Source organism: Bordetella sp. 15P40C-2, assembly GCF_009763235.1.
Lineage (GTDB): Bacteria > Pseudomonadota > Gammaproteobacteria > Burkholderiales > Burkholderiaceae_B > Bordetella_A.
In genome coordinates this window covers 115,344-229,197 of record NZ_WSJA01000003.1, presented here as the reverse complement: position 1 = coordinate 229,197, position 113,854 = coordinate 115,344, and the positions used below count along the sequence as shown (strand labels likewise).

109 protein-coding genes, 1 tRNA gene, 1 pseudogene and 1 riboswitch (1 of these 112 running past the window's edge) are annotated in these 113,854 nt (G+C 59.8%); of the genes and pseudogenes, 59 read left to right on the top strand and 52 right to left on the bottom strand.

The window, feature by feature from the left end; all coding sequences use genetic code 11:
• From GOQ25_RS03210 to GOQ25_RS03165, 10 genes are all read right to left on the bottom strand, one after another.
• A protein-coding gene (locus GOQ25_RS03210) for an MFS transporter (RefSeq protein WP_160348999.1) crosses the window boundary here: on the bottom strand, positions 1–533 show its start. The gene continues 697 nt to the left of window position 1, outside the view; only the first 533 of its 1,230 coding nucleotides appear in the window; its start codon is at positions 531–533; its stop codon lies off the left edge, out of view.
• A gap of 9 nt (positions 534–542) precedes the next feature.
• Entirely contained in the window at positions 543–1,448 is a 906-nt protein-coding gene (locus tag GOQ25_RS03205) for an amidohydrolase (RefSeq protein ID WP_160348998.1), read from the bottom strand.
• An 86-nt stretch (positions 1,449–1,534) separates the two neighbouring features.
• Entirely contained in the window at positions 1,535–2,665 is a 1,131-nt protein-coding gene (locus GOQ25_RS03200; RefSeq protein ID WP_160348997.1) for a M20 family metallopeptidase, read from the bottom strand.
• 33 nt (positions 2,666–2,698) lie between these two features.
• Complete coding sequence (locus GOQ25_RS03195) at positions 2,699–3,601, bottom strand: alpha/beta hydrolase (RefSeq protein WP_160348996.1); 903 nt, start codon at positions 3,599–3,601, stop codon at positions 2,699–2,701.
• 6 nt (positions 3,602–3,607) lie between these two features.
• Positions 3,608–4,609, bottom strand: coding sequence for an ABC transporter ATP-binding protein (locus tag GOQ25_RS03190; RefSeq protein ID WP_160348995.1), 1,002 nt, complete (start codon positions 4,607–4,609; stop codon positions 3,608–3,610).
• Positions 4,606–5,589: an ABC transporter ATP-binding protein gene (locus GOQ25_RS03185; RefSeq protein WP_160348994.1), complete on the bottom strand. Its 984-nt coding sequence runs from the start codon at positions 5,587–5,589 to the stop codon at positions 4,606–4,608. Before GOQ25_RS03185 ends, GOQ25_RS03190 begins: the two co-directional genes overlap by 4 nt.
• Positions 5,589–6,506, bottom strand: a complete 918-nt coding sequence (locus GOQ25_RS03180; protein ID WP_160348993.1) for an ABC transporter permease — start codon at positions 6,504–6,506, stop codon at positions 5,589–5,591. Before GOQ25_RS03180 ends, GOQ25_RS03185 begins: the two co-directional genes overlap by 1 nt.
• A 4-nt stretch (positions 6,507–6,510) precedes the next feature.
• Positions 6,511–7,488: an ABC transporter permease gene (locus tag GOQ25_RS03175; protein WP_160348992.1), complete on the bottom strand. Its 978-nt coding sequence runs from the start codon at positions 7,486–7,488 to the stop codon at positions 6,511–6,513.
• A gap of 190 nt (positions 7,489–7,678) precedes the next feature.
• Positions 7,679–9,292 carry an ABC transporter substrate-binding protein gene (locus tag GOQ25_RS03170; protein WP_160348991.1) on the bottom strand — a complete coding sequence of 538 codons (1,614 nt, stop codon included), beginning with the start codon at positions 9,290–9,292 and terminating at the stop codon, positions 7,679–7,681.
• Between the two features lie 35 nt (positions 9,293–9,327).
• Positions 9,328–10,299, bottom strand: a complete 972-nt coding sequence (locus tag GOQ25_RS03165) for a succinylglutamate desuccinylase/aspartoacylase family protein (protein ID WP_160348990.1) — start codon at positions 10,297–10,299, stop codon at positions 9,328–9,330.
• Between the two features lie 285 nt (positions 10,300–10,584).
• Between GOQ25_RS03165 and GOQ25_RS03160 the strand changes: the two genes are divergently transcribed.
• Positions 10,585–11,493 (top strand): LysR family transcriptional regulator, encoded by a 909-nt coding sequence (locus tag GOQ25_RS03160; RefSeq protein WP_160348989.1) that lies wholly within the window; start codon positions 10,585–10,587, stop codon positions 11,491–11,493.
• Between the two features lie 53 nt (positions 11,494–11,546).
• On the opposite strand, the gene GOQ25_RS03155 is transcribed toward GOQ25_RS03160, so the two are convergent.
• From GOQ25_RS03155 to GOQ25_RS03145, 3 genes are all read right to left on the bottom strand, one after another.
• A complete protein-coding gene (locus tag GOQ25_RS03155; protein ID WP_160348988.1) occupies positions 11,547–13,172 on the bottom strand; it encodes an ABC transporter substrate-binding protein in 1,626 nt (541 codons plus the stop codon).
• 394 nt (positions 13,173–13,566) lie between these two features.
• The gene (locus tag GOQ25_RS03150; protein WP_160348987.1) at positions 13,567–13,800 is read right to left on the bottom strand and encodes a hypothetical protein; all 234 of its coding nucleotides are present in this window, start codon (positions 13,798–13,800) and stop codon (positions 13,567–13,569) included.
• Between the two features lie 96 nt (positions 13,801–13,896).
• Positions 13,897–14,787: an NAD(P)H-hydrate dehydratase gene (locus GOQ25_RS03145; RefSeq protein WP_160348986.1), complete on the bottom strand. Its 891-nt coding sequence runs from the start codon at positions 14,785–14,787 to the stop codon at positions 13,897–13,899.
• A gap of 119 nt (positions 14,788–14,906) precedes the next feature.
• Between GOQ25_RS03145 and GOQ25_RS03140 the strand changes: the two genes are divergently transcribed.
• The 5 genes from GOQ25_RS03140 (at position 14,907) to GOQ25_RS03120 (ending at position 20,829) form a co-directional block, all read left to right on the top strand.
• Positions 14,907–15,740: an enoyl-CoA hydratase/isomerase family protein gene (locus GOQ25_RS03140; protein WP_160348985.1), complete on the top strand. Its 834-nt coding sequence runs from the start codon at positions 14,907–14,909 to the stop codon at positions 15,738–15,740.
• A 196-nt stretch (positions 15,741–15,936) separates the two neighbouring features.
• Entirely contained in the window at positions 15,937–16,560 is a 624-nt protein-coding gene (locus GOQ25_RS03135; RefSeq protein WP_160348984.1) for a TetR/AcrR family transcriptional regulator, read from the top strand.
• 59 nt (positions 16,561–16,619) lie between these two features.
• Positions 16,620–17,768: an acyl-CoA dehydrogenase family protein gene (locus tag GOQ25_RS03130; RefSeq protein ID WP_160348983.1), complete on the top strand. Its 1,149-nt coding sequence runs from the start codon at positions 16,620–16,622 to the stop codon at positions 17,766–17,768.
• Positions 17,769–17,932: 164 nt separating this feature from the next.
• A complete protein-coding gene (locus GOQ25_RS03125) occupies positions 17,933–19,159 on the top strand; it encodes a CaiB/BaiF CoA-transferase family protein (protein WP_160348982.1) in 1,227 nt (408 codons plus the stop codon).
• Between the two features lie 143 nt (positions 19,160–19,302).
• Entirely contained in the window at positions 19,303–20,829 is a 1,527-nt protein-coding gene (locus tag GOQ25_RS03120; protein WP_160348981.1) for a 3-hydroxyacyl-CoA dehydrogenase, read from the top strand.
• Positions 20,830–20,950: 121 nt separating this feature from the next.
• On the opposite strand, the gene GOQ25_RS03115 is transcribed toward GOQ25_RS03120, so the two are convergent.
• Positions 20,951–21,853: a cytochrome c5 family protein gene (locus GOQ25_RS03115; RefSeq protein WP_160348980.1), complete on the bottom strand. Its 903-nt coding sequence runs from the start codon at positions 21,851–21,853 to the stop codon at positions 20,951–20,953.
• A gap of 210 nt (positions 21,854–22,063) precedes the next feature.
• On the opposite strand from GOQ25_RS03115, the gene GOQ25_RS03110 reads away from it, so the two are divergent.
• A tRNA-Arg gene (locus tag GOQ25_RS03110) sits at positions 22,064–22,138 on the top strand.
• Between the two features lie 39 nt (positions 22,139–22,177).
• Here the strand turns inward: GOQ25_RS03110 and GOQ25_RS03105 are convergent.
• Positions 22,178–22,969 (bottom strand): TetR/AcrR family transcriptional regulator, encoded by a 792-nt coding sequence (locus tag GOQ25_RS03105; protein WP_160348979.1) that lies wholly within the window; start codon positions 22,967–22,969, stop codon positions 22,178–22,180.
• Positions 22,970–23,200: 231 nt separating this feature from the next.
• Here GOQ25_RS03105 and GOQ25_RS03100 point away from each other — a divergent pair, with 231 nt between their 5' ends.
• Genes GOQ25_RS03100 through GOQ25_RS03070 form a run of 7 tightly spaced genes read left to right on the top strand, consistent with a single transcriptional unit; the run spans position 23,201 to position 30,544 of the window.
• Positions 23,201–24,262 (top strand): ABC transporter ATP-binding protein, encoded by a 1,062-nt coding sequence (locus GOQ25_RS03100; protein ID WP_160348978.1) that lies wholly within the window; start codon positions 23,201–23,203, stop codon positions 24,260–24,262.
• Positions 24,263–24,313: 51 nt separating this feature from the next.
• Positions 24,314–25,378 (top strand): ABC transporter substrate-binding protein, encoded by a 1,065-nt coding sequence (locus GOQ25_RS03095; RefSeq protein WP_160348977.1) that lies wholly within the window; start codon positions 24,314–24,316, stop codon positions 25,376–25,378.
• Positions 25,379–25,410: 32 nt separating this feature from the next.
• Positions 25,411–26,259, top strand: coding sequence for an ABC transporter permease (locus GOQ25_RS03090; protein ID WP_160348976.1), 849 nt, complete (start codon positions 25,411–25,413; stop codon positions 26,257–26,259).
• The gene (locus GOQ25_RS03085; RefSeq protein WP_160348975.1) at positions 26,256–27,065 is read left to right on the top strand and encodes an ABC transporter permease; all 810 of its coding nucleotides are present in this window, start codon (positions 26,256–26,258) and stop codon (positions 27,063–27,065) included. The genes GOQ25_RS03090 and GOQ25_RS03085 overlap by 4 nt, the downstream gene beginning before the upstream one ends.
• A gap of 19 nt (positions 27,066–27,084) precedes the next feature.
• Positions 27,085–28,722, top strand: a complete 1,638-nt coding sequence (locus GOQ25_RS03080) for a class I adenylate-forming enzyme family protein (RefSeq protein ID WP_160348974.1) — start codon at positions 27,085–27,087, stop codon at positions 28,720–28,722.
• Between the two features lie 40 nt (positions 28,723–28,762).
• A complete protein-coding gene (locus GOQ25_RS03075; protein ID WP_160348973.1) occupies positions 28,763–29,524 on the top strand; it encodes an enoyl-CoA hydratase/isomerase family protein in 762 nt (253 codons plus the stop codon).
• Positions 29,525–29,554: 30 nt separating this feature from the next.
• On the top strand, positions 29,555–30,544 hold the full coding sequence (locus tag GOQ25_RS03070) for an MDR family oxidoreductase (RefSeq protein ID WP_160348972.1): 990 nt from the start codon (positions 29,555–29,557) through the stop codon (positions 30,542–30,544).
• Between the two features lie 20 nt (positions 30,545–30,564).
• Here GOQ25_RS03070 and GOQ25_RS03065 read toward each other — a convergent pair whose 3' ends face one another.
• The 3 genes from GOQ25_RS03065 to GOQ25_RS03055 all read right to left on the bottom strand — a co-directional run bounded on the left by GOQ25_RS03065 (position 30,565) and on the right by GOQ25_RS03055 (position 33,295).
• Positions 30,565–31,314: an SDR family NAD(P)-dependent oxidoreductase gene (locus tag GOQ25_RS03065; RefSeq protein ID WP_236844464.1), complete on the bottom strand. Its 750-nt coding sequence runs from the start codon at positions 31,312–31,314 to the stop codon at positions 30,565–30,567.
• Between the two features lie 90 nt (positions 31,315–31,404).
• The gene (locus GOQ25_RS03060) at positions 31,405–32,220 is read right to left on the bottom strand and encodes an alpha/beta fold hydrolase (RefSeq protein ID WP_160348970.1); all 816 of its coding nucleotides are present in this window, start codon (positions 32,218–32,220) and stop codon (positions 31,405–31,407) included.
• Positions 32,221–32,323: 103 nt separating this feature from the next.
• A complete protein-coding gene (locus GOQ25_RS03055) occupies positions 32,324–33,295 on the bottom strand; it encodes a tripartite tricarboxylate transporter substrate binding protein (RefSeq protein ID WP_160348969.1) in 972 nt (323 codons plus the stop codon).
• A gap of 114 nt (positions 33,296–33,409) precedes the next feature.
• On the opposite strand from GOQ25_RS03055, the gene GOQ25_RS03050 reads away from it, so the two are divergent.
• Entirely contained in the window at positions 33,410–34,153 is a 744-nt protein-coding gene (locus tag GOQ25_RS03050; RefSeq protein ID WP_160348968.1) for a Crp/Fnr family transcriptional regulator, read from the top strand.
• A gap of 11 nt (positions 34,154–34,164) precedes the next feature.
• Here GOQ25_RS03050 and GOQ25_RS03045 read toward each other — a convergent pair whose 3' ends face one another.
• Both GOQ25_RS03045 and GOQ25_RS03040 read right to left on the bottom strand, forming a co-directional pair.
• The gene (locus tag GOQ25_RS03045) at positions 34,165–36,003 is read right to left on the bottom strand and encodes a hypothetical protein (RefSeq protein ID WP_160348967.1); all 1,839 of its coding nucleotides are present in this window, start codon (positions 36,001–36,003) and stop codon (positions 34,165–34,167) included.
• A gap of 78 nt (positions 36,004–36,081) precedes the next feature.
• Entirely contained in the window at positions 36,082–36,546 is a 465-nt protein-coding gene (locus GOQ25_RS03040; RefSeq protein WP_160348966.1) for a type III secretion system chaperone, read from the bottom strand.
• A 468-nt stretch (positions 36,547–37,014) separates the two neighbouring features.
• On the opposite strand from GOQ25_RS03040, the gene GOQ25_RS19740 reads away from it, so the two are divergent.
• Complete coding sequence (locus tag GOQ25_RS19740; protein ID WP_370519875.1) at positions 37,015–37,512, top strand: type III secretion system chaperone; 498 nt, start codon at positions 37,015–37,017, stop codon at positions 37,510–37,512.
• Between the two features lie 30 nt (positions 37,513–37,542).
• Here the strand turns inward: GOQ25_RS19740 and GOQ25_RS03030 are convergent, their stop codons facing one another.
• The 7 genes from GOQ25_RS03030 to GOQ25_RS02995 form a co-directional block, all read right to left on the bottom strand.
• On the bottom strand, positions 37,543–37,800 hold the full coding sequence (locus GOQ25_RS03030) for an EscF/YscF/HrpA family type III secretion system needle major subunit (RefSeq protein ID WP_160348964.1): 258 nt from the start codon (positions 37,798–37,800) through the stop codon (positions 37,543–37,545).
• A gap of 323 nt (positions 37,801–38,123) precedes the next feature.
• A complete protein-coding gene (gene sctD, locus GOQ25_RS03020) occupies positions 38,124–39,425 on the bottom strand; it encodes a type III secretion system inner membrane ring subunit SctD (protein ID WP_160348962.1) in 1,302 nt (433 codons plus the stop codon).
• A 28-nt stretch (positions 39,426–39,453) separates the two neighbouring features.
• Complete coding sequence (gene sctV / locus GOQ25_RS03015; protein ID WP_160348961.1) at positions 39,454–41,550, bottom strand: type III secretion system export apparatus subunit SctV; 2,097 nt, start codon at positions 41,548–41,550, stop codon at positions 39,454–39,456.
• 9 nt (positions 41,551–41,559) lie between these two features.
• Positions 41,560–41,946 carry a tetratricopeptide repeat protein gene (locus GOQ25_RS03010; RefSeq protein ID WP_160348960.1) on the bottom strand — a complete coding sequence of 129 codons (387 nt, stop codon included), beginning with the start codon at positions 41,944–41,946 and terminating at the stop codon, positions 41,560–41,562.
• 7 nt (positions 41,947–41,953) lie between these two features.
• Positions 41,954–42,352, bottom strand: coding sequence for a hypothetical protein (locus tag GOQ25_RS03005; RefSeq protein ID WP_160348959.1), 399 nt, complete (start codon positions 42,350–42,352; stop codon positions 41,954–41,956).
• 17 nt (positions 42,353–42,369) lie between these two features.
• On the bottom strand, positions 42,370–42,750 hold the full coding sequence (locus GOQ25_RS03000; RefSeq protein ID WP_160348958.1) for a hypothetical protein: 381 nt from the start codon (positions 42,748–42,750) through the stop codon (positions 42,370–42,372).
• Entirely contained in the window at positions 42,750–43,838 is a 1,089-nt protein-coding gene (locus GOQ25_RS02995; protein WP_160348957.1) for a TyeA family type III secretion system gatekeeper subunit, read from the bottom strand. Before GOQ25_RS02995 ends, GOQ25_RS03000 begins: the two co-directional genes overlap by 1 nt.
• Before the next feature lie 214 nt (positions 43,839–44,052).
• Between GOQ25_RS02995 and GOQ25_RS02990 the strand changes: the two genes are divergently transcribed.
• From GOQ25_RS02990 to sctC, 21 genes are all read left to right on the top strand, one after another.
• Positions 44,053–44,601, top strand: a complete 549-nt coding sequence (locus GOQ25_RS02990; protein ID WP_160348956.1) for a hypothetical protein — start codon at positions 44,053–44,055, stop codon at positions 44,599–44,601.
• Positions 44,602–44,722: 121 nt separating this feature from the next.
• The gene (locus tag GOQ25_RS02985; RefSeq protein ID WP_160348955.1) at positions 44,723–45,022 is read left to right on the top strand and encodes a hypothetical protein; all 300 of its coding nucleotides are present in this window, start codon (positions 44,723–44,725) and stop codon (positions 45,020–45,022) included.
• Positions 45,023–45,046: 24 nt separating this feature from the next.
• Positions 45,047–45,556 carry a SycD/LcrH family type III secretion system chaperone gene (locus GOQ25_RS02980; protein WP_160348954.1) on the top strand — a complete coding sequence of 170 codons (510 nt, stop codon included), beginning with the start codon at positions 45,047–45,049 and terminating at the stop codon, positions 45,554–45,556.
• Between the two features lie 40 nt (positions 45,557–45,596).
• A complete protein-coding gene (locus GOQ25_RS02975) occupies positions 45,597–46,295 on the top strand; it encodes a hypothetical protein (protein WP_160348953.1) in 699 nt (232 codons plus the stop codon).
• Between the two features lie 15 nt (positions 46,296–46,310).
• Complete coding sequence (sctE, locus tag GOQ25_RS02970; protein WP_160348952.1) at positions 46,311–47,552, top strand: type III secretion system translocon subunit SctE; 1,242 nt, start codon at positions 46,311–46,313, stop codon at positions 47,550–47,552.
• A 19-nt stretch (positions 47,553–47,571) separates the two neighbouring features.
• Positions 47,572–48,042, top strand: coding sequence for a tetratricopeptide repeat protein (locus tag GOQ25_RS02965; protein ID WP_202109298.1), 471 nt, complete (start codon positions 47,572–47,574; stop codon positions 48,040–48,042).
• Between the two features lie 18 nt (positions 48,043–48,060).
• Complete coding sequence (locus GOQ25_RS02960) at positions 48,061–48,495, top strand: M48 family metallopeptidase (RefSeq protein ID WP_160348951.1); 435 nt, start codon at positions 48,061–48,063, stop codon at positions 48,493–48,495.
• Positions 48,492–48,932 (top strand): type III secretion system inner rod subunit SctI, encoded by a 441-nt coding sequence (gene sctI / locus GOQ25_RS02955; protein ID WP_370519874.1) that lies wholly within the window; start codon positions 48,492–48,494, stop codon positions 48,930–48,932. Before GOQ25_RS02960 ends, sctI begins: the two co-directional genes overlap by 4 nt.
• Before the next feature lie 29 nt (positions 48,933–48,961).
• Positions 48,962–49,807, top strand: coding sequence for a type III secretion system inner membrane ring lipoprotein SctJ (gene sctJ / locus GOQ25_RS02950; RefSeq protein WP_160349014.1), 846 nt, complete (start codon positions 48,962–48,964; stop codon positions 49,805–49,807).
• Positions 49,804–50,454 carry a SctK family type III secretion system sorting platform protein gene (locus tag GOQ25_RS02945; protein ID WP_160348949.1) on the top strand — a complete coding sequence of 217 codons (651 nt, stop codon included), beginning with the start codon at positions 49,804–49,806 and terminating at the stop codon, positions 50,452–50,454. Before sctJ ends, GOQ25_RS02945 begins: the two co-directional genes overlap by 4 nt.
• Positions 50,424–51,062, top strand: a complete 639-nt coding sequence (locus tag GOQ25_RS02940; RefSeq protein WP_160348948.1) for an HrpE/YscL family type III secretion apparatus protein — start codon at positions 50,424–50,426, stop codon at positions 51,060–51,062. Before GOQ25_RS02945 ends, GOQ25_RS02940 begins: the two co-directional genes overlap by 31 nt.
• Before the next feature lie 27 nt (positions 51,063–51,089).
• Positions 51,090–52,421 carry a type III secretion system ATPase SctN gene (gene sctN / locus GOQ25_RS02935; RefSeq protein WP_160348947.1) on the top strand — a complete coding sequence of 444 codons (1,332 nt, stop codon included), beginning with the start codon at positions 51,090–51,092 and terminating at the stop codon, positions 52,419–52,421.
• A gap of 2 nt (positions 52,422–52,423) precedes the next feature.
• Entirely contained in the window at positions 52,424–52,918 is a 495-nt protein-coding gene (locus GOQ25_RS02930; RefSeq protein ID WP_160348946.1) for a YscO family type III secretion system apparatus protein, read from the top strand.
• Positions 52,915–53,553: a hypothetical protein gene (locus GOQ25_RS02925; protein WP_160348945.1), complete on the top strand. Its 639-nt coding sequence runs from the start codon at positions 52,915–52,917 to the stop codon at positions 53,551–53,553. Before GOQ25_RS02930 ends, GOQ25_RS02925 begins: the two co-directional genes overlap by 4 nt.
• Positions 53,553–54,722 carry a type III secretion system cytoplasmic ring protein SctQ gene (gene sctQ / locus GOQ25_RS02920; RefSeq protein WP_160348944.1) on the top strand — a complete coding sequence of 390 codons (1,170 nt, stop codon included), beginning with the start codon at positions 53,553–53,555 and terminating at the stop codon, positions 54,720–54,722. Before GOQ25_RS02925 ends, sctQ begins: the two co-directional genes overlap by 1 nt.
• The gene (gene sctR / locus GOQ25_RS02915) at positions 54,719–55,393 is read left to right on the top strand and encodes a type III secretion system export apparatus subunit SctR (protein ID WP_160348943.1); all 675 of its coding nucleotides are present in this window, start codon (positions 54,719–54,721) and stop codon (positions 55,391–55,393) included. Before sctQ ends, sctR begins: the two co-directional genes overlap by 4 nt.
• 18 nt (positions 55,394–55,411) lie before the next feature.
• Entirely contained in the window at positions 55,412–55,675 is a 264-nt protein-coding gene (sctS, locus tag GOQ25_RS02910) for a type III secretion system export apparatus subunit SctS (RefSeq protein WP_160348942.1), read from the top strand.
• Positions 55,676–55,689: 14 nt separating this feature from the next.
• The gene (gene sctT / locus GOQ25_RS02905) at positions 55,690–56,490 is read left to right on the top strand and encodes a type III secretion system export apparatus subunit SctT (RefSeq protein ID WP_160348941.1); all 801 of its coding nucleotides are present in this window, start codon (positions 55,690–55,692) and stop codon (positions 56,488–56,490) included.
• The gene (gene sctU / locus GOQ25_RS02900; RefSeq protein ID WP_160348940.1) at positions 56,487–57,539 is read left to right on the top strand and encodes a type III secretion system export apparatus subunit SctU; all 1,053 of its coding nucleotides are present in this window, start codon (positions 56,487–56,489) and stop codon (positions 57,537–57,539) included. Before sctT ends, sctU begins: the two co-directional genes overlap by 4 nt.
• On the top strand, positions 57,539–57,934 hold the full coding sequence (locus GOQ25_RS02895) for a type III secretion system chaperone (RefSeq protein WP_160348939.1): 396 nt from the start codon (positions 57,539–57,541) through the stop codon (positions 57,932–57,934). Before sctU ends, GOQ25_RS02895 begins: the two co-directional genes overlap by 1 nt.
• Before the next feature lie 28 nt (positions 57,935–57,962).
• Positions 57,963–59,768, top strand: a complete 1,806-nt coding sequence (gene sctC, locus GOQ25_RS02890) for a type III secretion system outer membrane ring subunit SctC (RefSeq protein WP_370519873.1) — start codon at positions 57,963–57,965, stop codon at positions 59,766–59,768.
• Here sctC and GOQ25_RS02885 read toward each other — a convergent pair.
• From GOQ25_RS02885 to GOQ25_RS02865, 5 genes are all read right to left on the bottom strand, one after another.
• Entirely contained in the window at positions 59,741–60,298 is a 558-nt protein-coding gene (locus tag GOQ25_RS02885) for an RNA polymerase sigma factor (RefSeq protein WP_160348937.1), read from the bottom strand. The genes sctC and GOQ25_RS02885 overlap by 28 nt on opposite strands.
• A gap of 311 nt (positions 60,299–60,609) precedes the next feature.
• Positions 60,610–61,191, bottom strand: a complete 582-nt coding sequence (locus GOQ25_RS02880; RefSeq protein ID WP_160348936.1) for a hypothetical protein — start codon at positions 61,189–61,191, stop codon at positions 60,610–60,612.
• A 158-nt stretch (positions 61,192–61,349) separates the two neighbouring features.
• Positions 61,350–62,519, bottom strand: coding sequence for an ABC transporter substrate-binding protein (locus tag GOQ25_RS02875; protein ID WP_160348935.1), 1,170 nt, complete (start codon positions 62,517–62,519; stop codon positions 61,350–61,352).
• Positions 62,520–62,611: 92 nt separating this feature from the next.
• Positions 62,612–64,609: a SpoIIE family protein phosphatase gene (locus GOQ25_RS02870; RefSeq protein ID WP_236844463.1), complete on the bottom strand. Its 1,998-nt coding sequence runs from the start codon at positions 64,607–64,609 to the stop codon at positions 62,612–62,614.
• A 189-nt stretch (positions 64,610–64,798) separates the two neighbouring features.
• Positions 64,799–65,311 carry an ATP-binding protein gene (locus GOQ25_RS02865; RefSeq protein ID WP_236844462.1) on the bottom strand — a complete coding sequence of 171 codons (513 nt, stop codon included), beginning with the start codon at positions 65,309–65,311 and terminating at the stop codon, positions 64,799–64,801.
• A 38-nt stretch (positions 65,312–65,349) separates the two neighbouring features.
• Here GOQ25_RS02865 and GOQ25_RS02860 point away from each other — a divergent pair, with 38 nt between their 5' ends.
• Together GOQ25_RS02860 and GOQ25_RS02855 are read left to right on the top strand one after the other, a co-directional pair.
• Positions 65,350–65,688, top strand: coding sequence for an STAS domain-containing protein (locus GOQ25_RS02860; protein ID WP_160348933.1), 339 nt, complete (start codon positions 65,350–65,352; stop codon positions 65,686–65,688).
• Between the two features lie 430 nt (positions 65,689–66,118).
• Positions 66,119–67,405 (top strand): ankyrin repeat domain-containing protein, encoded by a 1,287-nt coding sequence (locus GOQ25_RS02855; protein WP_160348932.1) that lies wholly within the window; start codon positions 66,119–66,121, stop codon positions 67,403–67,405.
• A 35-nt stretch (positions 67,406–67,440) separates the two neighbouring features.
• On the opposite strand, the gene gshA is transcribed toward GOQ25_RS02855, so the two are convergent.
• Positions 67,441–69,036: a glutamate--cysteine ligase gene (gshA, locus tag GOQ25_RS02850; RefSeq protein ID WP_160349012.1), complete on the bottom strand. Its 1,596-nt coding sequence runs from the start codon at positions 69,034–69,036 to the stop codon at positions 67,441–67,443.
• A 144-nt stretch (positions 69,037–69,180) separates the two neighbouring features.
• On the opposite strand from gshA, the gene GOQ25_RS02845 reads away from it, so the two are divergent.
• Positions 69,181–69,738, top strand: coding sequence for a hypothetical protein (locus GOQ25_RS02845; protein ID WP_160348931.1), 558 nt, complete (start codon positions 69,181–69,183; stop codon positions 69,736–69,738).
• 70 nt (positions 69,739–69,808) lie between these two features.
• Here GOQ25_RS02845 and GOQ25_RS02840 read toward each other — a convergent pair.
• Positions 69,809–70,033, bottom strand: a pseudogene (locus GOQ25_RS02840) (LuxR C-terminal-related transcriptional regulator); the annotation flags it as partial.
• A 227-nt stretch (positions 70,034–70,260) separates the two neighbouring features.
• Positions 70,261–70,340, top strand: a riboswitch (SAM riboswitch).
• Between GOQ25_RS02840 and GOQ25_RS02835 the strand changes: the two are divergent.
• From GOQ25_RS02835 to GOQ25_RS02820, 4 genes are all read left to right on the top strand, one after another.
• Positions 70,330–71,565 carry a homoserine O-acetyltransferase gene (locus GOQ25_RS02835; protein WP_160348929.1) on the top strand — a complete coding sequence of 412 codons (1,236 nt, stop codon included), beginning with the start codon at positions 70,330–70,332 and terminating at the stop codon, positions 71,563–71,565. (Overlaps the previous riboswitch by 11 nt.)
• Positions 71,562–72,179: a methionine biosynthesis protein MetW gene (gene metW, locus GOQ25_RS02830; RefSeq protein WP_160348928.1), complete on the top strand. Its 618-nt coding sequence runs from the start codon at positions 71,562–71,564 to the stop codon at positions 72,177–72,179. The genes GOQ25_RS02835 and metW overlap by 4 nt, the downstream gene beginning before the upstream one ends.
• Before the next feature lie 54 nt (positions 72,180–72,233).
• Positions 72,234–73,478, top strand: coding sequence for a muropeptide transporter (locus GOQ25_RS02825; protein ID WP_160349011.1), 1,245 nt, complete (start codon positions 72,234–72,236; stop codon positions 73,476–73,478).
• A gap of 96 nt (positions 73,479–73,574) precedes the next feature.
• Entirely contained in the window at positions 73,575–74,213 is a 639-nt protein-coding gene (locus GOQ25_RS02820; protein WP_160348927.1) for a trimeric intracellular cation channel family protein, read from the top strand.
• Positions 74,214–74,336: 123 nt separating this feature from the next.
• On the opposite strand, the gene GOQ25_RS02815 is transcribed toward GOQ25_RS02820, so the two are convergent.
• The 4 genes from GOQ25_RS02815 to GOQ25_RS02800 all read right to left on the bottom strand — a co-directional run bounded on the left by GOQ25_RS02815 (position 74,337) and on the right by GOQ25_RS02800 (position 82,371).
• A complete protein-coding gene (locus tag GOQ25_RS02815) occupies positions 74,337–76,430 on the bottom strand; it encodes a hypothetical protein (protein ID WP_160348926.1) in 2,094 nt (697 codons plus the stop codon).
• Between the two features lie 375 nt (positions 76,431–76,805).
• A complete protein-coding gene (locus tag GOQ25_RS02810; RefSeq protein WP_160348925.1) occupies positions 76,806–79,076 on the bottom strand; it encodes a hypothetical protein in 2,271 nt (756 codons plus the stop codon).
• Between the two features lie 749 nt (positions 79,077–79,825).
• Positions 79,826–81,169, bottom strand: a complete 1,344-nt coding sequence (gene gdhA, locus GOQ25_RS02805) for an NADP-specific glutamate dehydrogenase (RefSeq protein ID WP_160348924.1) — start codon at positions 81,167–81,169, stop codon at positions 79,826–79,828.
• Between the two features lie 413 nt (positions 81,170–81,582).
• Positions 81,583–82,371: an exodeoxyribonuclease III gene (locus tag GOQ25_RS02800; RefSeq protein WP_160348923.1), complete on the bottom strand. Its 789-nt coding sequence runs from the start codon at positions 82,369–82,371 to the stop codon at positions 81,583–81,585.
• 222 nt (positions 82,372–82,593) lie between these two features.
• On the opposite strand from GOQ25_RS02800, the gene pyrE reads away from it, so the two are divergent.
• Positions 82,594–83,259, top strand: a complete 666-nt coding sequence (pyrE, locus tag GOQ25_RS02795; RefSeq protein ID WP_160348922.1) for an orotate phosphoribosyltransferase — start codon at positions 82,594–82,596, stop codon at positions 83,257–83,259.
• A 92-nt stretch (positions 83,260–83,351) separates the two neighbouring features.
• Here the strand turns inward: pyrE and gatB are convergent, their stop codons facing one another.
• The 3 genes from gatB to gatC are packed head-to-tail and all read right to left on the bottom strand — an operon-like array spanning position 83,352 to position 86,662.
• Positions 83,352–84,809: an Asp-tRNA(Asn)/Glu-tRNA(Gln) amidotransferase subunit GatB gene (gene gatB / locus GOQ25_RS02790; protein ID WP_160348921.1), complete on the bottom strand. Its 1,458-nt coding sequence runs from the start codon at positions 84,807–84,809 to the stop codon at positions 83,352–83,354.
• Complete coding sequence (gatA, locus tag GOQ25_RS02785; protein WP_160348920.1) at positions 84,806–86,350, bottom strand: Asp-tRNA(Asn)/Glu-tRNA(Gln) amidotransferase subunit GatA; 1,545 nt, start codon at positions 86,348–86,350, stop codon at positions 84,806–84,808. Before gatA ends, gatB begins: the two co-directional genes overlap by 4 nt.
• A gap of 3 nt (positions 86,351–86,353) precedes the next feature.
• Entirely contained in the window at positions 86,354–86,662 is a 309-nt protein-coding gene (gene gatC, locus GOQ25_RS02780; RefSeq protein ID WP_160348919.1) for an Asp-tRNA(Asn)/Glu-tRNA(Gln) amidotransferase subunit GatC, read from the bottom strand.
• A gap of 224 nt (positions 86,663–86,886) precedes the next feature.
• Here gatC and GOQ25_RS02775 point away from each other — a divergent pair, with 224 nt between their 5' ends.
• From GOQ25_RS02775 to rodA, 5 genes are all read left to right on the top strand, one after another.
• On the top strand, positions 86,887–87,930 hold the full coding sequence (locus GOQ25_RS02775) for a rod shape-determining protein (protein ID WP_160348918.1): 1,044 nt from the start codon (positions 86,887–86,889) through the stop codon (positions 87,928–87,930).
• 80 nt (positions 87,931–88,010) lie between these two features.
• Positions 88,011–88,895, top strand: a complete 885-nt coding sequence (mreC, locus tag GOQ25_RS02770; protein ID WP_160348917.1) for a rod shape-determining protein MreC — start codon at positions 88,011–88,013, stop codon at positions 88,893–88,895.
• Complete coding sequence (mreD, locus tag GOQ25_RS02765; RefSeq protein ID WP_370519869.1) at positions 88,882–89,451, top strand: rod shape-determining protein MreD; 570 nt, start codon at positions 88,882–88,884, stop codon at positions 89,449–89,451. Before mreC ends, mreD begins: the two co-directional genes overlap by 14 nt.
• A gap of 23 nt (positions 89,452–89,474) precedes the next feature.
• Positions 89,475–91,691, top strand: a complete 2,217-nt coding sequence (gene mrdA, locus GOQ25_RS02760) for a penicillin-binding protein 2 (protein WP_160348915.1) — start codon at positions 89,475–89,477, stop codon at positions 91,689–91,691.
• Positions 91,688–92,824: a rod shape-determining protein RodA gene (rodA, locus tag GOQ25_RS02755; protein ID WP_160348914.1), complete on the top strand. Its 1,137-nt coding sequence runs from the start codon at positions 91,688–91,690 to the stop codon at positions 92,822–92,824. The genes mrdA and rodA overlap by 4 nt, the downstream gene beginning before the upstream one ends.
• On the opposite strand, the gene GOQ25_RS02750 is transcribed toward rodA, so the two are convergent.
• Positions 92,821–93,684 (bottom strand): heme ABC transporter ATP-binding protein, encoded by an 864-nt coding sequence (locus GOQ25_RS02750; protein ID WP_160348913.1) that lies wholly within the window; start codon positions 93,682–93,684, stop codon positions 92,821–92,823. The two genes, rodA and GOQ25_RS02750, sit on opposite strands and share 4 nt — an antisense overlap.
• A complete protein-coding gene (locus tag GOQ25_RS02745) occupies positions 93,684–94,652 on the bottom strand; it encodes an iron ABC transporter permease (RefSeq protein WP_160349010.1) in 969 nt (322 codons plus the stop codon). The genes GOQ25_RS02750 and GOQ25_RS02745 overlap by 1 nt, the downstream gene beginning before the upstream one ends.
• A 181-nt stretch (positions 94,653–94,833) precedes the next feature.
• Here GOQ25_RS02745 and GOQ25_RS02740 point away from each other — a divergent pair, with 181 nt between their 5' ends.
• On the top strand, positions 94,834–95,751 hold the full coding sequence (locus GOQ25_RS02740) for a LysR family transcriptional regulator (RefSeq protein WP_160348912.1): 918 nt from the start codon (positions 94,834–94,836) through the stop codon (positions 95,749–95,751).
• Here GOQ25_RS02740 and GOQ25_RS02735 read toward each other — a convergent pair whose 3' ends face one another.
• From GOQ25_RS02735 to GOQ25_RS02725, 3 genes are all read right to left on the bottom strand, one after another.
• On the bottom strand, positions 95,752–96,756 hold the full coding sequence (locus GOQ25_RS02735) for a tripartite tricarboxylate transporter substrate binding protein (RefSeq protein ID WP_160348911.1): 1,005 nt from the start codon (positions 96,754–96,756) through the stop codon (positions 95,752–95,754).
• 79 nt (positions 96,757–96,835) lie between these two features.
• Positions 96,836–97,927: a tartrate dehydrogenase gene (locus tag GOQ25_RS02730; protein ID WP_160348910.1), complete on the bottom strand. Its 1,092-nt coding sequence runs from the start codon at positions 97,925–97,927 to the stop codon at positions 96,836–96,838.
• A 164-nt stretch (positions 97,928–98,091) separates the two neighbouring features.
• Positions 98,092–98,373 carry a peptidylprolyl isomerase gene (locus tag GOQ25_RS02725; protein WP_160348909.1) on the bottom strand — a complete coding sequence of 94 codons (282 nt, stop codon included), beginning with the start codon at positions 98,371–98,373 and terminating at the stop codon, positions 98,092–98,094.
• Positions 98,374–98,739: 366 nt separating this feature from the next.
• Here GOQ25_RS02725 and GOQ25_RS02720 point away from each other — a divergent pair, with 366 nt between their 5' ends.
• The 6 genes from GOQ25_RS02720 to GOQ25_RS02695 are packed head-to-tail and all read left to right on the top strand — an operon-like array spanning position 98,740 to position 103,655.
• Positions 98,740–99,411 carry an RraA family protein gene (locus tag GOQ25_RS02720; protein WP_160348908.1) on the top strand — a complete coding sequence of 224 codons (672 nt, stop codon included), beginning with the start codon at positions 98,740–98,742 and terminating at the stop codon, positions 99,409–99,411.
• Positions 99,412–99,419: 8 nt separating this feature from the next.
• Entirely contained in the window at positions 99,420–100,643 is a 1,224-nt protein-coding gene (locus tag GOQ25_RS02715; protein ID WP_160348907.1) for an aminotransferase class I/II-fold pyridoxal phosphate-dependent enzyme, read from the top strand.
• 23 nt (positions 100,644–100,666) lie between these two features.
• The gene (locus tag GOQ25_RS02710; protein ID WP_160348906.1) at positions 100,667–101,497 is read left to right on the top strand and encodes an ABC transporter substrate-binding protein; all 831 of its coding nucleotides are present in this window, start codon (positions 100,667–100,669) and stop codon (positions 101,495–101,497) included.
• A 23-nt stretch (positions 101,498–101,520) separates the two neighbouring features.
• Positions 101,521–102,225 carry an amino acid ABC transporter permease gene (locus tag GOQ25_RS02705; RefSeq protein WP_160348905.1) on the top strand — a complete coding sequence of 235 codons (705 nt, stop codon included), beginning with the start codon at positions 101,521–101,523 and terminating at the stop codon, positions 102,223–102,225.
• Between the two features lie 5 nt (positions 102,226–102,230).
• The gene (locus GOQ25_RS02700; RefSeq protein WP_160348904.1) at positions 102,231–102,923 is read left to right on the top strand and encodes an amino acid ABC transporter permease; all 693 of its coding nucleotides are present in this window, start codon (positions 102,231–102,233) and stop codon (positions 102,921–102,923) included.
• A 9-nt stretch (positions 102,924–102,932) separates the two neighbouring features.
• Positions 102,933–103,655, top strand: coding sequence for an amino acid ABC transporter ATP-binding protein (locus tag GOQ25_RS02695; RefSeq protein WP_160348903.1), 723 nt, complete (start codon positions 102,933–102,935; stop codon positions 103,653–103,655).
• Here GOQ25_RS02695 and GOQ25_RS02690 read toward each other — a convergent pair.
• Positions 103,652–104,557, bottom strand: coding sequence for a LysR family transcriptional regulator (locus GOQ25_RS02690; RefSeq protein WP_160348902.1), 906 nt, complete (start codon positions 104,555–104,557; stop codon positions 103,652–103,654). The two genes, GOQ25_RS02695 and GOQ25_RS02690, sit on opposite strands and share 4 nt — an antisense overlap.
• A gap of 22 nt (positions 104,558–104,579) precedes the next feature.
• Positions 104,580–105,551, bottom strand: a complete 972-nt coding sequence (locus GOQ25_RS02685; RefSeq protein ID WP_160348901.1) for a tripartite tricarboxylate transporter substrate binding protein — start codon at positions 105,549–105,551, stop codon at positions 104,580–104,582.
• A 235-nt stretch (positions 105,552–105,786) separates the two neighbouring features.
• On the opposite strand from GOQ25_RS02685, the gene GOQ25_RS02680 reads away from it, so the two are divergent.
• Together GOQ25_RS02680 and GOQ25_RS02675 are read left to right on the top strand one after the other, a co-directional pair.
• Positions 105,787–108,108: a catecholate siderophore receptor Fiu gene (locus GOQ25_RS02680; RefSeq protein WP_160348900.1), complete on the top strand. Its 2,322-nt coding sequence runs from the start codon at positions 105,787–105,789 to the stop codon at positions 108,106–108,108.
• 114 nt (positions 108,109–108,222) lie between these two features.
• Complete coding sequence (locus GOQ25_RS02675; protein WP_160348899.1) at positions 108,223–108,900, top strand: Fe2+-dependent dioxygenase; 678 nt, start codon at positions 108,223–108,225, stop codon at positions 108,898–108,900.
• A 37-nt stretch (positions 108,901–108,937) separates the two neighbouring features.
• Here the strand turns inward: GOQ25_RS02675 and GOQ25_RS02670 are convergent, their stop codons facing one another.
• The 4 genes from GOQ25_RS02670 to GOQ25_RS02655 all read right to left on the bottom strand — a co-directional run bounded on the left by GOQ25_RS02670 (position 108,938) and on the right by GOQ25_RS02655 (position 113,752).
• Positions 108,938–110,020: a TauD/TfdA family dioxygenase gene (locus GOQ25_RS02670; protein WP_160348898.1), complete on the bottom strand. Its 1,083-nt coding sequence runs from the start codon at positions 110,018–110,020 to the stop codon at positions 108,938–108,940.
• 34 nt (positions 110,021–110,054) lie between these two features.
• Complete coding sequence (locus GOQ25_RS02665) at positions 110,055–111,359, bottom strand: CaiB/BaiF CoA-transferase family protein (protein WP_236844252.1); 1,305 nt, start codon at positions 111,357–111,359, stop codon at positions 110,055–110,057.
• 35 nt (positions 111,360–111,394) lie between these two features.
• Positions 111,395–112,852, bottom strand: a complete 1,458-nt coding sequence (locus tag GOQ25_RS02660) for an MmgE/PrpD family protein (RefSeq protein WP_160348896.1) — start codon at positions 112,850–112,852, stop codon at positions 111,395–111,397.
• A 141-nt stretch (positions 112,853–112,993) separates the two neighbouring features.
• A complete protein-coding gene (locus tag GOQ25_RS02655; RefSeq protein ID WP_160348895.1) occupies positions 112,994–113,752 on the bottom strand; it encodes a GntR family transcriptional regulator in 759 nt (252 codons plus the stop codon).
• Positions 113,753–113,854 lie beyond the last annotated feature (102 nt).

The following is a 113,854-nucleotide window of genomic DNA, read 5'->3' as shown; positions in this document are numbered from 1 at the left end:
ACGCCAATCCAGAAGAGCGAACGCCATGCCCATTCCGGCGGCAACACCGAAAACGCCACGGTGTACAGAATCGCCGCTACGCCCCAGCCCACGGCCCAGCCGCTTTGCACGGTGCCTACGGCCTTGCCGCGATGCTGGGCGCGCACGATTTCGCCCATCAGCACCGAGCCCACTGCCCATTCGCCGCCAAAGCCCAGGCCTTGCAGAGCACGCAGCACGAATAGTTGTTCGAAGTTCTGCGCAAAACCGATAGCCACCGTGCACACCGAAAACCACAGAATCGTGATCTGCAGCACGCGCACGCGGCCATAACGGTCGGCCAAAACGCCCGCGAGCCAGCCACCCACTGCCGAGAACAACAGGGTCACTGTCCCCAGCATGCCAGCCTGACCTTTTTCGATGCCCCATAGCTGGATCAGCGTAGAGATCACAAAGGTGAATACCATGAAGTCCAACGCATCGATGGCCCAGCCGCCGAATGCGCCGATAAAGGTGCGCCGTTCAGTTTGATTTAACTCTCTATACCACTGCATGGTATTTCCTTAAAAGGTCGGAAAGCCGTATAAGGTTTGAGGATTGGTCACCAGGATGCGGTGACGCATATCCTCATCGGGCGCCCACTCGGCCAGCTGGTTGCGCAGCTTGCCCGTGTTGACCATGGGGTTGATGTGCACATGCAGCCAATCGCTGCCCCATACCATGCGATCGGGGGCGGCAGCGATCAAGGCTTGCGCCCACGGGATGACATCACTGTAGTGATCAAACTGATCGCTGATGCGATACGCGCCAGACAACTTCACCCACCAGCCGTGATCCTGCACCATGTGGGCCATGGCCTGAAAGCCTGGGCTTTGCAGACCCTCGGACACCGGCATATGACCCATATGATCGATCACGCCGGGAACAGGCAGCTTGCGCATGCGCGGTAGCAACTCCGGCAGTTGCCGCGCGTCCATCAGGAATTGCATATGCCAGCCCAGATCCTTGATACGGTGGGCGAGCGTTTCCATGGCATCAAAGCCGATGCCGCCGCCAAACAGCACGTTGATCCGCAGTCCGCGCACCCCGGCTTCGTGCATGGCTTCGAGTTCTTTGTCGGTCACCGAGGGATCGACGACGCCGATGCCTCGCAGTCGATCGGGATGCCGGCGTAGCACTTCCAGCATGTAGCGGTTATCGGTGCCATACACGCTGATCTGCACCAGTACGCCGCGCGACATGCCGTTGGTATCGAGCATCGCGAGATAAGACGATTCGGTGGCGGGGTGGGGCGTATAGGTGCGCGATGACACCATGGGATAGGCGATCGGATCATCGGCCACGACGTGGGCGTGCGTATCGCATGCGCCAGGCGGTACCTCGAACTTTGCAGGCTCCTGTTCAGACAGCGGTAAAGGCGGCAGGCAGAACGGCACTTCTTTTTCGGGATGGGCGGAAGGTGAAAACATGTAACGTGTCTCCAAAGGTAAGACGGCCCTGCCAGCGTGATCGCTGGCAGGGCCGTCGTGCTACCGCATGTGCCGGACCTGAGGAATCAAGCCAACTGACGCAGCAGCAGTTCCCAGAATTTTACGCGAGTCTCGAGCGTGGAGATCAAGATGTACTCGTTGAGCGTATGCGCGCCATTGCCATCGGCGCCCAGACCATCGAGCGTGGGCACGCCCATCGCCGACGTAAAGTTCGCATCGCTGCCGCCACCGGTCATCGGGGCCTCGGCCAGATCAAAACCGGCTTCGCGTGCAAAGCTTTGTGCGCGTTCCAGCAGGGCGACTGCCGCATCGGTACGCACCATCGGCGGACGATTCAATTCGACGTCGATATCCAGCTCCACATCGGGGCCCACCGCGCACAGGTTGCGCATGCGGCGCAGCACGTCCTCGGCCGCGCCCATATCGGGCACGCGGAAATCCACCACGCAGCGGCATTGCGCCGGGACCGTGTTGGTCACCGTGCCGCCGGCGATCGTGCCCACGCTCACCGTCACGCCACGGTCATAGTCGGTCATCGCCTCCAGCGCCAACACTTGATGCGCCATCTCGCGAATCGCGCTGCGGCCCTTTTCATGCTGCATGCCCGCGTGAGCCGGACGGCCCTTGACGTTCAGACGCAGCATGCCGGTACCTTTACGCGCCGTCACGCAGCTGCCGCCATCCGGACGCGCCGGTTCGCAAACCAAGCCATATTTGGCATTGGCAGCGTAGCGCTCGATCGACGCGCGCGAGGCGTGGCTGCCCGTCTCTTCGTCGGGCACCAGCAGGAAATCGATCGGCAATTGCGACGAACCGGGCTGGGCGAGCGTCGCCATGGCGCTCAAGGCCAGATAAATGCCGGCCTTCATGTCGTAGGTCCCCGGACCGTAAAGACGATCGCCCTCGATACGGCAGGGATTGTCCTGCAACGTGCCGATAGGATGCACCGTATCCAAGTGACCCAGCACCAGCACACCAGGCCGCGTGTCGTCGGCGGCACGGTTGGTGATATAGAGCAGCGGGCCCGTGGCGTCGCCCAACGACGTCACCTCCGTGCGCAGGCCAGCCGCGCGCGCATGCGCTTCGACCAGCGCGGCCATTTGCTTGATGCCCTCGGGCGAATTCGACGGCGACTCGCACAGCACCCAGGATTGGATGCCGGCGACCAGGGCTTCAGTTGACGGTAGCGCGGACATAGCGGTTTCCAGATTAGCGGTAATTAAACAAACTCAAGCAACGTGCTGACCGGCAAGCGCGGCCAATTCGGCCTCGCTGGGCAGCTTGCCTTCGAACCAAAGGCTCGCGCACGCCGCCGACATCACGCGCCCGTCATGGCCGATACCGGGCACGACTTCCAGCGTCCAGTTAAACGGCACGCCACGGCGCTCGGCTTCGCGACGACCGGCTTCGAAGTAGTTCTTCGCGCGGGCGAAACGATGCGGGCCTTGACGCAGCGCGGCGGGTTCGGACGGCAAGTTGGGGTCCGTGGTGGAGATATCCTGATCGCCTGCCAGGATCGTCATCGGAAACGCCAGCAGACGCACCAGATGCTCTTCGTTCAGACCCACACCGTCCAGGCCTTCCGGATACGGATGATCGAAGGTCGGTAGCGTGTACCAGCCCGGATTGCCGGCCGCGACCTTGCAGAACGGCTCGTGCGACTGACTGCTCATCAAGCGGTGTACGAACTGACCGCCGGCCGAATGGCCGAACAGGTGCGCCTTTTCGACCTCGGTGATGCCGGCGCGGCGCAGATCGGCAAACACTTTGCCAATCAGTGCATAGGTCCAGCCGTCCACGTGGCGCGGGTTGCCGCCGGGGCTGAAGACGCGGCCATTGTTATAGCTTTCCACGCCAGGCCAGATCTCATTCGAGAACGTAGGCGCCACGATCAGTACGTTGTGCTTGTCGGCCGCGGGAATCCAGAAATCGCGATAGTCGTCACCGTTACGCAGCACCCCGTGCTGCACAATCACGACCGGGCGATCCGGCGTATAGCCATAGGGGCGATACGTATTGAGCGTGAAAGGACGATCCGCATTGCGATCATCATCGACGTACGTGAAAGCATTGCGGCCCGCATGGCCAAGCTCAAGCGCGATGCGGTCTACGTTGGAGATTTCTTCTTTCATGGCGGATCAGTTGTTCAGGTGACAGGCCGACCAATGGTCGGGCGCGATTTCCCGCAGCTCGGGAACTTCTTCGCGGCAACGCGGCATGGCGTGCGGGCACCGCGGGTGGAACGTACATCCCGAGGGCGGATTCAAGGGCGAGGGAATTTCACCCTTGATCGGAGTGAACTTGCGCCCGCGCCGATCGACCTTCGGCACCTCGGCCAACAATGCCTGGGTATACGGATGATTGGCGCGCGTAAAGATCTCCGCGGCTGGCGCACGCTCGACGATCTTGCCTAAATACATGATGGCCACGCGGTCGGAGATATGTTTGACCACGCCCAGATCATGGCTGATGAACATGTACGTAAAGCCATGCTGCTCGCGCAGATCCATGAACAGGTTGATTACCTGCGCCTGAATCGACACGTCCAGCGCCGCCACGGGTTCATCGCAAACGAGGAACTTGGGCGAGACCATCAATGCGCGGGCGATCCCGATACGTTGACGTTGCCCGCCAGAGATCTGGTGCGGAAAGCGGTCGCGATACTCGCGGTCCAGGCCGACTTCCGAGAGCGCGCGATCGATACGGGCTTCGATTTCCGAACTCGGTGCCAGCTTGTGTACCTTCAGCGATTCGCCCAGGATCTGACGCAGGCGCTGACGCGGATTCAAGGACGCTTGCGGGTCCTGGAAAATCATCTGCACGCCCAGCGTATAGGCCAACAGCTCAGCGCCGCGCAAGTCTGCTGTCGATTTGCCCTGATAGAACATCTCGCCTTCGGACTGTCGATGCAGGCCCGCCACGACGCGGCCCAGTGTCGATTTGCCGCAGCCGGACTCGCCCACCAGACCCAACACTTCTCCACGCTGGATGGTCAGGTCCACGCCATTGACGGCATGGACGGTGCGACGATCAATGGGCCGGCCGCCCAGCGCCAGTATGCGCTGAGCGAGATCGGGATGTTGCTCGAAACGCTTGTGAACGTTGCGTAGCTCGATAACGGGGGTGTCTTGCTGGGTCATGCGGATGCGGTCTCGAGGGCGATGGGCACATAGCAGCGATAGCTACGCGAGCCTTCTTGAAGGGCAGCGGGGGCCTGTTCGGCGCAGCGCGGAATGGCGTTGGTGCAACGCGGGCGGAAGGCACAGCCGGCCGGGCGCCCCGTCAGGCTGGGCGCCATGCCGTTGATCTGGTGCAAGCGTTCACCTGGTTCCGAATTCGCGGGCATGGAATCGAGCAGCCCCTTGGTATAGGGGTGGCGCGGCGCGTCGAGTACTTCGTTTACCGGGCCGGCTTCCACGATGCGACCGGCATACATCACGGCCACATGATCGGCGAGCTCTGCCACCACGCCCAGATCGTGCGTGATCCAGATCAGCGCCGTATTGTGCTGACGGCAGATCTCCTGCATGCGATACAGAATCTGGCCTTGGATGGTTACATCCAACGCCGTGGTCGGTTCGTCGCAAATAATCAGGTCAGGGCGGTTCAACATGGCGATGGCAATCGCCACGCGCTGACGCATACCGCCGGAAAACTCATGCGGATAGCTGTCCAGACGCTTTTCCGGCGAGGGGATGCCGACCATCGCCAATGCTTCGCGGCAGCGCTCACGGGCCTGTGCCATCGGCACTTTCTCATGCGTCAGAATCGCTTCGATCATCTGTTCGCCGATGCGCAGCACCGGGTTCAGCGTCATGAGCGGATCCTGAAAGATCATGGCGATACGGTCGCCGCGCAGACGGCGCATGCCTTCTTCGTCGAGCTTACGCAGATCCTGTCCTTTGAACAGGATCTCGCCTTCGACGACTTCTCCCGGCGGGTCGATCAGACCCAGCAAGGAAAAGCCCGTCACGGATTTGCCCGAGCCCGATTCACCCACCAGGCCCAGAATTTCGCCACGGCGCACGGTCAGGTCCACGCCGTCGACCGCCGGCCATGCGCCGGCTTCGGTATGAAATGCGGTACGCAGGCCGCGTACCTCTAAGAGAATGTCGTTCATTAGCGTCGCGGATCCAGGGCTTCGCGCAGGCGGTCGCCCACGATGTTGATAGACAGGATCAAAAGCAGCAGTGCGATCCCCGGGAACATGCTGATCCAGTAATCGCCAGACAGCAGATACTGGAAGCCGTTGGCGATTAACAGACCCAGCGAAGGTTCGGTAATGGGCACGCCGACTCCGAGGAACGACAGGGTCGCTTCCAGCGAGATGGCGGTGGCGATCTGAATGGTCGCGAACACCATAACGGGCCCGATACAGTTAGGCAGCAGGTGGAACACCATGATGCGCCAGGAGGGGAATCCCAGGTTGGCGGCCGCCTCGACGTATTCCTTGCGGCGTTCTTGCAGCGCGCGGCCACGCATGATGCGGGCGTAATGCGCCCATTGCACCACCACCAGCGCCAGAATCACCTTATCCACGCCGCGTCCCATCATCGACAGCAGCACCAACGCCACCAGAATGGTCGGAAAGCCCAGGATGAAGTCGACGATACGCATGATCAGCGTATCGACAAAGCCGCCTACGTAAGCCGCGATCAATCCTGCCATGCTACCGATCGCGGTCGACAGCGCCACGGCGGACAGACCCACCAACAGGCTGATACGCAGACCATACAGAATCGCGCTCAACATGTCGCGGCCCTGGTCGTCCGTACCCAGCCAGTACATCATGCCGTCCATCGATTCCGAGTGCGGCGGCAGGCGACCATCCAACAGGTTCAGGTTGGCCAGATCATAGGGGTTCTGCGGCGCGAAAAACGGCGCCACCAGGACCAGCACCATCAAAATAGCCAGTGCAATGACCGAGCCTTTGACGGTGGGACGGCCCCGGAGTTTTTTGAGAATGCTGGCGCGACGCGGCGTGTTATCCAACGGCTGGATGGTGCGCGTGCGGCCGTTTTGAGTCGAATGAGCCATAGCGTTAGTGCGAAGGATTGACTAATTGCACACGCGGATCCAGCGCGGCATACATAATATCGACGATGAAGTTGACGATCACGAAGATCAGCGTCACCAGCATCACATAGGCCACCACCACCGGGCGGTCGAGTTGATACACACTGTCGATGAGCAGCTTGCCCATGCCCGGCCACGCGAACACCGTCTCGGTGATGGTGGAATAGGCGATCAGGCTGCCGAATTCCATCCCGACCACGGTCACGACCGGGATCAAGATATTGCGCAGGATGTGGCGGCGCACGATGCGTCCGGGCTTCACGCCCTTGGCGCGCGCGAACTTCACATATTCCTGGTTTTGCGCTTCCGACACGCCGGTGGCCGTCAGACGCAAGACCAGGGCGATATTCGCGAGAGCCAAGTTCAGCGCCGGCATGATCAGATGCGACCAACCATCGGCGGTCAGAATCGACAGGCGCACGCCGAATACGCTGACGGTATCGCCTCGGCCGGATGCCGGCAGCCAACCCAGCCACACCGCGAACAGCAGGATCAGCATCATGCCTTGCCAGAAGTTCGGCAGCGAAAAGCCCAGCACCGACGATCCCATGATGCCACGGCCCAGCGCGCGATCACGATACAGACCGGCCACCAGACCCAGCGGGATGCCGAAAATAACCGTCAGGCCAATGGCCACGACCACCAGCTCGAACGTGGCCGGCATGCGCTGCAAGATCAGTTCGATCGCCGGGATTCCATGCACGAAGGAATTGCCCAGATCGCCATGCAGCGCATTCCACAAGAAGGTGAAATACTGTTCCCAGATCGGCTGATCCAGGCCCAAACGCGCGATCGTGGCGGCGCGCGCTTCCGCCGAGGCTTCGGGGCTGACCAGCAGTTCGATGGGGTCCCCCACGGCATACACCGCGAAAAACACCACGACCGACACGGCCAGCAGGACAAACAGGCTTTGAATCAACCTGCGTAGGGTAAACAGAACCACGTTATGTGTTCCTCAGACTGAATAAAACTTCCACGAGGCGCATCTTGGCGGGTGGTCAACCGACGCCAGGATGCCTCGGTACGGTGGACGGCGCGGCGCGCTGCTGCGGCGCCGGGTAACTCCGCCCATGCGATGGTGCAGGCCGCAAGGGCGCGGCACCATCGGTGAGGCCCGCACTATACCAACTTGCTCATTTAGCGGATTTCACGGACGTGGCCAGAGTGTACTGGTCAGCGCGCCCTTCGTACGTCAATCCTTTGCGGAACGCCCAGATGCTGCTTTCAAAATGCAGCGGGATGCTGGGCAAGTCTTCGAGCGTCATCCTCAGGGCCTGCTGCAGCAGCGCGGCCCGTTTTACATCGTCAACGGTGGTGACCGCTTCACGGAAGACCTTGTCCAGCTCGGGGTTCGAATAGCGCCCATAGTTGCTGGTGCCCATGCCGAGTTCCGGCGCGAACGAGGTCACCCAATACTGCAGGAACGACGACGCCTCACCCGTTTCCGACGACCAGCCGCCCATGGGGACGCTGAATTCCAGCTTGGCGCGCTTGGGGAAATACACCGAGCGCGTCATGGCATCCACCTTCGCCTTGATGCCTACGCGCGACAGATACTGCGCCACGGCTTGGGTGATTTGCCCATCGTTGATGTAGCGATCATTGGTCGAGGACAGCGTCAGCTCGAAGCCATTCGGATAACCCGCTTCTGCCAGGAGCTTCTTGGCACCTTCGGGATCATAGGTCAGCTTAGGCGGATTCGGCAGCGTGCCGAACATGCCGTCGGGCAGGAACTGATTCGCCGGCATGGCCATGCCGTCCATGATGCGATCCACAATGGTCTGGCGATCAATCGCCATGCTGATCGCACGTCGCACGCGCACGTCTTGCAGCGGGTTCTTGCCATCTTCGGCCTTCACCAGCGGGCTGTTCTCGCGACCCACATCGAATTGGAAGTAGATCACGCGCACCGAGGGCGTGACCACATAGCCGTATCCTGGGGTGTTCTTGATGCGCTGCACATCGCGCGCGGCGGGGCTTTCGACCACGTCGAAATCGCCCGCCAGCAGGCCCGTCAGGCGCGGGCCGGCGTTGGGTACTGGCACGAACTTCACCTGCGTCCACTCGGGCCTTTCACCCCAGTACAAATCATTGCGTTCCAGCTCGATGCCGGTGCCTTTCACATACGACTTCAGCTTAAAGGGTCCCGTGCCGATGGTGACCTTGCCATGGTTGAAATCCACCACCTTGGGCCATGCGCCCGTCACGCCGCACTGCTTTTCCAGATCGAAGCTGATCGGCCCGTGCTCTGCGATGCCGCTCCACAGAATTCCCATGCGGGTCAGATCGTTGGGCAGCAGCGGATAGGGCTTATGCGTCTTGATGATGATCGTCTTGTCATCGGGCGTTTGCACATCGGCGAACTTCTTGACCACCGATGCATACGATCCGGCGATCGACTCCGGATTGTTCATCGCGCGACAGAACGTGAAGACCACATCCTGCGGCGTCAACGGCTCGCCGTTGGAGAACTTCACGCCGTCTTGCAGCTTGAATTCCCAGGTATTGTCGTCCAGCGTCTTCCACGACGAGGCCAGGCCCGGAATCAGGCTCATCTTGGCATCTTGCGCGACCAGGGTCTCGAAGATGTGCGCCGTCATCGCATTATTGGGCGTCGCCTGATGGTAATGCGGGTCCATAGCGGTCGGTTCGGAGGCCAATGCAATGGTTAACGGTTGCGCGTGAGCGCCCGCGGCGGCGCCGAGCAGCGTGGCCAAAGCGGCATAACGTAGGCGAGAGACGATCATAGTGAAGGCTCTGAGACGGTGAGATTGAAGGGAGGTCAACCAATCGGTTGGGCAAGCCGCATCACGGTCACGCCGGGACGGACATTCGCCAGGGACGGCATGATTAATACGCAGTTGTCATACGGGGTATAAAACGGTTCTTCGTCATTCCACCCCAGCAGCGTGCCGGCTTGCGGCAGTTTCTCCAGGCCACGCCAGGGCTGCGCGAAGCGCACATTGGCGCTTTTGGCGGCGATGGCCTCGGTGACGCGCAGGGCTTCCTGAGCCGGGGCATCGGGCGCGAACCAAGCTGCCGGTATGTCCTCGCGATCCACGGTGTCGGCCGCGATCAGGAAACGGGCCATCTGATCCAGCGCCACATCGCGCGCTTCGGGCGCTCCATGAAAGCCGCACTCGATCAAGAGCGAGCGCGTGCCGTTTTCGCCAGCCTCGCCAAAACGTCCATAGTCGCGCATACGTACTCCGGCGGCATGGCCGGCGTCGGCGATGATGTTGGCGGGCGTGCCCAGCTGCAAGGCGAATTCGATATTACGCGGCTGCACCCCTGTCAGCTGCAACGGCACATCCGAATTGCTCATCGAATGAAAATCCAGCAGCCAATCAGCTTGTTTAAGCCAGGGCAGCAACTCGGCGGCCCGACGGCGCTCTTGCGAGCTGGGGTCCGAGAGTTTGTCGTCGCTCCAGACGCGGTTCATGTCCTCGTCGACAAAGCGCGACGCGATATACGATTTAGGATCGAACCGGTCGAACGCGGCCAGATTACAGAAGGCCAAGGTCAGCGAGCCTCGGCGGGGACGCAGCCCGCTCGCCAGAAACGTCTTCAATGCCCACGCGCCGCACAACTCATTGCCGTGGATCAACGCCGTGAGCATCACGCGTTTGCCCGGCGCACCCGAATCGAAGTGCCAGACGCCTACGGTATCAGTATTGCCCGCTCGCTCGGCCGACAGATCGGGACAGGCAAGTTCAAACGGGCGTAGCACGGCAGGGGATTCAGTCGCTGACATAGAGGCTCGGTGGATGAAAAAACGAAGGTCGCCCAGCAAATGGCGGCGGTTTCACCGGACTTGATGCACAGTCCCGTGACGTTCACAGGCTGTTTCAACAGGAATTCGTCTGGCCACGCTTCGCGGCACGGCACGAATTGCACTGTGAAAAGCGGATTCTAGGAGGCACATACCTTTCTTAACAATTAGAATATTTGGGACGGGCTTTGCTTTCTTGGCAAAGCTCCTTTGATGGTGCCTGGCCAGAGCCGGCATCCTACGCACGATAAAAAGGGGGCCAGATCCGTGCAAGGCATAGCTCTGAAATACTTTATGGAGGTGGCCCAGGCCGGCAGTCTGAGCGGCGCATCCAAACGTCTGCACGTAGCGGTGTCGGCCATCAGTCGCCAGATCTCCGCCTTGGAACACGAGGTCGGTGCTGCGCTGTTCGAGCGTGCGCCGCGCGGCATGGTGCTTAGCGAAGCCGGGCATTTGCTGCTGGCGCACGCGCGCCGTACCCAGCTGGAATCCGATGAGGTGCTGCGGCAGATTTCTGCGTTGCAGGGCAAACCGCAGGACGAAATCCGCGTCGGCGCCTCGGAAGGCGCAGCCCAGGGTTTCTTGCCGGTCGTGATGGTGGATTTCCGAGCGCGCTTTCCGGGGACGCGCTTTTCGCTGCATGTCGTGACCCCGCCGGAGGCAGCGCGCGCAATCGCTCGCGGCGATATCGACGTCAGCGTGTCCTTTAACGTCGATCCGGTGCAGGGCGTGAAAGTCCTGCATTCCTGGCGTGCGCCTGTCTACGCGGTGATGCGCGCCGATCATCCGCTGGCTGCGCGCAGTTCGCTCGACGTGAAGGACGTGCTTCCGTATCCGCTGGCGCTGACTGACGACAACAGCACCGCTCGCCGATTGCTAAATCGCACCTGTGCGCTGGAAGGATTTGAACTGAACGCCGCGTTGGTGGCGGACTACTCACCGGCCCTGCACGGTTTTGTGCGGCATTCCGACGCCATCATGTTCGCCGGCTATATCTCGGTCGCCTGGCGCCTGGAGGAAGAAGGCATGGTCGCGATTCCCATCGCCAGTCCTGAGCTGCAGTCCCGCAATCTACAGATCCAGACCATGGAGGGCCGCCTGTTGCCTGAGAGCGTCATACGCTTTATCGATTACCTGAAAGCGGGCATCGACAAAATGGAGGCGGGGGCAACGTAGCCTGGGCTTTGCATGCCCTACGTTGCCCCCGCCTGACACGGAACTAGTCCGGTTTACTTCGCGTCCGTGGGTTTCACGGAGGTCGCCAGCGTGTACTGGTCGCGACGGCCTTCGTACTGCAGACCCTTGCGGTATGCCCAGATGCTGCTTTCAAAATGCAGCGGAATCAGCGGCATATTGTCCAGCGCGATCTGCGTGGCCTTTTCCAGCAACGGCTTACGCTTTTCCGGATCCACCGTCACGATGGCCTCTTCGTAGACCTTGTCGAACTCGGGGCTGGAGAAACCGCCGTAGTTGCTGGTGCCCAGGCTGCGCGCGGAATCCAGCGAAGCCACCCACAGTTGGAACAGTGCCGAGGCCTCGCCCGTTTCCGAGGGCCAGCCACCCATCGAGAAGCTGAACTCACGCTTGGCGCGCTTGGGGAAATAAATCGAGCCGGTCATCGCATCGACGTTGGTCTTGATGCCAATGCGCGACAGGTACTGCGCGACCGCTTGTGCCACCTGCCCATCGTTCACGTAACGGTTGTTGGTCGACGAAATCGTCAGTTCGAAGCCGTTGGGATAGCCGGCTTCGGCCAGCAGCTTCTTCGCGCCTTCCGGGTCATATTTCAGTTCGGGCGCATTCGGCAGAGCGCCGAACATGCCTTCGGGCATGAACTGATTTGCCGGCGTGGCCAGACCGTCCATGATGCGCTGGTTGATGGTCTTGCGATCGATCGCCATGCTGATCGCTTTACGCACACGCACGTCTTGCAGCGGGTTCTTGCCGTCGGAGCTCTTGACGAACGGGCTGGGGTTACGACCTACGTCCGGTTGGAAGAAAATCAGGCGGGTCGAGGGCGTGGCCACGTATTCGAACTTGTCGTTGTCTTTCAGGCGTGGCAGGTCACGTGCGGCCGGGTTTTCGATCACATCGAAGTCACCCGAGAGCAGGCCGGTCAGACGCGGGCCGGCGTTGGGCACCGGCACGAACTTCACCGTCTTCCATGCCGGCTTTTCGCCCCAGTAGTTTTCGTTGCGCTCGAGCTCGATACCCGTGCCCTTGACGTACGACTTCAGCGTGAAAGGCCCAGTGCCGATGGCGTCCTTGCCGTTGTTGAAATCCACCACGGTCGGCCATGCGCCGGTGACGCCGCAGCCTTCTTTAGGCGCGAACTTCAGCGGGCCGTGCTCGACGATGCCATTCCAGATAATGGGCAGCTGGCGGGCCAGTTCGGCCGGCATCAGCGGCAGGGGCTCGGAGGTTTTCAAGATGACCGTGTGATCGTCGGGCGTTTGCACGTCGCTCAACAGCTTGGTCAGCGTCATGTACGACTGCGACACGTTGGTTTCGTTATTCAACGTACGGCAGATCGAGAACAGCACGTCTTGCGAGGTGAAGGGCTCTCCGTTCGAGAACTTCACGCCTTCGCGCAGCTTCAGTTCCCAGGTGTTGTCGTCGAGGTTCTTCCACGACGTCGCCAGCCCCGGAATGAGTTCCATGTTGGCGTTGCGATTGATCAGCGAATCATAGACGTGCGCTGCGAACGCATCGTTCTGGGTTTGCTTGTGATAGTGCGGGTCGGCGGAGGTGGGCTCGGACGACAACGCGATCGTCAGAGATTGGGCCAGTACGGCCGGCGCGGCCGCGAGGCCCGCGCTGGCCAGCATCAGGGCCAGGGAATTACGGATTTTCATTGAGAGAGCTCCAATCGGCACATGGCTGACACGCGTTCGACGGGGCGCCGAGCGCAATGTTACCCATTGCAAGGGGCCGATTATCGGGACCGCTTTCACGCGTTGTCAATTCGCATCACTCTCTAGTGGCCGTTCCCCGGCCGGGAAAAAGGCGAAAAAAAGCGCCGCGACCCGATTGGGTGCGGCGCTTTGGGAAGCCTGCCATCGCGACACTCGCGCCAGCCTATCTCGGGCCCGGAGACGACAAAACAAGAGCTTAGTTCAGCGGACTGCATCGCCACATCTCGTGGCACGCGTGCGAAAACTCCTGCGTGGTCGCCGGCGGGGCCGGGGGTCAGCGGGCAGGCCGGATCGCCAGGCGCTTTTCAGCGCGAGGCGATCGCTACCCGGCTGATTACCACTGCGAGCCGGTGTAGTGGGCGCTGGCAGCGCGGGCGCGGTTCATTGCGTCGTGCACTTCGTCGATGTAGTCAACGACGGCCATCACGGCGCCGGCAACCGCGGTGCCGGCTTGCTTCAGCATCGCAAGCAGGTTGGTGTTCTTTTCGGTTTGCATCGCTTCGCGCAACAAGTCGCGTTCGAGTGCATCGGTCAGGCGGGCATTAGCGTTCAAGGTCATTCCAGTCATGGTGTTTCTCCAGTCCGTTTCGTCATGGGGTAAACCATTATAGGGATAACCCTAAGTGCAGTGCAACATAAACCTGTGGATAAGTTGTAACCCCTTTTAACCGTGGTGGTTTCGCAACTCGCGTATCGCATCCGCGAGTTCCCCCGCTGTCAGCCCGATCGGGCCTGTACCAGCGGCGACCAGCTTGTCGGCGGCGGCGCCGTGCAGCCAGACCGCGCCTGGGACGGCTTGCTCGAGCGGCACGTCTTGGGCGAGCAGACTGCCCAATAAACCCGCCAATACGTCGCCGGTGCCGGCCGTGGCCAGCCCTGGGTTGCCGCTATGGTTGATCCAGCACCGACCGGCCGGCTCACAAACGAGGCTGCCCGCGCCCTTTAGCACGACCCAGGCACCGAAACGGTTCGCCAGGGCCCGGGCGGCGTGCTGGCGATTAGCTTGGATCTCGCGCGGGGTACAGCCCAGCAAGCGTGCCGCTTCGGCGGGGTGGGGCGTCAATATCAACGGGCCGGATTCCCAGCCGTGAAGTTGCCCACTCGCGAGCTGGTTTAGGCCATCCGCATCTAGGACTAGCGGGCTGTTTCCGCGGACGCTGAGCAGCGTCTGCAAGGTCTGCTTTGCCTGGGCCGTCGTTCCCAAGCCGCAGCCCGCGACCCAGACATCGATGGGCACCGAGCCGTCAAACAACGCCGTGGCCGCCCGCAACATCAGCTCGGGTTGCATCGCATCATAGGGAACGGGGCATTCGGCACTCGCGAAGCCGACCAGGACTTTGCCTGCGCCGCTTTTCAATGCCGCACGCCCGGCCAGCAGAACCGCCCCCACCATGCCCGGGCCGCCGCCTACGATGGCAACTGTGCCAAAGGTGCCCTTATGCGAATCGGTGGGGCGTTTCGCGAACAGCGCGGGCAGTTCTTGCGGCCGGATGGCTGTCGGATGGATATCGGCCGTGGCTGCTAATGGGGGCTCGGTCGGGGAAGCGTCAAACATGTGGTCAATCCTGTGGCGGCGAAGGGCTCGCGCGGACGAACCCCATAAAGGCAACAATCACGCAACTATCCACTATATAGTGCCAGCAAGTCAGCTACTCTCTCGCGGAGCCATCTTTCATGACCGACACCTCGCTGGATCATTACGCCCGTTATCAGGCCCTGAAGTTGCGCCGCCATCCCGAAGGCGTTCTTGAAATCATCATGGGGCCGCGAGGCGGCGTGCCGGGTAAGCTGTCCACGGCAGACGCGAATCTACACCGTGAACTCGCCGATATCTGGCGCGATGTGGACACGGATCCGCATACCCGCGTGGTTGTGCTTCGCGGCGAAGGTAAAGGCTTTTCCGGTGGCGGTGATCTGGATCTGGTCGAGCAAATGGCGGATGACTTCGACGTGCGTGCACGCGTCTGGCGCGAAGCCCGCGATCTCGTCTACAACGTGATCAACTGCAATAAGCCGATCGTCTCTGCCATGCATGGCGCGGCCGTGGGCGCGGGTCTGGTCGCGGGGTTGCTGGCCGATATTTCGATCGCGTCGCGCGATGCCAGGATCATCGACGGTCATACCCGCCTGGGCGTCGCGGCGGGGGATCACGCCGCGATTATCTGGCCTTTATTGTGTGGCATGGCCAAGGCCAAGTATTACCTGCTCTTGTGCGAAACCGTCACGGGCGAGGAAGCCGAGCGCATCGGGTTGGTGTCGTTGTGCGTGGACGAAGCAGACCTTATCCCGCGTGCCTTCGAAGTGGCCGGCAAGCTCGCCCGGGGTTCGCAAACGGCAATACGCTGGACCAAATATGCGTTGAACAATTGGCTGCGCTTGGCTGGCCCCAGCTTCGACGCATCCTTGGCATTGGAATTCCTAGGTTTCTCCGGTCCGGATGTGCGAGAAGGCATCCAGTCGTTGCGGGAACGGCGCGCGCCGCAGTTTCCGCCGGGGTCACCTTTCTAACCGCACCGCGCTGGTTGGGGGCGCCGTACCGGCACCTCTTCCGGCTCGGAAAGTCCCCGTAGCAAACTCCCTCTGCGCCGCGGACGTAACGCGCTTGCATTCACGCGGTTGCGCTGCCTATAATTATTAACCGGTCGTCCGGTATTTAATTTTGCTGTCGCCTCTACGTTGCGCGAAGCCCTCACAGAATCTTTTCATGTCCGCTGATATCTCCCCTGCCAAGCGTCCGCGTGCGGGTCGCCCGCCCACGATGGCAGCGCCGCGCGAGCGCATTCTGGATGCGGCGGCGTTTCTGTTTGCCCGTTGCGGTTATGAAAACAGCTCGATCGCGGACCTGTCGGCTGCGCTGGGCGTTTCCAAGGCAGCCATCTATCACTACTTCCCGACTAAGCAGGCCATCTACGACGCCATTATTGTGGACGTGCTGGCCGGTTTGACGCAGACCGTTTCCGAGGCGGTGTCCCAGGCCTCATCGGCGCCGCAACGCCTGCGTGCTTTCATGCTCGCGCATGCACGGTATTTTGAAAGTCACCATGCGCACTTCGTCACCATGCTGATCGGATATTCCGGCATGGGCGTGGGCGATCGCAAGGATGCCGCGCGGCTGCGTGACGAATACGAACAGCTTTTGCGCGCCATCATCGCCGAGGGCATCGCGCAGGGCGAATTCCGCCCGGTCGATGTGGTGGCCACCGGTCGCGCCGTGCTGTCCATGCTGAATTGGATGGCGCGTTGGTACCGCCCTGACGGTCCGCAAAGCGCCGAGGCGATTGCAGCGACCTATTTCGATTTACTCATTGGGGGCATGAGCGTCAAATAGGTCTCACGCCCCGCTCAAACGCCCGTTTCTTAAACTCTTTGCCGCTAGACAGGTGCCCCATGGCTCTCGATACCGAAACCCTCACTTTGCTGCTTGATGCGGTCCGCCGCTTTGTCACCGAACGGCTGGTGCCCGCCGAGGACGCACTCGCACATACCGGTGAAATCCCCGAAGACATCGTCGCCGAAATGCGTGACCTGGGCTTGTTCGGTCTGTCCATCTCGCCCGACTATGGCGGCCTGGGCCTGACGATGGAAGAAGAGGTGCGCGTGGTGTTCGAGCTGGGTCAGACCTCGCCAGCTTTCCGCTCGCTGGCCGGCACCAACATCGGCATCGGCTCGCAATCCATCGTGCTGGCCGGCACCGACGAACAACGCAGCCGCTATCTGCCCAAGCTGGCCAGCGGCGAGCTGATCGGTTCGTTCGCGCTGACCGAACCCGACGCCGGGTCCGACGCGATGGCGCTGCGCACCACCGCGGTTCGCGATGGCGACCACTACATCATCAACGGCACCAAGCGCTATATCACCAATGCCCCCATCGCCGGATTGTTCTCCGTGATGGCTCGCACGGCGCCGGAACGCAAGGCCTCTTCGATTTCGTGCTTCCTGGTCGAAGCCGGCACGCCGGGCGTGACGCTGGGCAAGCCCGATAAGAAGATGGGCCAGGCCGGTGCGTTGACCTGCGACGTGATTTTCGAAAACTGCCGTGTGCCGGCATCCGCGCTTCTGGGCGGCGAGGAAGGCAATGGTTTCCGCACCGCGATGCGCGTGCTCGACAAGGGCCGCCTGCACATCTCGGCGCTGTGCGTGGGCATCGCCGAACGTCTGATTCGTGATGCCGTTCAATACGCCACGCAACGCAAACAGTTCGGCCAGCCCATTTCCGAATTCCAGCTCATCCAAGCCATGATCGCCGACAGCCAGGCCGAGTTGTACGCGGCGCGCTGCATGGTGCTGGACGCCGCGCGCAAACGCGATCGCGGTGAAAACACCACGCTCGAAGCCGCCTGCTGCAAGCTGTACGTCACCGAAATGGTGGGCCGTGTGGCCGACCGTGCTGTTCAAATTCACGGCGGCGCCGGCTATATCTCTGAATACGCGGTTGAACGCTTCTACCGCGACGTGCGTCTGTTCCGCATCTTCGAGGGCACCTCGCAGATCCAGCAGCTCGTGATCGCGCGCGAAACGATCAAGGCGTACTCCTGACCGCCGTCATGCCGGTGAGTGCGCCTGACCGGCATGTATCGAGGCGTCATGTGCGAAACGCGCACAATCACGTGCGCAAATCAAACGACGCCTCGCTTGCGGCTAGGGCTAATATCCCAAAGTTCTCCTGATCTTTTGCTCACGCACACTGTCTCACTTTGACCATGTCACAACGACCCGCTCCCTTGACCGGCATACGCGTTCTGGACCTGACGCGCGTCCTGGCCGGCCCCTGGTGCACCCAGAATCTCGCAGATCTCGGTGCTGAAGTCATCAAAATCGAACGTCCCGGCACGGGCGATGACACCCGCGCCTGGGGGCCTCCGTATCTCAAGGATGAGAACGGGGCCGACACGACCGAGGCGGCCTACTACCTCAGCGCCAACCGCAACAAGTATTCGGTCGCGCTCGACATCGCCACGCCGCGCGGCGCGGAAGTCGTGCGTCAGCTGGCGCGCCAAAGCGATATCTTCGTTGAGAACTTCAAGGTAGGCGGACTGCGCAAGTACGGTCTGGACTACGAAAGCCTCAAAGCGGAAAACCCTGGCTTGATCTATTGCTCGATCACGGGCTTTGGTCAGACGGGCCCGTATGCCAGCCGTCCGGGCTACGACTTCATGATTCAGGCCATGGGCGGCTTGATGAGCATCACCGGCGAGCGCGACGATCTGCCCGGCGGCGGTCCGCAAAAAGCGGGTGTCGCGGTGGCGGACCTGATGACCGGCATGTATTCCACTGTTGGAATTCTGGCCGCCTTGCATGAACGCAGCCGCAGTGGTCTGGGACAGCATATCGACATGGCGCTGCTGGATTGCCAGGTCGCGATGCTGGCCAACCAGAACCTGAACTACATGACCTCGGGCGTGGCACCACGCCGCGCGGGTAATGCGCACCAGAACCTCGTGCCGTATCAGGTATTCGCCTCGTCGGATGGCCACTTGATCGTCGCGGTCGGTAATGACAGCCAGTTCCGCAACTATTGCCGTGTCATCGGCATGCCCGAGCTCGCGCAAGACCCGCGGTTCTCGACGAACCCTGCGCGCGTCAAGAACCGCAATGAGCTGGTGCCGATTCTGGCCGCCCGCATGGCCGAAGGCGCGCGCGATCACTGGCTGGCCGAACTGGAGGCGGCGGGCGTACCCGCGGGCCCCATCAATACGCTCGATCAGGTCTACCAGGACCCGCATGTCCTGGCCCGCCAAATGCGCCGTGAATTACCGCACCCCACAGCGGGCAAGGCGCCTATTGCCGCCAGTCCGTTGAAGTTTTCGGATAGCCCCGTGCAGTACCGCCGTCCGGCACCCTTGCTCGGTGAACATACGCGCGAGGTGCTATCGCAGCGTCTCGGTCTGACGGACGCTGAGATCGAGGCCTTATCGGCCGGCAAATAATCCGCGAGCGACGTTACCGCGTGGGTGGCGAAGCGCTGAGGTAGCGTAGGGCAGCAATAACGGCCCTCAATCGCTATCGAGTGTTTCGCCATCTCGTGGGTCCGCTCAACGAACAGACAAAGCAAAAACATGGAGAAGATGTGATGACAGCCGATATCCAAACCCTAGCCGTTGTCGGCGCTGGTGCCATGGGCCGCGGCATTGCGCAGATCGCCGCGCAGGCTGGTCTGCAAGTGCGCCTTTACGATACCAACGCTGACGCCGTCGCCGCCGCGCGTGAATCGTTGCGCCAGCTCTGGGAAAAGCTCGCGCAAAAAGGCAAGCTCAGCGCTGCCGACGCCGATGCGGCGCTTGCGCGTGTTGTGCCCGCCGCGAGTCTGCAGGACCTCGCCGATGCACAGCTGGTGGTGGAAGCCATCATTGAACGCCTGGACATCAAGCGCGATCTGTTCAAGCAGCTCGAAGGCATTGTCGGTCCGGACTGCATACTGGCGTCTAACACATCATCTCTGTCTATCACCGCGATCGCTGCGGCATGCGAGCGCCCGCAGCGTGTCGCGGGATTCCATTTCTTTAACCCTGTTGCATTGATGAAGGTCGTCGAAGTCATCGACGGCCTGCGTAGTGACCCGGCAGTGGGCGACACGCTCGCGGCCCTGGCGCGCCGCATGGGCCACACGCCCGTGCGCGCCAAGGACATGCCGGGCTTTATCGTCAATCATGCCGGTCGCGGCATGAATATCGAAGGCCTGCGCGTCGCGCAGGAGTCGGTGGCATCCTTTGCACAGATCGATGCCATCATGCGCGAGCAAGCGGGTTTCCGCATGGGTCCGTTCGAGCTGCTGGACCTCACCGCGTTGGATGTGTCGCACCCGGTGATGGAGTCCATTTATCAGCAGTTCTACGACGAGCCACGCTTCCGTCCGTCGCCCATCACCGCCGTGCGACTGGCTGGTGGCCTGTTGGGTCGCAAATCCGGTGAGGGCTTCTATGCCTATCCGGAAGGCCAAAAGCAAACCCCCGCCGAGCCTGCCGTACCCGCCGCGAAAGCTGGCTTGCAGGTATGGGTGAGCCCGGCTCACGCAGAAGGCCATGCGCGCGCGACGCAACTGCTGCACACGTTGAACGCAAGTGTGGTCGAAGGCGCCACGCCACCCGTCGACGCGCTCATCATCGTCACGCCTTTTGGCGAAGACGTCTCCAGCAGTGTCTATGCACAAGGCCTGGATGCCACGCGTACCGTGGGTTTGGATACCTTGCATGCTTTTGCACCGGGCAAGCGTCGCACTTTGATGCTTTCACCCGCGACGCAGGCCGAATGGCGCGACGCAGCGCACGCCCTGCTCGCCGGTGACGGCGCGCCGGTCACCGTAATTCAGGACTCCGCGGGTTTTGTCGCACAACGCATGGTGGCGGCAATCGTCAACGTTGCCGCGGAAATCGCGCAACAAGGCATCGCCACGCCGTCCGACATCGATCGCGCCGTGACCTTGGGCCTGGGCTATCCCGCAGGTCCCTTGGCGATGGGCGATGCATTAGGGGGCGAGCGCATTTTGGAGATCTTGCGCAATCTGCAACGCGTGACCGGCGATATGCGCTATCGCCCGAGCCTGTGGTTGCAGCGTCGCGTGCAGCTTGGCCTGTCGCTCTTGGCAGAGCCATCCGCGTAAACGCGCCAGGCGCACACGCTGCTCACGACAATACCGCCGGCATGTCCGGCGGTATTTTTTGGAGGCATAAGAAAGGGGGCTGCGCCGCAATCCTGGCTATGCCCCCCCGACCGGCTCCGCTTTACTTCGCAGCGTCCACCATATACTGCACAGCGGCGCGGATCTCATCGTCCGAGGCGTTGGTGGCGCCACCCTTAGGCGGCATGGCGCCTTTACCTTGAATCGCCACCTTCACCATGGCATCCATGCCAGTTTCGATATAAGGCGCCCAGGCGGCTTTGTCGCCGAACTTCGGCGCACCGGCCACACCGGTGCCGTGGCAGGCGAAGCAGGTACTCTTATAAAGCTTCTCGCCGGCTGGATCGATGGCGGCTTGCTTATTCTCGGATTCGTCAGCCTTCACCGGTGCCGGCGCGGCGTTCGAGGGCGGCGCAGCCGCTACGGGTGCTGCGGGATCTTGTCCGGGTTTAGCCGCGGGCTGCGGGGCCTCGGTCTTGGCGGGTGTATCCGCATCCGGCGCGGGCGGTTCATCAAACGATCCGCCCGACTGGTTCGCCATGTAAACCACCGCGCGTGCGACTTCGTAGTCACTCAGCGCGGGGTTGCCGCCCTTCGGTGGCATGGCGCCCTTGCCGTGAATCGCGACGTTCAGCATGGATTCAAAGCCGCTCTTGATGAAGGGCGCCCAAGCAGCTTGATCGCCGACCTTTGGGGCGCCTGCCACGCCTGCCGCGTGGCAGGCCGTACAGACCGTTTGATAAACCTGTTCGCCGGTCTTGAAAACCTTGGGCGCGTTAGCGTCAACCAACTCAAAGCTTGCGACGGGCGCGATGCGTTTGCCGATGGCTTCTTGTGTGAGCGTATCAGAGCCTGCGCCGACCTTGGTGCCTGAGGCCACCATGTTGACCAGCAACAGAATGATGATGATGGGGAGGATAAAAGCCAGCACGACCGTTGTGATCAGCTGCTTAGGGGTTTTGATTGGCGGGGCGTGCTCTTCGTTGTGTTCCTGCTCGTTGCTCATATCCTATATCCTGCAAATCGGGTACCGGGGCGCCTGACGGCGGCAACTGACGACGAATCAACTACTACGCAAGGAATGGTCGCAAAGCAGGACCCACCTCGCAACAAACGCCCGATTATATTACGCGATGCGCGGCAAAACGGGGACGCCAACGGTATTGCGAATACAACGCCGCAAGAGGGCAAAAGTTAGGTACAATACCGCCTCTTTGCGCCCGTAGTTCAATGGATAGAATGAGAGTTTCCGAAGCTCTTGATACAGGTTCGATTCCTGTCGGGCGCGCCACCGAGCACCGTCGCGGTGGCTTCTATACGCGCTAATTGCTCATTTGCCACGTTCTGGCATTTCCCCTGCACTCAACAACGACGCCTTCAGCGTTTGATAGTGCGCCATCTCCGATACTGAATAAGCCGGATTGGACATAATAGGGTGCCACTGTCGCGACAGCGCGAACGAGAGTTCATAAACATCGGCAAACGCCGCGCGCAGCAGCGGGTTCTGGTGCACGAAATATTCTTCCAATGTACCCGTCGTCATGACAATCAACGTGCACAGCGCGCCCTGCAAATAGCGGCTTTCCTCTGTGCTAAATGCCACTTGAAAACGTCGTTCGATGGCTTTCGCGATCCGCACTGCCCAGGCCGCGTTGATCTGGTCACGTAAAACCAGCAGTTCGTTCATGCTCGACGCATAGTAAGAAAATGCCGCAAAGAACGCCGCATTCTTCTCGTAGTGCAGACAGTATCGCAAGTTGGTGTCGAATATCGCTCGGAAGAGATCCCGGTTGCCGCCGTCGCGCTGATCGTTGACGTTCCATGTCTCCAAGAACAACGCGAGCAGAACGTAAATCCCTTCGTTGGTATCGCGAAAGTAGTTGTAGAAGGTACCCCGGGATAAGCCCGTGTCATTCAGCAAATTCTCAACCGTGATCCGGCCCGTGGGCGATTGCTCTATACGCTCCGCGATTTTGCTGAGTATCAAATAGCGGGTCCGCTCCGCTTTACGCAAACGACGATTGACCGCGTGTGATTGCAACATGCCGACGAACGTCGCGGCGTCGTGTCGAACATCGTCTTCAGTAGGGGTTGTCGGGGCAATCGACGAATCGTCTTTCATGCGGACGTCCTGGGAACATGATCTCGGAAACAAGGCAGCAATATATATCCAAATTTAGACAAGATGTTCGGATAAAGCATGTGCTAGGCACCGCATACTAGCGAAAACCCCGAGGTGTCTTGCATTGACCAGAATAATAACTATACATACTATCCAGATCTGACTATGTGTATAGATTTTCTTGCCGACCAAAGGCGATGCGGGCAAACACGGCGATTCGGGTAGACCAATATGATGACCAAAGGCGCACGCGTCAGATTTCAGTCCGTATGCAAAAACTATGGCGATGTGCAGGCGCTGCGTGATTTTTCCTTGGACATCGGCGCGGGCGAATTTCTCACAATCCTCGGGTCGAGCGGATCGGGCAAGAGCACCGTGCTGAACGCTTTGGCGGGATTCTCTCCGGCGAGTTCTGGGGAGATCTACGTCAACGATCAACCCATCACCTATGCCCCGCCAGAAAAGCGCAACATTGGGATGGTGTTTCAGAACTACTCGCTCTTTCCGCACATGAATGTGCTGGAGAACGTGAGCTTTCCGCTGACGATGCGCAAAATGGACAAGCTCCAACGCGAAAAGCTCGCTCGCAAGGCGCTGGACATTGTTCGATTGGGCGACTTTGCCGCGCGTAAACCGAAAGAGCTCTCGGGCGGCCAGCAGCAACGCGTCGCGATTGCCCGCGCTATCGTGTTCTCTCCGTCGCTACTCTTGATGGATGAGCCGCTGGGTGCGTTGGATTTAAAGCTGCGTGAAGCCTTGCAGTTCGAAATCAAAGAGATCCAACATGAATTGAACTGCACCGTGATCTATGTGACGCACGACCAGCGTGAAGCGCTGGCCATGTCGAATCGGATCGCGGTGCTGCGAGCAGGCCAGATAGAGCAAGTCGGTACGCCTGCCGATATTTACGACAAGCCCTGTAATCGCTTCGTGGCGGACTTTATCGGCAATACCAACTTGCTAGCGATCGAGCCCACCGTGGGTGGCGGTATTCGCATTCCTGAGCTTGGCGTCGAACTGCCTGGCGCGACGACGACGCCCGCCGCATCCTTTGTCAGCATCCGGCCAGAGCGCTTTAGCCGCGTGCCACAACCTACCGGGGTTGCCGTGCAAGTGGTGCTGCAGGAAATGATCTTTCTGGGCGATGTCGTCGAATGCTCCGCGGCCACGGTCAGCGGACGGATTATCCACTTTAAAGAATCGCGCCTGGCTGGCGCGGACCGGCTCGAAAGAGGCCAAACCCTCTATTTATCCATCAATCCGGATGACTTGGTGTTCGTCAAGGACGCGTAGTGTGCCTGCATTGATGCCGTCGTTTCACTAGTTCTAGTCCCGAGGTCGCTTATGAAACTCAAACTCTACAGTCGGACATTGTCTTGCGGTGTTCTCGCCGCTATGGCGCTCGGTGCCGGCGTCTCTCATGCCGCCGATCCCGTTGTCTTTGCAAGCTATGGCGGTGTCTGGGCCGACACCATCAAAGAAGTCTGCGGCGTGCCTTTTGAGAAAGAAACCGGTATTCCGGTGCAGACCGTTGCCACCGACAACTCCATCGCGCAGATTCGCATCCAGCAAATGACCAAGAATGTTCAGTGGGATATCGCACCTACTGAAGGCGATGCAGTCGTAATAGCCACGGAGAACGACTGGCTGGAACCGCTGGACTGGAACTACATCGATCCGGACAAAAAAATCTCCGAGGTGGGTCGCATGCCCACTGCTATCGGGGCCGTGGCGTACTCGGTGGCGATTGCCTACCGCACGGATAAGGTCCCCGAAGGAAGAACGTTCTCGGGATGGAAGGATTTCTGGAACGTCAAAGACTTCCCCGGTCCGCGCTCCCTGCGCAACACACCGGTGGAAAATCTGGAATTCGCGCTGATTGCCGATGGCGTCGCCCCTGCGGAAGTCTACGAGGTGCTGGCGACCAAGGAAGGCCAGGATCGCGCGTTCAAGAAAATGGACGAGATCAAGGACCACATCACGGTATGGTGGGCCAGCGGTCAACAGCCGCCTCAAATGCTCGCAACGGGCAACGTTTACTACGCCACCACGTTCAACGGCCGCGTGGCGCCCCTCCAGGCCGAAGGCGTGCCCGTGGACATCAGTTGGGATGGCGCGGCAATCGAGATGAGCAACTACTCCATCCCGAAGCACGCAAAGAACAAAGAAGGCGCGCTGAAATTCATCAAGTTCTGCTGGAATGACCCCGAGCGTCTGGCGCAAATCGCCAAGAAGCTGCCGTACTCGAGCTTTAACGAGGAGATGTACCAGTACCTCGATCCCGAGTACGCCAAAAAGCTACCCACGCATCCCCAGAACGTAGACAAGCAGTTCAACTACAACGCTGAGTTCTGGGCGAAGAACCGCAAGCAGATCCAGGCGCGCTGGGATCGCTGGCGTATGAAGTAATCCCGCCCGCAAAACGAACCGGATAAGTCATTATGGGGAACACGTCCACTTCATTGCTACGGTCAAGCCCGGCGTGGCTGATGGTGCCTGCCTTGCTCGTCATGGCGGTGGGCTTTTTTATTCCGCTAGGCGAGGTCGCGCAATGGGCCTCGACGCTCGATCTATACACGCAATTTTTTGAGCCGGGAGACCCCTATCGACAGATCATGATCGACACGTTCACCCTGTCGATCGGTGTAGCCGTACTGACGGTTGCCTTGGCTTATCCGGTTGCCTTTTATTTGACGCGCATACAAGGAATCGCGCAAAAGCTCTTGCTGATCGCGATACTCACGCCGCTGTGGGTCAGCGTACTGATTCGTACCTATGGCTGGATCGTGGTGTTGGGTCGAACGGGCCTGGTCAATAGCTTTCTGCTGGCGATTCATGCGACGGATGAACCAGTACAGTTGCTCTATACGCGTTTCGCCGTGTATGTCGCGATGATACAGGTGCTCTTGCCGATTGCTGTGCTCATGCTCTATAGCGCCATGGCATCCATTAACGACACCTTCGTCAGGGCGGCGCGCAGTTTGGGCGCGAGTCCCTTCAACGCTTTTCGCCACGTATTTTTCCCAATGACGGCCAACGCTGTGGTTTCCAGCGCGATTCTCGTGTTCGTCTTGTCACTGGGGTTCTTCATTACGCCCGCGCTGGTGGGCGGCCCGAACGATGTGTTGATCTCTAACGTCATCCAGACCCAAGTCAATGAGACCATGGATTGGGAATTGGCCGCGACGCTCAGTGTCATACTGCTGGTCAGTGGCGCGGGATTGGTGGCCCTGCTCGTCACGCTCGTGCGCCGGGCGATGCAATCCGACCTCAGTGGAGGCGTGAAATGAGCCATACACGTTCCTCGCGGAATTGGCTGTTGCCCCTGTACGCCGCTTTCATCCTTCTGTACCTGCTGCTGCCGCTGATCATCGTCATTCCCATGTCGTTCAGCGACACGAGCTATCTGGCTTTTCCCCCAAAAGGGCTGACCTGGCACTGGTACGGCGAGTTTTTCAACTCTGCCGGGTGGATGAGTGCTATGTATCGCAGTTTGTATGTCGCCACCATGTCCGCGATCGTGGCGACCATCGTAGGCACGCTTAGCTCGCTGGTGTTGGCGCGTAGTCGGCGCCGCTGGAGCATCATGATGCGCTGGCTGTTTCTGGGGCCGCAAGTCGTGCCGGTCATCATATTGGCCTTGGGCGTATTGCTGCTCTTTACACGGCTGGAGCTGTATGGGTCGTATACCGGAATCATTATCGCGCACAGCACCCTGGCCCTGCCTTTCGTGATCACGGCCACCATCGGCGTGCTGCAACAGACCGGTGAGTCGATGGAGAAGACCGCCCGCGTGCTAGGCGCGTCGCCGTTCAAAGCGTTCTGGTACGTGACACTGCCCTGCATTGCTCCGTCCGTGTTTGCCGCATTCGTCTTCGCGTTTTTCGTGTCGTTCGACGAACTGGTGATTTCGCTGTTCGTGATGGCGCAGAACGAAACATTGCCCATGCGCATCTGGGCGGATGTTCGGCAAGATTTGTCTCCCGTCGTCGCCGTCGTGGCGACGCTCTTGATCATTGCGACGGCGCTGGTGCTCGTGCCCATCGAACTGTTGCGTCGCAAGAGCGCCCGCGCCGCGGGTTTAACCCCAGAATGATTTAGGTGTTCGAAATATCATGACTGTTACGTATGAGCGATTGATCGAGCAAGCTCGTCGCACTTCTGATTTCGCCAGCCTGTATGAACTAGGCATGCCCCGCACGGTATACGAGGTGCTTCGCTGGACCGCGCGGCAGAACGGCGATCGCGCGGCATGGGCATTCATTGACGAAGGAATCAGCAAAACGTGGAATGAGGTGCTGCAAGCGGTTGATAAAACGGCCAGCGCCCTCTTTCGAGCGGGGGTGAGACCGGCGTCGCATGTCGCGATCATGGTCAACAATATCGAGGCGTTTCCGCTATGTTGGCTGGCATTGGCCAAGATCGGCGCCACGATTGTTCCCATCAACACGGCCTATACCGAACGAGAAGTTGAACACGCGCTGACGCTCTCGGAAAGCCAGTTCATTGTTATCGAGAACGAATTCCTCCCGATATTCGAACAGGTGCAACACTCTCCCGTGGCCGCCGAGAACACATTGGTTGTGGGGGCAGCCGATGTGCGCGCGCCTTATCAATCCTGGGAACGGTTGTTAGAGCAGGCCGACGTGGCACCGATGCCGTGCGAGGTCTCGCCGGATTCGCTGTTGAACATTCAGTTCACGTCAGGCACGACAGGCTTTGCGAAGGGCTGCATGCTGACGCATGAATATTGGCTAGTGTTAGGCCTGGGTTCGTCCGTGCTCTTTGGCGACACCATGACCCGAATCTACATGGGTCAGAGCTTCTACTACATGGTCTCTCAGCGCTTGCTGATGAATGCAATGCTGATGGGCGCCGAGCTCATTATCCCGCGGCGTCCGGGTTCCAAGCGCTTTATGCCGGATGTCATCCAATACGAGTGCGATTACTGCTCCATGTTCGAGATGGCTTACAAGCAGGGTCTGCGCATCGAAGACAAGCGCAACCACTTAAAGCTCGCCACGATCTTCGGCTTTAACCAGGCGGCGGCGCAGAACTTCGAACAGGTGTTCGACACCCAGGTGCAAGAGTTCTACGGGATGACCGAAATCGGCGGCGCGCTGTATATGCCGCGCGATGTGCGCCCAACCGCCTATGCGTCGGGCACATGCGGCGTCGTTGCTCCATTTCGCCAAGTGCGTGTGTGCGATCCGGATGGCAATGAGCTGCCAGATGGAAAAGTCGGCGAACTATGCGTGCGGGGTCCCGGCATCATGCTGGCCTACTACCGAAACGAAGCCGCGACGGCCGACGTTTTCCATGGCGATTGGTTCCGTACGGGCGACCTTTTCGTCAAAGAGCCTAGCGGGCACTATCGCATTGTTGGTCGCAGCAAAGACATGGTTCGACGCAACGGCGAAAACATCCCCGCGCAAGAAGTCGAAGCCGTGATTCGTTCGTTGCCAGAGGTGAGTCAGGCCGCTGTCATTCCCGTCCCTGACGACTATTGCGGCGAAGAAGTCAAAGTCTACATTCAGCTCAACGATGGCGTAACGCAAGCGCAGTTGCCCGTCGAACGATTGATCGAGCACGCGCGCGCCAATATGGCGGCCTTCAAGGTCCCGCGTTATTACACGTACGTCGAACGATTCGAGTTGACGGATTCCCTGCGCGTGCGCAAGAAATCGCTGACCGAGGGCGTTGCCGACTTAAGACTGAACGCCTACGACGCCAAGGATCAGTGCTGGCGTTAAGCCCGGCGCGGCCGTATCGCAACCCTTACCGAGTGGACACATGGAAATTTTAAGAGACACCCAGGGCGCAGTGCGCATCCTTACGATCGCCAACGAACGCATTCACAATGCTTTTGGCGAAGGCATGGCACAGGCGCTGTTGGATGAGTTCGACGCAGCTGACGCCGATCCCGCGATCCGGGCGGTGGTCGTGACCGGCGCGGGGTGGGCGGCGTTTTCCACCGGCCATGACTTGCGTGAGATCGAGAGCGGCGCCTATCTGGAAACGGATCTGGGCGAAAAGCCGTTTCTGCGCCCACTGAGCATGAGCAAACCCGTGATCGCCGCGGTCAATGGCTATTGCTATGCAGCGGCTTTCATTCTGGCCCTGTCCTGCGATATCCGCGTGGCGAGCGAGAACGCGGAGTTCGGCTCTCCTGGCGCACGGCTAGGGATGCTGCCCGAGGGCGGTCAGCTATCGCGGCTTGCGACCTTGCTGCCACGGCCCGCCGCGTTGGAAATGATGATCACCGCCGCGCCGCTGACGGCGCAGGACGCCTACCGTCTGGGCTTTGTGTCACGCGTGGTTCCCAAAGGTCAGGCCTTGGATGCCGCGCTGAAGATGGCCTATCAGATCGCGGCCAATGCACCCGCGGTCGTTACCGCCATCAAAAAGGGCTTGCAGGCCTCTGACCCTACCGACTACGACGCGGCGCTCGAATATGAACACCGCGAAGCCCGGCGCCTGGAGAAGCGTGCCGACGCGAAAGAAGGCGTGAGAGCGTTCTTCGAAAAGCGCGCGCCCAACTTTACTGGTCAGTAACGCCATCCACCTGTTGCAGGAGCACAAACGATGTTCAAGGCTATTCTGGTAGAAAAGGATGACCAAGGCTACCGTGCCGGTTTGCACACGGTCGATCCCACCCGACTTCCCGAAGGCGAGGTTCTGGTGCGGGTGTCACACTCCACCGTGAATTACAAAGATGCGCTCGCCATCACCGGCCGTGCACCGGTGGTGCGTAGCTTTCCCATGGTGCCAGGTATCGATTTCGTGGGCACTGTGGAACAAAGCAGTGACCCGGACTTCAAGCCGGGCGATGCGGTGGTGCTCAATGGCTGGGGAGTAGGCGAAACCCATTGGGGCGGGTTGGCACAGTTTGCCCGCGTGAAAAGCCAGTGGCTCATTCGTCTGCCGGAGGGCTTGCAGCCGGAGCAGTCAATGGCGATCGGTACGGCCGGTTATACCGCCATGCTCTGCGTGATGGCATTGCAACGTCATGGTTTAACGCCGCAGTCCGGTGATATTCTGGTCACGGGCGCGGCGGGCGGTGTGGGCTCTATCGCTGTAGCATTGCTGTCGTCGTTGGGCTACCGGGTGGTCGCCTCCACGGGTCGTGCCGAAGAATCGAACTATCTGCAATCGCTGGGCGCGGCGGAGATCATCGATCGAAAAACCTTGAGCGAACCCGGCAAGCCTCTTGGTAAAGAGCGATGGGCGGGCGCCGTGGATAGCGTGGGCAGCCACACGCTGGCGAATGTCTGCGCGGGCACCCGTTACCGAGGCGTCGTCGCTGCCTGCGGACTGGCGCAAGGGATGGATTTTCCCGCCACCGTCGCCCCATTCATTCTGCGTAACGTCACCCTCGCCGGTATTGATAGCGTCATGTGTCCGACGCGGGACCGCCAGGAAGCGTGGAATCGTCTGGCCAAGGAGTTGGATATCAACAAGCTCGCGCTTATCGGTTCACGCACGATAGGCTTGAGCGACGTCGTGGCCGTCGCCGAGCAGCTGCTTGCTGGTCAGATCAGAGGCCGCCTCGTGGTCGACGTTAATCGCGACTAATGTGGACTGCGGGTTCTCGTCTAATAAGCCGAGAACCCACCATTGGCCGCGATGGCTTCGCCAGTGATCATGCGCGATTCATCGCTGGCCAAGAACAGCGCGATGTTGGCGATATCTACGGGATCGCCTTCACGGAAGGGATAGCGGGCCACTAGCTCCTCGGAGGCGGCTCCTCCCGCGTCCTGGTTCTGCAGAATCCGTTCCGTCCGAATGCGTCCCGCGCAGATGGCGTTGACGCGCACGCCTTGCTGCGCGTACTGCGCGGCCAAGGCCCGCGTTAAAGCAATTACCGCGCCCTTGGCCGCCGTATAGGCGTGGCCTCCAAACGTTCCTTTCAGACCAGCGCCCGACGACATATTGACCACCGTGCCACCACCGGCGGCGACGATCGCTGGAATGGCATGCCGGCAGCTCAGCATGGTGCCGTTCAGATCGAGTTGCAGCGTACGTTCCCACAACGCTAAATCGACTCGATCCACCGCGGTGTCGCCTTTGCGAGAGCCGCCGGCACAGTTGAACAGCACATCGATTTGCCCCAGTGACGCAACGGCATGGCCGACCGCGATCCGCATACTCTCGTCATTGGTGACATCGACGACAACCGCGACGGCACGCCCGCCGTTGGCAACAATCTCCCGGGCAAGGTGGTCAATGCCGTCGGCTTTCTGATCGAGCAGCGCGACCGCTGCCCCTTCCTGCGCAAACCGCAGCGCGGCGGCGCGGCCGATTCCTCCCGCAGCGCCAGTAATCAGCGCATGGCGCCTCGACAATCTGCCTCCCGCATTATGCGAAGCCTTATTCCTCTGCAATACGGGAGCATTCATCCTCGCTGCCTCACTGTCTCGGGTTACGACCGAACATCAGGGCCAGGCCGGCCCGCCGTGACGGGCCAGAAAGCTGCGCAGATCCGCCACGCAACGATCCGGCAGATATTCACAGACGCTATGCCTTTCGCCTTCATACACGATAATCTCCGCTTGCTTCAGATTGTCGCGCATGGGCTGGTAGGCATCCATTCCGCCGATACGGCCAGCCCCCGGGATCACTACCAGCGTTGGGCATGTGATGCGATGCAGCTGATCGCCCCATTCCTGCTGCGCCATGTAGCCGACAAAGCGCGCAATGTATGCCATATCATGATTGGATAGATCATCCAGAAACTGCTCGCACTGGGGCGTGCCCACCAGTTCGGGCGGAAAACGGTCGTCTATCGTATCTGCGAGGAACTGACGCAAGCCGATCTTCGAGACGCGCTCAATCCACGTAGAAGCCTGACTATTGCGCAGCCCCGGGGCCGAGCCGAACAGCGCCAGGCTCGCCACCCGGTGCGGATGTTGCATTGCCAGATGCTGGCCGACGTAGCCACCCGCCGAATTACCCGCAACGTGGACCACATCGCAGCCCAGATGATCGATCAAGGCCAGGATGTCGTCCGTCAGCACCTGCAGATCCAACGGCTTATCGGCAGGTGGCACTTCTGAGAGGCCATGGCCGCGCAGGTCGGCACGCACAACGCGGAAGTGTCGGGAAAGACCCGGCACCCAAGGCGAAAAGCGCCGCGCATTGGCCATGGCTCCGTGCAACAGCAGGAGGGTAGGTGCCTGACGCCACGGATCCGTGAAGTCATCCAGGTAGTAGCTCAGGCGCACGCCATTGCGCTCATAGTAGTACTGCATGTATGTCCCTTTGAAGTGTGTGCCTGGCTTGGCCGCGGGCCAAGCCGGGATCGAGGCAAGATCGACCGTCAGGCAAACGATGGGTTTAGGGCTTGAAGCGCCCTTACTCCAATCGGATATCGGCTTCTTTAACGAACTTCTTCCAGTCCTCGATCATTTGACGCATTTGCGCGGTGTGGGCCGCCTCGTCGTTGCCGATCAAGGTCAGACCCAGATCTTTGGTCCGCTGCTGCAAGGCGGGGTCGCGCAAAGCGTTGGTGAAGTATTCATTCAGCTTCACGACGGCTTGATCCGGTGTCTTGGCGGGTGCGTAAATACCCCAGTACGTGTCGGCATTCACGCCTTGAACGCCGCGTGAACCAAAGGTCGGCACCTCGGGCAGCAGCGGACTGGGCGTCTCGCCCGTAATTGCCAGCGCGCGCAGGCGGCCCGATTGAATATGCGGCAGGCCGGTGGTCGTGCCGCCAAAGTAGATCTGCACCTGCCCGCCCAGCAAGGCCTGCATTGCCGGCGCCACCCCTTGATAGGGCACATGCACAATATCGAGGCCGGTGGCGCGGCGGAACATCTCACCGGCCATGTGCGTGGATGTGCCGTAGCCGCCCGAGGCGAAATTCAGCGTGCCAGGTTTTTCTTTCGCTAACGCGATCAACTCTTCCAGGGTGTTAGCGGGCACCGACGGATGGACCAGTAGCACCAGCGGTGCGCGAGCCAGCATCGTCACGCCACGAAAGTCCTTTGCCGTGTCATAGGGCAGATCCTTCAAGAGCGATGGGTTGACCAGAATGGACAAATCGCCGCCGAGGACGGTGTATCCGTCCGGCGCGGACTGCACCACATTCGAGGTCCCGATGACCGAAGCGCCGCCCGGGCGATTGTCCACGATCACCGACTGGCCCGCCGCGTCCGCTACCGGTTTCTGCAACATGCGCACCAGCACGTCGGTGGTGCCACCGGCCGGGTAGGGCACCACGACTTTTATCGGTCGTTCCGGAAACGAGTCTGCCAGGGAGGGCGCCGTGGCTCCCACGGCGGTCGTTGCGAGTAGGGCTGCCAACAATCGTCTGATCTTCATATGGACCTCGTTCGAAAGGATCGTGTGCGCGTATTCTAGGGATGAGGCGACACTCGCGAATATGACCTACATTACAATTTGCGAACTCCCTCCCGCCATTGCTGTGATCGCGTCATGAGCCCGGCCCACAAATCGACCGTCCTTACGCCTTGCGATGCACCATTCGCATTGGAGTTGTTACGCGCGAACCCGTGTTTTGGCCAGATGACACCCGTGGTGCAAAGCGCTTTTGCCGATATCGCGCAGTGGCGGCGGCTTCAACATGGAGAACTGCTCGCGGGCCGGGGAACTCCCGCGCCCGGCGTCGCGCTTATTCTGAAGGGTGCCATCCATACCAGCTCTTATTCTGACGACGGCCATGAGTTCGCCTTGTCGATGCTGGAATTCGATGGGATTTGGGGCGTGGCCGCCGTGCTCGATGGCGAAGGGATGTTGCGCGATAGCCGGGCCTATCAAGAAACCGACCTATTACTGCTGCCGCGCGAGGAATTCATGACGATCGTCCGACGCGAGCCAGAGCTCTACGTGCATTTCGTCAAGTTGTTGTGCCGGCGCGTCCGCACAGCGCACGCCATCATAGACGAGTTGGCGCTGCGCAATCTGCCCCAGCGGCTGCCACGTCTGTTGGTGGCGTTGACCTCCGGACATGGTTGCACGGCCGAGGGCATTGCCGTGGCGCAAACCCAAGACGCGCTCGCGACGTTGTTGGGTGTCTCGCGCGCCGCCGTCAATCGAGAGCTTAAGCAGTTGGCCGGCTGTGGGCTGATTGCATTGGGATATGGCGAAATCTGGATCCGTGATCTCGACGGGTTAAAGCGCCGCTGGCAAGAGGCCTCCTGCGCGATTGTGGCGGATTAACCCGCAAACGCTTATGCCCATATCTCGGTTGCGGGCACCGCATTCGCTGGAGCTGCGGAAGTCAGACTCATTGCAGTTGCTGCAAAGGCGCGCCAGGCATTGCTCACATAGTTCGCAGTTCCAATACTGACGTTAGAGGCATGATCTCGCAATGCCTCTACCACGCTACCTGCCTCGGGCAACGGATTGCCAACGGTAGCCACGCCCGCTTGAACCAAAGAGGCGGCATATCCTGCTGTGTTGTACGCCATATTGCCGACGGCGCCCGCCGTGTTGTAGGCGACGTTTCCCACAGCCCCGGCCGCATTGTACGCCGCAGCCCCAACCGTCGTGGTGGCGTTGTACGCCGTGCTCAAGGCATATTCGGAAACTATCTGGCGTAGTGCTGTGGTGTCGCCGGATTGGAGAGCCGCACTGTCGTGCATTCCGCGCACCAATGCCACGTATTCCGGATTGTCCCGTTTGTTGAAGTCACCTTGGTCGATATAAGGTTTGAGATGAGCGATGGCCAACCGTACGGTGATCAGTGGGGTCGCTCGCGACACCCAGCTCTGTTCCTCCGGCACACCGTCGTTTGCATTGGTCGCTTGCTTGTCGACTTGCGCGAGCAGCAACTTTTCCAGGCTACCCCAACCGTACTCGGCAACATACGTGCCAATGATGTTAGCCGGGATCATGCCGTTATCTGAACGCAGCCGAGCTGCCAGCATGCTCGCCCCCAAGCTGAGTAACCCCTCGTCGAGACGATATCCGAGCATGGCGTAGCCATCCAGCTTCAACGGGATTTGTTTAAACAGAGCATCTAGCGCACCGGATACTCTTTCTTCATTCGTTTTATCCGGATTCGATACCAGTAAGTCCTTCGCCACCTTTAGCAAGTCAGCCAGGTTTTTAGCGTCTTCGTAGGTTTTCTTGGCCTGGGCTACTTCGTGCAAAGATGCGTCGACCTTTCGCGCTGTCATCTCTGCATCGGACGCGCTAGCCTGACCTGCTGATTCGTCGTCGGCATTCAAGTGTTTCACATCACCTTGGAACATCTCCTCCGCGCCCGCAAGATCACGATAAGCCAAGTCTGCCTGATGCTGCGCATAGTCCACGGTGAGGTCGAGCACTTTCGTGAGAAATTCCTCATCAATGAGTGCTTTGTTGGGTGTATACGCCAGGAGCGCCTTCGCACAGTTTGCTTCGTTGGTCAGATAGGAGTGCAGGCAGCCCGCAGCCAGCTTCAATTCGGGTGTTGCCGGTGCGGTGAGCCTCGGATTATCAATGCTCGCTCGGGTCAGCACGCGTTGCACAAGACTTGATGCCGTGCGGACACCCGCCAGGATGAGCTTGTCTTTAAAGCTCGACCCCAGTTTGTCCACGCCGGCCTGTGCCTCGATTTGAGCGTGGATCGCGTCCCAGCCGTGCTCTTTGATATATACGCCCATAAACTGCTGCAGAGCCTGCTTCCCTATGTACTCTTTCGCTAGCTCGGCTGCGAACGTCGGGACCGAGTTCAGCATGGAGGCGGGGATAACCTCATTGCTGGCTTGGTCACGCAAGGCGCATTGAACGAGGTGCTGTACGCTCTGCGAAAAAGCGGTGTCATCGTTGCTGAAGAGCACGTTGTTGGCATGGAGAACAAAATCTTCTCCGTCGATGCCAAGTGCAGCTTGTGCGCTGTGCTGAGACATTTCCAGGCCTAGTTGTGTGGCACGATGCAGCACATTTTCGGCGAGGGTATTGCGGTTGATACTGCCGCCGGTGATGCGGGAAACCAAGCTGTTTAACAGATCGGAAGACTCGAGAACGGCGAAGGCGGCGGCGTTGACTGCGAGGGCGGCGGAATGAGTGAGCGAAATATTCATCGTTTTCAAATAACTAGTTGCGACTGCGTGCGCTCGACAACGGACTGGGCTGATCAGCTCAGCGCTGGTATGACGACATTAGTTGCGAGCGTTCATCATCGTGGGCGCCATGCTGAGGGCCGCATGGGCAATTTTCTTTTCCCAATCGTCTAATAGCTCGGGCAGGTAGGCCGTCCACCGTATGGACTGATTGACCACTGACTCCAGCTGTTTTATGGCCGTCGCTGTATCGAGTTCACCAAGCGCTATCGTCTTAAACAAAATGATTTCTTCATTTTGCGGCGCAAAACCGAACATGCAGCCATCGGTCGCGGTGCCGAACATATGGGCTTGTAAGAGCATCGCGAAGAACGCGTCGCGCTGAACGGTTGGCGCGCGTCCAGCGATGCAATACACCTGCGCAACGGCTTGCGCCTTGTCGTACTCAATGTTGATGGTGACCCGATTGTCGAATTCGATAGAGCATGCCCCGGCCTTGACGGCGTCGGCCAGGTTCAAGCGCTGGTCTAGTTTCAAGGCTACAAGAAATTCTTCAAATTTCATGGTCACTCCACACGAAAAAGTTTGGGTTTCGGTGCAAGGGCCGAATCGCTAAGGCACATTCGGAGGCCCGACAATGTTGCGTGCTGCTACCGCCCAGTTAGTGACGACAGTAAGAGGGAGGTTCCGTGAGAGTGTGAATTTAAATATCATCGCTCGTGGCCGGCGTAACGCGTTTGCACTGCATGGCACGCATGATTGGAAACGCATCGGTGAGAACGTCGACTCAAGCGGGAGAAAGCACAGACCTTGCCGTCAGTCCGATACCCCTGGGAGCCCCCTGCGCATGTCAAGCTCAAGGCTTGCGCGGACGAGGCTGTGGCGACAAGATGTGGCGCCGCGTCGCCTCAGTTGATCGGCATCAATTTCGAATAAACGTCGAATAGATTCGAAACATGATGTTATTACCAATTTCATTGGCGATATATTAGTGATATTTTCGCGGTTCCAGAAAGAATAAGCGGCATTCGAGTGCTCTGGAGAAGCCAGGCTTCCCTTAACTTCCACCTCTGTTACGTTGAGCTTATTGTGCCAAGTCTTTCCTTTACGCAGCTACTCTCTGACCTAGGTCAGAAGCTTGGAATTCCCTCTCTGACGCCGACCGTCGAGGGGATCTGCCAGTTGGCTATAGACGGCCGACATCTGCTACAGATTGTCGATGTGAGCCGGCGTGGGCTGATTTTGTTGTCTTGCCCCGTTGGCCCCAGTACTGTGACCCCCGAGTTGGCAGTGCTGATGGCGCGCAGCAATTTTATGCAAGCGGCCGGCGGAGCGGTGGCTTGCACGGCACCTGATGGGAGACTGTTGCTTCAGCTTGGCGTAGCGGGGTCCTGCCCGCCAGAGACTGTTCTGTCGGCGATAGAGTCCTTGATCGACGAAGTGGAAAAATGGGAGGTCTCGCTGTCGCGTGTCCCGACCGCCCCGAGGCCGAGGCGGCGGGACGCACTGCTACACAGGCAACCCGCCTGAAAACGCGCTACGTGCTTCCCTTGGGAAGCGCTAGCCGGATTTCTGGATGACGCCTTTGACCGAATCCGAGAAGGACTTGATGATCGTACTCATCAGGTCGACAAACATATTGATCTGCTGAAGCTGCTGCTGAACTTGCAGCAGATCTACTGCCGTCATGCTATCGGAACCGCGCGCTTCGATGGATGACATGGTGCTTGCAAACTGGGCTTCTTTGGTCTGCAGGGCGCTGCCGAGCGTATTGTTGACCGAATTAACATTCAGGCCTCCAGTGATGGGTAGGGCCATGGCGTTCTCCTAACGTGAAACGCGTTTAACACGCGGGGAATAGAGTGAACCGGGCGGGAAATGATTTCCTTCCGGTTGGACTTCGGAGGCAACACTATCCAGTATCGTTATCGCGGCATCGATCGCATGAGCAAGTGCACGACCGGTCGCATAGGCATCGGGCCCGAGCCCCCGCCCTAATTCGGTATGCAAGCGCCCCGCTAGCGTATGCAGACGCGTCAAATGCGTATGACGCAGTGCCGCGCCCTCTGGTCCGCGAAGGCGGGCTTCCAGATCGGTGCGCGTGGTAGATAGCGGGGAGTCAGCTGTATTCGGCATCAGAATTATCGAGTGACTATGGCGCGACGAGGTCCGTCGAAAATCAAGCGTGTATCTTCTACAGCAATCAGCTGGTAACGCTTGTATGTGCCACCAACGAGTAGTTTGGTTCCGTCGCCGAGCACAATAAACGGCTGAGGTCCTCCGATCACGCTGCGTATTTGGAAGGGCACGCGGTCTGCGACTGTCGCCTCCGGTACGGCGCCGGCTTGAGCCACATTCCAGTAACGCTTGTTGAACGCTTCCATCACTTTGTCAAAGGCTGCATCCTGGGCGGCATCTAATTCGGGCGGCTGCACCTCCAGGTGGCCGGGCTGCCACGTTAGCTTCGCGCCCGATATGCCGATACTGCTCAATTGTTTGGCAAGCGCATCGCCCACGTCCTGGGCTAACTCGATGCCATTGCCTAACACCGTGAGCCCCGGTAGCTGTTCGCGCACGGCGTCGAGTGCCAGGGCGCGTTCCCTTGCATCCGAGGCGATGCCCACCACATCCATGCGCCCGTTGCCTTGGTATAGCGGATCATATTTAACGGAGAACCGCTGCAAGATGCCACGCGCCGTCAGAATCGCTTCGGATTCGAGGCTGATGCGTAGCGCTGGCATGGGCCAGATTTGCGACATGGCCGAGGCTACGGCCTCATACTGCTGTTTGTCGCGTACCCACCCGGAAACCGTCACCGTGCCCGTCTTCGACAGGGTGGCATGTACCGAGGAGCCTAGTCCCAGGCGTTCCAACGTCGCAGTAATTTGACCTAGAGATTGTTCGGACGTCGCGGAGCGCCCGGAGTCGTCAGCGGGCTCATCTCCTCCCGAAACGACGACCCAACCGATAAGCGCGAGAACCACCATGGCGATCGCGCCAAGCACCATCAAAGTCGGCCAGCCTTGCTGGCTGTCTCGCTTGAGGCCCGGTGGGATTATCGCCCTTTGATGGCGGTCATTCGGCGCGCTGGACGCTACAGCGTTCGATTGACGGTCCATGTCGTCCTGAGCGTCCAGATCTTCCCCGCCTTCGACAAATACCCATGGGGCGTCTTGGGGCGCGACGGTCACCCAGGCCTCCCCCAGGGGCACGGCCCGGTTCCACGGGATCAGCGTCTGGGACGCGCCAGCCTCCCCATCATCGGCTATAAGCATCCATCCGTTGGGCTGCAGGCGTATTTGCGCCGCATGGGGCGCAATACCGTCGTCGGCCAGGACAAGGTCACAACTGACATCAGCACCTACGGTTGCGCCATCCGCGACTGCACAGTGCGCTTCACGATGCAGGCCTTTTAATACGCGAAACTCGAAGGTGGGCGTCATGGTTTATGCGGCACGATAAAGATGAGGACTACAAATCAATACGCGCCAATGGCTGCACGTTAATTTCAGGAATGAGCTCTTGATAGGACAATACGGGTAAGTCGTAGAGATCTTGTTCGATCAGTTTGCGCACGTAGCGTCGGATATCCATCGAGGTGAGCAGCACGGGCTTTTGCGCGAGGGACGATAAATCACCCACCGTACGAACCAGACTTTCCACGATCGCCTTCGAGGTGCCAGGATCCAGCGCCAGGTAGCTGCCTGCCGAAGTTTGTCGGATGGAACCACGGATGGTCTCCTCGACGTTCGGGGCCAGGAGATAGGCCGGCAGAATATTCTGGCCGCTCGAGTACTTGTAGCTGATGTGGCGTTTCAGCGAGACGCGTACATACTCCGTCAACAACACGGAGTCCTTCTCTTTCTGGCCCCATTCGATCAGCGCCTCCAGGATGGTGCGCAGGTTTCGCACAGAGATATCCTCGGATACCAACCGCTGCAGGATTTCCGCGACTTTTTGTACGGGCATCACGCGCAGTGCTTCCTTGACCAAATCCGGGAAGCGGCTTTCCATCGCGTTAAAGAGGAAACGCGTTTCCTGTATGCCGATGAAGTCCGACGAGTACTTCTTCAGTACGAATGCCAGATGCCACGTCAATATCTGGTGCACGTCCATATAGGGGACGTTTGCGGATTTCAGGGCGGGAATCAACGCATTGCTGACCCATAGGGTCGCCACGTTCGGCAGAAACTTTTTGTCCGTTTCATAAGGGATCTGCAGGTTCTGCAGATTGGTTTCGGTTTCTCGCGCCAGCACGGCATCCGGACGCAGCCGTCCCTGGGATACGGGTATTTCTGCAAGCAGAATGTCGTAGCTCTCGTGCTCCAGCGACTCATTAAAACGTAGCTGAATACCGGGAAACGGCACGCCCATATCAAAATAGAGCGCGCGTCGGATTTTCAGCAGCGCGCTGTTTAACTCGTCCACATTAAAGTGAGTTTGCAACGACGCAGCAACATCGATCATGAGAGGCAGGGTGGGGGCAAATTCGCCTTTGCCTTCTTCTTCGCCACCGCTTTGCTTGGGTTGGCCATCCGCGGCCAGCGCTGGGATTTCAGTGATTTTGCCCGTTTTCGCATCGACCACCTTTCGGGTTCCCCGTAACAGGACGAACCCGATGGTCCCTACGACTGCCGCCAATGACAGGAAGGTCAGCGACGGCATGCCGGGGATCAACCCCATGCCCACCGCGATGGCCGCCGCAATCAGCAGTGCGCGCGGCTGTGCCAGCACTTGTGCGCCGATATCGCGGCCCACGTTCGATGGCCCGTCTCCCGTCTGCACGCGTGTCACGATGATGCCCGCACAGATCGCAATGAACAGTGCTGGGATCTGCGCGATCAAACCGTCGCCGATGGTGAGAATTGAATAAACCTGGACGGCTTCACCCGCTGACAGATCGCGCTGCATCGTGCCAATGAGTATGCCACCCAACAAATTGACGGCAACGATAATGATCCCGGCGATGGCATCGCCCTTGACGAATTTCATGGCGCCATCCATGGCGCCATAGAGCTGGCTTTCCTTTTCGACCAGCTGACGCCGGCGGCGTGCCTCGTTCATGTCGATCGTGCCGGCGCGTAGGTCGGCATCGATAGACATTTGTTTTCCTGGCATGGCATCCAGGGAAAACCGGGCCGCGACTTCCGCCACGCGCTCGGCGCCCTTGGTGATCACCACGAACTGCACAATGGTGAGGATCAAGAAAACCACTAGGCCGACGATCAAATTGCCACCGACGACGAAGTTTCCGAACGTCTCGATAATGTGCCCGGCGTCCCCCTGCAGCAGAATCAGGCGAGTCGTCGCGATCGAGATGCCCAACCGAAACAGCGTGGTGACCAACAAGACGGACGGAAACGACGAAAAGGCCAGCGGTGAAGGCAAATACATGGCCACCATCAGCAGGATGGCCGATATCGTCATATTGGTGCCGATCAGCACATCGACCAACGCGGTGGGTAGCGGCAAGATCATCATAAAGATGATCGAGACGATCAGTACCGCCAGGACAATATCATTGCGGCTGGTAGCGGCCGCGACAGCGCGATTCAGGACTTGTAGCATCGAGCAGCCTTAGGCCAAGGAGGAGGGGGCAGAAAAATTGAGTGACGCCGGATCCGGGCGGCGGGTTACGCTGGCAGCGCGGGCACGCAGATAAGCCCGCATGGCGGCTCGCGCTTCGACCTTACGGCCCAAGGCGTGCAACGCTTGCGAGCGGATGAGATGACAGGCTGCGTCGGACACGCCGTTGAGCGCGAGCTGGTCGAGCCGGGCCAACGCGGCCTCGGGTTTGCCGGCCTGTAGCAGGGACAACGCAAGCATGGTTTCTTCTTTCGGAGTCGAAACCCCTATTGCGTGCAAGGCCTGTAGCAGGACGACGGATTTCTCCGGCTGATGATGTTCGAGATGAATGTACGCGAGCAGACCTAGCAATTCGTGAGCATCATTCGTGAATGGCATGCAGGTGTCAGCCTTGGTATAGAGAGCTACGGTACATATGGGCTAGTTCGCGCAGTCCTATTTCTTCAGTAAGCAGCCGCACGGCACGCGTCAGGTGTTTTGCGTCGCCAGCATTGATACGTGTCTCTGCCCGCAATTGCTCTAGCGCGCTGCCTAGCGTGGCGTGAAAGCGCGCCGGCGTTAGTAACTCCGGATTGCTCACCGTGGGCTCGAGCGCGCTGTTCAGGTAGCAGGCTATATCAGGGGACTCCAGCAACTCGGACAACTGCGCCTTGACCGTCTGAGAAGGCGGGGGCAGCGACTGATGTTCCGGCCAGAAATCGCGGTGTTCCGTATCGCGGCGCAGATGGGTGACGCCCTCGATTCCTCGTTCCAACGCGAGCGCGTTTGTATATAGGTCTGTCATGGTAGATCTCGATCAAATTATGGGCGCCGTATATCGTCCAGCCACTCTGACACGCGACGTATCGCTGCATGCACGGAACGCGGTGAGCTCTGACGCGCGGATAACCTGGCGATGGCCAGCATGCGCAGTTCGTTGTCTTGCTCGCGTAGGACGGTTTGCACAGGTGGACCGGCCAAGCGTGTCACGTAGCTACGTGTCCACGCTCGCATCAGCCGTTGCGCTCCATCGTAGGGTACGGGGTCCGAGGCGTACACCAGCAGCCCGTCGCCCAGGACCTCCGCGCCGATGTGTCGGCCGCCTTCCAAGGGGAAAGCGAAGCGGCCATTTACCCCCAGCCTGAGCTGCGGCAGGCCCAACTGGTCGCCGAGTTGGCGGATAGCGGTTTCCCAGGCGTGCATCACAGTTCTTCTTGTACGGCTTCTTCGTAAGCAATCTGAACGGCTTCCAGGACGTTTGTTCGCGCGTCGTCGCTCAAGAACAATTGCACGGGCAGATCACGCACGATCCCTCGTACACCGTCCAGAAACGTAAGCCTTTCCGCCAGAGAGGCCACGCCGAATTCAGTCGGCATGCTGGAGAAAGTCTGCGGCCACAACGAGCTGGATTCCACGGTCTCGACGATTTTCTTCATGAGCTTTTCCTCGTCGAAGCCGGCTTGAACCTCTTTGGACAGGCGCGCACCCAGATTGCGACAGTTCTCCAGCACCGACACTGCCGACTGGACATGGAACATATTGCTGAGCAAAGCATGTAGCCACGGCTTACTAACGGAGGAACGCGTCGCAGACAGATCCAGGCCCAGGGCGGATGTCAGCGCCTTCAAGCCATCGGCAATGCGTTTAGTACCAAACGATTGCAGGGCCAGCGACAGCGTCTTCGCCAGTGTCGCATCGCCCAGTACTGCATCTACGCGGTTCTGGGCGACTTCCAGACGAACGACATTCTCATAGGCGGCCTGAAAATGCGTGATTTCGTTTGCTGTCTTACCGTAAGAGGCCGCAGCATCGATGGTGTTGATGTCGGCCCGGATCGAACGTCCCGCGCGTTGTTCCAGATCCGCGAGTGCATCGCCCAAGTCGGACAAGATCTCTTCGGACGCATTTTGCTGCCGGCCGCGCTGCAGAACATAGTGGTAGGCCAGATACTGAACCGACATCCGTTTCGCAAAATTCGCGATTTCGGTGCGCGGGTCGACATTACCAGAAAGAATGCGGGAGGCCAGTTCCTCCAGTCGTGCCTGCGCGTCATCTTCGCGCGCCTGGTCCATGTAGGAAAGCAGAGTTTCAATCTCGATGCCGATCGTCTGCTTTTCGCCGCGCACCTTGCGTTCGGAGTGAAGTTTGTCTTCAATCCGGTGTGCCATGTGCAGCGTGATCTCTTCAGCTGAATCCGTCAAAGAGAATTCGGGCAACGCCGCTGCAATGTTTGCTCCGGCTGGCGAGCGTACATCTCGCGTCAGGGCATCCGGATGGGATACGTCAGACATCAGGTCTGGTATACGCAGGGAACTCAATGGATCTCGTGTTTGCATGAGGCACCTTTGCCAAGCTAAAGACTTATTGGCTTACGTAGTAACCGGGGAAAAAAAATAGTTCCACCGATTTCTCGACGGAACCGAAAACCAGAACGAGTTACTTACGCCGTGTAGGACCAAATTACCACTGGGAGCATTTCTCCCACATTGAACAAAAGGAAAGAAAATGGGCACGATGCCAACTCTACCTGCTGGTGCGAATATTGACCCCACGGGCACCTTATATGACGGGGGAAGATCGATGGACCCCAATGCGCGACTCTCCGTAATCTGTTTTGGAACGCTTGGTCTGGTCGACGATCGTATGCAGACCCAGATGGACGAACTGCAGGCGAAGAATGTGCAGGCCACAAGGCTGAGGGAGGTTGTGAACGCGCTGAATGATTTGTTGGCGGCGTTTCCGACTGAAAATCCGCAGAGTAACGACGTACTCGCATTGCCGAAGAATCAATACCTCATTGACGCACTGAACGGCAAGCTGAGCGCGGCGGGAATTACGCTCACCTTGGAAAGCGAGGGCAAGATCACCCGCAGCAATGTGGAGACCGCGATTACCAAGGTGACTGGCTTGATGGATAGCAATACGACCATTCAGCAAAACGAAATGTTCAATCTGCAGTCGGTGTTCAGCAAACGCAATCAGATCTTTGAGCTGCTGAGCAATACGCTGAAGAAGGCCCTGGACACCATCGCCTCGATCATCAGAAACCTCTAATCCGTATCACGACCGAGTGCGCGGATGTGACGTTGTCGCTCACAGCGAAAAAATTGGGACGCAGGGAACTCCCGACGTGCCGATGTCACTTATGCGCACTGACCCTCAGTAAAGGCAATCTATGACAGTCACGACCAACCGTCAGGCGGACATCCAGCGCCAATCGGAAGCCTTGTTGCAGCAGGCGCGCGAAGCCATAAAGAATGTCGATGTTTTCCTGCGCGAACAAGGTATTGATCCGGAGAAATTCCGTGCGGCACTGCCCACATTAATGACTGACGAAATGTCTCAAGAGGCAGCGCAGATGTACGCCGATCTCAATCGAGAGGTCGAGCGGGAAGTCGCGCAGAACCGCCGAGAGCTCGGCCTGGATCCGGCGGCCCCCGCAGGCGGTAAAAAGCTTCCGCGTTCGACGGTGTAATCAAGATACCTGAAGGTGTCCCTCATGTCCGATACAAGTATGCACAGCGTCGATGACGAAGTGGCTGATTTAGGTCAGTCTGTCGTGAAGTTACTGCGATCAGGCGCGGCCTTTACCAGCGAGTCGCAGGCCGAGGAAAACGAGGCGATATATGCCGTGGGTCACGGTATGTACGAACAAGGTCGCTACGTTGAGGCCTTTAAGGTTTTCTCGTTGCTCGTTATCCGAAACCATCTGGAACCGCGGTACCTGTTCGCCTTGGGCGGCGCGTGCCAGATGTTGGGTAAGTACACCGAAGCCTTGCAGCACTATATGGCGGCAGCGATGGGGCTAGACGACGACCCGCTACCCATCTTCCATGCGGCGCAGTGCCTGATTGCAACTTCGCATGTCGATGAGGCGCGCGAGTCGCTTGAATTAGTCCTAGATATATGCCCTGAACACCAAACCTCACTGCGTAACCGCGCCCAAATGTTATTGGACGAATTACAGAATACGGGCGCTGCAGAAGGAGCTACTCATGAACACCATTAATACTAATTACAGTCCCACCACGCTGGACCACTATAACGATGTGTCCGGCAAATCCATCAACGGAGACAAGGTTGGCCACAACGCGACCCCGGTCTTTGATCCCGGTATGTTCCCCGACCGATTGCCCGGCGGGGACGTGGACGAAACGCTGACCGCGCCAGTTCCTTCCAAGGACTTGCAAACCACGGTGGACTCAATGAGCCGCGCGTTGATCTTGGTCACTGCGCAACAGGCCACCACGGATCTCTATGCCGTGATGCAGCTGATCGCGCAGACGGCGCAGGAGCAACGGAGTTCTTCGCGCGACATCCGAGAGGCAGATTATCGCGTTCAAGCCAATTTGCAAGTCGCGGCTGCTGATGAGATCCGCAAGGGCGCGAATGTGCGGCTCTGGGGAGCGATTACAGGGGGCGTCTTTCAGATCCTCGGCGGAGCGGCCGGTGTCGCCGGCGGATTTGCTGAAGAAAAATCAGGATGGGCAAGGGGCTTTTCCGGAGGCCACGATCTTTTAAACGCCTCAGGAAGATCGTTTCAAGGGATCATTGATTCATACGCTAGCGAACACGACGCAGAAAAAGCGGAATTGGAGGCAGCCGCCACGAGGCGTGGGCAGATGGGCAGCGAAGCCAATGAGACCATGGACCAGATGCTTCAGATGGTTCGAGACGCCCTCGAAAAGCTTCGGTCGATCGAATCCTCGCGTCAGGATACTGCTCGCGGTATCGCTCGTAACGTATGAACCAGGAGCACTGACATGAGCATCCGATCATCTTCACCGTCACTCGGAATAATCTCGGAGCTTCCATCGGGGGACGTGAACAGTACGTTGGCGGACGGTATATCGCAACGCGACATCGCGCGTGGCCCGTTTTCGGCTCAGAAGAACGCTCGCTATCTCGGCGAACCGAGTGGGCTCTCCGATGCCCCCCCTTTGCCGCCGGTGGGCACGGCAATCGACGATGGAGTTACCAATGCCCGCCGTGCGCCGGCGCTGTATATCCCTCAAGGTGGCATGTCGCCCATCGACGTCTTTACGCGTCTCTCGATCATGACGGCGGATTCGGCCAATGAGAGTGCGGAAGCCGTAAAGGCGAATGTCATGGTGACAAAAGAAAAGGTGGATCGAAACACTGCCACTCAGCTTGCCAAGCTACAGGAGGCGCAGGCGAAGGCGGCCGATGAGGAAAAGAGTAAGCGTACTGGCAAGATTTTCGGTTGGATAGGGAAGATCGCCGCATTCATAGGCGCGGCGGTTGCCGTGGTGGCCACGGCTGCGGCGACAGTTGCCACGGGCGGTGCGGCGTTGCCGTTCCTGTTGTTGTCCGTGGCGTCTTTGGGTGCCGCAACGTTATCGCTGGCCAACCAGGTTTCCCAGGAATTCGGCGGTCCTGAGATCAGCCTGAGTAACGGGCTTAGCAAGCTGACCATAGGCCTGCTCGAGGCTTGCGGCGCTAGTTCTGAAACGGCCCAGAAGATCAGCGATACGGTAGTGGGCATCGCCGGGCCGGTGTTGATGTTTTTCGAGCCCGATCAGGCCGGAGCGATGGCGAGTCGTTTTTGCGAGATTCTGGGCGTTAGCCCGGAAGTAACAAAATGGGTAGTTGCGGTAGCTGATGTTGTAGCGTCCGTCGCAGTGCTGGCCTTGAGCATCGTTGCTGCATTTGCATCCGGAGGAACGTCGTTAATGGGTCCCATATCGAAAACCATCAGTACGCTGGCCGGGGTTTTATCCGGAACAGCCGAAATTGCCCAGGGCGGGTCTTCCATTCATACGGCAATTCTCAGACGTGACGGCGATTTCATCCGCGCTGCCGTTGCGGAATTAAAGGCCGCGAATCTCACCTCCCAACGGCAGATGAAAAACGATCAGGAGATGCTGCAGTTCCTGATGCAAAGCGTGCAGGACGGAATGCAGTCGGCATCCGATGTCCTCAGAAACGTATTCGACAACCTTTCTCAAATCAGCAACAACATCGGCCGGCGTGAGACCGCCTGACCACGTAATGGGGTAAATCATGAGCACTACTGCAACGCAACGTTCCGCACCCGCTCAAGCGTTATACGAAGGCTTAGAAGAGCTGCCTTCCTCCAAACGCTTCACGCGCGAACAGCTCGAAACCATCTACGCCCTGGCGTACGCGCATCTGGCTCAAGGGCAATATGGTCAGGCCTTGCCGCTGCTGGCCTTCCTGGCACAGTACGGGCCGACAAAGCGCCAGTATTTGTATGGTCTCGCGCTCAGTCTGCAGATGCTCAATCATCTGGATGAGGCTATCGGCATGTATTCCCTGTGCGCCGTGCTGTATCCCGACGCGCATGAGGCCGTACAACGCATCGCGCAATGCCATGTGAGCGCGGGGCGTCCCGAGGCGGCCCGCCTTGCGTTGGGCGATCTGCTCGAAGAAGCCCGCGCCGCTGGCGACACTGGTCTGGAAGATAAGGTCCGCGGCATGCTGGATCGTATCGAATCCCATGCGGGCGGTTAAGGCGTACGGGAGACCTGCATGATCGATGCCCAGCCGGTGATCGCGTCAGCGGGTCCTGCGGAATTGGCGTTCGTGCTCGAGGCTGAAGACGCCAGATTGTTCACGGAGATCGGGTTCATCGCGGCGTATCAGGGCGACGTGGTGAACGCAGATGCCGTGTTCGATGGCCTTGCCCGCGTGCGCCCGGGCAGGGCATACCCCTGGGTAGGCAAAGCGCTGGCGCGTCTTTATGTGGGCCGCGCCGAGGAGGCAGCGCAATTTCTCGAACAGCAGATGCCCAAGATGGCGGATGAGGAAGAGGCGAATTTACTTCAAGCCTGGTGGGGATTGACCCTTCAGGTGTCCGGGCACGCCGCCAGGGCCAGAGCCCTGCTGGAACAGCTTGTGGATGGATCGGGGCCCGGCACCACGCTGGCGCGATCCTTGTTAGGCCTTAGCGAAGGAACTAAATGATGGATATCAGTAGTCTTGCTCACGCAGTCGTATCGTCACAGGGCACGAACGCTGTGGCGTCTGTATCGCCCTCGTCAGCCCCATCTGAGCTGGTGACTGAACGCTTCAACGCCATGATGAGCGCCGCGCCCGTACATACTGTTGCCACGACTGCTACGCCAGCTGGCGCAATGATAAGCACGGCAGCTTCCTCCGCATTGCAAGGGCAAGGACTCGGCCATCAGATTCTGGCAGGTCTGCAATCGGCCTCTTCGGGTTACTCGCAACGCTGGAAGGACATGGCGATAGGATTGGAACAGGTGGCGCGCCACCCTTCCGCTGCCAATATGCTCAAGGTGCAATCCGAGCTACTCCAAGCCTCCGTGCAGTATGAACTGGTAGGAAAGGCGATTTCGCGCAGTACCCAGAATATCGATACGCTGGTCAGGATGTCTTGATGCACACGACGATCGCTTGGTGTCCAGGGATGAATCGGATGTTTGGCACGTTGATGCGTACGGCGGTGTTCGGAATGCTGGTGATGCTCGCAGCCTGCGGATCGCGGCTCGAGCTTTTCTCCACAACGAACGAGAGCGAAGCCAATGAGGTGCTCTCGGTGTTGTTGGACTCGGGCATCAACGCGACTAAGTCCATTAGTAAAGCCGGCGTGTCGGTCGCAGTGGATAGCCGAGATGTGGCTCGCGCGCTAGACATCATGCGTAGCCGTGGCTTGCCGCGTGATCGCTTCGACGGCATGGGCCAGATTTTCCGTAAAGAAGGGCTGGTATCGTCGCCGCTAGAGGAAAGGGCGCGTTATATCTATGCGCTGTCTCAGGAGCTCGCCGGCACGTTGACACAGCTCGACGGCGTGGTCACGGCACGCGTGCACGTGGTGCTGCCTGAGCGCGGCAACGTGGGTGAAGCAGCGACGCCTTCGACCGCGGCGGTGTTTATTAAGCATCAGCTCGGCTACAACCTCGACGCGTTGCAGCCGCAAATTCGCAAGCTTGTGACACACTCCATTCCCGGGTTGACGGAAGACCGTGTTTCGGTTGCCTTGGTCGCCGCGCAACCGCTGCATTCCAATCCCGCCAGCGCGGCGGCGGTACGGCGGATACTCGGGTTGGAAGTGGCTGACGAATCGGTGGCCCCCCTGACTGTCGGGGCATCATTGCTGATTCTGCTCATCGTGGCGCTGGCGAGTCTGGTGGGGTACTTGCTTTGGAAGTCGGGCTGGCCGACCAAGCAGAAAGCGTTGGCTCGGGCTGCCACGTCAGCAAAACGTTCCGGGCAACCGGCCGAGCAGACCTTTGCGAATAACGGCGCGTCATGACGCCTGATCGTTGCTTGTCCTCCCGGATGCTGGAGTTCAATTTCCTACCGAGCTCCACCTTGCATCGCAGCCGGCATGACGTGTTCGCGCCGCCCGGCGTCGGGCGCGCGCTGTTGGACGCGCCCGCTTGGCGCGCATCCTGGCACCGTCATTGGTCGCGCAGCATATTGCGCGAGCTGGATGTTGATCCCGTTGATCATGGGGCGCATCGGGAGCTGGTGCTGGCCTTGTTGCGCGAAGACGCACTGGCGCAATTGGCGCGACGCATAGCGATGGTGTTGTGTGGCGCAACATTGCGGCAGACCATCAATGGCGATGCGTTGCGCGCATTGGAGTTGCGTCTTGGAAAGGACCTTTTGGCGTTCGCGCGGCGCGATGGCGTCCGGTATGTCCAGTACCTGCCAACGCCGGGCGAATTCGTGCTGCCGGGCACTGTCGAGGAAGTCGAGCGGTTAGGCCAATGCATTTTGCTGGCGAGCGCGAGCATGGCCGAGCCCGCGCTATTGCGTCGGTTCGAACTCAAGCTGCCCCTGGATATACGCGAAAGCGATTCACCTTTAACCGCGGGACAGGCCTGGCCGCTTTGTATAGCGGTATTGAAAGATATGGATCAAACATGGTGTTCCTGGTTCCCCGAAATCCTTTGACGCTGCCGCCGGTAGCGCCGTCGATTGATCCCGCCGTCCGCGTGCTGCGCGGCAGCGAACGCGTGGCTTGGGCGGATGCCCAGGCGCTTCTGGAAAACGCACAAGCGCAGGCCGATGCGATTGTGGCTGGCGCGCAGGCGGCCTATGACGCCGAGCGTGAAAGAGGGTATGCCGATGGACGGGAGGCGGCGCTACTGGATCAGGCCGAGAAGATGATCGAGACCGTTGGCCGCACGGTGGATTACTTCGCCGGCGTCGAAAACAAGATGGTCGAACTCGTGATGCAGGCGGTACGCAAAGTCGTGGACGGGTTCGATAGTCGAGAAACCGTCGTGACAGTCGTGAGAAACGCGCTGGCGGTCGTGCGCAATCAGAAGCACATGACGCTGCGCCTGCACCCCGACGAGGTCGACGTGGTGCGCGAGCGCGTCAACGAGTTGCTGGCCGCGTACCCCGGGGTGGGCTACCTCGACATCATCGGGGATGCCCGTCTCGCGCGCGGCGCCTGCATTCTGGAGAGCGAGATCGGGATGGTGGAGGCCAGTCTGGACGGGCAGATCGAGGCATTGCGTCGTTCCTTTCAACGCACGTTGGGCAGCCGGGTGTAGTGCGCCGGGACTATCGAGGATAACGTTGTGCGGCAACTGGATTACATCAGCGAGATGATGAGCTTGGCCCTACACGATGCGCCGACGTTGCGTATCAAGGGACGCGTCACGCAAGTGACCGGCACGATCATCAAGGCCGTCGTTCCCGCGGTGAAAGTCGGAGAGGTGTGCCTTCTGCGCAATCCCGGGGACGATTTCGAGATGAAGGGCGAGGTCGTGGGGCTGTCGCGCGATGCCGCGCTCTTGACGCCTATCGGCGATATGTTCGGCATTTCGACGGCGACCGAGGTGATTCCCACCGGGCGCACCCATATGGTTCCAGTAGGCCCCGGGTTGCTTGGCCGTGTCCTGGATGGCCTGGGCCGGCCGTTGGACGAAGCCGAGTTCGGGCCATTGGAAGCGAGCAAGTTCTATCCCGTTTACGCGGATGCCCCCGACCCCTTGAAGCGGCGCATCATCGAACGCCCGCTGGAACTCGGCGTACGGGCACTGGACGCCCTGCTGACTTGTGGGGAAGGTCAACGGTTGGGCATTTTCGCGGCGGCGGGTGGCGGGAAATCCACGCTGATGGGCATGCTAGTCAAAGGCGCCGCCGTCGATGTGACTGTCGTCGCATTGATCGGCGAACGCGGGCGCGAGGTCAGGGAGTTTCTTGAACATGAGCTCGGCCTGGAGGGACGCCGCAAAAGCGTCATTGTTTGCGCCACCAGCGACAAATCGTCAATGGAGCGTGCCAAAGCGGCCTATGTCGCAACGGCGATAGCCGAGTACTTCCGCGATCAGGGCATGCGAGTGCTGTTCCTGATGGATTCCGTCACGCGCTTTGCGCGCGCGCAACGCGAAATCGGCCTGGCGGCCGGTGAACCACCGACCCGCCGTGGCTACCCCCCCTCGGTATTCGCCACCTTACCCAAGCTCATGGAGCGCGTCGGAATGAACGAACACGGTTCCATCACCGCGCTCTATACCGTGCTGGTCGAAGGCGACGATATGACCGAGCCCGTGGCTGATGAAACCCGCTCCATCCTCGACGGCCACGTCGTGCTGTCGCGCAAGCTGGCGGCCGCCAATCACTATCCGGCCATCGACATCCTTGCTTCAACCAGTCGCGTCATGAACGCCGTCGTCACCGACACCCACAAGCGCGCCGCGGGCAGAATGCGCGAGCTGATGGCCAAGTATCAGGAAGTGGAACTGCTCGTAAAAATTGGGGAATACAAACGCGGCGGTGATGCGACAACCGACGAAGCCATCGACAAAAACGGCACGATTCTCGACTTCTTGCGACAACGCACCGATGAGCGATCGTCGCTGGAGGAAGCCGTCTCCACCATGCAAGCCATCACGGAGGTCGCTTAAAGATGTTCGACGAAATGCTTGCCATCAAACGCTTTCGCGAGCAGCAAGCCGAGCTGGCGCTGCTGCGTCAGCGGCAGCGCCGGGCAGAGGCCGAAGACAAAGTGGAAACGGCTCGCGTCAGCCTGGCGAAGTATCAGGACTGGGCCCAGGAACACGAACGCGCGCTGTTTCGCGAACTGTGTGAACGCATCGTGCGTCCCCGCGATATACAGGACGTCCTGGGCAAGGTGGCCGAGATGAAACTCGACGAAAGCCAATATGCCAGCGCATTGGAGGCCGCCCGCGAGACCTTGGAACAGGAGATCGTCACCCTGGGCGAACGTCGGGAGGAACATGTCCAGACCGTGCGCATGACGGGGAAGTTTCTTGAACTGGCGCAGTCGCACTGGGACGAGATGGCACAGCAAGAGAGCCGTAAGGAAGACGGAGAGCTCGAAGAGGTGGCCTCGTTGCTGTGGGAGCGTCCGGACTCCGATGACAACGGGGACGAAGCATGATCAAAGTAGACCGACCGCAGGGTGTGCTGCACGCGCTCTTTGAACTACGCCGTCGTTCGACGGACCTGGATCGCCCGGATGCATGGAGCACGCAGCAGCTCGAAGCCGATGCCGGCGCATTCGAACAGAAGCTCGCTCAACCCTTCAAGCACGACGACGACGAGGCATCCTCGGACGATGACGGCTCACGACGTCCCAGTCCGTTTGACCTCTTTCCCAAAATGCACACGAATACCGCATCCGACAGTCTCCCGATTCCCGCTCAAGCCGTGCCAGACATCGTGCGTGAAATTGTGCGCGAGGTGTACGTCTCTGATGACAATATCGCGGACCGTCGCGTCAGCGTGCGTCTGGCCGAGCATGTGTTGCCAGGCGTGATGTTGTCGATTCATGAGGATGAGGGCCGGGTCAATGTGGATTTCATGTGCAGCGCGGAACCCTCGCGCGCCTGTCTACGCGAGATCGCTCCGCGCTTGAGCACGGAGCTGGCGAATCAGCTCAATCGCGATACCCGCGTATGTGTCCGCAGCGAAGACCCCGAAGACCCAGACCCCTTTCATATAGATGGCTCGCCTACGCAAGCCAGCCCTGCAGGCGCCCCGCCTGTGAGTAAAGCGCAGGGGCAGCGAACGTGATGACAGACAACACCGTGTTGAACTTCTCTCCCGCCATTTTGCCGCGCATGAGCCTGACGGAATCACAGGCGCATAGCTTAATCGCGCGGCATGGCACCGCCCTGCAGATCCATATCCCGCCCGCGGATGTGATGGGTCGACTGCGTCCGACTGACGACATGGAGGACGTGCATGAGGCGTTGGACGACCCGCGTGTCCGGGATCCCTGGACGTTAGGATTCACGTCGGGATGGGCGGATTCTCTCGCCGAGCTGTGCCCTATCCGACGCGATCTGGAATGGGCGGGGGGGCGCCTGCGTCTGGCGCTATCGAATACAACGATTACTGCTTGGCTCAATGCCAGCCTGCCCGCGATCGCCCTGGACGAGATTGGCGATCCGCTGTTGGCCACGGCGGTCGAAACTTTACTCGACTACATTTTCTCGGCGTTGGATGCGGCGGCGACATGCGGACGGCCTCGCGTGTTGGAGGGCGACCCGGAGGACGTGCCGCTTGCGCATCAATGGACACTCACGGCACGGCACGGGGCCTCCGGGCAGCTTGCCTTCGCTTTGCTCGAGGCCGATACCTTGGGCTTATTGCTGCTTGCGAACCTGCTTAAACGCGCGCCGGCCGCGCGTAACGGTCTGGCGGAAGACGACATTCCGATTACGGTCTACGCGGACATCGGACGCACCGAGTTGGCGTTATCGGACTTGGAGAGCCTGCGTCCGCAGGACACTATTTTTATCGACGATTACCGGGTGACCTCGAATGGCGAACTATGGCTGCTCGCCAATGGGCAAGGTATACGCCTTCGGCCCCAAGGGGATTCTTATTGTGTCACGCAAGGTTGGACTTCCATGATGAATGATTTATTGGGTAATTCGCGGGGATTCGACGCCGACGACTTTCTGGATGATGAGCCATCCGCCGAGGCCAAGGCCGACGCCAGCTTTGACGTTGATGGGGTCCCTGTCGTGCTGTCCTTCTCTCTGGGAGAGCGTCAAGTGACGTTGGGCGAGCTGCGCCATCTGCAGCCGGGCGAGGTGTTCGACCTAACTCGACCATTGACAGGTGGACCCGTAATGGTGCGGGCTAACGGGCGACTGTTCGCGACGGGCGATATCGTGGACATCGATGGTCGTGTGGGCGTGACATTGCGCGCGCTCGGCGAGCCCGAAGTATGAGCGATCCGATCAGCCTCGCAATCGTCCTGGCGCTGCTCGCGCTGGTCCCGCTGACTGCGGTGATGACCACGTCGTTCTTGAAGATCGCGATTGTCTTGTCATTGGTGCGCAACGCATTGGGAGTGCAGCAAGTACCGCCCAATATGGCGTTATACGGCCTTGCTCTGGTCTTGTCGGCGTATGTGATGGCGCCCGTGATCCACGAGGTCAACACGGCGATGCGCGATCCCTTGGCGAGTCGTGCCACGCATGAGCCGTCCGAAGAAGCGCAGCATAAGCAGTTGATCGGAATTTTGCAGGCACTAGAGGCAGGTGTAGTGCCGATGCAGGATTTCATGCTACGCAATAGCAAACCCGAGCAGCGTGACTTTTTCATGCGCACCGCACAACGCCTGTGGGGCACGGACCGGGCGGAAGGCTTAAAAGAAAACAACCTATTTGTATTGGTGCCGGCGTTCCTGGTGTCGGAACTGACGGCGGCATTTCAGCTGGGATTTTTGCTTTATCTGCCCTTTATTGTGATCGATCTCATCGTTTCCAATATTTTGCTGGCGATGGGCATGATGATGGTTTCGCCAGTCACTATCTCGATGCCGTTGAAGCTATTTTTGTTTGTCATGGTGGACGGTTGGACGCGGCTCATTCAGGGCCTGGTCTTGTCTTATCGCTAAGCGGACGGTTGCACAAATATGGAAACCGTAGACATCGTTTCGTACATGACACAGACCCTTTATCTTGTGTTGTGGCTCTCTATGCCACCCATCGCCGTGGCCGCCATTGTGGGTACGCTTTTTTCATTATTTCAAGCGTTAACGCAGATTCAGGAGCAGACCCTGTCGTTCGCGGTGAAGCTGATCGCCGTATTCGTGACGATACTTTTTACTGCGCGCTGGCTAAGCGGCGAACTCTATAACTTCACGATTTCCGTGTTCGATGTGTTTCATCGGCTCTGACAGGTGCTGCAACCATGTCCGAAGGCGCCGTCTATACCGAAGCCCAGATGTTTCTGACGACACTGGCGTTGACACAGCCGCGCATTTTGGCCATGTGTGTGATGCTTCCCTTATTCACTCGGCAAGTCATGCCTGGCATGTTGCGTTACGGCATCTGCGCGGCGTTAGGGTTGATATTGGCGCCCGCGTTGTCACCGGAATACGCCGCGCTCGACCTGCAGGCACTGGATTTCCTGCTCATTATTGCCAAAGAAATTTTTATCGGCCTCGTACTGGGATGGATGGCGGCGATTCCATTTTGGATATTTGAGGCAGTGGGGTTTGTCATCGATAACCAACGTGGCGCCAGCATGGGCGCGATTCTTAATCCCGCGACGGGCAGCGATTCCTCGCCATTGGGCATTTTGTTCAATCAGGCTTATATCGTGTTTTTTCTTGTCAGCGGCGGCTTTGGTTTGACGCTGACGATGCTGTATGACAGCTTTCTTTTATGGGATCTTTGGCACTGGACACCTGCCTTACGCGCGGAAAGTGTGCCGTTGATGCTGGATCAGTTCTCCAAGCTGATGCGCATGACGCTGCTTTGGGCCTCGCCCGCCGTTATCGCGATGTTCCTCGCGGAGCTTGGACTGGCGCTGGCCAGCCGGTTCGCGCCGCAGTTGCAGGTGTTTTTTCTGGCCATGCCGATCAAGAGCGCCCTCGCGCTGCTGGTGCTGGTGCTGTATATGAGCACGCTATTCGAATATGCGTATGAGACCAATCAGGGAGTTTCATCGATCCTGCCGTTTTTGAATGATCAGTGGTGGTCTCCATGAGCGGCGAAAAGACCGAACAGCCAACTCATAAGCGATTGCGCGATTCGCGCAAAAAGGGCGACGTCGCCCATAGCAAGGACTTCACTCAGACGCTGCTCATTCTGGCGTTGTTCGGCTACATGATTTTCAATGCGGGCGATATTACCGAATCGCTCGGGCGTTTGATTCTGATTCCGGCAGACCTGACCTCGATGCCATTTCTTGATGCCTTGTCTACGGCGATGACGGCGGCATTACAAGAGGCGTTGACACTGGTATTGCCCTTTGTGTTGATCGTTTTACTTGTTGGAATGCTCAGCGAGTTCTTGCAGGTCGGGGTGGTCATTGCGTTCGAGAAGTTGAAACCCTCGGGCAAAAAGCTCAACGCCATCGCGAATCTGAAGAACATGTTCTCCAAGAAGAATCTGGTGGAGTCGCTGAAATCGCTGATCAAGGTGGTGTTCCTCACCACGTTGATTACGCTCGTGATTAAAAAAGACCTTCCTGAGTTGATGGCGATGCCGCGCGCAGGACTTGAAGCGTTGGGCGAGGCGATAGGCGCCCTGATGCTGACCTTGCTGCTGAACGTCGCGTTGGTCTACGTCATCATCGCGCTCGCCGATTTGGTCTGGCAGCGTAAACAGTACCGCAAGGGCTTGATGATGACCAAAGACGAAGTCAAGCGGGAATACAAAGAGTCCGAAGGCGACCCGCACATCAAGCACAAGCGCAAGCATTTGCACCAGGAAATGGCCATGCAAGGCGGCGCGCCGGCGCGTAAACCAACCGTGGTGATCACTAATCCCACGCACTTGGCCATCGCGCTTTATTACCAAAAAGGTGAGACGCCACTGCCCAAGGTCGTCGCAAAAGGCGAGGGTGTTAATGCGGAAAGAATTAAACGCGAGGCCCGCGAGGCCGGCGTGCCTGTGATGGAGAACGTGCCGCTTGCGCGTAGCTTGTGGCGTTCAACGGAGATCGATCAGTTCATTCCCAGCGAATTGATTGAACCCGTCGCGGAAGTATTGCTGTTAGTACAGAGATTGGCCCAAGAGCGGGAGGAGAAGTAATGAATCAGAGTATGCACCCAGTCATTGCCGATTATGTGGCGCGTCATGGCATCACAGTGCCCGAGCCTTTTCGCGGGCGGGTGACGGTCGTGGTCGACGAACGTTATCGCGTCCATCTGCAAGCCGCGGGCGAGAATGCGGTGGCGATGATATGCCGATTGGCGAGTTTGCCGGCTGGCGGCGCCACGCGTGACCAATGGCTTCTTAACGTGGGCAAGCTTGCCCTGGGTACCGTGAGCATGTGTCCCGCGTCGTGCGTGATCGACCCCAACGAAAAGGCGCTGTGGTTGCAGCACATCTTGACACCGGGTGAGGGGATCTCGCTGGACGAGTCCATGGGTCAGTTTGTTAATGCTTTGTCTTTCTGGACGGGCGCGTTGCCGCGTCAGGCCTAGTCCTATGCGGCATCAGGGGGGAGTGCACGTGTTCAAACATTCAATATTGGCTGGTGTGTTATCCATCGGATTACTCGGCACGGCGCTGGCCGCGCCCAACTGGCCTTTAGTGCCTTACAGCTATTACGCTAATCAAGAAGATCTACCGACGTTGCTGCGAGAATTCGCGGGCGGGTTTAGTCTGGCCTTGCAGATAGGCCCGAACGTGAAAGGCGTGGTCAACGGAAAATTCAATACGAATTCGCCCACCGAGTTTCTGAATCGGCTGGGCGGCGTGTATGGGTTTAATTGGTTCGTCCATTCCGGCACCTTGTTTGTCAGTCGTAGCGACGATATGCAGACGCGCACCATCGATTCGCAGGGCAGTTCGATCACCGCGATACGTGATGCACTGGAACAACTGGGCGTGTTGGATCCCCGGTTCGGCTGGGGCGAGCTAGCGGATCAGGGTATCGCGCTGGTCTCGGGCCCGCCCGCCTACGTGGCACTGGTCGAAAAGACGGTCAAGGCCCTGCCGATAGGTCCGGGCGGTCAGGAAGTCGCCGTCTTCAAGCTCAAACATGCATCCGTCAATGACCGCACGGTCACCTATCGCGACTCCACCATGGTGACGCCCGGGTTGGCGACAGTGCTGCGCAACCTCATTACCGGCGACAGTTCGGGGGTCGGAAATGAAACGCTGGTCACCATGGCGGCGCCCTTGCGAGAAAAGCCGCCCCTCGTATCTGTCGATTCCGAGTCGGCGAGAGAGTCGTCCGGGGTCGTCAGTTCTGCCGGCAAGGCTAGCCCGAGGTCTAGCGGCTTGCGACTGCGCGAGGCCACCGTTCAAGCCGATACACGCTTGAACGCCATCATCGTGCAAGATGTCCCCGAGCGTATCCCCGTCTACCGCGCGCTGATCGAGCAGCTCGACGTGCCGAGCACCTTGATCGAGATCGAGGCGATGATCGTCGATGTCAATTCGGAGCTAGTGCGGACCCTTGGCGTGAGTTGGGGGCTCTTATCGGGTGATGTCTCTGTTGGATATAACAACCTGACGGTCGCTCCCACCCGGGGGCTCTCACCCGCTGACGGCGTGCTGCCAGGCCTGGGTACGCTCGGGTTGAGCGTGGGCGATTCCTTGGTGGCACGGTTACGCGCTTTGCAGACGGAGGGCCAGGCCACGATCCTGTCGCAACCATCGATTCTGACCACGGACAACATGGGCGCCGTGATCGATCTTTCAGACACGTTTTACGTGCAGACCAGCGGCGAGCGCGTTGCAACCGTGACACCCATCACTGCGGGCACATCGCTTCGAGTTACGCCCCGATATATCGGCGCCTCGGAAGGCATGCGCGTGGAGTTGACGGTCGACATCGAGGACGGCCGAATCCAGGATGAAATCCTCGAGAAGCTGCCGACAGTCAGAAAGAGTACGATCAGTACCCTGGCCGTCGTCGCGAATGACCAGACACTGCTAATCGGCGGCTATAACAGCACGCAAGACAGCAATAAAACCGAGAAAGTGCCTTTTCTTGGCGATATTCCGTTCTTGGGGGCGCTATTTTCGCATCGTTCAAAAACGCTGCAACGTCGAGAACGCCTGTTCCTCCTGCGCCCGCGCGTGGTTGCCATCAATGGCAAGCCTGTTGTGCAACCTTTGATTCCAGAGACGCCTGTCTTCTTGGACGCGACATGGAACGACACCCATCCTTTGATGGGGGGGAGGTGGCTAGAGCGTGCTGATACTGGATCGACACGCTTGCGCCGCTGGACGGCGACGCGTCAGCCAACGGCCAAGGCGACGCCGATCGATGTAGCGGACTATTTTTCCAAGGACAGTCCTTTCTGACGTAGTTTCTCCCGTAGGGCGATACGCGCCCGCGATAAGCGGCTGCGTATCGTGCCTATGGGGACAGTCAGGAGGGTCGCAGCTTCTTCGTATGACAGCTCGTCGAAGCCGACGAGCAGCAGGATCTCGCGCATGTTTTCGGGCAGCTCACTGATCGATTCTTCGAGTAGTGCAATGGTCTGGTTTTGCTCGAAAGTTTCTTCGGGCGACAGGTCGGGAGACGACTGGATGTCTAATGCTGACTCGCTCACGAATTCGTGGCGACGCTCTGGGGCACGCGACAGGTAGTTGCGCACCAGATTGAGGGCGATACCGTAGAGCCACGAAGACAGTTGCGACTCCCCCCGAAACGCCTTATAAGAAGCAGCCGCTTCGACAAATGCCTGCTGCGCGAGCTCTTCGGCTTCGGTGGCGTTGCCGATGTGCTTCATGATGAATCGCTGCAGGCGGTCGGAATGCTTGATGACCAGCGCGCGTAACAGTTCCGAGTCGCTTTGCTCGCCGGAAACGGCGCTCGACGAATCGTCCATAGGAATGGCGCCAGACGAGTCTGCAGCGCTGAGAGTAGTCCTGGAGTTGCACATAGCATCGAGACAATCCGTCAAACAGTGCGAGTTGGTTATATTATTTAATATAATCTCAAAATAAATCCCAGATATGTTTTCCAATTGTTACTGCGCAACATTTTGACGGGCTTTGGGCGCGCAATCAGACCAGTCCTGCTGTTTGGAAGCGACAAGCAACGACGGAAGGCATGCACCGGCGTTCCAGGCATGCCTTGAGGAGGAAAGAGGAGGGCGCGCCCATCAGGCGCAAGTGGGGCGTGATTGCTTAGTGCAGATCAGTGTTGGATGCCGGACTGAAGCAGTTCGCGTAGCCATTGCGCCGCAGTTTGCAAGGACACCGGGCTGCCGCCTGCTCGTGCCGCTGCCTCGAACCGCGTTTCCATGGCGTTATCCAAGGCGGCCCGCTGCGCGGCGCTGAGCGTGGCAGGGTTTACCTGACAATCTTTACACGCTTGGCGGAACACTGGGGTATCGGCCACCGCAGAGGCGCTCAGCCGGGAGAGGAAATCTACGCCGGTCATAGCATCTTTGGCGGTCTTTGCCATATCCACCGCAGACATCACGACTCGCGCGGAAATAGGCTTGCCGGGCGCAGGCTGCAGTCCGAGCTGGCGGGAGACGGCGCTGGCAATACCGGCGCCATAGACCTGCGCCAGTGCCTGGGTGAACATGGATGTGGTATCGACGTCTGGTTCAAGCCAGGCCACGCTACGGCCATTTGGCGTTTTTCCCCAACTCAATACCTGACGCTGTTTGCCGTCGATGTTTACGTAGAGATCTTGCCCGTCCTTGGCCGCTTCGGTGTAGGTCTCCAGCGAAGGCACAGGTGACAAGGGGCTGACCGGAGAAAAATTCATACTGCCTTAGATACAGGTGGAGTGAGTCGGAAGCAAGCAAATACACATAAGCGATACCGCATAAGTAACCCCTCACCCAGACTAGTTCCAAGCACTTATTCTGCTGGCACAAACCTAGTAAATCAGTAAGTGTAGAAGTTTATATGAAACTTTCGTTTTCATTGCAGATCGACGCGTGGGGTCCCCGGTGTATCGTGTGAAAACAATTCGTCGGCCGCGAATAGGGCTTCTACCGGGGGGTCAAAGCCGATCAGCCGGGCGGTCTGCAGGTTGATGGCGAGTTTGGACGGATCGATCCACACCTGACTCAAGCTGCGCGGTTTGGCGCCGTTGAGGATGTGTGCGATGGTCCTGGCGTAGAAGCGGCCGACGTAGGAGGCGTCAGCTTCGGCCACGCTCAGCAGAATCCCTTGCTGGACTTGCCCCGACCCGAGCATGGAGAAGCTGGGTACGGCAGCGTGGCTCAGGATCTCCGCCACGGCACGGACGGATGTGGGCGTCACGCCCCGGTGCACGGTGACATAGGCTGCGTCGATATTAGGGGCCAACCGGCGATAGCAGTCTAAAACGCCCCGCGTTGCCTCGGATTGAGGCACGCCGTTCGAAGGCGTGTGGCAGGCGATGACCGAAAAGCCCGCTTCGCGCGCGATCTCGTGAACCGCGTCCACCCCGCCATAAAGTCGGCCTTCCGGGCTGTCTTCATAGACAATGCCCAAGCGTTTAAACGGATAGATGTCATGGAACAGGCGGATCTGGCGCTGATAGCGTTGTGGCTCGACGCGGGCATGAAGATTGTCCAGCCCGCTGTCCTCAACTGAACGGATGATTTTCGCCGCCACCGCGTCGCTGGTCGACGCCACAATCGTGGGAACCGGCGCCTGCAATGCAGCCATGTCTTGTCCTGCCCAAGTCCCCATGGCGAGAATCAGGTCCAGATCGGCTTGCTTGGCGAGCCTTTCGGCGATGGCCCGACGAACGGCGGGCCGCTGCTGCGGGTCGGCGTGGCTGGGCTGCCACCACGCGTCGGTCACGAATTCCAGATACTCGCTGCGGGTATGGGTCACCAAAAACTGCCAAAGCTCCGCGCTGTCCAGATATGGCGGAATTTCGATTGTGGACAGCCACCCGAGTTGTGCCAAGCCCTGCACGATCGCGCGTAGCGTACGCGGGTATTCGCTATAGTCGCCGCTATCGACATAGCCGATGCGCCACTTTTTCCCATCGGGGCGGCGGGTGGGGCGCAAACCGGCATCCTCCGAGGCCGGGGATTCGGCCACGACGCTGCTGGCAGCCGATTTGGCGGCTACGGATGCCGACGTGGCAGGCATTGCAGGACCGGCTCGCTCCGGCGGAGCTGAATTACAGAGGCTGGCCACTACCCAAAGGGCTGCGGCACAGGCGGCGCGTCTCAAAACAGGTTTCATGTGCGCTGAACCACGAGGAGCGTGATGTCGTCGGCTTGGTCGGCGCCATCTGTGAAGGCATCGGTGTCCGCCAACAGCGTGTCGATTAACAGTGAGCCACGCCGCGATGAACTCGCGAGGGCTTGAACCAGTCGTTCGTCGCCGAATTGTTCGCCTTGGCGGTTCATGCTTTCCGTCACGCCGTCGGTATAGCCGACCAGGGTATCGCCGGGCAGCAATGTCGACTGATAAGTGATGTATTCGTTGTCGGCTTGCACCCCGCAAGCCGGCCCGCTGCGGCCGCACAAGGCGCGCACGACGCCGCATTCCGTCAAGACATAAGGTTCGAGATGACCCGCGTTGACCCAGATGAGGCTGCCGTCTTGCACATCGAGCACGCCGAGCAGCAGGGTGACGAACATCATGCTGGGATTGTTCTCGGCTAATCGGTCGTTGACTTTCTGCACGATGCGAGCGGGATGGCTTTCGTCCTCCGCTGCGGCGCGGATGAGCGTGCGGGTGATGGCCATGAACAGCGCGGCGGGTACGCCTTTGTCGGAGACATCACCTATGACGAAGCAGAGCTTGCCGTCCGGCAGGCTGAAGTAGTCATAAAGGTCGCCGCCGACCTCTTTGGCCGGGCGCATGTGCGCGTGCAGGTCGATATGCTGCCGCTGTGCCTCGTCTGGCGGAGGGGGTAATAAAGCGAGCTGAATCGACCGCGCGACATTCAGTTCGCTTTCAAAACGCTCGCGGACGGTGGTTTCATGCATGAGCTGCGTGATGTTGTCGCGCAGCTTGCTATCCATGTACAGAAACGCTTCAGCGAGGCGTCCGACTTCATCTCTATGCAGTGTCGGCAGTCTGGCGATATGTCGCGGCACGGCGGTTTTTGGCTGCAGGGCCTGCTCGGGCAGTTGCCGTGCGAACGCCGTAAGGCGTCGGAGAGGGCGCACGAGATGGACGGAGAAAAACCAGGCAATGAGCAGGGCGATCATCAACATGATGCCGAATGTCGCCGCCTGACTTCGTAGCAGTACATGTGCGGGGGTACTCAGGTCCTGCTCTGGAACGGCCGCGATGATTTTCCAACGCAATGGGGCGTAGTACACACTCTCGACCTGCCATACGTCGGCGCCGTCGGTGACTTGTACCGCGTGCAACTCCCGGCGCGGAGCAATGAGCCGTTGGCGCAACGTTTGGCCGTTGTCGGTACGCCCGTCCAGCAGCTGCGCATGCGCATCGGGTGGCCGCGCAATAAAGCGGCCGTCCTCGGCCATGATGAAGACGAAGCCGGAATGAATGAGTTTCAGGGGCAACAGGCTCTTGCGCACTGACTCTTCCATTTCGGTGCGATGGTCTTTGATTTGCTCGACGACATCGGCTGCGCTGTCGCTCACGGCATACACCCATTGCCAGGGCCGGAAGTAACCGAAGTACGCGTATCGCGCGTGATCATCGTCGGTCGGAGAGGTGCTGGCACCGTCGCGATTTTCAGGGTCCTCGGGCGCTGAAGGCCGGCGATAAATAGCGAAGCTGTAGCCGGTGTCGCGACTTTCCGCGCGCACGGACTCTGCCAACAGCCGGTTTTTATAATCGCGCAGTTTCGAGAGGCTGCGACCAATCATGGGAGTGCTGCCGCTGGCAAGCACGATATCGTCGTGATCAAAGACAAAAGCATAGCGGTCGTCATCGAAATGCAGTTGGTTGATCCAATCACGCGCCATGTCTTGGGCCGCGGCTTCGGTGATGATCCCGCGATCAACGAGCGAGGCATAAGACTGCAGGGTGGTTTCGATGATCTCGCCGGTTTGCAAGAGCTGTCGTCGTCCGTTTCGGACAATCGCGATTTTGGTATCGAGCATGGTGGACCAGCGCGCGGCCAGTTCATGCCGGACCAGTTGCAAGACATTGGTGATCGCGTGCTGAACGCTGGTCACGACGGTGTCGGTGACATTTCGCCGCGACGTCAACATGACCGTCACTGCCACCGCAACCAGAATAGAGGTCACCATGACAAAAATTTTGTTATGGAGCGACTGAAACGGCATGAAGGCGGCGAAGAGAGTCCAATCAGCGCACGGCGCAGCGACCGCGTCGTTACGCTGTAGTTCGTGAGGTCCGTCGGCACAGCGCTGCACCGGCAGAAGGGCGAATTCGGGCGGGCACCGTCCGTGAAAGGTGCCCAGCGTAGTGGGTAACAGCTAGTCGGAATTAGTTCCGGATATAGGTCCGGTTTTTTTTGCCCGCGCGATCATCCGCAGGCAGTTATGGCCCGCTCGGCGTGAGTAGGCGATGGTCGATAGGTAATGGCGCATCAGTCGAAGACCATGGCCGCCCACGCGTGCCTGCTCCAAAGACGTGGCCAGCGACGGCAGGGGCGTTTGAGTCGGATCGAAGGGATGGCCGTTGTCTATCACCTCAATTTGCACATGGGTAGACCGCGAGAGGCAACGCAGCACGATCTTGGGTGTTGCGATCTGCGTGTCGGGATTCTGTTTAGCGTTGTGTGAAGACGGATGGATAAAGGCATACGAAACAATATTCGCCAAGACTTCATCCACACTAATCGACAAGGAAAATTTTAATTCCGCGGACCATTTTTCCCGTTCACCGATGGCATCTAACCACTGTATCGCTAGCCTCACCGAATTTTGATCGGCGGGTAATTGCAACCTATCAACTTGCGTGACATGTTGGCGTATCATTCGTTCCATATTGATAGCTATGTTGGCTTAATTAGGCGGGCGATGCGATGGATTTAGTGATCGATAAAGTCGATGACGTAGTGTTAGTTTCTGTCGGAGGACAGATGAACAGCGGCAACGCGTCCGCCATAGAGGCCGATCTTATTTCGCAAGTAGAGCGAGGTGAGCGCAGGATGGTGCTCGACCTGGCCATGCTCGGATATATTTCCAGTGCCGGGCTGCGCGTGGTTTTGCTGTTGGCCAAGCGTCTAAAGCAGGAAAAAGGCAAGCTTGTGCTATGCGGATTGCAATCGCGCGTACGCGAGGTTTTTGAGATCAGCGGTTTTCTCACGATTCTCACGGTCGTGGATACGCGCGAGGAGGCGCTGCGGCTGGCCAGCGCGTAATCCGATGCCAGCAAGGGGTGGCATCGGCGGGGCGTTGTTCTGGCTCGCCACGTCAACCGGTCGCCTATTTCGCCGCCCAGGCGGCTCCAACATGTGAACGCATCGGCGTATCGGGTCGTTTTCACTGGTCATGATGGTTGGGAACGTACAGAGATAGAACGAGTTTCGCCGCGTGCGACCGGTGTAGGTAACTTTGCGGCGTGCCGGGTTCCATATGTAGGGACGTGCCAAAGGCTTGGCCGCGGAGCGAAGTGGACCCCCGCGTAGCTGCGTATCGGGCCCCAAAATGTAACTCTTGAACACGGAACTGCACTTCTATTGCAAAAAATGGAACTGCACGTGTTTTACGGTTACTCAAGCGAGAAGTTTTATTCCAAAAACGTTCTTGCAGGTGGCAGGCCAGCGCCATTGCCACGCAAAGGGGGGCCTTATGATGACCGTTGATTCGTACAGCGAGCTCAAACAATACGTGGGATCAGTGCCTCGGGCCGGGACAGAGGAGACGCGGGATGCCGCCGCCGCGATACGGGCGCAGGCGCAACTGATGGTATGTGTCTATGCCAAGGACGCGGCCGGCATCAAGGCCATCTTCGCCGAAACCGGGGCGCCAGACTTAATCGAGAGCTTGCGTTCACCCCGATACTTCCCGATCCACGCGGCTGTGGCTTCAGGGCACTCAGGCGTCCTGAGAGCGTTGGTGGATGCGCTTCCCACCGACGTGCTGGACCTCAAGGACGAGACCACTCGCACGCCGCTGATGTGCGCGGCCGAACAGGGTCTGAGCGCCGCCGTGCATACACTGTTAGCCGGCCATGCCAGTGTGGATGTCACGGATCGCGCGGGCTATAGCGCATTGATGTGGGCGGCTGCCGCAGGGCATGCCGATACGGTGAAGGTGTTGCTAGGTTATGAGGTGTGCGAACGCAGCCCCGAGAGCGACCACCCGGTGGGCATAGACCGCCGGGATCAGCACGGCAATACGGCGTTGATTCTGGCGGTCCGAGCCGGACATTACGAGGTCGTCGAGGTGCTTATCGCACGGGGTGCCGATGTCAATGCGGCGAACATGCGTGGTGAGCGTGCACTGTCTATCGCCATTGCGCTTGGCCGCCACCGGATGGTCCGATTGCTGTGCGATCGGCAGGAGCTGGACCTCAATGCGATGGACCCCAAGGGGGTGACTCCACTTATGCAGGCGGCTGACTACGCCTCTGCTACCTATGATTCCTCTATCCTGAATCTGCTTCTCAAACGCAGCATTCGTACCGAGATGCGCGACCACGATGGCCATACCGCGGTACTGCGCATGGCCCACCATGGTTCCGACATCGCCCTCGAGTGTCTGCTGGCAGGTGGCGCGAGCCCTGACGCATTGGATCCCACCGGGTGCGGCGCGGTGGCGCTGGCGGCCAAGACGAATAATGTGTTGGCCTTAAGGTATTTGCTGCAGTTGAATACGCGTCGGGTGGATGCGCAGGACCATGGCGGTCGCACTCCCTTATTTCACGCGGTCATTAATGGGAATCGGGAGGCCGCGAAGCTATTAATCAAGTACGGTGCCAACGTTAATTTCTGGCATGACGCTTCTAATGCCGATTTATTAACGGTTGCCCGGCGTAGAGGCGATCCCGTGATTATCAGTTTGCTCGTGGAGCATGGAGCAGAAGAGGGTGCGGGAGCACCGTCACGCGCGCGCTTGATGGCGTGTGTCGGCTGAGGGACCGACACCGCCATTAGCGTATGCGATGCCAATCAGGCGCCGGTGTCCGGTGTGGTGACGGACTTCGGCGCCTTTAGCGCCGCATGATATTGCGCGACATAGGTGTCGAAATCGACCTTGTCGCTCTGCTCAAGTCGGGTTTGCTCGATGACGGATTGTTCTGCGGCCTGGGTAAAGGCAGCGCGTACTTCATCAGGCAAGGGCCGTGCGCGTAACGTATCGGCGTGCTGTTGACTCAGCTGCAATGAGTAATCGTGAAAAGACAAGCCGCTCTTGCGCAGGGCGTTGAGCAGCGTCGCAGAAGGGGTAAGCTCGGAGTCATCAAGCTTTTGGCGCTGTGCCGCCAGGGCAAGCGTATAGGTATCGCCACCAAGCGCGCGGTCATATAGCGCCGCGTAGGGCGCGATCTGGTCGAGAAGTTGATGTCCCCAGGTGCGCAGGTCTATCGTTTCTCCGTCACGATTCAGCTGCAAGCCAGGCTTGCGCCCCTCTTTGACCACGGTGGCGAAGTTGTCTGCGCTACGCTGGCAATAGCCGTTTTGCGAGAAATACGGGCTGTCGGACGCCGCGCAAAATAGCAGGAACGCATCCACGAATCGCGCGGTATTGGCGTCGATGCCGATCGGCTGCTGGGGGTCGATATCCAGGCAACGGACCTCGACATATTGCACGCCGCGCTCGGCCAGGGCGGTGATTGGGCGCTCGCACCGGCCCGTGGTGCGTTTCGGCCGTATGCTCGAATAGTATTCGTTCTCGATCTGCAGAATATTGGTGTTGAGCTGGATCCATTCACCGTCGCGATGCGTGCCGATGGCTTGGTAATCCGCCCAGGGGCGCGTCACCGCGTCATACAAACGACCCAGGAACGTGTCCAGATCGTTGTAGCAGAGCTGGAGTTGGGATTGTGCTTTGTTCTGATAGCCCAGATCGCTCATACGCAGGCTGGTCGCATAGGGCAGATACAGGGTGTCGCGGCCCAGCGATTGCAGTTGCTGGGCCTGATCACCTAGAAACTCGCGCGATAGCGCAGGCGCGGCGCCGAACAAATACATCAATAGCCAGGAATACCGCGTGAAATTGCGGATCATCCCGATATAGCCTCGCGACTGCCGTTCACGCGGATCGGCGGCCTGTGGGTCCAGAATCGCCCACACGTCATCAGGCAAGGAAAAATTGTAGTGGACCCCTGCAATGCACTGCATCGACTTGCCGTAGCGTTCGGCCAAGCCACGACGGTAGACATGCTTGAGCATGCCGGTGTTGGACGTCCCATACCAGGCGATGGGAATGTCGGCCTCGGCGGGCAGCGCGGCGGGCATGGACTGATTCCAGATCAGCTCGCCGTCGAGCACGCTGTAGACAAAGCGATGCGTGTGTTCAAGTTCCTGAAGCACCGAGTCCACCCGCGTATGGGTGCCGGTGATCAGTTCGAGTAGTGCTTCGGAATAATCGGTCGTGACATGCTCATTCGTGAGCGCCGATCCCAGTCCGATGGGGTGTGCGGCGCGCGACAGCCTGCCCTGTGTATCTACACGTAAACCTTCTTTTTCAATACCGCGAAGGGTCTGGGCGAGCAGGCCAGCGTTAGCCTCGAGGCGAGCCAAGCGGCTGGCGGCAGTGTCGGTCACAGTCATGAGCAAATTCTGATAATAATGAGATCCGATTTTACGAGGTACGCGCGATTTCTGGCGATTTCTGGCGAGTTATGTCGTTCATCGTTCACGGTCAGGGGATGATGGCATATTAATATCTATACCGGAGACCATAGCATCATGACTTCTCGGGGATTTCATCCAGGCGGATGGCGCAAGCGTCTGACTGGCATAGCGCTGGCGACCTGCGTCGTGTTGGCTGGCTGTACGCCCGAATACAACTGGCGCGAAGTTGTCGTGGCTGACGGGCACGTTCAAGCCGTGTTTCCCGCGAAAGTCGATTCGGAGACGCGGACATTGCTGTTGGCGGGGCAGACGCTGCCTTTCACGCTGGCGGTCGCCCAGGTGAATCAGACAATGTTCGCCGTGGGTTCCGCTCCCTTGCCGTCGATATTGGGGCTGGACCGCGCGGCGCGGGAGAAGCTGGGTCAGGCGTTGACGCGATCGCTCTATACCAATGTGGGTGCGGCGGTGCCTACGCCTTTGCCGTCCTTGGGCGAAGACGTGGCGGTGACCGGCCGGGTAGGACAGCGTACGGCATGGGTGCGGGGCCGCGTCTGGGTGACTGACAGTATGGTCGTCGAGGCAGTCGTCAGCGGCCCAGGTGATGAAGCCTCGGACGAGGAAGTGGCCACGTTCTTGCGTGGCGTGCAAGTCAAGGGCCTGGCGGGGCGGTAAGCACGGACAGGTCGGGAGGCAGGGCAACGCGGCGCACCTGGTAGACGCGACCCGGCGGCTCGCGCAGGTCCGGGGTCGTACCGTGCTCGAAGGAGGGCAGAAGTCCCCGCCATAAGGCAATGGCTACCGCTGCGCGCCGGTTATTCACGCCGAGCTTTTGGCAGGCGTTACGAATGTGGAAATTGACGGTGCGCTCGGCCATGCCAAGGATGTGGCCGGTTTCCCAGCTGGTTTTCCCCAGCGAGGACCAGTGCAAGCATGCGACTTCGCGCTCGGACAGATTCGTATCGGGCATTGAAGGTCCGGAAGTTAACTGGCCGAATAGGCGTTTTTCTATATACCGCAGCGGTATTTTGCACTCTGGCGGGCAGGGAAGGCGCGCGTGGGTTCTTGTACTGAGGTTTTTCAGACCCATCCGAGGTCGGAGCAGGGCTGGGGAAGGACGGCGCAGTGGCTCCCTGTGTCTAGGTGAAGGCTGCGGCGGCGTAGCGCGAGCTCATGCAGTGCTAGAATCTTGCCTTCAAACAAACCGGCGCCGATTTGCCTGATCCGCTTGCGGGCGCCTCTATAAATCCTGCTAAAGAGGTCCGTATGACCACTGCTGCCTTGCATCCTGCCGAGGGGCCTGTCCCCGTTATCGAATCGAAATCTCCCGCCGCCGTCGGCTCGGTGGGAGTCGTGTCTCCTCAGTTCATCCGCTTTGACGAGCCCCTGCCACTGGCGAGCGGGCAATCGCTACCGTCTTATGAACTCGCGGTGGAGACGTATGGAACGCTGAACGAACAGCGCACCAACGCCGTCCTGGTGTGCCATGCGCTGAATGCGTCGCACCATGTCGCCGGGGTTTCCCGTGATGACCCGAAAGATATCGGATGGTGGGACAACATGGTGGGTCCCGGTAAGCCGCTGGACACCAATGTGTTTTTTGTCATCGGCATCAATAATCTGGGTTCATGTTTTGGCTCGACAGGGCCGGCGAGCATCAATCCGGAAACCGGCCGCCCCTGGGGCGCGGCGTTTCCCGTGCTGACGGTAGAAGACTGGGTCCACGCGCAGGCGCGGGTGGCGGATTATTTCGGTATTGAGCGCTTCGCGGCAGTGATGGGTGGATCGCTCGGTGGCATGCAGGCGTTGAGCTGGTCGATTACGTGCCCGGAACGCGTGGCCCATTGCATCGTGGTCGCCAGTACGCCCCGATTGTCGGCGCAGAATATTGGGTTTAACGAGGTGGCGCGTCGCGCCATAATTACGGATCCCGATTTTCATGGCGGCGATTATTACGCGCAGCAGACGGTGCCGCGCCGTGGGCTGTCCGTGGCGCGAATGATCGGGCACATCACGTACCTGTCCGACGATGATATGGCGGAAAAGTTCGGCCGCACGCAGCGCGAGCCCGCGGCCAACGGCGCCTATCGGTATGGCTATGACGTCGAGTTCGAGGTCGAATCGTATCTCCGTTATCAGGGCGAGAAGTTCTCGCGCTATTTTGATGCGAATACGTATTTGCTGATCACGCGTGCACTGGATTATTTTGACCCGGCTAGAAGTACGGGCGGCGATTTGGCGCGCGCGCTTGCGCCAGCCACTGCCGATTTTTTGCTGGTGTCGTTCTCGACGGACTGGCGTTTCCCGCCGGAACGGTCACGCGAGATTGTGCGCGCGCTATTAAAGAATGGCAGCCCGGTTACCTATGCCGAGATCGACGCGCCGCATGGTCACGACGCGTTCTTGTTGGATGACGCGCGTTATCACGCCGTGATGCGAGGCTATTACGAACGGATTGCCCGCGAACTGGGGCTGAATGCCCGGTCAGGAGAGACGCAATGAGTCCCGTATCGGTGAAGCCCGGGCGTGTGCAGAACATGCGTCCAGATCTGGTACGCATCGCCAGCTGGATTCAGCCCGGCAGTCGGGTTCTGGATTTGGGCTGCGGGGATGGCGCGCTACTGGCCTATCTGCGCGATGAACGGGGCGTGCGGGGCGCGGGCGTCGAGATCGATGACGGACACGTGATCACTTGCGTTCAGCGTGGGGTCGAGGTTATCCAGCAAAACTTGGAAGACGGGCTGGCACTATTTGACGATAAGCAGTTCGACACCGTGGTGCTGTCGCAGACGCTGCAGTCCATGCATCGTACTGAGCATATTCTGCGCGAAATGATGCGGGTCGCGCGTGACGGCATTGTGTCGTTCCCGAATTTTGGCTACTGGCCTCATGGGTGGTCGATCTTGCGGGGGCGTATGCCGGTGACCGGCCAGATGCCTTATCAGTGGTACAACACGCCCAATATTCATCTGTGCACGCTGAAGGATTTTGAGAGCCTGGCCGCAGATGTGGGACTGCGTATCGTGGAGCGCGCGACGTTCCATGAGGGGCGCGAGATCCGCGTTCTGCCGGGATGGCGCAGCACGCTGGCGGTTTATCGCTTTACCTCGGACTGACGTTACTATGCGGGATGTCTGACGCGACTGACGTCATTGCTGTAGGAGTGTCCTATTTCCGCCGCATCCCGAGTCTATTTCAGCCGCCGTGTCGCTCCCCTGCTCGTGTTGGGGTTCGCCAGCGGCTTGCCTATTGCCCTGACGGGAGGCACGCTGCAGGCGTGGGCCACGGTCGAAGGCGTTTCGCTCACGGAAATCGGGTTTTTGACCCTTGTGGGCTCGGCTTATACGCTGAAGTTTCTATGGGCGCCGCTGCTGGATCGCTATGTGCCGCCCTTGCTCGGTCGTCGCCGTGGCTGGATGTTGCTGACGCAGCTATTGTTGGCCGTGACCATTATGGCGATGGGTTGGATGTCGCCCGGCTCGGCGTTGTTGCCGTTGGCGCTGCTGGCGGTAGCGGTCGCGTTTCTCTCTGCCACGCAGGATATCGTTTTTGACGCCTATAGCACGGACGTGTTGCGCCGCGAAGAAAGAGGCGCGGGCGCGGCGGTGAAGGTGCTGGGCTATCGGCTCGCGATGATTGTCTCTGGCGGGTTGGCACTGATTCTGGCGGATCAATGGCTGGGCTGGGGACCCATGTATGTACTGATGGGTGTGCTCATGCTGCTGTGTTCGGCGGCCACATTGTGGGCGCCCGAGCCCGAGCAGCCCGTCAGCGCGCCTCGCTCATTGCGATTGGCTGTGGTTGAGCCGTTTCGCGAGTTCTTTTCTCGGCGAGGGGCATACACCGTCCTCGCATTGATTGTGCTTTATAAACTGGGCGATGCTTTTGCGGGGGCGTTGTCCACCACGTTTTTGATACGTGGCGCGGGCTTCGATCCGACTGAAGTCGGGACTGTGAACAAGGTGTTGGGACTGGCGGCGACGATTGTAGGCGCGCTGGCGGGCGGCTCGATCATGGCGCGCTGGGGCTTGTATCGATCCCTGATGGCGTTTGGATTGCTGCAGGCGGTGTCCAATCTGGGCTATTGGGTAATTGCGGTCAGTCCTAAGAACATCTGGCTGATGGCCGCGGCCGTGGGCGTCGAGAATCTGTGTGGCGGTTTGGGAACAGCTGCTTTCGTGGCCCTGTTGATGAGTTTGTGCCAGCAGCGTTTTTCGGCGACGCAGTTCGCGCTGTTGTCCGCCTTGTCGGCGGTGGGTCGCATTTATCTGGCGGGACCCTTGACGCCGCCATTGGTGAGTTGGCTGGGCTGGCCGGGGTTCTTCGTGTTTACCGTGCTGATTGCTTTGCCGGGTTTGTTGCTGTTGTGGCATCAGCGCCGAAACATTGACGCATTGGAGCGATCGACGTCATGATGGGCGTGAGGGGCACAGGGATGTTTGATCATGTGCCTCGTGTGAGGGTGATGTCGTGATCGCCACTATGCTGGCCGGCCTGTTCGAGAGGGATTTATGCCTGCAGATACGTCCGCAACGCTGCTGCACATCGTGTTTCTGGTCGCCATCGTGGCCGAGGCGATGACGGCGGCACTGGCGGCCGGGCGTCGTGCCATGGACTGGTTTGGTGTTTGCATTATTGCTTGCGTTACGGCGCTTGGCGGAGGGTCGCTACGCGATGTCCTCCTCGGCCATTATCCATTGACGTGGGTGGGGCATCCCGAGTATTTGGCGATGACGGCTGGCGCGGCCTTGCTGACGGCGTTTATCGCGCCTTGGATGCGGCGATTACAACGATTGTTTTTGTGGCTGGATGCCGTGGGGCTGGTTGCCTTCACCATCATCGGGTGTCAGGTCGCGCAGCAGATGCAGATGTCGACCAGCGTTGTGATGATCAGCGGCATGATTACGGGCTGCGCGGGCGGCGTGCTGCGTGATGTGTTGTGTAATCGCGTGCCTTTGCTGTTTCGCAAGGAGCTGTATGCCAGCGTATCGGTGGTGTGCGGCGGGTTATACGTGATGTTGTGGAAGCAAGGCTTGATGCTGGGAGTCGTGGTGCCGGTGGTGATGGTGGTCGGGCTCACGTTTCGGATGCTGGCGTTGCGATTCAACTGGCAAATGCCGCGGTTTGTGTATCGCGATGAGTGGCATTGACGTTCTGCCTTGTGTGTCCAGCTTTAATCACATCTGAATAAACGATGCCCCTTGGTGTCTGATTGTCAGCCAAGGGGCATCGAAGCGACTTCTCTGTTAGGTTTTATACCGCTCGCTCAAGGGCTAGGCGCGTTTGAACTTAGGGTTGTTCCATTGCTTTAGCGCCTCGTAGTGACGGCCATTGTCTTGCAAAAGCTCGACCTGCTGCTCGAGTGCATTGATCAGTTTCGACCGGTGCGCGAGGAGTTCGGTGGGCGTCATGTGGGAAAAATTCATGGCCTTGTCGGACACGGGCAGCATGGTGTCTTCTTTGCCGAGATGGAAAGCGCGTTGGCTTTCTTCGATCAGTGATTGAATCCGGGCACGATCAGGGCGCAAGGTAGGGGCGTTGTCTTCCTTGTCGAAGCGGATCACCAGATTACGGCTGCCCTGTTTATCTACTTCGGTTTCGAATTCCATTTTTGCCGCGCCGCCGGGCATGCCGTGGCTATGGTCCGCAATGGTCATCCGTTCCATATTGAGATCCGTGAGGCTCTCAAGCTTTTGTTCTTTGGGCAGGGTCAAGAAGTTCGCATACGCGGTCGGGGCGTTTGCCAGGAAGCGGTAAAGTTTGCGCTCGGGGTCTCGAATGACGTAAGCGCCGTCTTCGCGTTTTGATACGACAGGGCCGTTCGCCTGGTCGGTGGGGTTGTTCTGGTTTGACAGCGACTGTGCCTCGATAAAGCGTGCGATCGCCCGCGCGGTGACGAGATCGCTCGGCACCACATCATGGCGGACTTCGTCGCCGACTTTCCGGATATGCAGAACCTCTCCGAAATTCAGTTCGGATGACAGAATCTGGCGAGTCAGGTTTTCGCCAGCTCTGATATCGGCCAGCAGCGCTCGCACCGTAATGTCTGCGGGTCCGCCAGCGTCCATTAGGGTTTTGTGCGCCATCACGTGAACAGCTCCCTTGATATTGGAGTCTTTGGCTGGTTGCGCCAGAGAAGCGAGCATTCCTTCATGGGCTTTCCGGAAAGCCGCCTCGGCATTCTTGTCGGCTAAGGCGAAATCCTGTGGCGCACTCGTAGCGGCCGAGGGGATGATCCAACTCGTCACGAGCTGAAAGTTCTTAATGAGCGACCCCAGCATGGCGTAGAGCGCGTCGCGTGCACGCGATAGCGTGCTGGACTCTGATCCGTGGGTATTGCCGGCGGCGGCGGGCAGGGCCTGCGGGCTGAGCGCAGCCTCGGTTTCTTTGATGGCGCGGTCTAGTGTTTGGCAATAGATCGTACCCATGATCAGGCCGGCCATGAGGCGCTCTGAGGCTTGCTGACGCTGGTCTTCTTGTGTCAGCAGGGACTCTAGCTCTTTCAGGTCGGTTTCAACATCAGCGACGACCCGGTCTATTTCGTTGGTGACCGCGTGAAGGTTCGCTCTTTCGGCTAAGCTTCGAGCGCTCTGGATGGTTCTGCCTGCGCCAAAGGACAGGCCGCCCAACATCCCTCCCAGGCCCAATAAGCCGGTCATGCCGATGCCCGCCACGATGCCTCCATTGGCCGTAGTTTCGGCAGTGTCCGCGGCGGCGGTGACGTAGCCACGTACCTGCGCGCCGTATCGGCCGAGCTTTTCCCAACCCGTGAGCGCAGGCGCATCGATGCGGCCTTCCTCTTGCGGCATGATGGTGATCTGGAGTTGTTCTGCGACGTATTGATTGAGCCCACGAAGTTTTCTATCAATGCGCATGCTTAACGCTTCGGCGAGTTCGAGATGTTTGTCTGCGCGGGGAGGTGCTATGTTGACGGGCTGCGCAGCCGTCGCGCCTGTGAGACGCTCGGCTGTGGCGTGACCGCCATCATAAACGCGACCGATCAGACCGTTCGCGGCGTCAAATGTGTTAGTAACCGCGCCGGTTATTGCGCCAGTTAGAGCATTGAATGGCTCGAAGAGTCCCCAAGTTGATGCGGGCGCGGCGTTGTCCGCGATGGCCTTCTCTTCATCGTCAGGCCCTTCTTCGGCATCGTAGAACACCGCATTTTCCAGGTCGGGATCGGGCTCGGCCTGCGCGCGTGTGCGATTCTCGGTCTGGTAGTCCTCGACCGTCTGATGCTCGCCTAGCCCGCTAGCCTCAGCCTGCTTCAGGAGGTTTTCGTCAAATGCGGTCGCGTGGTTTTCGTGCTGATGGTCCGTGTAATCGATGGAAGGGGCGATATGTGTAGTGGAAGAGTTGATAGTCACGATATGGGGTCCTGAAGTCAAAGCGTTAGGTGATCAGCTGCGATGCTGCAACCCGTCTGTCACCCGATAGAGCTCTAATTGTCCGAATGTGCTCGAAACGCCTGCGTATGCGGTTGTGGCTAGGCGTATGTACGTAGTCAGGAGAGGATGGTGCAGCCCAGCCGGTTCGGGCGGTGTCGGTATTTGCAGCTATGTCCTTCTCTGAGGAACAAATTGGCAGGCATAGTTCTGCGAGCTGAGTACAACTGAGGTTAGGCAATCGTGTGGTCTGTCATGCGCTAGGACATCGTCGCGCGGCTCTTCCACCGGTGTCGGCAGCCCCGTCGATCGAGGTGGGCTCGATGGACGGGGCCTAAGGCTACGAGTTAAGTGCTATTACGCTTGAGCCGCGAGGACGCGGGCGAAGACGGGGTTTTCCCAGTAGCACAGCTCCTCGGCATGACGCTTTTCGGCATCGAGCAGGCGGGACTCATCCTTAAGTTTTTTGTGCAGCTGATCTCGATAGCTCACGATCTCATCAGGCGACATGGTGGCGAAGTTCTTGGCATGTGGAGAAGCGGCAGACACAGAGGCTTCGTGGGGGACCAGGTTCAAGGATTTCTTTCTCGCCAGCACGGCGGCATCGGCGAGTTGCTCTGCGTCAGGTCTGACCGGGGCTTTGGCGTCCTCTTTGCCAAAGCGGATCGCCACTGCCAAAGCACCGTCCTCGCCGACTTGCATTTCGAATTCCATCGTCTGCGTGCCGCCGGGGAAGGAACTGCTGTAGTCGGTGATAGTCATGCGTCCGGCGTTTTTGCTCAGGGCATCCGTGGGCTGTCCGTCATTGCTTTGCGCATTAAGACGAGCGGCGGCCGAACTCGCGAGGAAACTGTACAGTTTGCCGTTTGGATCCTCAACGATATAAGAGCCGTCCTCCTTAGTCGAGACTAAGGCGAATTTCTGCTCCTCGGGGAGTTGTTGGTTAGTGATGGCAAGGGCTTCAATGTAACGAGCGATCGATCGTGCCGTGGTGAGGTTGCTGGGCACCGCATATCGCTGCTCACGTTCGCCGGCTCTCACTGTGTAGTCTATCGCACCGAAGTTCAATTGCGATGTCAAGACGGCGTGCGTGATGTTTTCACCCGCATGGATATCCTTCTGCAGGTCCTCGAAGCGGATTTTTTGCGACCCGCCCGCGCGAACCAGCTTCTCATGAGCGATATAGGGTGCGTTCTCATTGATACGACTGTCGTCCTTGCCCAACGACAAGTATTCGAGCATCGCCTTATGACTAGTACGGAAGGATTTCTCGTCGTGCTCAGCCTTCTGATCGTACCTACGCGCGGTGCTCACGGGGGCAGGCGGGTAGAGATAGTCTTTCAGGGCATTGAATTCTTGGAGAAGCGTATCGACCATTCGATATAAAGTCTCGAACGCGCGATTCAACAGATTCGTCGAGCTACGCGTGGCTTCCGACCTTTCCAATTCGGAAGCGGGGATGGTTTCTACGGGGTTGGCCATCTGCGTCAGTTGCGCGGCACGATTGAGCGTGTCAGTCGTTGGCGTTTCTAAACGGTTAGCCAGAGCCGCGTCGGCCTCTGCGAGGGCGCGCTCAAGCGCTGTTCGATGGAGACTTCGCAGGTCCATCGTGGCTTGCAGACGTGTGTTGACCGCTGCACGATGCTGTTCCTGAGCCTGCAGGGCAGTCAGCATGGCGCGTTTATGGTTGATCGTCTTGGTCGCGGTCTGGACTTGCGCATCGACAGCGGCCTTGTTCGCGTTCTCCGACGTGTTGCGCACACCTTTGACTGTCATGACCGTCGCGACTCCGCCCAGGCCAAGCATGCCGATGGGACCGAGAAGCGTGCCCACGCTCGCGACTGCGCCGGCGTAGCCCAATGTTTCGGCCGTATCCATCAGTGCGGTGGCCGCCCCACGCACACGGCAATGCAAGAGATCAAACTTGTCCCAACTCGAAAGCTGGGCCCTGTCGATGCGGCCGCTGACCGGGCCCTTTGCCGGTTGGTCGGTGAGCGCGGCCACGCGCTGGTGCAACAGATCCAGTTGGTCCTGTATTTCCATCGCGACGCCTTTAGCCTGTTCAAGACGCTGGCTAAAGTGCGTGCGAGGGGTTTCGCTGGGTTCGGGTTGGGTTGTCCCGATGGTCATTGCGCAGACCGCGTTAAGTGCGCGGCTCAATGAATTGAGAGCAGGCGCGTTACTGGCCGATGCTGTCGCGCGGGGAAGGTCGACTTTGGCAGTGTCGTAGTCCATCACCTCAAAGTCGTCGATTTCCTCTGTATCGGCTGACTTGGCGTGCTCTTTAGCGCCCGGCACGGGTTGGTAGCCGTCATTGAAGGTGTCCGGCGGAGAGTCGAGCATAATAAAACTGCGCAGCAGGGAAGACGATTCGTCCGGGGTGTCCCAGGTCTGCGGGTGAGTGTCAGTGCCGTTCGTTGCGCGGGAGGCGTTGAGCACGTCGTCGCCAGATTGGGCTGTGTCGCCGGCGGTTTCGGGTCGCGCGTCGGCCTCGTAGCCTTCGATCAGTCTGAGGTCGCCGAGCAGTTTCGCTGTGGGGGCCTCGTTGCGTAGGTCCGCTTTGCCTGGCGCTTCGTTAATTGGGTAAGGGCTGGGAGGGACGACGGTCGGTATGGAGATGTCGCTCATGTTTGGGATCCTGGTTAAGGTCAAGAGAACGTGGATGGGAATGATCGCGTGCCGCACCTAGGCCCAGCAGGCTGTTCACTGTCCGCAGAGCCTGTAGATCCATTTAGAGAAAGCGTTAGGATCAAGTGGGTGACGGCCGTGGATGGGAGGGCGAGGACGCTTGCTGAGTGCGCAACCGCCTCGCCGGCTGGGTGTTCGTAGCCAGAGGCTACGAACGTGTCGGTTCGGGTTTGCCGAACCAAACAAGGTGTGCGGTGGCTAAGGGCTGGCACGGCAAGAGGTGTTGAGCAATGGTCCACCCGCTTCTACAAAGCAGTTAACGCAGGGCCATGGACGACTGCCACTCGGGCATGGCGGCGCAAGCGAGTTGGGAAGAGGAGACATACAGAATTTCCATGATGAATTGGCAGGCGAGCTGGATGCAGCCTGCCAAGTTGGCCTCAAGATCGGAAGCAGCGAGCTTGATGGCGGATGGAAATGGGGGTATGTGTGAACGTGTGATGAAGCTTTTGGCTTCACCGTCGCGCCCGCATCGCTACTTCTTTGATTGAGGAACGAGGCGCGAGTGTGGGTTCCGATAGCGCGCAGCTATAGGACTAAATGTAGTGGCGGACCGGGAATAACGCGATAAACGTAAATTCAAATTGCCTTGAATGCGTGACCGCTCCTCACGCCGCGAATAGCAGGCAAAAAAAAAGCCCACTACGCAGGTAGCGGGCTCGGAAGCCGATGGGGCCTCGGGCAGCGGTTTAGTACAGACCCTGCTGCAACATGGCGTCGGCGACTTTGACGAAGCCGGCGATGTTGGCGCCGTCCAGATAGTTGACGCTGGTGCTACGGCCTTGACCATGGCGCACGCAATTTTCGTGGATATCGCACATGATGGCGTGCAGACGTTGGTCGACTTCTTCGCGCGTCCACGACAAACGGTTGGCGTTCTGGCTCATTTCCAGACCCGACACGGCCACGCCGCCAGCGTTGCTGGCCTTGCCCGGCGCGTAGAGGACGCCGGCTTCGATGAAGGCGTTGGCGGCTTCGAGCGTGGAGGGCATGTTGGCGCCTTCGGCGACGCACTTGACGCCGTTGGCGATGAGCGTGCGCGCGTCTTCGATGTCCAGTTCGTTCTGCGTGGCGCAGGGCAGGGCCACGTCCACGGGGACATGCCACGGACGCTTGCCGGGAACGTAGGTCAGCTTGAAGAGGCCAGCGTACTCGGCCAGACGGCCGCGCTGCTCGTTTTTCACGCGCATCAGCGCGGCGAGTTTTTCGTTGGTGAAGCCGGCTTCATCGATGACCACGCCATCGGAGTCGGACACCGTGACGACGCGCGCGCCCAGGCGCATTGCCTTTTCAATGGCGTATTGCGCGACATTGCCCGAGCCGGAGACCGAGACGCGCAGACCGTCGAAGGACAGACCGACGCGTTTGAGCATTTCTTGCGCGAAATAGACCGTGCCGTAACCGGTGGCTTCGGGGCGGATCAGGCTGCCGCCGAAGGTCAGGCCTTTACCGGTGAAGACGCTGGCGGCGGAGTTGGAGATTTTTTTCATCATGCCGGCCATGTAGCCGACTTCGCGCGCGCCCACGCCCATGTCGCCGGCCGGGACATCGGTATCCGGGCCGAGGTGACGGTGCAGTTCCAGGATCAAGGCCTGGCAGAAACGCATGACTTCTGCGTCGGACTTGCCTTTCGGATCGAAGTCCGAGCCGCCTTTGCCGCCGCCCATGGGCAGGGTGGTCAAGGCGTTTTTGAGGGTTTGCTCAAAGCCCAGGAACTTCAGCACCGACAGGTTGACCGACGGGTGAAAGCGCATGCCGCCCTTGTAGGGGCCGATGGCCGAGCTGTGCTGCACACGGAAGCCGCGATTGACGTGAGGCTTGCCCTGATCGTCGGTCCAGCAAATGCGGAACTGGATGACGCGCTCGGGTTCGACCAGTCGTTCCAGGAGAGCCTGCTCGGCGTACTGCGGGTGCTGTTGGATAAACGGCCACAAGCTGGACATCACTTCGTGGACCGCTTGCATGAATTCGGGCTGATGGGGGTCGCGCACAGCGACCTGACGCAAGAAGTCGTCAAGACTCTGCAGTTTCAAAGGGAATCTCCTGGGGGCCGCAAACCGGTGCAAGGCTGCCCGGATGTGGTGCGTTTCTGAACCAAATCAGTGCATCAGGCACTGTCACGGTGCGCAATTGTAGGAGCATCCCAAAGCGTACGCAAAGCGATGTAGCCTTGAAAACCCGCGTGAATACTGGAATTACAGCGGGCATAAATTAGGGACAGTTTGCAGGGAAGGAAGCGTTATGCGTATCCGGGAGGCCGGGGTCTATGCATTTTCTTCCCGACACCGCCTGAAGAAAATAATATGTCCCCGTTAATTTTTATTTGCCTCACCATCCACATTTCTCAGGCGATAGCTGAGGTTAGACCGCTGCTGGCGCTGATACAATTTCGTTCAGTGGCCTATGTGTCCCCAATAAAAATGTAGTACTGCTCCCCGGCCTTAAACTACAACGACGCGTCGTAGTCGACGGTCAGTGGCGCATGATCGCTGAATCGTTCGTCTTTGTAGATTGCGGCATGGCGCGCGCGTGCCGCGATGCCGGGAGTCGCGATTTGGTAGTCAATCCGCCACCCGACGTTCTTGGCCCAGGCTTGGCCGCGGTTGCTCCACCACGTGTATTGCTCCGGGCGTTCGTCGATACGACGAAATACGTCGACAAAGCCGCGACGGTCGAACACTTCGGTGAGCCAGGCGCGCTCTTCGGGCAAGAAACCGGAGTTCTTCATGTTGCCCTTCCAGTTTTTCAGGTCGATTTCCTTGTGCGCGATGTTCCAGTCGCCGCAGATGACGAATTCACGGCCGGTCTTTTTGTGTTCGTCCATGAGGCCGTCGAGCCAGTCGCCGAACTGGGCGAGAAATCGGTATTTCGCCTGTTGCCGTTCGTCGCCGCTGGAGCCGGAAGGCAGGTAGGCGCTGATGACGGACAGGTTTTTCCAGTCGGCACGGATGATGCGGCCCTCGGCATCGAATTCCTCGCAGTCAAAGCCGATGGTCACGCGCTCGGCGGCGTTGCGCAGGTAGATGCCTACGCCGCTATAGCCTTTTTTGGCCGCATGGAAGAAATGGCCCGTGTAGCCGGGCGGGTTGCGCAGGTCGTCGGTCAAGTCCGCCTCAGCAATCTTGATTTCCTGCAAGCACAGGATGTCGGCGGCGTGGGTCTGCATCCAAGGCTGCAGGCCTTTACGGAAAGCGGATCGGATGCCGTTGAGATTGAGCGAGGTAATGCGTAACACGACGAGAACTCCTGTATAGCGGTGAGTCAGCGAGGACTGAAGGCAGGACTTTAACCGACTGGGCGCGCGCGCCGGATGACGGAAGCGCCCGACAAGGCGTGGGAGTTAAAATGCGCGACGCGGCAGCGAGGGCTGCGGCGTTGGCAGCTTCCGTTTATCCGCTTGGCGGTTGGGCGCGGGATGCTGCTGCTAATCTGATCATTAATTTGGAACCCCTTTTTTATGGCTACCTCTACCGACTTTGTCCGTTTTGCGCTTGATGAAGGCGTGCTGCGCTTTGGCAGTTTCAAGGTCAAGTCCGGCCGTATCAGCCCGTACTTTTTCAACGCCGGGCTGTTCAATAGCGGCGCCTCGGTAGGGAAGCTCGCGCAGTTTTACGCGCAGGCCTTGTTGGACTCGGGCGTGGAGTTCGACATGCTGTTTGGGCCCGCTTATAAGGGCATTCCGCTGGCGACGGCGACAGCGGTGGCGCTGGCCGGGCATGCCGGGATGCAGGGGCGCGATGTACCGTTTGCGTTCAATCGCAAGGAAGCCAAGGATCACGGCGAGGGTGGCACGCTCGTCGGTGCGCCGCTACAGGGCAAGGTTGTAATCATTGATGATGTGATCACGGCGGGTACTTCGGTGCGCGAGTCGGTGGAGATCATCCGTGCCGCGGGCGCGCAGCCGGCGGCGGTGCTGATCGCATTGGACCGGCAGGAGCGAGCGGGCGCCGATGATGCGCTCTCGCCGCATTCGGCGGTGCAGGATGTGGCGCAGACCTATGGGATTCCGGTCGTGAGTATTGCCTCGCTGGCCGACATCATGACGCTGCTGCAAGGTGACGACGAGTTCGCCAGCCATCGCGATGCAGTCGCTGCGTATCGGGCGAAATACGGCATTCTTTAAACGGCGGGGCGGGCTTCATTCCCGCTGCTCTGTAAAAGTAAAGGCCAGCGTGGTTTGCGCTGGCCTTTTACCTTTTGCAGTGGCTTTACGCCTTATGCGTCGAGCTTTTGCTTGAGCAGTTCGTTGACCTGCTGCGGATTGGCCTTGCCCTTGGCGGCTTTCATGATCTGGCCCACCAGTGAGTTGAAGGCTTTCTGCTTGCCGGCGCGGTATTCCGCGACAATGGCAGGGTTGGCGTTAAGCACCTCGTCGATCATCGCGCCGATGGCGCCGGTGTCGCTGATTTGCTTCAAACCACGGGCTTCGATGATGGCGTCCGGATTGCCACCTTGTTCGCCCGCCCACATGGCGGCGAAGACATCGCGGGCGATCTTGTTGGAGATCGTGCCGTCCAGGATGCGGCCGATCAGGGCTGCCAGGGCGGGGGCCTGGACCGGCGCGTCGGCGATGTCTTTTTCCTCGCGATTAAGCGTGGCGGTGACTTCGCCCATGACCCAGTTGGCGGCCTGTTTGGCCTGGCCGGCCGGCAGGGCCCGCGCGACGGCTTCGAAGTAGTTCGCCACGTCGCGGCTGGCGGACAGCTGGGCGGCGTCATAGGCGGACAAGCCATAGTCGCGCACAAAGCGTTCGCGCAGGGCGGCGGGCAATTCGGGCATATCGGCACGCACTTGCTCGATCCATTCCGGCGAGATGATGAGCGGCGGCAGATCAGGATCGGGGAAGTAGCGGTAGTCGTGCGCGTCTTCCTTGCTGCGCATGCTGCGGGTCTCGTCGCGGTCGGCGTCGTAAAGACGCGTTTCCTGTACGACCGTGCCGCCGTCTTCGATAAGTTCGATCTGGCGACGGGCCTCGAACAGGATGGCGCGTTCGAGGAAGCGGAACGAATTCACGTTCTTGATTTCGGTGCGGGTGCCGAATTCCTTCTGACCGACCGGGCGCACGGAGACGTTGGCGTCACAGCGGAAGGAGCCTTCTTGCATGTTGCCGTCGCAGATGCCGAGCCAGACGACCAGGCTGTGCAGGGCACGCGCGTAGGCAACGGCCTCCGCGGCCGAGCGCATCTCTGGTTCCGTGACGATTTCCAGCAGAGGCGTGCCGGCGCGGTTCAGGTCGATGCCGCTGGCGGGGTTGCCGTTGGCCAGCGTGAAGTCGTCGTGTAGCGACTTGCCGGCGTCCTCTTCGAGGTGCGCGCGCGTCAGGTTGACGGTTTTTTCCTCATCGCCGACGAAGAACGAGATCGAGCCGCCCTGAACCACGGGCAATTCGTACTGGCTGATCTGGTAGCCCTTGGGCAAATCGGGATAGAAATAGTTTTTACGCGCAAAGACCGAGCGCGGCGCGATAGTGGCGCCCACGGCCAAGCCAAAACGGATGGCGCGTTCGGCGGCGCCGCGGTTCATGACGGGCAGGCTGCCCGGCAAGGCCAGGTCGACCACGTTGGCTTGCGTGTTGGGCGCGGCGCCAAAACGCGTGCTGCTGCCCGAAAAAATCTTGGCGTCGGTGGAAAGCTGGGTGTGCGTTTCCAGGCCAATCACGATTTCCCAGTTCATTGCTCACTGCCTCGCTGGCCGGGCACGCGACGGTGCCAGTCGGTGACTTGTTGATAACGGTCGGCGATGGCCAGGAGGCGGCCTTCGTCGAAATAGTTGCCGATGATTTGCAGGCCGACAGGACGGCGCTGACCGGCGCCGCCAAACCCGCAGGGGACGGACATGGCGGGCAGGCCGGCGAGGCTCACGCCCAGCGTATAGACGTCGGCAAGCCAGTCGGCAGTAGGGTCGTCGCGGTTTTCGCCGAGATCTTTTGCCACGGTGGGGGCGACCGGGCCCATGATGACGTCGCAATGATCGGCAAAGGCGCGCTGGAAGTCCTGGGCAATCAGGCGGCGCACGCGCTGCGCTTGCAGGTAATAGGCGTCGTAGTAGCCGTGAGACAGCACATAGGTGCCGATCAGGATGCGGCGCTTGACCTCGTCGCCAAAGCCTTCGGCACGCGAACGGGCAATCATTTCGTTGAGGTCGGCATATTCCTGCGCGCGGTGGCCGTAGCGCACGCCGTCATAGCGGGCCAGGTTGCTGGAGGCCTCGGCGGGGGCGATGACGTAATAGGCCGGGATGGCCAGCTCGGTGCGCGGCAGCGAAATCGATACACGCTCGGCGCCGAGGGATTCGAATTGCGCGAGGGCGGCTTCGACGGCGGCGGCGACATCCGGGGCGAGGCCCGCGCCGAAGTATTCCTGCGGAACACCGATACGCAGGCCTTTGAGCGGCTGGCTGCCCGAGGCGTCGTAGCCGGCCTGAGCCGAATCGAAGGCGGCGCGGATGCGGCCCGGGACATTGGGCGCGCCGTCGCAGCTCTCGAGACTGGTGGCGTCAGCCGGATCGAAGCCGCTCATGGGGTCGAGCAGTTCGAGCAGGTCACGGCTGCTGGGCGCGAGCGGGCCGGCTTGGTCCAGGCTGGAGCCAAAGGCCACCATACCGAACCGCGAAACGGTGCCGTAGGTGGGCTTGATGCCGCTCACGCCGCAGAGCGCAGCCGGTTGGCGCACGGAGCCGCCGGTGTCGGTGCCGGTGGCGGCGGCGACCAGACGCGCTGCGACGGCGGCCGCCGAGCCACCCGAGGAGCCGCCGGGAACGGCATTGGCGTCCCAGGGGTTACGCACGGGGCCGTAGGCGGAGTTTTCATTGGCCGAGCCCATGGCGAATTCGTCGCAATTGAGCTTGCCCAGCGAGACGGCGCCGGCGGCCTGCAGGCGCTGCACGACGGTGGCGTCGAACGGGCTGGCATAGCCCTTGAGCATCTTGCTGCCGGCGGTGGTGTGCCAGCCGCGCGTGACGAAGGCGTCCTTGTGGGCGATCGGGATGCCCGCCAGGGGTCCAGCGGTGCCGGCGGCCAGGGCCGCGTCAGCCGCGTCGGCTTGCGCGAGCGTGAGCGCTTCGTCCACGTGCAGGAAGCTGTTCAGATCACGGGCAGCGTCAATCGCGGCCAGCGCGCTCTGAGCCAGCTCGCGGGCGCTGACCTGGCGCTCGGCGAGCGCGGCGCGCAGTTCGGCGATCCCGCCGAATTGGGTGTGCAAGGCGGAAGTAGACATGATTTATTCGATGACCTTGGGGACCAGGAACAGGCCGTCTTGCGCGTCCGGGGCGTTGGCCAGGAGTTCGGCGCGTTTGGCGTCGGAGGCGATTTCGGTCACGGCGTCCGGGCGCAGACGCAGGCTGATGTCCTGGTGCGCCGAAAGTGGATGCGCGAGCGGCTCGACCCCGGCGGTATCGGCGGCCTGCAGGCGTTCGATCAGATGGAGGATGCCATTGAGCTCGTCCTGCGCGCGGGCGCGCTGGTCGGGAGTCAATTCAATTCTGGCCAGCCGGGCAATGCGGGCCACGTCTTGTTCGTTGAGCGCCATGTAGGGGAATATGAGAGAAATCGAAGGAGTCGCAACGGAGCGGGCTACGGGTTTTGCGCAGCCCGGCCCAGATGACAAAGCATGTAATACCACTATTTTTGCGCTATTTAGAGGGAAATTATAAGTTATCATTCACGGTTTAATCGCTGCAGCTTGGCGGCGGGCTGGTGCATATGGCCTGCGCGCTGCGGCCCGGCACTATTTCTGAATCTCGCTGAGCCCTCATGTTCGGATTCCTGCGCAGTTATTTCTCCAGCGATATGGCGATCGACCTCGGTACCGCCAATACGCTGATCTACGTCCGGGGCAAGGGCATCGTGCTCGACGAGCCTTCGGTCGTCGCTATCCGCCATGAAGGCGGACCCAATGGCAAAAAAATCATCCAGGCCGTCGGTCAGGAAGCAAAACAGATGTTGGGCCGTGTGCCCGGCAATATCGAGGCCATCCGGCCCATGAAGGACGGCGTGATCGCCGACTTCACGGTGACCGAGCAGATGCTCAAGCAGTTCATCCGCATGGTCCACCCGCGCAACATGCTGGCCCCGAGTCCGCGCATCATCGTGTGCGTGCCTTGCGGTTCGACCCAGGTCGAGCGCCGGGCAATCCGCGAATCGGCTCTGGGCGCGGGCGCCTCGCAGGTGTATCTGATCGAAGAACCGATGGCGGCGGCAATCGGCGCTGGTCTGGCGGTATCGGATGCCAGCGGCTCGATGGTGGTCGATATCGGTGGCGGTACGACCGAAGTGGCCGTGATCTCGCTGGGCGGCATGGTGTACAAGGGTTCGGTGCGCGTGGGCGGCGACAAGTTCGACGAAGCCATCGTGACCTATATCCGCCGCAATTACGGGATGTTGATCGGCGAACCCACTGCCGAATACATCAAGAAGGAAATCGGGTCTGCCTTCCCCGGCTCCGAGGTGCGCGAAATCGAGGTCAAGGGTCGTAATTTGGCCGAAGGCGTGCCGCGCAGCTTCACGGTGTCGTCCAACGAAATCCTGGAGTCGCTGACCGATCCGCTCAACCAGATCGTGTCCGCCGTCAAGATTGCGCTGGAACAGACGCCGCCGGAACTCGGTGCCGACATTACCGACAAGGGCATTGCCCTGACCGGTGGCGGCGCCTTGCTGCGCGATCTGGATCGGCTGCTCCAGGAGGAAACCGGTCTGCCCGTGGTGGTGGCCGATGATCCCTTGACCTGCGTGGTGCGCGGCTGCGGCGAAGCGCTCGAGCATCTGGAAAAACTCGGCGCGATTTTCATCAACGAATAAGTCTGTGTGGTCAGCGGGGCGTCACGCAGAGGGCGACGCCCGGCGTGATCGATCCCGACTGACGCCGAACCTGGGTTTTCATGCAACGACAAGGGTCTCCACCGCTGTTCAGGCGTGGGCCGCCGGTAGAAATCAGGCTGGCCGCCCTGGTTACCTTGTCGGTCATCCTGCTGGTGCTCGACGCGCAATTCCATTTGCTCGAGCCGGTGCGCCGCGCCATCTCTATCGGTCTATATCCCTTTCAGCGTACGGTGATGGCGCCGCGCGATCTGACGCGGCAATTCACCGAGTGGTTGGATGCGGCCAACAACAATCGCGCCGAGAACGAGGCGCTGCAGCGGCAGCGGATCGAATTGTCGCAAGTCACCACGCACGCCGCGCAGCTGGCGGCGGAGAACGCGCAGCTTCGGCGGTTGCTGGGCGTGACCGACACGGTGGATCAAGCCACGGTGGTGGTCGAGGTCCTCTATGAGCCGGCCGACAGTTTCCAACAACGCCTGGTATTTAACAAAGGCAGTCGAGACGGCCTGGCCGCGGGTATGCCCGTGATCGATGAGGGCGGCGTGGTCGGCCAGATTGTGCGCGTGACGCCGCAAGCGTCCGAGGCGGCGCTGGTGACGGACGAAAGAGTGTCTGTCCCCGTACAGGTGCTGCGCAATGGCTTGCGGCTGATCGCATTCGGGTCGAACACGCCCGGCCGGATGGAGGTGCGTTACCTCGCGGCGAACGCGGATATCCAGGAAGGCGATACCATCGTAACCAGCGGCGTGGGCGGATTGTTCCCCGCCGGTTTGCCGGTCGCCAAGGTGCTGACGGTCGAGCGCGATACCGCCTCGGGCTTCGCGCGCGCGGTGTGCGAACCGCTCGCCCACCCCGAACGGCATCGCCATTTCCTCGTGCTGCAGGTGGATGTCGCTCGTGCTGGATCCGAGCTTAAGGAGGCCGAGTCCGGTGGATCGCAATAACCATTCATCTGTATCGCGAGCGTATCGGCGAATCGGTACGCCTCGCAATGTGCCGCCGGAACATCTGGCGAGCTCGGCGAGTGTGTTTGTCGTATGGGGCACGGTACTGGTTGCGTGGCTGGTGTCGATGCTGCCCTGGCGAGTGTGGGAAGGCGCACCCGATGTGCTGCTTTTGGTGATCGCGTTCTGGTGTGTCCACGAGCCGCGCCGCATCGGTTTGACGGCCGCGTTCTGCTTTGGATTGTTGATGGATGTGCATGATGTCAGCGTGCTGGGCGTGCATGCGCTGTCGTATACCTTGGTGGCGTATGGCGCGGTGGCCCTGCACCGCCGGCTCGTGCATTTTGACTTGCTGAGGCAGGCCATCCATATGCTGCCTGTCTTTTTCGTGGCGAGACTGGTGCAGCAAATCGTCACGGCCTGGCTGGCCGGAAGTTGGCCTGGTTGGGATTGGGGCATTAGCGTGCTGCTGATGACGGCGATGTGGCCGGTGCTGGGCTTCGTGCTGCATTTGCCGCAGCGGGGCGCCGACGATGTGGACTCCTCCGCGGTCTAGCGCCCCGGGGATGATGGCCCGTCATGTTTGAGTTCAAGAAAACCGCGATCCAGCAAAAGCAGCGCTTTGCGCTGCGCGCGTGGGTGGGCGGTTTGTTCGCGCTGGTGTGCTTCGGCGTGCTGGTCGGGCGGTTCTGGTATTTGCAGGTGGATCGCTACGAAGGCCTGTCCGAGCGCGCCGATCGCAACCGCATTGCGGTGGTGCCTATCCCGCCGCGTCGTGGCGAGATTCTGGACCGCAATGGCGTGGTGATGGCCAGGAACTACCGGACCTATACGTTGGAGGTGGTGCCCGGCCAGGTAGGCGACATTGATGCCATGCTGGAGCGGCTGACCCCGGTGGTTTACATCAGCCCTGGGGATCAACGCCGGTTCAAGCGCCGGGTCAAAGAGTCCGGGCGTTACGCCAAAATCATCCTGCGCAATAACCTGAACGACACCGAGGCATCGTGGTTTGCGGCGCATGCGTTTGAATTCCCGGGCGTGGAATTGCGCGCGCGCTGGGTGCGGGAGTATCCACAAGGCGCGACGGCAGGCCATGTGGTGGGTTACATCGGCCGTATCTCGGAGAGCGATGTCGAAGCGCTGGAGGAAGCCGGCGAGCTAGGCAATTACCGCGGCACGGACGTCATCGGCAAGAAGGGCATTGAGAAAAGTTGGGAAACCGCGCTGCATGGCAAGACCGGGTTCGAAGAAGTCGAGGTCAACGCGAGCGGCAGACCGATACGTACGTTAAAGCGTATCGATCCCGAGCCCGGTGTGGATGTGATGCTGTCGATCGACCTGGGCTTGCAGCGTGTGGCCGAAGAGGCTTTCGGCAAGCACCGCGGCGCGCTGGTGGCGATCGATCCAAATACAGGCGAGGTGCTGGCGTTCGTGTCCAAGCCCGCCTTTGATCCGAATCTGTTCATCGACGGCATCGATGTAGAGAACTGGCGGCTGCTGAACGAATCGCCGGATCACCCGCTGATTAACCGGCCGCTTTATGGCACCTATCCCATCGGATCGACGTATAAGCCCTTTGTTGCCCTGGCCGCGCTGGAGCTGGGCGTACGCGATGCCAAGACGCGGTTCTCCGACCCTGGTTATTACGAGTTCGGCAACCAGCGCTTCCGTAATGCGGGCGGCGCGGCCTATGGCATGACGGACATGCACAAGGCGATTGTGGTGTCTTCGGATACGTATTTTTATTCGCTGGGCCCGGAGATCGGCGTGAATCGGCTGCATGACTTTGCCAAGCAGTTCGGCTTCGGTCAGATCACGGGGATCGATCTGGATGGCGAGCGTATGGGCGTGCTGCCCTCTACCGATTGGAAGCGTCGCGCTTATAAAGACCGGAAACAACAGCAGTGGTATGCGGGGGAAACGATTTCGGTCGCGGTGGGGCAGGGGTATAACTCGTTCACCTTGCTGCAGTTGGCGCAGGCGACGTCGACCTTGGCGAACTACGGCGCCTATCGCAAGCCGCATCTCGTGCATGCCACCCGAAATGCCGATACGGGCGAGACCACGCCCACGCCGTCTACACCCGAATACCGGATCCCTTTAAAACGGGAAAACGTGGATATCGTCAAGAATGCGATGGTTGGCGTGGTCCGCAGCGGGACGGCGCGGCGGGCGTTTGCCAATACGCCGTATCAGGCGGCCGGCAAGACAGGTACGGCACAGGTGTTCAGCCTGCGTGGGGGAAAGTACCGGGCGGCCGAGATCGACGAGCGCTTGCGCGATCATGCGCTTTTCATGGGCTTTGCGCCGGTCGAGAATCCCAGCATCGCGGTGGCGTTGCTGGTGGAGAACGCCGGCTGGGGCGCCAGCGTCGCGGCGCCGATTGCGCGGACCGTGTTCGACTATTGGCTATTGCGTCACAACGAGCAAACGCCGGGGACGTCGGTGCTCGCACCGTCGGGGGTTTCGCCTTTGAATGTGCCGCCGACCCAGCCTGCGTCCGAGCCGGAAGACGAAGAAATGATGGTGCCCGAACGGGTGCCCGGCGCCACGCGGCCGGAAGATCCGGTGGAGCCCCCGCCCGGCGTAGTGTTGGGTGAGCTGTCAGACGAGGAATCCCTCCCGCCCCTGGTGCCCGGCTCGGATACGCCGCCGCCCAATTTGCGACCACGGCCCGCGCCGAAACCCGCGCCCGCGCCCCAAGCTCCTACCGTGACGCGACGCCCGTATACGGCGCCCGCGTTGTCAGATCTGACGGACTTGTTTGAGTCTTCTGGCTCGAGGGTCAAGCCATGAAACGTCTAGGCGCCATTCTGGCGCGTGTGTTCCTCGCGTTCGATTGGCCGTTGCTGGTCATCCTCTTGCTCTTTGCGGCTCTGGGGCTGACGATCATGCATTCGGCCGTCGGGAGTACCGATTGGCGCTTTGCCGAGCAATCGCGCAACTTTTTGATCGCCTTCGGAGCCATGTGGGTGGTGGCATTGGTGCCGCCGCCCATGTTGATGCGGCTGGCCTTGCCGTTTTACATCGTCGGTGTGGTGCTGCTGTTAGGGGTGGAGTTTTTTGGCGAGACCAGCAAGGGAGCAACGCGCTGGCTGAACCTGGGTGTGACCCGGATTCAGCCTTCGGAAATGATGAAGATCGCGGTGCCGATGATGCTGGCCTGGTATTTCCAGCGGCATGACGGCGAGGTGAGGATACGGGACTTCTTTGTCGCTGCCGCGATGTTGGCCGCGCCGTTTGGATTGATCGTCTTGCAGCCCGATCTCGGCACGGCACTGCTGGTGTTCGGTACTGGGTTTTGCGTGATCTATTTCGCTGGTTTGTCGTTCAAGCTGCTGACGCCTATCGTGATTGCCGGCGTGATTGGCATAGGGACGTTGATCTATTACGAAGACCAATTGTGCGAACCCGCCGTGGACTGGGTGGTGTTGCATGACTATCAAAAACAACGTGTCTGCACCCTGCTCAACCCGAGCTCGGACCCCTTAGGCAAGGGCTTTCACACGATTCAGTCGATGATCGCGGTGGGCTCGGGCGGCTTATACGGCAAGGGCTATATGCGCGGCACGCAGACGCATCTGGACTTTATTCCCGAACGTACGACGGACTTTATTTTCGCGGTCTATGCAGAGGAGTTCGGTCTGTATGGCGGCGTGGCGATGCTGCTGTTGTATGCGCTTTTCATTGCGCGCGGCTTGACCATCGCGAGGCGGGCGGCGACGCAGTTTGGCCGGTTAATGGCCGGCGCGCTGTCGATGATGGTGTTTATCTACGTCTTCGTGAATATCGGCATGGTGACAGGCATCTTGCCGGTCGTGGGCGTACCGCTGCCCTTTATGAGCTACGGTGGTACCGCGTTGCTGACGATGGGTATCGCCTGCGGGATTTTGATGAGCATCTCGCGATATCGGGGCGAGCCGGCTTAGCGCGGTAATACGAGCAAGCGTCCCGGTTGCGTCGGGTGCCGCAGTACATCCGCATCGATGTCGTAGATGCTGCGTAGGTTCGCCGGTGTGAGGACCTGTGCGGGCGTGCCGTACGCGATGATCGTGCCACCACCTAGCAAAATGAGTTCATCGCACCAATGCGCGGCAAGATTGATATCGTGCAGGCTAATCAATGCGCCGATGTGGCGTTGATCGGTCAGTTCAGATGTGGTGCGTAGCAGCTCGATCTGATGGCGTGGATCCAAGGCCGATATCGGCTCATCGAGCAGCAGGTAGCGTGGTGGATATTCGGCTTCTGCACCGGCACCGGCACCGGCGTCGGTCGTGCCATCGGCGCGGCCCACGTCCGTCTGTGTGTTGGTGTCGGGCAGAATGACGAGCATCTGGGCCAGCACGCGCGCGAACTGCACGCGCTGCTGTTGGCCGGCGGACAGGCTCAGGTAAGGCGATCCATACAGATCGGCGACGCCCGCCAGTGTCATGGCTTCATGGACCAGTTGCTCGACCGCAGCGGGAGCCAGTTCAGGAAAGGGATAAGCGCCTGCGCTGACGACTTCGTGGGCGCAAAGGTCAAAGCTCAAGGCCGGGTTCTGAGGCAGTACCGCGCGCTGTCGCGCCTGCGCTTTCGCGCTAAGCGAGGCGAGCGGCGCGCCGTTCAATTCGACTTGGCCGGCGTCCAGAGTCAGCTCGCCCGCCAAGGCGGCGAGCAGCGTGGACTTGCCGGCGCCGTTTGCACCCAGGAGGCCGATCATCCGGCCGGGGACGAGCGTGACCGTGATGTCGCGCAAGATGGGCTTGCCATCCCGCGATACGCACAGATTGTTTGCTTGCAAGGCCATCAGAATCGCCGGGCTCGGGTCAGGAGCCAAAGAAAGAAAGGACCACCGATGAGGCCAGTCACCAAGCCTATCGGCAGCTCGGCGGGCACGACCGCGACGCGAGCCGCCCAATCCGCCACGGTGAGTACCAAGGCCCCCAGCAGCATGGAGCCTGTGAGCAGCCAGCGGTGATCGGGGCCCATCAATAGCCGCACCAGATGCGGCACGATCAGGCCGATAAAGGCGATCCCGCCCGTCGCCGCGACCAGCGGTCCGATGATGAGCGCCGTCACGACGACGAGCTTGCGACGCACGCTGACCATATCAAAGCCTATGTGGTGCGCCTCGCGTTCACCCAATAACAGTGCGTTCAAGACCCGCCATTGGCGCAACAGCCAGAGCGAGCAAAGCAGGGTCCAGGGAGCGAGCACGGCGAGCATGGGCCAGGAAGCGCCGGCCAGACTGCCCAGATTCCAGAAAGTCAGGTTGCGCAGCTGCGCATCCGAGGCGAGATAAATGAGAACGCCGATCAGGCTGCTGGCGATCGTGTTAATCGCAATACCGGCCAATAAGATGCCCGCAACGCCGGCCATACGTCTGCCGACGGCATAAGCGGCCGCGGTGGCGAGCAGACTACCCACGAACGCCGCCGGTGCCGTGACGGCGAGGCCGCCGGCGGTCAACACAATGGACGCGACGGCGCCCAGCGCACCTCCCGCTGAGATGCCGATCAGGCCCGGTTCCACGAGGGGATTGCGAAACAGGGCCTGCATGGTCGCCCCAGCGATCGATAATCCCGCGCCTGCGACGATGGCGAACAGCACGCGCGGCAGGCGAATTTCCAACAGGATCTCGCGCCACAGCAATTGCGTGTCATCGGTCGCACCGAATATCAGGATGTGTACAGCGTCGCTGACCGGAATATCGACCGCGCCTCGAGAGGCGGCAAGCAGTCCGACGAGCAGAACGGCGATACCCAGCACAATCAGCAGCGCAGGCCGGCGAGGCGTTGCGGTGGACGGGAGGGGGCGAACAGAATGGGAAAGCGGCACAGGGCGTCTCCGGCGGCCTGATGACCGGGACTAGGCATTTTAAAGCCAAGCGCTGTGGGGGCTGGCGCGAGTGCTGCGCTACTATCGCACTCATCATTCGCGGGAGGTTCAGACTTCGATGGGTCAGTCCCAGGAACTGCAGCTATTGGTCGAGTTGGTCCGCGCGGGCAGCCTGTCCGCGGCTGCGCGCGAGATGGGCGTTACCACGGCCGCCGTCAGCAAACGGTTGGCGCAGATCGAAGACCGACTGGGTGTGCGCCTGCTCAATCGCAATACGCGCAGGCTGAGCCCCACGGCGGAGGGTGAGCTGTATCTCGAGAACGCGCGGCGCATCCTGCACGATATCGAACACCTCGACCAGCTGATTGCCAGCCGTCAGACGCACCCGCGTGGTCGTTTGAAGGTGAATGCGCCGCTGGGCTTTGGGCGCACCTATATTGCCCCGGCCATCGTTATGTTCGCGCGCCATTATCCCGAGGTCGAAGTGCAGCTGCTATTGACTGACAGCCCCGGCGATTTCGTACAGGATGCTTTCGATGTGGCCATACGCTTTGGCGACATCCCGGACACGCGGCTGATTGCCCGCCGTATTGCGCCGAATCGTCGGCTGGTCTGCGCTTCGCCCGATTATCTGAAAAAGCATGGGCGTCCGATGACGCCGCAGGACCTGGCCAAGCATCAATGTATCGTGCTGCGCCAAAATGATGACCCGTATGGGCTGTGGCGTTTTACGCGCGGCAGCGAGACCGAGACGGTCAAGGTGCGCGGTGCGTTGAGCAGCAATGATGGCGAGGTCACCTTGACCTGGGCGTTAGCGGGCCTGGGTATCTTGCAGCGTGCGGAATGGGATCTCGCGCGGCATCTGCGGGCGGGGCGGCTGGAGCTGCTGTTGCAGGACTATGCCTTGCCGCCCGCGGATATCCACGCGGTGTTTCCCGAGCGTCTTCATTTATCCGCCAAGGTACGGGTGTTCATCGATTTTCTGGTCGACTATTTTCGCTCGCGGCGCCAGCGAGGCGAAGGCGCGTCCTGGTAGTCAGTTCACCTTTACGTTGGCTTCTTTCACGAGCTTGGCGTAGGTGTCGGTATCGGTCTTGATACGTTGCGCCATTTCCGCACTGCTGTCGCCAATCGGTACGGCGCCGATCTCCGCCATGCGGTGACCGAACTCGGGCGACTTCAGAATCTTGACGAGCTCGGTATTGAGTTTGGATACGACGTCAGGGGGCGTGCCCGCCGGTGCTAGCAGGCCGAACCAGGTACCCATGTTGAAGCCCTTGAGGCCAGCTTCTTGCAGCGTGGGCACATCGGGTAGCGCGGCGGATCGTTGATCGGTGGTCACCGCCAGCGCCCGTAGCTTGCCGGATTTCACGTGGGGCAGCACCGGCGTGATGGTATCGAACGACATGTCGATCTGGCCGCCTAGCAAATCGGTGGTCAAGGGGCCGCTGCCTTTATACGGGACGTGTAGTAGCGTCGCATCGCCCAGGGCCTGGAATTGTGCTCCGATCAGATGCTGGCCGGTGCCCACACCATTGGAGCCGAAGGTCAGCTTGCCCGGCGATTTACGGGCGAGATCCAGTAGTGCCTGCACGTCTTGGGCGGGAACCTTTGGGTTCACGACCAGGATGTTGGGGACCAACGCAACGGTCGTGACGGGCACGAAGCTTTTTTGGAAATCGTATTGCAGGTTGGGATAGACGCTGCTGGCGATGGTGTGATGCACCGCGCCCATCAGCAAGGTGTAGCCGTCTGGCGTGGCTTTGGCCACATAGTCGGCGCCGAGCGTGGCGCCCGCACCGGGCTTGTTCTCGACGATGACCGATTGTCCTAGCGTTTTGGACAGTTCCTGACCCAGCGCGCGCGCCAGCACATCGGTGGTGCCGCCCGCAGGGAAGGGCACGATCAGGTTGATCGGTTTGGCGGGATAGTTCTGTGCCTGTGCCTGTGCCTGTGCCTGTGCCACGGCCGCGAAGCTCAAGCCGGTCGCGCATAGCGCGGCGGTCAGCGTGGCACGCAGGGTTTTCTTTGCCAGTTTCATGATGTCTCCTCGCTTTTATCGATATGGGCCGACGGTTGCTCGCGTGGCGACCCGAAGGTCGCGGCGAGTCTTGATGTCGTTAAGCGGCGACGGCCTGCGTCGCGCTTTGTTTAAGGATCTGGCACACCGCTTCGGTCACTTGCGCCGTGGTGGCGTTGCCGCCCAGATCACGGGTGTGCAGCTCGCGGTTAGCCGTCACTGCTTCAACCGCCTGCATGACGCGGCGCGCGGCGTGGTTTTCGCCCAGGTGCTCAAGCAGCATCACCACGGACCAGAACGTGCCGATGGGATTGGCGAGGCCCTTGCCCATGATGTCGAAGGCAGAGCCGTGGATGGGTTCAAACATCGAGGGATAACGGCGCTCGGGATCGATGTTGCCCGTGGGCGCAATGCCCAGGCTGCCGGCCAGCGCGGCGGCGAGGTCGCTGAGAATGTCGGCGTGTAAGTTGGTGGCGACGATGGTATCCAATGAGGCAGGGCGATTCACCATACGGGCCGTTGCCGCGTCAACGAGTTCCTTGTCCCACTGAACATCCGGGAATTCGCGACTGATCTCGACCGCGATCTCATCCCACATCACCATGGCATGTCGTTGTGCGTTGGATTTGGTGATGACGGTGAGATGTTTACGCGGACGCGATTGCGCCAGACGGAAGGCGAATCTCAGGATGCGTTCGACGCCTGCGCGCGTCATCATCGAAACGTCGGTGGCCGCCTCGATCGGCAGGCCTTGATGCACCCGCCCACCTACGCCCGAGTATTCGCCTTCGGAGTTTTCGCGCACGATGACCCAATCCAGTTGGTCGGGCGTGCAGCGCTTGAGCGGGGCGTCGATGCCGGGCAGGATGCGCGTGGGACGCACATTCGCGTATTGATCCAGGCCTTGGCAGATTTTCAGTCGCAGACCCCATAGCGTGATGTGGTCAGGGATGTCCGGATCGCCCGCGGAACCGAACAAAATGGCATCCTTGTCGCGCAGCGCGTCGAGTCCGTCGGCCGGCATCATGATGCCGTGCTTGCGGTAATAGTCGCCGCCCCAATCGAAGTTCTCAAACTCGAAGGCAAACGATTTGTCGGTTTCGGCTAGCGCCTGCATGACGGCCTGTCCGGCGGGAATGACTTCCTTGCCGATGCCATCGCCGGGGATGGTTGCGATACGGTACGTTTTCATAGGCTGACTCCTGCTGGCGTTGATCGCCAGGTTATGCGTCAGACACTGTACCGATCGGGAATGCACGCGCACGGGCGCGGATTCAAAGCATTGTTAACCTGCAGGTTAACGTATAGATCAAAGCGCGGTCGGCGGGATAGTCCCGGCCGACCGACGAGACCGAATTAGTCTTGGCGCGACGTGACTTCGACCAGGTGATAGCCGAATTGCGTCTTGACCGGGCCTTGCACAACGTTCAGCGGGGCGCTGAAAACGACTTGGTCGAATTCGCGAACCATCTGACCCGGGCGGAACGTGCCCAGGTTGCCGCCGTCACGGCTGGACGGGCAGGAGGAGTTTTCGCGGGCGACTTGCGCGAAGTCAGCGCCGCCTTCAATGGCGGCCTTGAGTTCGTTGCATTTGGCTTCGGTGGAAACGAGGATGTGGCGGGCGCTGGCTTGTGCCATGAAGGGCTCCTGATAAACAAGTGAAGAATAAAGGACTACGGGCAAATGATACCCGCTCCGCTCGTGCGGCCTGGTAGCAGGGCTTTAGAGCGCGCTTGTGGTTGCCTAGTAACGTTTTCTAACCCTAGGACTTTCCCCTAGATGCTCCATGATGGTGCAGGCTCGACGGGCCATGCTGATAGTTGTGACCGCCCAACCACAGAACGCGTAAGTGATTGTGAAATCGAGGAAAATTTAGGCACCCGTCACGGCGGGAATACGCGCGCGGGCTTAACATTCCTAAAAGGAATGTTGAGGGTGTAGTTTAATTCCCTTTTGGCCTGTATCAGTTTTTTGCATGATCGAGTCTTCCGGAGACCGAATTCCATGCAAAACGCCTCTACCTTTACCGTCAACGCAGCCGCACCCGTGCTCAGTGCCGAGCTGGCGCAAGCTTTCCAGGGCATTGTCACGCCCCATTTGAGCGACAACCTGCACCGCCAGAGCGGCGTAGTCGGGCTGCACCGCTATAACCGCAAGGGCAAACTGGTCGGCACCGCGCTCACGGTGAAGACGCGTCCAGGCGACAACCTCTTTATCTACAAAGCCATGACCCTGATACAGCCGGGCCATGTCTTGGTGGTGGATGCGGGCGGTGACGTGAATAATGCCTGCGTGGGCGAACTGATGAAGCTCTACCTGCAGCAGCGCGGCTGCGCGGGCTTGATCGTCAACGGCGCAATCCGCGACGTGGCGGCGTTCGAGAACGATACGTTCCCCTGTTATGCACGCGGGCATGTGCACCGTGGCCCCTATAAAGATGGCCCGGGTGAAGTCAATGTGCCGGTGACCATTGGCGGTCAGGTGATCCAGCCCGGTGATGTGATCGTCGGCGATGAGGACGGTCTGGTGTCCTTTCCTGTGGCGCAAGCCGAAAGCCTGATCGAAAAAGCCCGCGCCCATGCCGCCAAGGAAGAGCGCATCATGGCCGAAATCGCCACGGGCGCAGAGCAACAAAGCTGGTTGCACCCCGTGTTGCAAGCGAAAAACCTTCTGTGAGCCGCATCATGTCCGCAAACACCACCACCGCTACATCGTTTCTCGCTCAGCGCATGAGCGTGATCAAACCCTCGCCCAGCATGGCGGCCAAGCGCCGTGTCGACCAGCTGCGCGCCGAGGGCAAGGAGATCGTCGACTTCACCATTGGTGAACCTGATCTGCCCACCCCCGCCCATATCGCTCAAGCCGGTATTGCCGCGATCCAGCGCGGCGCGGCCAAGTACACCGCGTCAGCCGGCATTCGTGAACTGCTCGTCGCTGTGCAGCAGAAGTTCCAGCGCGAGAACCAATTGTCGTTTGAACTGGATCAACTCGTTGTCGGTACGGGCGCCAAACAGTTGATCTTTTCGGCGTTGCAAGCCACCCTGAACGCTGGCGATGAAGTCATCATCCCTACGCCGTATTGGGTCTCGTATCCCGATATGGTGCTGCTCAACGACGGCAAGCCGGTCATTCTGCCGACGACCGAAGCGCAAAACTTTAAGATCACGCCTGAATCGCTGGAAGCCGCGATCACACCGCGGACCAAGTGGCTGTTGTTGAACGCGCCTAACAATCCATCTGGTGCAATCTATACCGAGGCCGAGCTCAAGGCGTTGCTGGATGTGCTCGCGCGCCATCCGCAGGTGTTGCTGATGGTCGATGAGATCTATGAGCACTTCTGTTATGACGGCGTATACATATCGGCACTGACCGTGCGTCCGGAACTTGCGCCGCGCGTCATGCTCGTCAACGGTGTGTCCAAGGCATATGCGATGACCGGCTGGCGTATCGGCTATGCCGCCGCGCCCGCTTGGTTGGCCAAGGCCATCTCGACCTTGATCTCGCAATCGACCTCGTGTGCCAGCCAAATTTGCCAGATCGCGGCAGCCACCGCGTTGACGGCCGATCAGCAATGCGTGGCCGACACGGTGACGATTTATAAAGAGCGCCGCGACACGATTGTGCGCATGCTCAACGACATTGAAGGCATGTCCTGCGCCAGCCCTGCCGGCGCGTTCTATGTGTTCCCCAATGTTCAAGGTTTTGTTGGCAAGCAAACGCCTGACGGCAAGACCATCACGAACGATCTGGATTTCGTGCACTATCTGCTGGACGCTGCCGGCGTCGCGGTTCTCGACGGCACGGCCTACGGTAACCCCGGTTATCTGCGTATGAGCTTTGCCACCGATCTTGAGACCATCAAGACCGGTTGCGAAAAAATCGCGCAGGCTTGCCGCCAACTTCAATAACACCACACGCAAGGAAGGAAATCATGGTTAAGAAGCAAATGCTGAAGTATCTGCCTCTGGTGGCTTGCCTGGGCATGGGTAGCGTCGCGCACGCTGACGCGCTGTCGGACATCAAATCGCGCGGCACCCTGGTGTGCGGCACGCTGGGTACCTCGGAGCCCTTCAGCTTCCAAGACCCGCAGACCCGTCAGGTCGTCGGTTACGAGATCGACCTGTGCAAAGCCATCGCCGACGATCTGGGCGTCAAGCTCGATGTGAAGATGATCTCGGTGGCTGCCCGTATTCCGGAACTGGCCGGCGGCCGCGTGGACGTCGTCGCCGCGAACCTCGGTTGGACGCCCGAGCGTGCCAAACAGATCGACTACAGCTACCAGCACTACGTCAGCCCGCAAAAAATTCTGCTGCGTCGCGATGATGCTGGTTCGCTCAAGACCAACGCCGATTTCGCCGGCAAGCGCGTGAGCGCGGTGGCGGGTTCGTCGTCCGAAGCGGGCGCCAAGCGTTTGATCCCCGATGTCACGACCGTGACCTTCAAGGATCCCCCGACCGCTTTCGTGGCCCTGCAACAGCGCAAGGTGTCCGGCTTTGTCGGTTCGGAACTCATGCTGTTGAAGTTCAAGCAAGACGCCGAGAACTCGCCCGTCCAACTGGAACTGATCGAAGAGCCGCTGTTTGTCGAGCCGTGGGGCATCGGCATGCGCAAGGGTGAATCCGCGCTGCAAGCCGAAGTCAACAAGACGCTGACCAAGCTCGAGAACTCGGGCGAGATGCAAAAGATCTTTGATCGCTGGTTTGGTCCGGACAGCAAGTTCCCGACCAAGCGCGTGTTCAAGGTCGAAGAAATCAAGGGTTAATCCCTCGAGGCGGGTAGCTACTTATGAACTACACATTGGATTTCGGTGCGTTACTTGATAATGGCTACCCGTCCTTGATTTGGGGTGGCTTGCTCACCACCCTGAAGATGACCTTGCTTGCCTGGATATTGGCATTCGCACTCGGCAGCCTGCTCGCCGTACTGCGCATGTTGAATATCCGGGTGTTGAACTACGTGATCATTACGTATGTGGCCTTTCATCGGAATGTGCCGATGCTCGTCCATATCCTGCTGTGGTATTTCGGCGTAGCGGCCATCATGCCGTTGGCGGTCGAGGATGTGATCAATCACATAGGCGGCGAGTTCTTCTACGCCACCATCGCTATCGGTCTGGTGACAGCGGCTTATGTCAGCGAGGATCTGCGCAGCGCGATTCGCGCGATTCCGCGCGGTCAGATGGAAGCGTCGCGCAGTCTGGGTCTGAGTTATCTGCGCACGATGCGCAAAGTCATACTGCCGCAGGCTTTCAAGATCGCCATTCCTCCTTTGACGAATCAGACGCTGCTCTTGTTCAAGAACACCAGCCTGGCCATGGCGATCGGCTTGATCGAGCTGACAGGCGCGGGCCGCGAGATCGAATCCGCGACCTTCAAGACGTTTGAGATCTATACCGTCGTGACACTGATGTACCTGGCCATTTCGCTGCTGTTGATGGTGGCGGGGGCTTATCTCTCTAAACGGGTCGCGTACGTGGCCAAGACCCGGTGACCGCCATGCTGGAAATTCTCTCGAATAACTGGTTGTTGTTGCTCGTTGGCCAGTGGCCGCACGGGCCCATCGGTGGCCTGGCCGCCACGGTGGGTCTGGCGGTGATGAGCCTGTTGCTGGCGTTCCCGTTGGGCGTATTGCTGGCGTTGGGCCGCATCAGCAGCCATAAGATTTTTTACTGGCCGGCTACGGCCGTCGTGTATCTGGTGCGCGGCTTGCCGCTCATCATGTTTATTTTCTGGGCCTATTTCTTCCTGCCGCTGTTGATCGGGAACTCCGTCAGTGGCGTGATGACGATGGTGGCTGCTTTGGTGTTGTACGAGGGGGCCTATCTGTCGGAGATCATTCGCAGCGGCATCCAGGCCTTGCCTGCGGGGCAGATGGAGGCCGGGCGCTCGTTGGGCTTGAGCCATATGCAGACGATGCGCAAGATCGTGCTGCCGCAAGCGCTCTACAACACGATCCCGAGCATGCTCAGTCAGTTCATCTCGACGGTGAAGGAAACCTCGCTGGGTTTCGTCATCAGCGTGCACGAGTTGACGTTTGCCGCCGCCCAGGTCAACAACATTTTGCTGACCAAACCGTTTGAAGTCTTCGCGCTGCTCGCGCTGACCTATTTCACGCTGAACCTGATTCTCACCGGCGTGGTCAAGCTTGTAGAACGCCGCATGAACGGCACCCGACCCGTCGCAGCCTAGGGCTCACTTATGATCGAATTCAAGAACGTCAGTAAATGGTATGGCGAGTATCTCGCCCTGGACAATATCAACGCGCGCGTCAAAAAAGGCGAGGTGCTTGTGGTGTGCGGGCCTTCGGGGTCGGGAAAATCCACACTGATTCGCACGGTCAACCGGCTTGAGCCCATCCAGGAAGGCAGCATCACTGTTGACGGCACGGATGTCTATAAGTGCGGCTCGATCGACGATATGCGCAGCCATATCGGCTTTGTTTTTCAGCAGTTCAATCTGTTCCCGCACATGAACGTGCTGGAAAATTTGATGATGGCGCCGGTGCTGCTCAAGCGTATGAATAAAGCCCAGGCGCGCGAGCATGCGCATGAGCTATTGCAACGAGTCGGCATGGGCCACAAGGCCGACGCGTATCCGGGTCAGCTCTCTGGCGGTCAGCAGCAGCGTGTCGCGATTGCGCGCGCGCTGGCGATGAAACCGCGCATCATGTTGTTTGACGAGCCCACCAGCGCGCTCGATCCTGAAATGGTCAATGAAGTGCTGATGGTCATGAAGTCACTCGCCGCCGAAGGCATGACCATGGTTTGCGTGACGCACGAAATGAACTTCGCGCGCGAAGTCGCCGATACGGTCTGGTTCATGGACGCCGGCCGTATCGTCGAACAAGCGCCGCCCAAGGAATTCTTCGAGCAGCCGCAGACCGACCGCGCACGCAAATTCCTGGCCGATATCCGTCACTAAGCCTTCAGCCCGCCATAGGGCTGAGAAAAATCCGCGACGTCGCGCGCTATGCGCGCGATTTCCTGATAGAACATGCTGTTGGATTGCTTGGTGTACATCGCGCAATACAAGGACGTCGGCATGACTTTCGTGCTACGGGCCACGATCAGCTTGCGGGTGGCAAAGAGATCCGAGAAATAGTCTTCCGGCATACACGCCACTCCGAAGCCCGCCACCGCCATGCCAGCCATGGCCTGCAGGCTGTTGATGGTGAACAGATTCGACTGCGGGGTATGGGGCGCAAACCATTCGTCGTAGATCGCGTTCAGGCCCGACTCGGGATCCTGGCGGATCACGTTCAGACGCGACAAGTCCTCGGGGGTGTAGATCTTGCTGGGCGAGATCACATCGGGGCTGCCCGCCCAGACGAAACTGACCTGCCCGATAGGCTCGGCCTCCAGATGCGGATTGCGTAGCTCGCTATGCAAGATCGCCATGTCCAGCTGCCCCTGCAACAAGCTTTGCTGCAGATGCCAGGCCAGGCCGATTTTGGGCTGCACCACGAGTTCGGGAAATAGCGTGCGCAGCTCGGTCATGAGCATGGGCAGCCATGTCATGGCCGTGATTTCCGTGATGCCCAGGCGTAGCGAGCCGGTAAAGGGCTTGAAGCCCTTTAACTTCAGCAGCATCTGATCGCGGCGACCTAACAGGTCGGCCGCCATGTTCAGCAGGTCTTCGCCCGTGCGTGTGAGCGTGGCCTTTTGCCGTCTGCGATCAAAGATCTGAATATTGAAGCTGGTTTCAAGCTCCTGTATCCGCTTGGTGATGGCGGACTGAGTGGTGTTGAGCCGCTCGGCCGCATTGGCGAAACTGCCCAGTTGGACCACCCAGTACAAGGCTTCGATTTGCTTGAAGGTCAGCATCGTGAGCCGCGTGCAACGTTGCTTAGTCTACTGACGCGCCGGAGCGCTTGACAGCCGTGCCCCATTTGGCGACTTCTTGTTCGACGAACGTTTTGCCTTCTGCCGGCGTGTAGACCAACGGTTGGCCGCCGCGCTCTTGCAGCGCCTGGGTCATCTCGGGCGACTTCAGGATGGCATTGATCTTTTGGTTGAGGAAGGTGACGACCTCGCTGGGCGTTTGCGACGGCGCGAACACCATCGCCCAACCCACGGCTTCGAAACCGGGCAGGCCCGACTCGGCCACGGTCGGCACGTCCGGCAGCTGCGGCACGCGCTTGGCGGTGGTGACGGCCAGCGGCACGGCGGATTTGGTGCCGATATGCGGCAAGGCGGCCGTGACCGAGTCCACCATCAGCGGCACATGGTTGCCGAGGAAATCCGCTTGCGCCGGGCCACTGCCCTTGTAGGGGATGTGGCGGATTTCCACCTTCGCGTCGGCCTTGAACATCTCGGCCGACAAGTGCTGCGTGCCGCCAATGCCGGCGCTCGCATAGGCCAATTCGTCCGGGTTGGCGCGGGCTTTTTCGATCAACTGGGGCAGTGTTTCGATCCCGCTTTTCGGGTTCGCCAAAAACACCAGCGGCACGGTAAATATGCCGCCCACGGGGACAAAGTCGTTTTGCAGCGAATAGCCGGGGTGGCTGTAGAGGGTTTGGTTCACGGCCGCTGCACTGCCGCCCACCACCAGGGTGTAGCCGTCAGGCGTGCTGCGCGCCACGAACTGCATGCCGATATTGCTGCCGGCGCCGGCCTTGTTCTCGACCACCACGGGCTGACCGACTTCCTTGGCCAGCTGCTCGCCCAGCATGCGGGCAAAGATGTCGGTTGCCTGTCCGGGAGGGAAGGGCACGACCAGATTGATGGGCCGATCCGGGTAGGCGGCGTGGGCGGCGCTGGCCGCGCTCAGGATCAAGCCGGCCATGATCGAGGCGAGGCGGGGTAAGCGTGACGACATAAAAGACCTATGAATGGCTGAAACAGGAATTCGAATAACTATCAGGAAGACCGAATCATAAGGCCCCCGGTGCGTGGATGGGCGTGCATTGTCCCCGGGATGGACGGCGAGATTTTCAGCTCGCGTTCAGCTTAATGTAAATAATTCCCATTTAGACTCCGATTCGCGTTTAATGCAACTTGTGATTACAGACCGCCGTTTTGGCCCTTCGCCATCCACTTTTTGAGAAGCCCGAATGCAATACATCAGAAATCGAAAGTGCGCGCCCGTTCGTATGCCCAGCCAGACCACGCTAGCCGCCGGCGCCGCGGCTTCGGTGCTAACCACGCTGATGCTGGGGCAGCCAGGCGTCGCGCTGGCGCAAACCGCGGATAACGCCGCGGGCGTCAGCACGTTGTCGCCGGTCAAGGTCATGGGAGACGACACCACGGGCTATAAAGCCGGCAAGCTGGATTCCCCTAAATTCACCCAGCCGCTGGTCGATACGACGCAGACGGTGCAGGTCATTACCAACCAGCTCATGCGCGACCAGCAGGCGACGACGCTTGCCGAAGCCATGCGTAATGTGGCGGGGGCGGGCACTTTCTATGCCGGAGAAAACGGGAATACATCGACCGGGGATGCGATCTACCTGCGCGGTTTCGATACGTCCAACAGTATCTATGTGGATGGCATTCGCGATATCGCCAGCGTGAACCGCGATATGTTCAATACGGAAGCCGTCGAGGTGATCAAGGGGCCGTCAGGGTCTGACTACGGCCGCAGCGCGCCCAGCGGCTCTATCAATTTGATCAGCAAGCAACCGAAGCTGGATGACAGCTTCGACGCCAGTCTGAGCGTGGGCAGTGCGCGCTACAAGCGTTCTACCCTGGACTGGAATCAAAGCCTGGGCGAGACCTCGGCGTTCCGGCTCAATGTCATGGGCCAGAAGACGCACGTGGAGGGCCGCGACGAGGTGAAGAACGACCGCTGGGGTGTGGCGCCGTCATTGGCATTCGGGCTCGGTACGCCCACGCGCGTCTATCTGGACTTTCTGCACGTCAAGCAGACCAACGTGCCCGATGGCGGCGTGGTCACCATTGGTCTGCCAGGCTATAGCGCGCCGAGTTCTGCGCTGTCTTTCTTGAATGACGCGTCCAAGGCGGACACGAACAACTTCTACGGCACGCAATCGGATCACGACTACATCACGACCGATATGGCGACCTTGCGGTTCGAGCACGATATCAACGAGAAGGTGACGGTGCGCAATATCACCCGCTGGGCGCGCACCAAGCAGAACTATCTGCTGACCGCGTTCATGGCGGGCGCCTCGAACCTGACCATCGGCAACCCGAACGACCCATCGACATGGTATATGGCGCGCACGCCCAACCAGCGAAACTCGAACAACCGCATCTGGGCCAACCAGACCAACGTCACGGCGAAGTTCAATACGGGTACGCTTAAGCACGACCTGAGCGCGGGGGTCGAGTTCATGCACGAGATGCAGGACACCTTCGGCATGACGGCGCCCACGCTTCCCCCCGTCAGTATCTATCATCCGGATAACAGTATCAGCGCGAACGGCATCCATAACAATGGAGCTAACTCGCACGGCACGACCGACACGATGGCGGTGTATGCCTTCGATACGATCGACCTGACAGACTCATGGCAGATCAACGGCGGCGTTCGTCTGGACCACTATCGCACCAAATTCGATAGCGCGACGGCTTGCGGCGGATCGGGCCGCGGCGCCATTGCGTGCAATGGCGCGGCCGTGGGCACGCCCATCACCACGGTCGATGAGCGCATCTCTGGCAACCTGTTGAACTGGAAACTCGGCGCCTTGTACCGGCTGACGCCCAACGGCAACATCTATGTGAACTACGGCGTGTCGCAGCAGCCGCCGGGTGGAGCGAACTTCCAGCTTGCCGCCGCCGACACTGGCAGTAGCGCCAACCGCGTGGACTTTGCCCCGCAAAAGGCCAAGACCGCAGAGCTGGGCACCAAGTGGGAGCTGTTCGATAACCAACTGCTGCTTAGCGCCGCGCTGTTCCGCACGGAGGTCAATAACGAGGTGCAGCAGGATGCCGATGGCACGTACAGTCAGACCGCCAAGAAGCGCGTCGAAGGCATCGAGCTCGGTGCGTTCGGTCAAATCACTCCCAACTGGTCGGTCAGCGCGGGCTACACCATTCAAGACGCCAAGGTTAAGAACAGCGCAGCGGTCAGCAATGATGGCTCCAACAACCTGAGCTATACGCCCAAGCACGCGTTGTCGCTGTGGAGTACCTATCGCCTGCCGCGCGGGTTCACGGTCGGTGGTGGCGCGCGTTACGTCGGCAGCATGAAACGCGGTACGGACGGCTCCGTGGGCACGCCCGATCGGGTGGAGTCGTATTGGGTGTTTGACGCGATGGCGGCTTATGAGGTCAACAAGAATCTGGACTTCCAGTTCAATGTCTACAATCTCTTTGACAAGGAGTATGTGGCTTCCATCAACAAGAGCGGGTATCGCTATTTCCCGGGCGCGCCGCGCACCGTGATGTTGACGGCCAATATTCACTATTGATGTGATCGTCGCGTGAAGCTGCCGCCGCGGTGGTGATTCCCCGCGGCGGCGCCGCGTTTTAAGATGGATGCTCATCCCGCCGGATAGCGGCGCGCGTAATCAGGAGCCTTCAGCATGCTGCATATTCCTCAAGTGCTTACCCCCGACGAGGTACGCGAGATGCGCGCTCGTCTGCACGACGCGCAATGGGTCGATGGCCGCGCCACGGTGGGCACACAAGGAGCCGTGGTCAAACGCAATCGGCAACTCGCGGAGTCGTCGGCGCTGGCTCGTGAGCTAGGCGAAATCGTATTGCGCGCGCTGGCCCGCAACCCTTTGTATTTCGCCGCCGCCTTGCCCCTGCGCGTGGTGCCGCCCTTGTTTAATCGGTATGAATCCGAGGAAACCTATGGCTTTCATGTCGATGGCGCCGTGCGCAGTCATCCGGCGGCACCTGGATGGTTGCGCACCGATCTGTCGGCCACGCTGTTTCTATGCGAACCTGACGAATATGACGGTGGCGAACTGATTGTGAAAGACTTGTATGGCGAGCATCTGGTCAAGCTGCCTGCCGGCGACATGATTCTTTATCCCGCCAACAGTCTGCACTGCGTGACAGCGGTGACTCGCGGCGCCCGTGTCGCGTCCTTTTTTTGGATTCAAAGCATGATCCGCGAACATGGTCGCAGACAGATGTTGTTTGAACTGGATCAGACCATTCAACAACTGCGCATGCAGCTGGGTGAGACCGAGCAGACGCTGTCGCTCACCAACTGCTATCACAATCTCTTGCGCGAATGGTCCGAGCTTTGAGCGGAGCACGCAATGTGCTCCGAGCGCATGACGTGCGTTAGTCCACCATCTGCGCGAGCGAGCCTTCGATCAGTTTCTTGTAGTGAACCGAGGGCAATTCGATGAGCGGTTGACGATACTGGCTCCACATCGCACGGTCCTCGGCGGTATGGAATATCTGCGGCTCGGGCATGGCGGGCCAGGTCGGCACTTCGAACCACAAGCGCAACAAGTGACGGCGATTCTCCAGTTCCGGCGCGTCTTGATAGTCGGTGCGGCCATGCACCATCATGCGGTTATTCAGGAATTGGATATCGCCTTCCTTGAAACCCATGTCCAGGTACAGCTCCGGTGAGGCCGCGACTTTGCGTACGCGATAGAGCGCTTGGGACTCTTGTTCGGTAAAGGGAATCTGACCGCTTTTTTCCGCCAGCCGCGCGTATCCCGTCGGCAGATAGCAGGTGACTTCGTCGTTTTGCTCGTAGAAAAACGGTACGCGGTCCTTGCTGAATGTGCGCGTGGCGCGGCGCCCGTCTTCGTCGGCGCGCTTCAGATAAAGGCCATTGGCCAGTGTCTCCAACAACTCGGGATATTGTTCGGCCATGACGTTATGTACCGCCAGCGCGCTTGCAATACGGCTTTCACCGCCCGATATGGCGGACTTCAGACACATCAACCCGATGATGTCGCACGAGTCGGTGTGCATAAGCTGGCCGCCGCCTTTGCGATAGCCGCGTGACTTCGGCTCGTAATCGCTCACGTCCATCACATGACCCAGGATATCGCCCAGATACGACTGGGTCATGGGCTTGCCGATATACGAACCCAGGCCAAAGTAGATGCGCGTCATATCGTCGTCGGAATACTTCTCGCGGGGCAGGCCGCGCAGCATCAGAAAGCCCCGGCCATAGCGCAAGCGTACGGTCAGTTCACGCATCAGATCACCGACCTTGTCCAGCGGGAATGTCTCGGGTGTGATGTCCGGGAAATCCACCTCGCCCAGCGACAGTAAGTGCTTTAGCGCGCGATCGATTTCTCGTAGTTCGGAATCCGAGAGGATATGCAGACCTTCCTTCATCCAATCGATGGCGGGGCCTTTCCATACGCCGGCGCCTTCGAGTTGTGTTCCGATTTTGCTCATGTTCGGTCTCCTGGACGGATGCGGCCGCAGTGGCTCATTGTTCGATAGGGGCAGCACACGCGGCTTGCGGTGCGCGCTGGGTTTGGGGGGCGGGGTGCTGGTACACGGCGCCGTCGGCGATCAGCTGCTCGAACCTGTCCTGGCCGAGCAGCTCGATCAGACATTCGGCACTGTGTTCGCCCTTCATGGGCGCGGGGCGGCGGAACTGGCCCGGCGTGCTCGACAGGCGCGGCACGATGTTGTGCATGGGCATCATGCCGATGTCGTCATCGGGCAACTGCACGAGGCTCTCGCGTTGCACCACGTAGGGGTCAACCATCAGGTGCGAGGCGTCATAGACCGGGCCCACGGTGACGTCGGCCTCTTCGAAGATGCGCAGGTTCTCGGCCAGCGTGTGACGTCCGACGAACTCACCCACGATCGCATCGACTTCTTCGACGTGTTCCAGCCTCGCGGCCACGGTGGCGTAGCGTGGGTCTTTCAGCACGTCGTCGCGGCCGATGGTGTGGAACAGGCGCGCGCACATCGTGGCCGTCGAGGTGGATACGCACACCCATTCGCCATCGGCCGTGCGATACGTATTGCGCGGTGCCGTGGTACTGGAGCGGCTGCCAGTGCGGGCCTTGACATTGCCCGTGATTTGATAACTGGCTGCCTGCGGGCCGAGCAGCGAGATCAGAGGCTCGAACAGCGACAAGTCGATGACCTGACCGCCTCCGCCGTTGAGCCGATCATTCCATAGCGCCACCATGGTGGCGTTGGCGCCATAAAGTCCTGCTGCCATGTCGCCGAGGAAGAACGGTGGCAATACCGGTTCCCGGTCGGCAAAGCCATTGATCGCGGCGAAACCCGAATAGCCCTCTACCAGCGTGCCAAAGCCTGGCCGGCGGCGATAAGGGCCGGTCTGGCCCCAGCCCGAAATCCGCACGATGACCAGCGAAGGATTGATGGCGTGCAACACCTCGGGGCCCAGACCCATATCCTCCAATACGCCAGGGCGGAAACTTTCCACCAGCACGTCGGCGGACTTCGCCAGTTCTTTCAGGATCTCGATCGCGCGTGCGTGGTGAAAGTCGAGGCAGATGCTGCGCTTGTTACGCGCATAGACCTTCCAGAACGTTTCGACGCCGCCCGACTGAAATGCGCGCAAGCTATCGCCCGAGCTGGGTTCGACTTTCATCACGTCGGCGCCGAAATCGGCCAGCTGCAACGTCAGCATATTGCCGGCGACGAGCCGCGATAAATCGACCACGCGCACGCCGTGCAATGGGCCGCGCGCTTGGGCATTGAAGCGTTTGGCGGGGAGCTTGTTGGGCAGCGGTGTTCGGGAGTTGTCCATGCTTGTCTCTTCCATCGTTAAGGGGGCGGCCGTTGTCAATGCGTGGTGACTGTTGAATTCGGGGCGAGTGCGCAGGACCGCAGAATGGCATCGACGTCTTCGCATTCATCCATGTTGCCGATCAGGGTCGCGACCTGCCGGGCGGCATGGTCGCCAATAACGGGTGCGGCCAGATGCAGAAATTTCTGTTCGACTTGCTCGTCGCTCATGGGCCGGTCAGGCTCGCCGGGCGGCTCGTCGGATTCGGCTGTCAATGTGCGGCCGTTCTTTAGTGTCACGCGAATCTTGGCCGGACGCTTGTCCGGGTAGCGCGCCTCGCAGTCTGGGTCTACCGAGGTGGTCACGCGGCTGCAAAAGGCAGTGATATCAGGGTCCGCGCGTGTGGTTTCATCGAACTCCGCCGGTGTGAGCTTGCCGCGAGCCAGCGCCGTCGCGAGTGAGTAACGCATACTCATTTGGGCGGTCGTCATCTCGCTCCATCCGGGCATGCCATGCGCGGCGGCCACGGCGTAGGTGTCCACATGAATGGCTTCGACCTCGGCCAAGGTCAGCCGATGTGCTGCGCGCAGTTCCAGCAGGAGTTCGGTAGGCGCGTGGATGTGGCGGCAGCTGGAATAGGGTTTCAAATAGCACTGCGTGACCAGGAGCTGGTCAGGCTTGCCACCGGCTTGCAGAATCTGCAGGCCGGCGTAGTCGTGCTGTCCGTTGTCTGCACCGGCATGCGAATGGAAGTAGCCGTTCGTGGATTCCAGCGCGTCAGGCGGCCCAACCAAACCATGCTTGGCCAGAATGGCGGCGAACAGTCCCTCGCGCGCGCCCAGGCCACCATGCAGACGTTTGACGTCTCCCCCATCCAGAAAGGTAAACAGGCCGGCCGACGAGCTGGCGGCGATGCCCATGGCGCTTTCCATCCCGATGGCATCGAAGTTCAATAGTTTGCCGGCCGTGACGGCGGCGGCGAATACGCCTGCCGCCGAGGTGGGATGAAAGCCGCGCCAGCGCGTCCGAGGATGGGTAGCGGCCGACAAGCGGCATGCGATTTCATAGCCTACTGTCATGGCAGTCAGTACGTCTCGACCCGATACCTTCAGGCGCGCACCCAGCAGCAACGCGGGCGGGACGACTACGCAGCCCGGGTGCATCATGCCAGGCCGATAGCCGTCATCCAGCTCCAGCCCATGCGTGGCCGTACCCATCAGGTGCGCGGCGGCCAACAGGCCCAGATCGCGCATGTCGCTGCCGGGCAGGGCCGTCGGCATTTCACTGCCCGTTTCTCCCGCGTAACGCAATGCGCCGATGACCGACAAGGTCGCGTGCTGCGGCGCGCCTGCGATAGCCGAGCCCAGGGTGTCGAGAAAATGGCGTTTGGCGTGACGGCGTGCGTGGGTGTCGATATGTTCCCATTGCAAGCCGGCGGCGAAGTGAGCCAGCGCCTTGGTAGGAGTAAACGATGCGGTGGTTTCTCTGAGCCGAGAGAGGCTTTGCTGCACCATGTTCTCCTCCGTCTTGTCATAATGAGATCATTATATCTATGGAAAAGTAAAAGGTACAAGCCTACCCGCGCGGCGGTGGCGCGGCGCGGGTAGAGAGACGAAGTAAGCGGGAGAGTAGAGAGTGAGCCAGCCGCCGTGCGTTCAGGTCGCCTTGCGGTCCAGGTTCATTTTGTAGGTAAAGCGCTTGGAGGGATGGACGTTGATCGTGACTTCGAAGGGCTCGTTTTCTTCGCAGTAATAGCGACGCACGATGCGCAATCCGGGCGAGCCTACGGCGACTTCCAGCACTTCGGCCTGCCGTTCATCGAGCTCGATGGCTTCGAGCTCCTGCTCGATGCGCACGATCTCCAGCCCGTGCCGTTCGCGTATCAGTGAGTAAAACGGCACGTCGTAGCGCGACTTGCGCGTCAGAATGTCGTCGTACGGCGCGCGGATATGAATGATGGTGTCCGCAAATACTTTGTAGGGACCGGCAGAGGAAAGATTGCAGCCCTTTATCAGTTTCCACTTTTGCCCGGCAGCGCAGCGCAGCAGTTCCCGATCGCTGTCGCGCGCGATCAGATCGCGGCGGTCCTCTACTTGAAAACGCGTGCGTTCGCCTTCGTACTGCAACACATCTTTGATTGAGCGCATGGCAACGAGGTAGCTCGCATGTACCTCGCGGGCCTCGACCCGGGTTCCCACCCCGTGCAGGGTGGAGACCAATCCCATGGAGGACAAGCGTTTCAAGGCTTCGCGAATCGTTGTCCGGCTGACCTGGAAACGTTCGATCAGCTCTGCCTCGCGCGGCAAGAGTGTGCCGACGGGAAACGTGCCGGCGCCGATTTCCCGAGCCAAGGTGTCGGTCACGATGAGATACCGGGCGCGCCCGGACGGCGGAGCGCTGGTGTGCAGTGCCATGCGTTCGTTCCTGTGAAGAATCTGTTTTTGTGTGGAGTGGCCAAGCCATGGTGATTCTACTCGAGACCGAAATCACTTATTGACCGTGCGGAATGCCATAGT

Bases quoted from the DNA above. Each gene is read 5' to 3' on its own strand.
- GOQ25_RS03055 (WP_160348969.1), bottom strand. From the start codon at position 33,295: ATGAAGATCAGACGATTGTTGGCAGCCCTACTCGCAACGACCGCCGTG.
- GOQ25_RS02925 (WP_160348945.1), top strand. From the start codon at position 52,915: ATGATCAAAGTAGACCGACCGCAGGGTGTGCTGCACGCGCTCTTTGAA.
- GOQ25_RS02865 (WP_236844462.1), bottom strand. From the start codon at position 65,311: ATGGAACGAATGATACGCCAACATGTCACGCAAGTTGATAGGTTGCAA.
- sctD (WP_160348962.1), bottom strand. From the start codon at position 39,425: ATGACGCCCACCTTCGAGTTTCGCGTATTAAAAGGCCTGCATCGTGAA.
- GOQ25_RS03050 (WP_160348968.1), top strand. From the start codon at position 33,410: ATGAGCCCGGCCCACAAATCGACCGTCCTTACGCCTTGCGATGCACCA.
- sctT (WP_160348941.1), top strand. From the start codon at position 55,690: ATGTCCGAAGGCGCCGTCTATACCGAAGCCCAGATGTTTCTGACGACA.
- mrdA (WP_160348915.1), top strand. From the start codon at position 89,475: ATGTTTGAGTTCAAGAAAACCGCGATCCAGCAAAAGCAGCGCTTTGCG.
- GOQ25_RS03195 (WP_160348996.1), bottom strand. From the start codon at position 3,601: ATGAAAGAAGAAATCTCCAACGTAGACCGCATCGCGCTTGAGCTTGGC.
- GOQ25_RS03105 (WP_160348979.1), bottom strand. From the start codon at position 22,969: ATGAAAGACGATTCGTCGATTGCCCCGACAACCCCTACTGAAGACGAT.
- GOQ25_RS02880 (WP_160348936.1), bottom strand. From the start codon at position 61,191: ATGAATTTTTCTCCGGTCAGCCCCTTGTCACCTGTGCCTTCGCTGGAG.
- sctQ (WP_160348944.1), top strand. From the start codon at position 53,553: ATGACAGACAACACCGTGTTGAACTTCTCTCCCGCCATTTTGCCGCGC.
- GOQ25_RS03045 (WP_160348967.1), bottom strand. From the start codon at position 36,003: ATGAATATTTCGCTCACTCATTCCGCCGCCCTCGCAGTCAACGCCGCC.
- GOQ25_RS02930 (WP_160348946.1), top strand. From the start codon at position 52,424: ATGTTCGACGAAATGCTTGCCATCAAACGCTTTCGCGAGCAGCAAGCC.
- GOQ25_RS02695 (WP_160348903.1), top strand. From the start codon at position 102,933: ATGATCGAATTCAAGAACGTCAGTAAATGGTATGGCGAGTATCTCGCC.
- GOQ25_RS03075 (WP_160348973.1), top strand. From the start codon at position 28,763: ATGGAAATTTTAAGAGACACCCAGGGCGCAGTGCGCATCCTTACGATC.
- GOQ25_RS02845 (WP_160348931.1), top strand. From the start codon at position 69,181: ATGACTTCTCGGGGATTTCATCCAGGCGGATGGCGCAAGCGTCTGACT.
- GOQ25_RS03095 (WP_160348977.1), top strand. From the start codon at position 24,314: ATGAAACTCAAACTCTACAGTCGGACATTGTCTTGCGGTGTTCTCGCC.
- GOQ25_RS02985 (WP_160348955.1), top strand. From the start codon at position 44,723: ATGACAGTCACGACCAACCGTCAGGCGGACATCCAGCGCCAATCGGAA.
- GOQ25_RS03060 (WP_160348970.1), bottom strand. From the start codon at position 32,220: ATGCAGTACTACTATGAGCGCAATGGCGTGCGCCTGAGCTACTACCTG.
- GOQ25_RS02835 (WP_160348929.1), top strand. From the start codon at position 70,330: ATGACCACTGCTGCCTTGCATCCTGCCGAGGGGCCTGTCCCCGTTATC.
- GOQ25_RS03145 (WP_160348986.1), bottom strand. From the start codon at position 14,787: ATGTTTGACGCTTCCCCGACCGAGCCCCCATTAGCAGCCACGGCCGAT.
- GOQ25_RS02960 (WP_160348951.1), top strand. From the start codon at position 48,061: ATGATCGATGCCCAGCCGGTGATCGCGTCAGCGGGTCCTGCGGAATTG.
- GOQ25_RS02715 (WP_160348907.1), top strand. From the start codon at position 99,420: ATGTCCGCAAACACCACCACCGCTACATCGTTTCTCGCTCAGCGCATG.
- GOQ25_RS02810 (WP_160348925.1), bottom strand. From the start codon at position 79,076: ATGAGCGACATCTCCATACCGACCGTCGTCCCTCCCAGCCCTTACCCA.
- GOQ25_RS03155 (WP_160348988.1), bottom strand. From the start codon at position 13,172: ATGAAAATCCGTAATTCCCTGGCCCTGATGCTGGCCAGCGCGGGCCTC.
- sctV (WP_160348961.1), bottom strand. From the start codon at position 41,550: ATGCTACAAGTCCTGAATCGCGCTGTCGCGGCCGCTACCAGCCGCAAT.
- sctI (WP_370519874.1), top strand. From the start codon at position 48,492: ATGATGGATATCAGTAGTCTTGCTCACGCAGTCGTATCGTCACAGGGC.
- GOQ25_RS02860 (WP_160348933.1), top strand. From the start codon at position 65,350: ATGGATTTAGTGATCGATAAAGTCGATGACGTAGTGTTAGTTTCTGTC.
- GOQ25_RS02740 (WP_160348912.1), top strand. From the start codon at position 94,834: ATGGGTCAGTCCCAGGAACTGCAGCTATTGGTCGAGTTGGTCCGCGCG.
- GOQ25_RS02750 (WP_160348913.1), bottom strand. From the start codon at position 93,684: ATGGCCTTGCAAGCAAACAATCTGTGCGTATCGCGGGATGGCAAGCCC.
- sctE (WP_160348952.1), top strand. From the start codon at position 46,311: ATGAGCATCCGATCATCTTCACCGTCACTCGGAATAATCTCGGAGCTT.
- GOQ25_RS03150 (WP_160348987.1), bottom strand. From the start codon at position 13,800: ATGACTGGAATGACCTTGAACGCTAATGCCCGCCTGACCGATGCACTC.
- GOQ25_RS02665 (WP_236844252.1), bottom strand. From the start codon at position 111,359: ATGGACAACTCCCGAACACCGCTGCCCAACAAGCTCCCCGCCAAACGC.
- GOQ25_RS03180 (WP_160348993.1), bottom strand. From the start codon at position 6,506: ATGGCTCATTCGACTCAAAACGGCCGCACGCGCACCATCCAGCCGTTG.
- GOQ25_RS02885 (WP_160348937.1), bottom strand. From the start codon at position 60,298: ATGGACGATTCGTCGAGCGCCGTTTCCGGCGAGCAAAGCGACTCGGAA.
- rodA (WP_160348914.1), top strand. From the start codon at position 91,688: ATGAAACGTCTAGGCGCCATTCTGGCGCGTGTGTTCCTCGCGTTCGAT.
- GOQ25_RS02875 (WP_160348935.1), bottom strand. From the start codon at position 62,519: ATGCCTGCCACGTCGGCATCCGTAGCCGCCAAATCGGCTGCCAGCAGC.
- GOQ25_RS02990 (WP_160348956.1), top strand. From the start codon at position 44,053: ATGGGCACGATGCCAACTCTACCTGCTGGTGCGAATATTGACCCCACG.
- GOQ25_RS03000 (WP_160348958.1), bottom strand. From the start codon at position 42,750: ATGCACGCCTGGGAAACCGCTATCCGCCAACTCGGCGACCAGTTGGGC.
- gatC (WP_160348919.1), bottom strand. From the start codon at position 86,662: ATGGCGCTCAACGAACAAGACGTGGCCCGCATTGCCCGGCTGGCCAGA.
- GOQ25_RS02670 (WP_160348898.1), bottom strand. From the start codon at position 110,020: ATGAGCAAAATCGGAACACAACTCGAAGGCGCCGGCGTATGGAAAGGC.
- GOQ25_RS03135 (WP_160348984.1), top strand. From the start codon at position 15,937: ATGTCCGCTGATATCTCCCCTGCCAAGCGTCCGCGTGCGGGTCGCCCG.
- GOQ25_RS02725 (WP_160348909.1), bottom strand. From the start codon at position 98,373: ATGGCACAAGCCAGCGCCCGCCACATCCTCGTTTCCACCGAAGCCAAA.
- GOQ25_RS02855 (WP_160348932.1), top strand. From the start codon at position 66,119: ATGATGACCGTTGATTCGTACAGCGAGCTCAAACAATACGTGGGATCA.
- metW (WP_160348928.1), top strand. From the start codon at position 71,562: ATGAGTCCCGTATCGGTGAAGCCCGGGCGTGTGCAGAACATGCGTCCA.
- gatA (WP_160348920.1), bottom strand. From the start codon at position 86,350: ATGTCTACTTCCGCCTTGCACACCCAATTCGGCGGGATCGCCGAACTG.
- GOQ25_RS02735 (WP_160348911.1), bottom strand. From the start codon at position 96,756: ATGAAACTGGCAAAGAAAACCCTGCGTGCCACGCTGACCGCCGCGCTA.
- GOQ25_RS02870 (WP_236844463.1), bottom strand. From the start codon at position 64,609: ATGGTGACCTCTATTCTGGTTGCGGTGGCAGTGACGGTCATGTTGACG.
- GOQ25_RS03010 (WP_160348960.1), bottom strand. From the start codon at position 41,946: ATGCCATTCACGAATGATGCTCACGAATTGCTAGGTCTGCTCGCGTAC.
- GOQ25_RS03120 (WP_160348981.1), top strand. From the start codon at position 19,303: ATGACAGCCGATATCCAAACCCTAGCCGTTGTCGGCGCTGGTGCCATG.
- GOQ25_RS02980 (WP_160348954.1), top strand. From the start codon at position 45,047: ATGTCCGATACAAGTATGCACAGCGTCGATGACGAAGTGGCTGATTTA.
- GOQ25_RS03040 (WP_160348966.1), bottom strand. From the start codon at position 36,546: ATGAAATTTGAAGAATTTCTTGTAGCCTTGAAACTAGACCAGCGCTTG.
- GOQ25_RS02685 (WP_160348901.1), bottom strand. From the start codon at position 105,551: ATGTCGTCACGCTTACCCCGCCTCGCCTCGATCATGGCCGGCTTGATC.
- sctU (WP_160348940.1), top strand. From the start codon at position 56,487: ATGAGCGGCGAAAAGACCGAACAGCCAACTCATAAGCGATTGCGCGAT.
- GOQ25_RS03205 (WP_160348998.1), bottom strand. From the start codon at position 1,448: ATGTTTTCACCTTCCGCCCATCCCGAAAAAGAAGTGCCGTTCTGCCTG.
- GOQ25_RS03200 (WP_160348997.1), bottom strand. From the start codon at position 2,665: ATGTCCGCGCTACCGTCAACTGAAGCCCTGGTCGCCGGCATCCAATCC.
- GOQ25_RS02720 (WP_160348908.1), top strand. From the start codon at position 98,740: ATGCAAAACGCCTCTACCTTTACCGTCAACGCAGCCGCACCCGTGCTC.
- GOQ25_RS02820 (WP_160348927.1), top strand. From the start codon at position 73,575: ATGCCTGCAGATACGTCCGCAACGCTGCTGCACATCGTGTTTCTGGTC.
- GOQ25_RS03190 (WP_160348995.1), bottom strand. From the start codon at position 4,609: ATGACCCAGCAAGACACCCCCGTTATCGAGCTACGCAACGTTCACAAG.
- GOQ25_RS03080 (WP_160348974.1), top strand. From the start codon at position 27,085: ATGACTGTTACGTATGAGCGATTGATCGAGCAAGCTCGTCGCACTTCT.
- GOQ25_RS03185 (WP_160348994.1), bottom strand. From the start codon at position 5,589: ATGAACGACATTCTCTTAGAGGTACGCGGCCTGCGTACCGCATTTCAT.
- GOQ25_RS02675 (WP_160348899.1), top strand. From the start codon at position 108,223: ATGCTGCATATTCCTCAAGTGCTTACCCCCGACGAGGTACGCGAGATG.
- GOQ25_RS03125 (WP_160348982.1), top strand. From the start codon at position 17,933: ATGTCACAACGACCCGCTCCCTTGACCGGCATACGCGTTCTGGACCTG.
- GOQ25_RS03115 (WP_160348980.1), bottom strand. From the start codon at position 21,853: ATGAGCAACGAGCAGGAACACAACGAAGAGCACGCCCCGCCAATCAAA.
- GOQ25_RS03005 (WP_160348959.1), bottom strand. From the start codon at position 42,352: ATGACAGACCTATATACAAACGCGCTCGCGTTGGAACGAGGAATCGAG.
- sctJ (WP_160349014.1), top strand. From the start codon at position 48,962: ATGAATCGGATGTTTGGCACGTTGATGCGTACGGCGGTGTTCGGAATG.
- GOQ25_RS02895 (WP_160348939.1), top strand. From the start codon at position 57,539: ATGAATCAGAGTATGCACCCAGTCATTGCCGATTATGTGGCGCGTCAT.
- GOQ25_RS02730 (WP_160348910.1), bottom strand. From the start codon at position 97,927: ATGAAAACGTACCGTATCGCAACCATCCCCGGCGATGGCATCGGCAAG.
- GOQ25_RS02690 (WP_160348902.1), bottom strand. From the start codon at position 104,557: ATGCTGACCTTCAAGCAAATCGAAGCCTTGTACTGGGTGGTCCAACTG.
- GOQ25_RS02710 (WP_160348906.1), top strand. From the start codon at position 100,667: ATGGTTAAGAAGCAAATGCTGAAGTATCTGCCTCTGGTGGCTTGCCTG.
- GOQ25_RS02680 (WP_160348900.1), top strand. From the start codon at position 105,787: ATGCAATACATCAGAAATCGAAAGTGCGCGCCCGTTCGTATGCCCAGC.
- GOQ25_RS03030 (WP_160348964.1), bottom strand. From the start codon at position 37,800: ATGGCCCTACCCATCACTGGAGGCCTGAATGTTAATTCGGTCAACAAT.
- GOQ25_RS03100 (WP_160348978.1), top strand. From the start codon at position 23,201: ATGATGACCAAAGGCGCACGCGTCAGATTTCAGTCCGTATGCAAAAAC.
- GOQ25_RS03070 (WP_160348972.1), top strand. From the start codon at position 29,555: ATGTTCAAGGCTATTCTGGTAGAAAAGGATGACCAAGGCTACCGTGCC.
- GOQ25_RS03170 (WP_160348991.1), bottom strand. From the start codon at position 9,292: ATGATCGTCTCTCGCCTACGTTATGCCGCTTTGGCCACGCTGCTCGGC.
- GOQ25_RS02940 (WP_160348948.1), top strand. From the start codon at position 50,424: ATGGTGTTCCTGGTTCCCCGAAATCCTTTGACGCTGCCGCCGGTAGCG.
- GOQ25_RS02965 (WP_202109298.1), top strand. From the start codon at position 47,572: ATGAGCACTACTGCAACGCAACGTTCCGCACCCGCTCAAGCGTTATAC.
- GOQ25_RS02660 (WP_160348896.1), bottom strand. From the start codon at position 112,852: ATGGTGCAGCAAAGCCTCTCTCGGCTCAGAGAAACCACCGCATCGTTT.
- mreC (WP_160348917.1), top strand. From the start codon at position 88,011: ATGCAACGACAAGGGTCTCCACCGCTGTTCAGGCGTGGGCCGCCGGTA.
- GOQ25_RS02945 (WP_160348949.1), top strand. From the start codon at position 49,804: ATGACGCCTGATCGTTGCTTGTCCTCCCGGATGCTGGAGTTCAATTTC.
- GOQ25_RS02705 (WP_160348905.1), top strand. From the start codon at position 101,521: ATGAACTACACATTGGATTTCGGTGCGTTACTTGATAATGGCTACCCG.
- sctR (WP_160348943.1), top strand. From the start codon at position 54,719: ATGAGCGATCCGATCAGCCTCGCAATCGTCCTGGCGCTGCTCGCGCTG.
- GOQ25_RS03090 (WP_160348976.1), top strand. From the start codon at position 25,411: ATGGGGAACACGTCCACTTCATTGCTACGGTCAAGCCCGGCGTGGCTG.
- GOQ25_RS02995 (WP_160348957.1), bottom strand. From the start codon at position 43,838: ATGTCTGACGTATCCCATCCGGATGCCCTGACGCGAGATGTACGCTCG.
- GOQ25_RS02655 (WP_160348895.1), bottom strand. From the start codon at position 113,752: ATGGCACTGCACACCAGCGCTCCGCCGTCCGGGCGCGCCCGGTATCTC.
- GOQ25_RS02700 (WP_160348904.1), top strand. From the start codon at position 102,231: ATGCTGGAAATTCTCTCGAATAACTGGTTGTTGTTGCTCGTTGGCCAG.
- GOQ25_RS03085 (WP_160348975.1), top strand. From the start codon at position 26,256: ATGAGCCATACACGTTCCTCGCGGAATTGGCTGTTGCCCCTGTACGCC.
- gatB (WP_160348921.1), bottom strand. From the start codon at position 84,809: ATGAACTGGGAAATCGTGATTGGCCTGGAAACGCACACCCAGCTTTCC.
- GOQ25_RS03140 (WP_160348985.1), top strand. From the start codon at position 14,907: ATGACCGACACCTCGCTGGATCATTACGCCCGTTATCAGGCCCTGAAG.
- GOQ25_RS02775 (WP_160348918.1), top strand. From the start codon at position 86,887: ATGTTCGGATTCCTGCGCAGTTATTTCTCCAGCGATATGGCGATCGAC.
- GOQ25_RS03165 (WP_160348990.1), bottom strand. From the start codon at position 10,299: ATGTCAGCGACTGAATCCCCTGCCGTGCTACGCCCGTTTGAACTTGCC.
- GOQ25_RS03130 (WP_160348983.1), top strand. From the start codon at position 16,620: ATGGCTCTCGATACCGAAACCCTCACTTTGCTGCTTGATGCGGTCCGC.
- sctS (WP_160348942.1), top strand. From the start codon at position 55,412: ATGGAAACCGTAGACATCGTTTCGTACATGACACAGACCCTTTATCTT.
- pyrE (WP_160348922.1), top strand. From the start codon at position 82,594: ATGGCTACCTCTACCGACTTTGTCCGTTTTGCGCTTGATGAAGGCGTG.